The sequence below is a fragment of the Belnapia mucosa genome (assembly GCF_016775475.1).
GTDB lineage: Bacteria > Pseudomonadota > Alphaproteobacteria > Acetobacterales > Acetobacteraceae > Belnapia > Belnapia mucosa.
This window is the reverse complement of record NZ_JAEUXJ010000001.1, coordinates 715472-822895: the sequence shown is the minus strand read 5'-3', so window position 1 is coordinate 822895 and position 107424 is coordinate 715472. Positions and strand designations below refer to the sequence as shown.

The window sequence follows — 107424 nt, the reverse complement described above, 5'->3', positions numbered from 1 at the left end:
GCTCCCGGCGCTCGCCCTGGCGCTCGGGCTGATCGCCTGGCAGGCAGCGCGGGCGCCGCGACCCGCCCCGGGCTGAACCGGGCTACTGCCGCCCGGTGCCGGAGCCGGTCGCGCCCGGGCTGACCGGCACCGAGGCGCCCGGCCCGATGCGGCCGACATTGCCGAACAGCGCCTGGAGCAGGGAGCGGTCATTGCCAGGGGTCGGCGTCTCGCGCTGGACCATGTCCACCGGCTTGCCCTCATCCGCCCCGATCGTCCGGACCTCGCGGACCACGCCACTGGCGTCGAACTGCACCACCACCACCTGCTGGTCGGTCACCGCCAGCTCCCGGCCCGGGCGCTGCCGGGTGCGGCTGCTGATGTAGTACCAGGTCGGGTCGCCGAAGGTGCTGGTCTGGGTCGGGGAACCGAGCAGGGTCTGGACGTCCGTCCGGGTCTGCACGCCCGGCGTGATCTCCTTGAGCTGGTCCTCAGTCACCCGGTTGCCGCGCTGGATGGTCGGCGCCTGGAACAGGCTGCAGCCCGAAAGCAGCAGGATGCCCACGGCCAGCGCCGCGCGCCGCAGCGGCGCGCCGGACTCGTTGACCGGATGGCAGGGGCGATCCATGTCTCGGTTCCGTCGATTGGCCCGCCAAGGGGCGTGGTTGATGGGCGTGGGGTCTCGGCGCGATTAGCCATTCTCCCGCCGCATGGTCAACCACGCCGCTGCTGCAAGGAAGGACAGACCACCCATGGGCCTCCTCGCCCTGTTCCGTCGCAAGCCGCATGAGCGCACGGGGTTCGAGCTCTATGGCGCCGCCGTGGCCGCGGCGCGGGACCCCTGGTATTTCGGCCCGCTCGGCGTGCCGGATACGCTGGATGGCCGCTTCGACCTGGTCGGGCTGCAGGTGGCGCTGCTGATCCGCCGGCTGCGGACCGACCCCGACCCGCGCGGCCCGGCCCTCGCCCAGGCCGTCTTCGATGCGATGTTCGCGGATATGGACATCAACCTGCGCGAGATGGGCGCCGGCGATATGAGCATCGGCAAGCGGGTGAAGCGGATGTGGGAGGCCTTCCACGGCCGCGCCCAGGCCTATGAGGCGGCGCTCGATGCCGGCGACCACACCGCCCTCGCCGCGGCGCTGGAGCGGAATGTCTGGCGGCGCGAGGCCGCTGAGCCCGGCCTCGAAGCGCTTGCCCTCGCCCGCCAGGCTGCCGCCTCGGCGGCCCTTCTCGCCGCCACCCCGCTGGCGGAGCTGCTCCGCGGCGCGGTCCGCTTCGCCCCGCCGGAGGCTGCCGATGCCGCCTGAGACCGAATTCCAACGCCCCCTGGTGCTGGCGACCCTCCCTCCGGGAGGCCGGACCCTGACGCTGGAAGCGAGTCCCGATGAATGCGCCGCGCTGGCGCGGCGATTCGGCATCCTCGGCCTCGACAGCGTCACCGCCACCCTCCGCGTGCTGCCGGAGCCGGGCGGCACCGTCCTCGTTGAGGGCCGGATGGCGGCGAAGCTCACCCAGGCCTGCGTCGTCACCCTCGACCCCGTGGCACAGGAGGTGGACGAGCCGGTGGCCTTCCGCCTGCTGCCGCCAGGACAGGAACCGCAGGACGGGCCGGACGACCCGGATGAGATCGAGGCGCCCGAAGGCACGGCCGATCTGGGCGAGGTGCTGGCCGAGCAGCTGGCGCTGGCGCTCGATCCCTATCCCCGCGCGCCGGGGGCGGAATTGCCGCCCGAGGCGGGCGGCGCGGTGACCGGCGGCTTCGCCGCCCTCGCTGCTTTACGGCGGAAGAACTAGCCCGCCGCTATGCTTGCGTCCCCGGGGGTGCGGTGCTACAGCCCCGCCCTCCCGTTGAAACGCCTTGCGTTTATGAAGAAAGGCTCGGCGCCATGGCCGTTCCGAAGAAGAAGGTTTCGCCCTCCCGCGCCGGTATGCGCCGCAGCCATCAGGCGCTGACGCAGATGGCGCATGCCGAGTGCCCGAATTGCGGCGAGCTGAAGCGCCCGCACCATGTCTGCTCCTCCTGCGGCCATTACGATGGGCGTGAGGTCGTGCCGGCCGGTGATGCGTTGAAGGCTGCTGTCCGCAACTGAAGTGTTGCCGGCAGTCTGGCGGAGAAGCATTGCCCGTGTCGCAAGCCCTTGCCACTGGGATGACCACTGGGGGGTTTTCCCTGGCCATCGATGCCATGGGGGGCGACAACGCGCCCGACATCGTGCTGGACGGGATGGAGCTGGCGGCCGAACGCCACCCCGGTGCCCGCTTCCTGCTGGTCGGGGATGAGGCGCGGATCGGCGGCATGCTGGCCCGGCGCCCGCGTGCGGCCAAGGCCTGTTCGGTGCGTCATGCCCGGGATGTCATCTCCGCCGAGATGAAGCCGACGGCGGCACTGCGCCAGGGCCGCCAGAGCTCCATGCGCATCGCGATCGACGCCGTCGCTGGCGGCGAGGCGGCCGGCGTGGTCTCGGCCGGCAATACCGGCGCGTTGATGGCGCTGGCGAAGATCGTGGTGAAGACCCTGCCGGAAATCGACCGGCCGGCGCTCGCCGCCATCGCGCCTTCGGCCCGCGGCGATGTCGTGCTGCTCGACCTTGGCGCCAATATCCAGTGCGATGCGCGCAACCTGGTGGAATTCGCCGTCATGGGCGACAGCTTCGCCCGCGCGGTGCTCGGCCTGAACGCGCCGAGCCTCGGCCTGCTCAATGTCGGCTCCGAGGAGCTGAAGGGCGACGACCGGGTGCGCGCCGCGGCGGAAACGCTGAGGGAAAGCCATATCGGCGCCACCTTCCACGGCTTCATCGAGGGCCATGACATTGCCGCCGGCACGGTGGACGTGGTGGTGACCGATGGCTTCACCGGCAATGTCGCGCTGAAGACCGCCGAGGGCACGCTGAAGCTGATGCGCGACCTGCTGCGCCAGGTCTTCACCAGCAGCATCCCCGCCCGCGCGGGCTATCTCCTCGCCCGCCCGGCGCTCGACCGCCTGCGGGAATGGATGGATCCTCGCCGCTACAACGGCGCGATCCTGCTCGGCCTGAACGGCGTCGTAGTGAAGTCGCATGGCGGCACCGATGCGCTCGGCTTCGCCCATGCCGTCGATGTGGCGATGGACATGGTCACGCATCGCTTCAACGACCGCATCCGCGAAGGCCTGGCCCAGATCAAGAAGCCGGTCGCCGCGCCGGCGCCCTGAAGGATGGCGATGATCCGTTCCGTGATTGCAGGCTGCGGCGGCTACCTCCCCGCGCGCTGCCTCTCCAATGCGGCGCTGGCCGCCGAATATGGCCTCGACACCTCGGACGACTGGATCGTCGAGCGCACCGGCATCCGCCAGCGGCATATCGCGGCGCCGGGCGAGACCGCCTCCTCCATGGGCACGGCTGCGGCGCGGCAGGCGCTGGAACGGGCTGGAATCGCGGCCGAGGCGGTGGATGCCGTCATCGTCGCCACCTCGACGCCCGATAGCGCCTTCCCTGCCACCGCCGTTCGCATCCAGCAGCAGCTCGGCATCACCCGCGGGTTCGGCTTCGACCTGGCCGCCGCCTGCACCGGATTCGTCTATGCGCTGGGCATGGCGGATTCGCTGATGCGCACCGGCCAGGCGCGTTGCGTGCTGGTGATCGGGACCGAGATCTTCTCCCGCATCCTGGACTGGTCCGATCGCGGCACCTGCGTGCTGTTCGGCGATGGCGCCGGCGCGGTGGTGCTGACCGCCGAGCAGGATTCGGATCGCGGCATCCTCTCGACCCATCTCCATTCCGATGGCCGGCATGGCGACATCCTGCTGGTCGAGGGCGGCCCCGGATCGACCGGCGGCTCCGGCCTGCTGCGGATGGCGGGCAAGGAGGTATTCCGCCACGCCGTCTCCAAGCTTGCCGGCGTGGTGGATGAGGCGCTGGCGGCGAATGGGATGGGCCATGCCGATCTCCGCTGGCTGGTGCCGCACCAGGCCAATCTCCGCATCATCGAGGCCATGGGCAAGAAGCTCGGCCTGCCGCGGGAGCGGGTGGTGGTGACGGTCGATCGCCATGCCAATACTTCGGCCGCCTCCATCCCGCTGGCCCTGGCCGAGGCGGCCGGGCGCGGGCTGATCGAGCGCGGCGATACGGTGGTGCTGGAGGCGATCGGCGGCGGCCTCACCTGGGGCGCGGCGCTGCTGCGCTTCTGAGCCCATGCGTTCCGCCCCTGCGTCTTTTCCGCCACGCTGTTGCAGTTTCGCCAGCCGGCGGTTGACGCCCGTGGCCGATATCGGTTTCCTCGACCGCAGAAGGGTTTGCGGGAACGAGTTGACCGATGAACACGCTCACGCGCGCGAACCTGGCCGAGGCGATCTACAGCCAGGTCGGCCTCTCGCGGAATGAATCGGCGGCGCTGCTGGAATCCGTCCTCGAACGGGTGGCCTCGGCGCTGGAAGCCGGGGAGCCGGTGAAGATCTCGGCCTTCGGCACTTTCATGGTGCGGCAGAAGGGGCAACGCGTGGGCCGCAATCCGAAGACCGGAGTCGAGGTGCCCATCCTGCCTCGCCGGGTCCTGTCCTTCCGCCCCTCCCAGGTGCTGAAGGCCCGCATCAACGGCCAGACCGAGTCAGAGGCCGCGGACCAGGCATGAGCGAGACCGGCCAGCCCCGGCTGCGCAAGGCACCGACCGCCTTCCGCACCATCAGCGAGGTCGCGGACGAGCTGCGCATCCCGCAGCACGTCCTGCGCTTCTGGGAGACGAAGTTCCCCCAGCTCAAGCCGCTGAAGCGCGGCGGCGGCCGGCGCTACTACCGGCCCGAGGATATCGCGCTGCTCCGCCGCGTCTCCGACCTGCTCTACACCCAGGGCTACACCATCAAGGGCGTGCAGCGGCTGCTGCGCGAGGGTGGCCTGGGCGAGTCGGAGCTGTCCTTCGGCGAGCCGGCCGAAGCCGGGCCCGACAGCCTGCGCCGCATTCTCGAGGATCTGGAAGACCTCGCGGAGGAATTGCACGCCCTCGCCGGGCGATAGCATCGCCGGGGGTAGCCTCCGCGGCCGGGCGGTGCTATTCCGCCGGCCGGCACGGATCGTAGCGCAGCCTGGTAGCGCACTTGTCTGGGGGACAAGGGGTCGTGGGTTCAAATCCCGCCGGTCCGACCATTCCCCTCTCCCCGGCTTTCAGCCTTTGGCGAGCTTCCGGATCGCGCCGGCCACGGGCCGCCGCCCCTCGCCCATATAGCCCTCGTGGTATTCCTCGATCCGGGCCGGGTCGTAGAGGTAGTTCACCATCAAACCCGCGCTCTCGCGGATGCCCTTCTCCGAGATGTCGCCGCGCCAGTTCAGCCGCTCGATGCGGGCACCGTTCGAGAGGTGGAAATGCTCCACCGGATCGCGCGCCCGCTTCGGATCGCGCGGCGAGGCCGCCTGCAACAGATAAACGGCGCAGAGCCGGGTCAGCACCGGCTCCAGCAGCCGGGCCAGCGCTTCGTCCCGCTGCCAGCCGCGGCGGGCCAGCAGCCGTGCCAGGGTCTGGCCCGGCGTCTCGGCCAGCGGCGGCGCGGTGGCGGCGCCACCCTCGGCCGGGGCGGGCAAGGCCAGCATGGCAGGGGCATGGACCCGCAGCGCCGTCAGCTCCTCATCCGAAACCAGGGTCTCGTCACCCTCGGCGATGCGGGATTGCAGCCAGCGGCAGAAGCCGGGGATGGGCGAGAGGGTAGCGAAGTGGCGCAGCCCCTTCAGCTCCTCCCCCAGCAGCGCCACCACCCGCTTGATGAGGAAATTGCCGAAGCTGATCCCATCCAGCCCGCGCTGGCAGTTGTTGATCGAATAGAAGATAGCGGTATCCGCACCGGCCGGGTCGAGCACCGGCGCCTTCTCGTCCAGCAGCCGCTGCACCGAGGCGGCGAGGCCCTTCACCAACGCCACCTCGACGAAGATCAGCGGCTCCTCCGGCATGCGGGGGTGGAAGAAGGCGTAGCAACGGCGGTCCGAATCGAGCCGGTTCTTGAGGTCGCGCCAGGTACGGATGCGGTGCACCGCCTCGTAGCGCACCAGCTTCTCCAGCAGCGAGGCCGGGCTGCTCCAATCGATTCGCCGCAGCTCGAGGAAGCCGACATCGAACCAGCTGGCCAGCAGGCCGCGCAGATCGCTTTCCAGCGCGCCCAGGACCGGGTCGCCATCCATCACCCGCAACAGCTCGCCGCGCAGATCGACCAGGAATTTGATGCCGTCCGGGATGGTGGTGAGCTGGGTCAGCAGGCGCAGCCGCGGCGGCTCCAGCACGCGGCGCAGCCGGGCCATGGCGGCGGCGCGGGCGCCCGGCTCCTCGGCGGCCAGGACCCGCTCCATCGCTGCCCGGGTCCCTGCCTCATCGGCGTCGAAGCCGGCCAGCGCGCGGAGGAATTCGATGCGGCCGGGGGCGTCGAGCACGAGATAGGCCTGGGCCAGCTTGGCCGCCCGGTTGCGGGCTGAGACCTCGCCGCCCCGCCCGTCGAGGCAGGCGCGCATCTGGTCGGCGATGGCATCCGTCTCGGCGCCCGTAACGCGCTCGGCCATGTCGCGCCAGAGGCTGGTGACGCGGCGCAGCGCCCTGTCGAACAACCCGGCCTGTTCAAGAACTTCGGACATGGTCGGCATCCTGACGGACTGGCAATGTAATCCGCAGAAACCTAGCGCGAGGTTACCCGCCGCGTCATGCCCCGTTTGTCGCTGCCGCTGCCCCTGGCAGGAGAGTGATGAGATCCTCAGCCAGCAGGCCCGGCCCGTGCCGCCGCGCCGCCTCGCCCTGCAGCCAGGCGCCGGCTGCGGCGGCCTCGAAGGGCGGCATGCCCTGGGCCAGCAGCGCGGCGATGGTGCCGGCAAGCACGTCGCCGGTGCCGCCGGTGGCGAGGCTCGGCGGGGCGTTGTGGTTCAGGATGGCGCGGCCATCCGGCGCGGCGATCACGGTATCGGCGCCCTTCAGCAGCACCACCGCGCCGGTCAGCGCCGCGGCACGCCGCGCGGCCGCCGGCTTGTCCTCGCCCACCGGGCCGAACAGGCGGGCAAATTCGCCGGCATGCGGCGTCAGCACCGCGGCGCCGCGCAGCGCCTCCGGCTGACCAGCGCAGGCGGTCAGTGCCCCGGCATCGGCGACCAGGCTACGCCCGGCGGCCAGCACCGCGGCGATCGCCGCCCGCGTCGCCGCATCGGGCGGCAGGCCGGGGCCGATCAGCCAGACATGGCGGCGCTCATCGCCAAGCAGCGCCTCGACCGGCTCTTCGGTGACGAGGCTGCCCGGCTCGGTGGTGCGGTAGAGCATGGCGGCGGCGGCATCGGGGGCGCGGAGCGTCACCAGCCCCGCCCCGGCCCGATGCGCCGCCCCGGCCGCGAGCCGCCCCGCGCCGGTCATCGCCCCGCCGGCGAGGATGGTGAGGTGGCCGCGGCTGTATTTATGCGCATTGGCATCCGGCCGCGGCAGGCGCCAGAGCCCCGGCCCGTTGCGCCAGGCGCGCAGCCCGATGGCCGGCAGCACGCTGGCCGGCAGGCCGATATCGGCCAGCACCGTCTCGCCGCAGAGCCCCCTGCCCGGCAGCAGCAGATGCCCGGGCTTGAGGCGGAAGAAGGTCACGGTCAGCGCCGCCTGCGCCGCGAAGCCCCGCACCTGTCCGGTGGCGCCATCGAGGCCGGAGGGTGTGTCGATGGCGAGGAGCGGCGCCCGCACCGCCGCCAGCACCTCGGCCACCAAGCCGTCCACCGAGCGAGCAAGGCCGGCGCCGAAGACGGCATCGATGACGAGGCCGGCCCGCGCCGCCTCCGCCGCGGTGAAGGGCGCCATCGGGCCGCGCCAGCGGGCGGCGGCCAGTGCGGCGTCGCTGCCAGGCCGCGGCGGTGCCAGGGCGGCGACCGAGACGGGCCAGCCCGCCGCCTCCAGCAGCCGGGCCGCGACATAGCCATCCCCGCCATTATTGCCAGGGCCGGCCAGCACCAGGGTGCGGATGGCGCGGAAGCGGCGGCGCGTGGCGAGGGCCACGGCACGGCCCGCTGCCTCCATCAGGCGGGGGCCGGGAATGCCGGCGGCGATGGCCAGCGAATCGGCCTGGGCCATCTCCGCCGGGGTCAGCAGTTCGGGCGTCGGATCCTGCGGCATGACCAGGATCTAGCACGACGAACTCGGACCCGCGCCACGCGTAGGGGCCGCATCCTGATCCAGGAGGGATCCATGCCGAGATTGAGCCTAGGAGCCGTCATCCCGCCGCTGATGATTGCAGTGCTGCTGGCGCTGTCGATCCACAAGATGACGGCAGGGCCGCCCGAAGCGCCGCCGCCGCCCAGCACCGCCGCCCTGCGCGAGGCCGCCGGCAGCGGTGGCGCGCCGCCGAGCCAGCCCCCGGCGGCCAATACCCAGACGCATTCCTAGGCGAGTTTGGGCAGCAGAGCCTCCACCACCGCCTCGAACATCTCGGTGGTGAGGCGCCGGGTCGAGGTGTTGTAGCGGCTAACATGGTAGCTGTCGGCGAGCAGCAGCCCGCCCGGCAGCACATGCTGGGCGCCATGGGCGAAGCGTACGGTGGCGAGCTTCAGCCCGAGCGCCCGCAGCAGCGCATCATGCGCCAGCACACCGAGCGCCAGCACGGCGCGCAGCTGCGGCATCGCCGCGATCTCGCCCTGGAGGAAGCGGTTGCAGGTTCGCACCTCCTCCGGCTTCGGCAGGTTCGCCGGCGGCACGCAACGCACGGCATTGGTCATCCGGCAGCCGGTCAGGCGCAGGCCGTCATCCGGGCGTTCCAGGTATTCGCCGCTGGCCAGCCCGTATTTCAGCAGCGTCGCGTAGAGCAGCCGCCCGGCATGGTCGCCGGTGAAGGGCCGGCCGGTGCGGTTGGCCCCGCGCAGGCCAGGCGCCATGCCGAGCACCAGCAGCCGCGACTCCGACGGCCCCCAGGAGGGCACCGGCGCGTTGTGCCAGTCCGGGAAAGCGGCGCGGTTCTCGGCCCGCATCGCCACCAGCCGCGGGCAGAGCGGGCAGTCGCGCCCGGGCTCGGGCGCCCCGCTCATTCGGGAAGGTCCGGGCTCTCCCGGAAGGGATCGGCCGGCGTCGCCCGGCTCGGCGCCGGGCGCGGGGCCGGGCTGCCGCTGCGCTGGCGCGGCTCCACCTGGCGTCGGGTGATGTGGTCGGCGATGTCCTGCAGATCGATGAACTGGTCGGCCTGGCGGCGGAGCTCATCGGCGATCATCGCCGGCTGGGTGCGGATGGAGGAAATGACGGTGACGCGGACGCCGCGGCGCTGCACTGCCTCGACCAGCCGACGCAGGTCGCCATCGCCCGAGAAGATGACGACATGGTCCAGATGCGGGGCGAGGTCGAGGACGTCGACCGCCATCTCGATATCGACGCTGCCCTTTACCCGGCGGCGGCCGGTGGCGTCGGTGAATTCCTTGGCCGGCTTGGTCACCACCGAATAGCCGTTATAGCCCAGCCAATCGACCAACGGACGAAGCGGCGAGTATTCTTCGGTCTCCAGCAGGGCGGTGTAATAGTAGGCGCGGACGAGATAGGCCCCGGAACGAAAGTAAGCGAGCAGGTTCTTGTAATCGACGTCGAAGCCGAGGGTGCGGGAGGCGGCGTAGAGGTTGGCGCCATCGATGAAGACAGCGATGCGTTCGATACGGTTGGGCTGCAAGATAGTTGCTCTCGAAATCGGTTCACGCCAAATCGGCGGATGCAACATAGTGATGCCGGCCCGGGGCGAAAGCGGGCAAGCAACGTCCTTGTCGCCATCGGGGCGAATTTACCGGGGGCCGACGGCGCCGCGCCGCTCGAGACCTGCCGCCGGGCGGCGGCGGCGCTGGACGGGATCGAGGGCCTGCGCCTCATTGCCCTCTCCCGCTGGTACGACACGACGCCACAGCCGCCCCAGCCCGGCGCGCCGCGTTTCGTGAACGGCGTGGCGCTGCTGGCCGGGCCGGTGCCGGATCCGGCCCGACTGCTGGCGGCGCTGCATGCGCTGGAGGATGCGGCCGGTCGCGCCCGGCCCTATCCCAATGCGCCGCGAACCCTCGACCTTGACCTGATCGCCATCGATGGGCTGTTGCGGGACGCGGCGGCGCCGATCCTGCCGCATCCCCGTGCGCATCTCCGCCGCTTCGTGCTGGAGCCGCTGCGGGATGTGGCACCGGGCTGGGTGCATCCGCGCCTTGGCCAGGATATCACGGCCCTGCTGGCGGCGCTGCCGGAGGAGGATCGGCCGGTGCCGATCGGCGAATAGGGCAGGACGCTTGCGGAATCCTGACGTGATGTCTATCTGGAAGGTTCATCCGCCAGCCGATGCGCCACCCTTGCGGGTGGCCTGTCCGAACCTAACGAGGCCGCAATGGCGCGCGTCACCGTCGAAGACTGTATCGTCCAGATTCCCAACCGGTTCGAGCTCGTGCTCACCGCTGCGCAACGGGCCCGTAACATCGGCCGGGGCGAGGAGCTGACCCTCGACCGCGACAACGACAAGAACCCGGTCGTTGCGCTGCGTGAGATCGCTGAGCAGACCATCGACCTCCCAGCCATCGAGCAGGACCTGATCAAGTCTCTGCAGCGTGCGCCGGAGCCGGAACCGGCCGAGGAGGAAGTGCTCGACCTCATCGCCACCGACGAGAACATCTTCGGCGTCATGGACGTCAACGAGGAGCTGCCCGCCGAGGGCGCTGGCCTCGAGGACATGTCGCCGGACGATCTCGAGGCCGCGATCGCCGCCGAACTGGGCGGCGGCCGCCGCTGAGGCGCCGCCCTTGACGGAGCGCGACGCCGGGCCCGCCTTCGCCCTGGCGCCGCGCGCCCCCGAAGGCCCGGCCAGTGGCACCCTCGCCCTGCCGGAAGCCGCCACCCTGCCGCCCGGCCATGCCGAGGCGGCGCAGCTGGCGGAGCGGGTCCTTGCCTACGACCCGCGGGCCGATATCGGCCTCATCACCCGCGCCGGCCAACTCGCCGCCGAGGCGCATGCCGCGCAGAAGCGGGAGAATGGCGAGCCCTATATCACCCATCCGCTCGCGGTCGCCGGCATCCTGGCCGATTACCGGCTCGACAGTGCGACCATCGCCACTGCCCTGCTGCATGACGTGGCCGAAGATACCGCGGTCGGGCTGAAGGAGATCGAGCGCCGCTTCGGCGCCGAGGTCGCCCGGCTGGTCGATGGCGTCACCAAGCTGACCCGGATCGAGCTGCAATCCGAGCGCACCAAGCAGGCGGAGAACCTCCGCAAGCTGGTCCTGGCAATGAGCGAGGATATCCGCGTCCTGCTCGTGAAGCTCGCCGACCGGCTGCACAACATGCGGACACTGCATTTCGTCCCGCAGCAGGCGCGGCGGCAGAAGACGGCGCGCGAGACGCTCGAGATCTTCGCCCCCCTCGCCGAGCGCATCGGCATGGATGCGCTGAAGACCGAGATGGAGACGCTCGCCTTCCAGGCGCTGCATCCGGAAGCGCGGCAGACCATCGCCGCTCGCCTCACCTTCCTCCGCGGCCAGGGCGCCGACCTGATCCGCGAGATCGAGCAGGATCTGCGGCGCGTGCTGGCCCGGCATGGCGTGAAGGCGCTGGACGTGATGGGGCGGGAGAAGTCGCCCTATTCGATCTGGCTGAAGATGCAGAAGAAGAACGTGGCCTTCGAGGCGCTCTCGGATGTCATGGCCTTCCGCGTCATCGTCGAGGACCGCGCCGCCTGCTATGTCGCGCTCGGTGCCGTGCACGACGCCTATCGCGTCGTCCCGGGCCGCTTCAAGGACTACATCTCGACGCCCAAGACCAACGGCTACCAGTCGCTGCATACCGGCGTGACCGTGCCGGAGCGGCGCAACGCCAAGATCGAGGTGCAGATCCGCACCCGCGAGATGCATGAGGTGGCGGAATTCGGCGTCGCCGCGCATTGGATCTACAAGCAGGGGCCTGAGACGGCCAATGCCGGCAGCACCCGCAAGCGCTACCCCTGGGTGCGCGCCCTGCTCGACATCCTGGAGAATGCCGAGGGGCCGCAGGAATTCCTCGACGACACCAAGCTCGAGCTGCACCGCGAGCTGGTCTTCTGCTTCTCCCCCAAGGGCGACCTGATCGAGCTGCCGCGCGGCGCGACGCCGGTGGATTTCGCCTATGAGGTCCACAGCCAGGTCGGCGATACCTGCGTCGGCGCCAAGGTCAACGGCAAGATCGTGCCGCTGCGCCACCAGCTGGAGAATGGCGACCAGGTCGAGATCATCACCGCCCGTGGCGGCCAGCCCAACCCGGCCTGGGAACGCTTCGTCGTCACCGGGAAAGCGCGCGCCCGCATCCGCCGCTTCGTCCATGCCCGCCAGCGCGAGGAGAACCAGGAGAGCGGCCGCGCCGCCATCGCCAAGGCCTTCCGCCAGGAGGGTTTGGAATTCTCCGAGAAGCTGCTCGACGGCGCGCTGAAATCGCTGAAGCAGCCGGGCCTGCCGGAGCTCTATCTGCTGGTCGGCTCCGGCTCGCTCTCGGCGCGCGACGTGGTGCAGGCGGCGGTGCCGGAGCTGCGCACGCCGCCCCGCATCGCCGATCCGCTGCCGCTCGCCAGGCCGCGCGGACGCCTTGGTGCCGGGCCGCTGCTCGGTGGGCGGGCGGAGCGCGGCGGTGGGCCGCTGCGCGCCCTGGCGCCGGCGATGCCGGTCACCGGCCTGGTCAGCGGCATGCCCTATCACTTCGCCGGCTGCTGCCACCCGCTGCCGGGGGAGCGCATCCTCGGCATCGTCACCACCGGCAAGGGCGTCTCGATCCATGCCGCGGACTGCCGGAGCCTCGAAAATTTCTCTGCCGCGCCGGAACGCTTCCTCGACATCGACTGGGATGAGGGCGCGATCGGCAACCATGTCGGCCGGATCATCGTCGAGACTCGCAACAAGCCCTCGGCCCTGGCTGGCCTGACCGAGACCGTGGCGCAGCAGGATGGCGTGCTGGCCGGGCTGAAGGTGAACCACCGCGACCAGGAGAGCTGCGAGATCGCCCTCGATGTCGAGGTGCGCGACTTGCGGCACCTGGAGCGGATCATGGGCGCGCTGCGGGCGCCGGCCGACAACCTGCGGGTGGAACGGGCGCGCGGATGATCCTGGGTCTCGGCAACGACGTCGTCGATATCCGCCGGATCGAGCAGACCATGGCGCGCCATGGCGACCGCTTCCTCGATCGGGTCTTCACCCCGGTCGAACGCGCCAAGGCGGAGCGGCGGACGGAGCGGATTCGCGCCAGCACCTACGCCAAGCGCTTCGCGGCGAAGGAGGCTGCTTCCAAGGCCCTCGGCACCGGCTTCCGCGCCGGCGTCTTCTTCCGCGACCTCGGCGTGGTGAACCTGCCAAGCGGGCAGCCGACCCTCAAGCTGACCGGTGGCGCGGCGGAGAGGCTGGCGGCCATGACCCCGCCCGGGCATCGGGCGGAGGTGGCGCTGACCATGACGGATGAATACCCCTATGCCAGCGCGGTGGTGATCATCTCGGCGGTCAGGCTGTAGGCGGGGCCGCCAGCGCCGCCTCCACCGCCCGCAGCAGCGCTGGCGCATCCGGCTCGGTCGCGGTCGGGAAGCCCTGCACCCGCCGCCCATCGCGGCCCACCAGGTATTTGTGGAAATTCCACCGCGGCGCCCCGCCGCCTTTGGCGGCAAGGAAGGCAAACAGCGGCGCCGCCCCTGCGCCGCGGACATGCGCCGGCACGGTCATCGGGAAGGTGACGTTGTAATTCGCCTCGCAGAAATGCTTGATCGTGCGGGCGTCGCCACTTTCCTGGTTGAAGTCATTGGACGGCACGCCGAGCACCAGCAGCCCGCGCGGCGAGAAGCGCTCATGCAGCCGCTGCAGCCCGGCATATTGCCGTGTGAAGCCGCAGAAGCTGGCGGTGTTCACCACCAGCATCGGCCGGCCGCGGAAGCCGCCCAGGTCGAGCGGCCCGCCATCGATCGACTCCATTCGGAAGTCGAAGGCGGTCGGCTCCGCCGCCCCTGCCCCGCCCGCCATCGCCAGCCCCCCGAGCGCCAGGACGGCACGCCTGCTCAGCTCAGCCATACCGTTCCTCCAGCCAGGGATCGCCGTTGTTGTGGTAGCCGCGGACTTCCCAGAAGCCCGGCCGGTCCTCGCGCAGCAGCTCGATCCGGGTCACCCATTTCGGGCTCTTCCAGAAATAGAGCCGCGGCAGCACCACCCGCACTGGGCCGCCATGCTGGCGCGAGATCGGCTCGCCCTCCCAGGAATGGGCCAGCAGCACCTCCTCGCGCACGAACTCGGCCAGCGGGACATTGGTGGTGTAGCCGTCATAGGAGGTGAAGGAGACGAAGCGCGCTTCCTCCTTCGGTCGGGCCAGCTCGATCAGGTCCCGGGCGCGGACGCCCTGCCAGTGGTTGTCGTAGCGGCTCCATTGCGTGACGCAATGGATGTCGTTCACCAGCTCGACCTGCGGCAGGGCCATGAATTCCGGCAGGGTGAGGCGCACCGGCGCCTGTACCAGCCCCTCCACCCGCAGCCGCCAGCGATCGGGCGCAACATCGGGCTGCACGCCGAGATCGAGGACGGGCCAGTCCTTCACGAGCGTTTGGCCAGGGGGAAGGCGGTCGCGGGTCGGGTCGCCCTGGGTGCCGGTCAGCAGCCGGCCGTCGCGGGCCCAGGCCTGCTTGGTGTCCACCAGCTTCTGGCGGATGCCACCGGTCAGGGGGATGTCGTCGTCCTCGGCCATGCTGATCTCCTGCTGTTCTTACCTATCGGCAGCAGGGGCGGATGCAAGGGGCCCCAAGGGGCGGAGCTAGCCCCTCGCCCGCATCAGCCGCGCCTTGTCCCGCGCCCAGTCCCGCTCGGCGATGGCGTGCCGCTTGTCGTGCTTCTTGCGGCCCTCGGCCACGCCCAGCAGCACCTTGGCCCGGCCCTTCTCGTTGAAATGGATCTGCATCGGCACGATCGTCGCACCTTCGCGCGCGATATTGCCGATCAGCTCCTGCACCTGCTTGCGGTGCAGCAGGAGCTTCCGCGGCCGCGTCGGCTCGAAGCGGGCGACCGTGCTGCCGGCCTGCCATTCCGGGATGGTGCAGTTAAACAGCCACATCTCGCCATCGCGCTCGCCGGCCCAGGCCTCCGAGAGCGTCGCCCGCCCGGCGCGCAGCGATTTCACCTCCGGCCCGACCAGGGCCAGGCCCGCCTCGATCGTCTCGCCGATCGTGTAGTCGTAGCGCGCCCGCCGGTTCTGCGAGGCGATGCCGTGCGAGATCAGGCCCTTCTTCTTCGTCTCTGCCATGGGGGACCTTTACCTGCCGGGCCAATTCACGCGCCGCGGCTGCGCCGCTTTGCGATCGGACCGCATCTAGTTCAGCAGCCCCGCGGAAACCATGGCCTCCCGCACCCGCTTCCGCACCGGCTCGGAGACCGGGGCCAGCGGCAGGCGGCAATGGTCGGTCCCCTTGCCGAGCAGGCTGGCGGCATATTTCACCGGCCCTGGCGAGGTCTCGGCGAAGAGCGAATCATGCAGCGGCACCAGCCGGTCCTGGATGCCCATCGCCTCGGTGATCCGCCCGTCCCGCCAGGCCTTCTGCATCTCGGCGCAGAGGCGCGGCGCGACATTGGCGGTGACGCTGATGCAGCCATGGCCGCCGGCGGCGTTGAAGGACAGCGCCGTGTGGTCCTCGCCCGAAAGCTGAATGAAATCCTCGCCGCAGGCCCGGCGGGTATGCAGCGGGCGGGCCAGGTTGGCGGTCGCATCCTTCACGCCGACGATGTTCGGGTGCCTGGCCAGCCGCGCCATGGTCTCGACGCTCATGTCGATCACGCTGCGCGGCGGGATGTTGTAGATGAACAGCGGCAGGTCGGCCGCATCCGCCAGCGCCTTGAAATGGAGGTACATCCCCTCCTGCGTCGGCTTGTTGTAGTAGGGCGTCACCACCAGGGTGCCATCGGCGCCTGCGGCCTTGGCGTGCTTCACGAAGTCGACCGCCTCGGCGGTGCTGTTGCTGCCGGCGCCGGCGATCACGGGCACGCGGCCGCGCGCCACCTCGACGCACATCTCCACGACCCGCTTATGCTCGGCATGCGAGAGGGTCGGGCTCTCGCCCGTGGTGCCGACCGGGACCAGCCCCTCGGTGCCCTCGGCGATCTGCCATTCGACGAGGTCCTGGAAGGCTTTCTCGTCCACGGATCCGTCGCTCCGCATCGGCGTGATCAGCGCGACCATCGAACCCCTGAACATCGGCATTTCCTCCTTGGCAGGGGACGAAGCTAGTGGCCTGAGCCCGTAGGAACAAGGGCGCGCGGGACAGCGCCGCACGGGACAGAGCCGGGGCGGATCGGCTACAAGCTGCCGATGCGCCGCCGCACCGTCCTCGCCCTGCCTGCCGCCCTCGCCCTGCCCCGCCCTGCCGCTGCCCAGCCCGCCGCCGCCGGCGGGGCTGAGGCCACGCGCTCCGCCGGGCGCCAGGCCGTCGCCTTCGCCAATGCCAATCGCTGGGCCGAGGCCGATGCCGTGGCGCAGAGCGCCCATCCGCTGATCCGCAAGCTGGTCACCTGGATGCGGCTGCAATCCCGCACCAGCGCCGCCCTCGCCCCCGAGATCGCCGGCTTCGCGCTGCAGAATCCCGACTGGCCGGGGCAGGAGGCGCTGCAACGCCGGGCGGAGGAGGCGCTGGCCGCCGAGCCCGACGATGCCCTGGCCAGCCGCTTCTTCGCCGCCCGCCCGCCGCGGAGCCTGGACGGCCATCAGCGCCTGGCCGATGCCCTCTCCCGCGCCGGCCGCGCCGAGGAAGCCGCCAAGGCGATCCGCAGTGCCTGGCAGGAGGCCCCCTCCGATCCCGCCGCCGAGCCGGGCTTCCTCGCCCGCAATGCCGGCAGCCTGACGCCGGAGCACCATTGGCGCCGCTTCGACCGCCTGGCCCTGGCGCGGGAGGCCGGCGGGGCCAGCCGGGTGACCGGCTTCCTCGACCCGGCGCGGCAGGGCATCGCCGCCGCCCGGCTCGCCTATGCCGCCGATAGCTCGGATGCCGACCAGCCGGGGCTACAGGCGCGGGAGCCGGGCCTCGCCTTCGAACGCGCCCGCTGGCTCCGCCGCCGCGACCGCGATGCCGAGGCGGTGGCGGCCTGGGCCGGCAGCGATGCGCCCTCGCCCGAGGCCGCCCGTGCCGCCTGGCCGGAGCGGAACCTCCTCGCCCGCAAGCTGATCCGCCTGGGCGATGCCCGCAGCGCTTATGCGGTGGCGGCGAAGCACGGGCTGGAATTCGCCGGCGAGGCCCGGCAGGACGCTGAATTCCTGGCCGGCTTCATTGCGCTGCGCCGGCTCGAGGATGCGGCAAGCGCGGAGCGGCATTTCAGCCAGCTCGCCGAGGGCAGCCGCAGCGTCATCACCCGGGCCCGCGCCCTGTATTGGCAGGGGCGGGCGCTGGCGGCCCGGGGCGATACGGGCGCACGCACGCGCTATGCGGCGGCGGCCGAATTCCCCGTCACCTTTTATGGCCAGCTTGCGGCCCTGGCGCTGGGCGAGGATGGCCCTGCCCTCTCTTCCCGCATCGCCGCGACGCGCGGCCCCGCCCCGGCCGCAGGGTTCGAGGCGCGGGAGCTGGCGCAGGTGGTCCTCGCCCTCGCCGATATCGGCGAAACCCGCCGGGCCCGCCAATTCCTGTTGCGGCTGGAGGAGCTGGCGAGCGAGCCGGCCGAGCGGGCCGCCACGGCCCGGCTCGGCACCCGGATCGGCCGGCCCGACCATGCGGTCTGGATCGCCCGCCGCTCCGGCGCCGCCGGGCTGATGCTGCTGGAGGATGGCTGGCCCACCCCATACCCCGCCCCGTCCGAGGGGCCGGAGCCGGCGCTGGTGCATGCCATCGCCCGGCAGGAGAGCAATTTCGATACCGAGGCCGTGTCTTCGGCCAATGCCCGCGGGCTGATGCAGCTCCTGCCCAGCACTGCTCAGCTTGTCGCCCGGCGGATCGGGACGGCACTGCCGCCGGGAGCCCTCAACGGAGATCCGGCGCTGAATATGCGGCTTGGCGCCGCCTATCTGGGGCAGTTGCTGGACCGCTTCGGCGGGGTGCTGCCCTTCGCCATCGCCGGCTACAATGCCGGACCGAACCGGGTCGATGAGTGGCTCGGCACCTTCGGCGACCCGCGCAGCGGCACCATCACCATGCTGGACTGGATGGAGCTGATCCCCTTCGGCGAGACCCGCAACTACGTCCAGCGGGTGCTGGAGAACATGGCGATCTACCGCGCCCGCGACCCGGCTGCTGCCGGCCAGCCGCATCCGATGACGCGCTGGCTCGGGGCGTGACGCCCCTGCCCCGGCGGATCGCCTTCAGCGCCCGGGACGGCCTCCGCCTCTCGGCGCTGGAATGGGCCGGCGATCCCAGTGGCACGCCGCTGCTCTGCCTGCCGGGCATTGCGCGTACCGCGCTCGACTTCACCGGCATCGCCATGCGGCATCGCGGGCGGCGGCGGGTGGTGGCGCTCGACTATGCGGGCCATGGCGAGAGCGGGCGCGCCGCCGATCCTCGCCGCTACCGGGTAGAGGTGGCGATCCGCGACCTGCTGGATGCGATGGCGGCGCTCCGCCTGCACCGCGTCGCCCTGCTCGGCACCAGCTTCGGCGGCGTGCTCGGCATGGCGCTGGCGGTGCTGCGGCCGACGGCGCTGGCGGCGCTCGCGCTGAACGATACCGGGCCGCGGCTGGAACCGGTCGGGCTCGATTATGTGCGGGACTTCATCGGCAGCGACCGCTCCTTCGCCGATGCCGCGGCGGCGGCCGAGTATTTGCGCGGCGTGCTGCCACCGCTCGGCATTCCGGAGGCGGGCTGGCCGGCCCTGGTCGGCACCACCTTCGCGCGCGGCGCGGATGGGCGGCTGCATCCGCGCTGGGATCCGCGCATCGTCGAGGCCATGCCGGCCGAGACGGGTCCGACCGAGCTCTGGCCGCTTTTCGGCGCCCTGGACAGGATTCCGCTGCTGCTGGTCTGGGGCCAGGCGAGCGTCGTGCTCTCGGCGGCGACGGTGGCGCGGATGCGGGCGGAGCGGCCGGACATGCCGGTGGTCGCGCTGCCCGGCATCGGCCATGCGCCGACCCTGCTGGAGCCACCAGTACTCGCCGCGCTCGACCGCTTCCTCGGCGCCGTACCGTGACCGCGGCCGCGCTCGTCGCCAGCCTGGGCGGCATCGGCCGGCTGCGGCCGGCGCCCGGCACCTGGGGCTCGATGGTGGTGCTGCCGCTGGTCCTGCTCGGGCCGGTCGCCTGCCTGGCGCTCGCGCTGCTGGCCAGCATGGCCGGAATTTGGGCTGTCCATCGGGTGCTGGTGGAAGACCGGCGAGCCGATCCCGGCTGGGTGGTCGTGGATGAAGCGGCGGGGCAGCTCCTCGCGCTGGCCGCCCTCTCGGCCGAGACCACCGGCTGGGGCGTGTTGCTGGCCTTCCTCCTGTTCCGCCTCTTCGATATCTACAAGCCCGGCCCGGTCGGCTGGGTCGATCGCCGGCATGGCCCGCTGGCGGTGATGCTGGATGATGTGGTGGCCGGCGCGATGGTAGCGGCGATCCTGCTGCTGCTGCGCCTGGTCCTGCCGGAGGTGCCGATCTGATGCTGCCGCCCTCGACGCTGGATGCCGCCCGCGATTTGCTCGCCCTCCTGGAGGCGCGGGGCCTGACCCTGACGACGGCCGAGAGCTGCACCGGGGGGCTGATCGCCGCAGCGCTCACCGCCATCCCCGGCTCCTCCGCCGTGGTGACGCGGGGCTTCGTCACCTATTCCAACGAGGCCAAGCGCGACATGCTCGGCGTGCCCTGGGGCGTGCTGGAGGGCTGTGGCGCGGTCAGCGAGAGCGTCGCGCGCCGCATGGCCGAGGGCGCGTTGCGGGCGAGCGGTGCTGGCCTCGCCGTGAGCTGCACCGGCATCGCCGGGCCGGGCGGAGCGACGCCAGGCAAGCCGGTCGGCCTGGTCTATATCGGCGCGGCGCGGGCGGGCGGCGAGACGCGCGTGCTGCGGCGCGTCTTCCCAGGTGACCGGACCGCCGTGCGGGCGGCGACGGTGGCCGAGGCGCTGGAGCTGGCGCGGGCGCTTCTACCCCATCGCGCTGGCTAAGGCCCGTTAGACAAGGCCAATCGGGTCGGTCCGGCGGGTCTTTTCCGTCCCCGGTGCGTCGGACGGCTTGCCGATGCAACCAGCATCGGCGGCACCGTCCTCCTGCCAGGGCCAAAAAATCCCTCGCCGGCCCTCAACTTCTGGCCTCGTCTAACGGGCCCTAGAGCGCATGCGGTATCAGGACCGACACCGTTGCCGTCAGAGCATTAAGATCGAACGGCTTGTAGAAAACCCGCTCCCAGGACAATAGGATACGGCCGGCCAACATCTCCTCACTGCCGGTCTCATAAACCACCTGCAGCCCCGGCCGCTTCTGCTTGGCTTTGGTCGCAAGGGCCAACCCGTTATCGCCAGGGCCCAGGTCGAGGTCGGTGACCAGCACATCGATAGGCTGCTCCAGGTTGTCCAGGATGACCAGGGCGTCTTCGGCATTGCTCGCTTCGAGAAAGTCAAACCCGGCTGCTTCAAAGAAGTCGGCGAGGGTGAGGCGCACGACGGCATCATCCTCAACCAGAAGCACTGTCATCGTTCTGGTTCCTTTCCTCTGAAGTTCGGTGACTTCAGAATCGAAAGGTGCTCCCATCTTGGAGAGGTGAGAGATCACGGGCCTGAGATATTACGACCAGTTTACCCGCATAGGTTGTAACTCGGATTAGCCCACGGCTCTGGGTTGTGCGCGCTACCTGTGGAGAACCGCTCCCCGCCGCCGACAGGCTGAAGCCAAGGACATTTGGACTACTCCGCCTTGAGGCCGCGCGCCGCGATCAACGCCCGCCAAGCCTCGATCTCGGCGACGACGAGGCCGCGCGTCGCCTCCGGCGCGCTGGGCGCCACCTCGCCATCGGTCAGCTCCTCCAGCCGCGCCGCGATGCCGGGCTGGGCGAGCGCCCGGAGCAGCGCCGCATGCCATTGTGCGACCACTGGCGCCGGGGTGCCGGCCGGTGCCGCCAGCCCGGCCCAGGTGATCGAGCGGAAGCCCGGCAGGACTTCCGCCACCGCCGGCACATCGGGCAGCCGGGTGGAGCGCCGGTCCGAGGTAACGCCGAGCGCCCGCAGCCGCCCGTCGCGCAGCATGGCCATGGCGCCGACCGTGGTGCTGATCATCAGCGGCAGTTCCCCGCCCAGCACGCCGGTCAGGCCCGCGGCGTCGCTGCGATAGGGCACCTGCGTCATCTCGATCCCGGCGGCGGCGCTGAACAGCTCTCCGGTCAGGTGATGCGAGGAGCCGGGGCCGAGCGTGCCGTATTGCACCGCGCCGGGCGCCGCCCGCGCCGCGGCGATCAGCGCTGGCAGGTCGCGGTATGGCCCTTCCGCCCGCGCCACCAGGGCGAAGGCATAGCGCAGCGCGATGCTGATCCAGGCGAAGCCATCCACCGGATCGAAGCCGTTGGCGCGGCCGAAGGCGGCGGCGACACCATGGCTGCCGGTCAGCAACCCGACCGTATGGCCATCCGGCGCGGCGCGGCTGAGGGCCAGGCTGGCGATATTGCCGCCCGCGCCCGGCCGCGGCTCCACCACCACCGGCCGGCCGAGCGCCTCGGCGAGCGGCGAGGCGAGGATGCGGCAGATGGTATCGGCCGCACCACCGGGGCCGAAGCCGTGCAGCAGGGTGATGCTGCGCTCCGGGAAGGCCAGGGCAGGTGTAGCCAGGAATGGGAGGGCAAGCAGGCCGCGGCGGGTGGCGTTCATGCCCGATCATCTCCTGCCCGGAATGCATCGGCAATGCGCCGCACCGTGCCATCGGCGGCGACCACTAGCAGGTCGAAGCGAATGCCAGCCGCGCCCGCCCCCGGATTCTCGGCCAGCCAGCACTCCGCCGCGGCCAGCAGCCGCGCCCGCTGCCGGGGCCCGAGGGCGAAGGCCGCCTCGGCGAGGCTCGGTCGCGCCTTCACCTCGATGAAGGCGAGCAGCCCCTCCCGCTCGGCGATGAGGTCCAGCTCGCCCGCCAGGGTGCGGCAGCGCCGGGCCAGGACCGTCCAACCCTCGCGCGCCAGTGCCGCCTCGGCCGCCGCCTCCCCGGCGCGGCCGGCGCTCTCGGCCCGGCCGCCGCGGAGGCGCCGACCCGCTTCGCTCAGCGGGAGAGCGCCGCGCGGATGCCGGCCGCCGCCTCCTCGATCATCGGCGCGGTCACGTCGAGATGGGTGCAGGCCCTGACGCGCCCGCCGAGGCCGCTGACCGCGATGCCCTGCAGGGCCAGCCGCGCCTGCAAGTCCCCGACATCGACGCCGGTGTCGCGGATATCGAAGAAGACCAGGTTGGTGTCCGGCTCCTCCACCGTCACGCCCGGGATCTGCCGCAGCCCGCGCGCCAGCGCCTTGGCATTCGCGTGGTCCTCGGCCAGCCGGTCCACATTGTGGTCCAGCGCATAGAGGCAGGCGGCGGCGCAGATGCCGGCCTGCCGCATGGAGCCGCCCAGCCGCTGCTTCCAGCGCCAGGCCCGGCCGATGAACTCGTCCGAGCCGCAGAGCACGGCGCCGAGCGGCGCCCCGAGGCCCTTGGTGAAGTCCAGCCAGACGCTGTCGTATTGCGCCACCATCTCCTTCGGCGCGATCCCGGCGGCGACGCAGGCATTCATCAGCCGGGCGCCGTCCATATGGGTGGACCAGCCTTCCCCATGCGCCACATCGGCCACGGCATTGAGCTGCGCCAGCGGCCAGATGGTGCCGCCGCCGATATTGGCGGTCTGCTCCACCTCCAGCAGGCGCTGCGGCGGGGCGTAGCGGGTCTTGGGCCGGATCGCGGCGCGGACATCGTCGGCGGTGAATTGGCCGCGGGCGCCCTTCAGCGGGTAGATCTGCACGCCGGTCAGCGCCGCATGGGTGCCGCCCTCGCTATGGAGGATGTGGCTGGTCTCATGCGCCACCACCTCATCGCCCTTGCCGCAATGAGTGAGGATGGCGATGACGTTGCACATGGTCCCGGAGGGCAGGTAGATCGCCGCCTCCTTCCCCATCAGCGCCGCCATCCGGTCGCAGAGCGCATGCACGGTCGGGTCGTCGCCGTGCTGCTCATCGCCGACCTCGGCGCGCATCATCGCCTCCTTCATCGCGGGGCTGGGGCGGGTCTGGGTGTCCGAATAGAGGTTGATGCGGACCGGCGGGGCGCCTGCGGGCGGGCGGGCGGGGGCGTGGACCATGGCGGGATTCCTATCCTGGATGCCCGACCCTGCGACCGCCGCGCGACGCTGGCAACACCCCGTGAGGCCTAGATATGCTTGGCCCAGACGGGCGCGACGGAGGGGCGCGCGGCGACGGCCCGGGCGATGGATTCGACCTTCGGGCAATTGGCCGGTGTCCATTCCCGCCCGCCCATCCAGCGGGAGAGGAAGGCCAGATAGAGATCCGCCACCGAGAAGCGCTCCCCGAGCAGGTAGGGCGCCGGTTCGATCTGCGCCTCGATCAGGCGCCAGATGTCGCGCCCCATCTCGATCGCGCGGGCCTTGATGGCCGGGGCATGGGCGGGGTCGGCGCTGAACCGTTCGGGATAGTCGCCGCGGGTGACGCATGGGTAGAATTCGCCGGCGACCAGCGCCATCCAGCGCAGCTCCACGGCCCGGCCGGGATCGCTGGGCGGCGGCAGCAGCCCCGCCTCCGGATGCCGGTCCACAAGCGTGAGGAGGATGGCGAGGCTTTCTGTCACAACCGTACCATCCGGCAGGATCAGGGTCGGGATGCGTCCCATCGGGTTGATGCGGCGGTATTCCGCCGCGAGCTGATAGTCGCCCTCCAGCGGCACCGCGTGCAGCTCCACCGGCGCACCGATCTCGGCCAGCGCCATCTCGACCGGGGCCGAGCCCGATCCCTTGTCGCCATAGAGGATGTAGCTCATGGCCCAAGCCTGCCCCGGCCAGGCCCGCTCATGCCAATATAAAAGCCTGATGCGACGGATCAGACCCGTTGATCAGGCGGCTGGCACCGGGCTCGGCGCCGCGTTCGGGCGGCCATAGAGCTGCATCGCCCGCCGCTCGAAAGCGCGGACCATCAGCCGCACCGCCTCATTGAAGACGGTGCCGATCACGGCCTGGAGCAGGCGGGAGCGGAATTCGAAATCGACGAAGAACTCCACCTGAGTGCCCTGCGGATGCGGGACGAAGCGCCAGTGGTTGTTCAGATAGCGGAAGGGCCCGTTCATGTATTGCACATGGATGTCGTGCGGCCGTTCCAGCACCACCTCGCTGCGGAAGCTCTCGCGGAACAGCTTGAAGCCGATCGTGAGGTCGGCGATCAGCTTGTCATCGTTCTGCGAGACGATACGGGCGCCAACGCACCAGGGCAGGAATTCCGGGTAGCGCCGCACATCGGCCACCAGGGCGAAGAGCTGCTCCGGGGTGTAGCGCAGGATGCGCTTCTCGGCATGGGTCGGCATGGCAGCTTAGGTGGCCATGGCCGGCAGGGCCGCAAGCTGCCTTTCCCGCGCGGCCCGCAATGCCGCGAAATCGCGATCCGCATGGTAGCTGCTGCGGGTCAGCGGCGTGGCCGAAACCAGGAGGAAGCCCTTGGCCCGGGCCATCCGCGCATAATCCTCGAACTCGTCCGGGGTGACGAAGCGATCGACCGCCGCATGCTTCACGCTGGGCTGGAGGTATTGGCCGATGGTGAGGAAATCCACCTCGGCGCTCCGCATGTCGTCCATGACCTGCAGCACCTCCATCCGCTCCTCGCCTAGGCCGACCATCAGGCCGGATTTGGTGAAGATGGTGGGGTCGAGGGCCTTCACCCGGTCGAGCAGGCGAAGCGAGTGGAAGTAGCGCGCCCCGGGCCGGATATTCGGGTAGAGCTTCGGCACCGTCTCCAGGTTGTGGTTGAAGACATCCGGCCGGGCCTCCACCACCACCTCCAGCGCCCCGTCCTTGCGGAGGAAATCGGGGGTCAGCACCTCGATGGTGGTCTCGGGCGCGGCGGCGCGGAGCGCGGCGATGGTCTCGGCGAAATGCCGGGCGCCGCCATCGGCCAGATCGTCCCGGTCGACGCTGGTGATGACCACATGCCGCAGGCCGAGCGTCGCCACGGCTTCGGCGACCCGGCGCGGCTCATCCGGGTCGAGCGCCTTGGGCAGCCCGGTCGCCACGTTGCAGAAGGCGCAGGCGCGGGTGCAGGTCTCGCCCATGATCATCATGGTGGCGTGGCGCTGCGACCAGCATTCGCCGATATTCGGGCAGGCGGCTTCCTCACAGACCGTGACCAGCTTCTGGTCCCGCATCAGCGCCCGGGTCTCGTGATAGATCGGGTGCGTCGGCGCCTTCACCCTGATCCAGCTGGGTTTCCGCTGGATCGGGTTGTCCGGCCGGCCAACCTTCTCCGGATGCCTCACGGCATCACGGGCCTTCTCGGGATGCCGGATTTCGATGCGGGTCGTCATAGGCCTACATGTGGATCACGCGGCCATAGGCATCAAGCACTGCCTCATGCATCGCCTCGGAAATGGTCGGATGGGGGAAGATGCTGTGCATCAGCTCCTGCTCCGTCGTCTCCATGGTCTTGGCGATGGTGTAGCCCTGGATCATCTCGGTCACCTCGGGCCCGGCCATATGGGCGCCCAGCAACTCCCCGGTCTTGGCGTCGAAGATGGTCTTGATCATCCCTTCCGGCTCGCCCATGGCGATGGCCTTGCCATTGCCGATGAAGGGGAAGCGCCCGACCCGGAGTTCATGCCCGGCCTTCTTCGCCGCTTCCTCGGTCAGGCCGACGCTCGCGACCTGCGGCCGGCAATAGGTGCAGCCGGGGATGTTCAGCACCTCCATCGGGTGCACTCCCTTGATGCCGGCGATGGTCTCGACGCAGAGGATGCCCTCATGGCTCGCCTTATGGGCCAGCCAGGGCGCGCCGGTGAGGTCGCCGATGGCGTAGATGCCGGGCTCGCCGGTGCGGCAATACTGGTCGATCACGACATGGGTGCGCTCGACCTTCACCCCCGTGCCCTCGATGCCGATATCCTCGACATTGCCGACGATGCCGACCGCCGAGATCACGCGGTCGGCGGTGATCTCCTGCACCTTGCCGCCAGCCTCGATGACGGCGGTGACATTGTCCCCGCCCTTCCGCAGCCCCTGGACCTTGGCCCCGGTGAGGATCTTCATCCCCTGCTTCTCGAAGCTCTTGCGGACGAAGGTGCTGATCTCGGCGTCCTCGACCGGCAGGATGCGGTCCATGACCTCGACCAGCGTCACCTGGGCGCCGAGATTGAGGTAGAAGCTGGCGAATTCCGAACCGATGGCGCCCGAGCCGATCACGATGAGCGATTTCGGCATCGAGGGCGGCACCATCGCCTCCTTATAGGACCAGACGAGCTTCCCATCCGGCTCCAGCCCCGGCAGGGTCCGCGCCCGCGCGCCGGTCGCCAGGATGATGTGCTTGGCCGCCAGGTCAGCGACCGGCTTGCCGTCCTTCGTCACCGCCATGCGGCCCTTGCCGACCAGCTTGCCCTGGCCGTCGAAGACCGTGACCTTGTTCTTCCGCAGCAGATGCTTCACGCCGCTCGAGAGCTGGTTGGCCACCGCCCGGCTGCGCTTGACGATCTTGCCGATATCGAAGCGGACATTATCGGCCGCGAAGCCATAGGCATCGAGCGTGTGGAGGAGGTGGTTGATCTCGGAGCTGCGGAGCAGCGCCTTGGTCGGGATGCAGCCCCAGTTCAGGCAGATGCCGCCCAGATGCTCCCGCTCCACCAGCGCGGTCTTCATGCCGAGTTGGGCGGCGCGGATGGCGGCGACATAGCCGCCAGGGCCCCCGCCGAGGACGATGAGGTCGAAGCTCTGGGTTTCTGCCATGGTTCAGTCCTCCCGCGCGGCCAGCGCCTGGAGCGCCGTGCCGCTGAGCCGTTGCAGGGTCCAGCCGTCGCGTGGCTGCGCGCCGATGGAGCGGTAAAACGCGATCGAGGGCGCGTTCCAGTCGAGCACGGACCATTCCATCCGGCTGCAACCGGCGGCGATGGCGCGGCGGGCCAGCTCGGCAAAGATCGCCCGGCCGATCCCCCGTCCGCGCAGCGCCGGCTCGACGAAGACATCCTCGAGATAAAGCTTCGGCGCCCCGTCGAAGGTGGAGACGCTGTAGAACCAGAGGGCCAGGCCGACCGGCCTGCCCTCCCATTCGGCGATCAGCGCCCAGGCACGGCGCGGCTCGCCAAACAGCAGGCGACGGAAATGCTCCTCCGTCGCCGTCACCTCATGCAGGAGCTTCTCGTAGTCTGCGAGCGCTCGGACGAAATGCAGGACAAGCGGCAGATCGGCCTCGGTCGCATCACGCAGGCGGAGGCTCATGTCACTGCCCATGATGCGCCGCTTCGACACGATTACCCGCCGGGTCGCGCAGGAAGGCTGCGTAGTACTGGGGATGATACTGCGACCGCAGGCCGGGCGCCCCGTCATCCTCCCCGCCAGCCGCGAGGCCGGCCCGCCAGAAGCCATCGACCGCCGCCCGATCCGGCGCCTTGAAGCACCAGTGCCGCCCAGTTGCCGCCTCCGGCACAGGTCCGAGCCGGATGGAGAGGTAGCTCCGCTCAGGGCTCGCGGAGTCTGCCCGCAGGCCATAGCCGAGCCAATGCTCGTCCCGCCCGACCGCCGGCACGCCGAGCGCCGCCATCACCGCGTCATAGAAACGCGCTGCGATGGCGATGTCCGACACCGTGATCGAGACATGGTCGATCACAGCATCAGGCTCAGCGGATCCTCGATGACGCCCTTCAGCGCCTGCATGAACTCCGCTGCCAGCGCGCCGTCGATGACGCGGTGATCGACCGAGAGGGTGCAGGTCATCACCGTGGCGACCGCCAGCTCGCCCTTCCGCACCACCGGCCGCTGCTCGCCGGCCGCGACGGCCAGGATGCCGGCCTGGGGCGGATTGATGATGGCGCTGAACTCGCGCACGCCATACATGCCCATATTCGAGATGCTGAAGCCGCCGCCCTGGAATTCCTCTGGCTTCAGCTTGTTCGCCTTGGCCCGGTTGGCCAGGTCCTTCATCTCGTTGCTGATCGTCGTCAGGCCCTTCTGGTCGGCCTTGCGGATGATCGGCGTGATGAGCCCCGTCGGCGTCGAGACCGCGACCGAGACGTCGACGTCGTGGAACTGCAGGATCGCCTCATCCGTCCACATCGCGTTGACGTTGGGGAAGCGCCGCAGCGTCGCCGCCACTGCCTTGATGACAAGGTCATTGACCGAGAGCTTGAACGCCCCCGGCCCATCCTTGGCGGACTTGGCATTGAGGTCGGCCCGCAGCTTCAGCAGCGCGTCGATCTCGAAATCCATCGTCACATAGAAATGCGGGATGGTCTGCTTCGATTCCGCCAGACGCCGGGCGATGACCTTGCGGATGGTGCTGTTCGGCACCGGCGTATGCGGGGCGCTGACCACCGGGGCCGGCGCGGCCGGCTTCGGCGCCGGGGCCGCGGCCGGCTGCGCCGCCGGGGCAGCGGCCTGTGGTGCGGGCGCCGGCTTCGCCGCTGGGCCCTTGGCAAGCGCCGCCTCGATATCCGACTTCACGATGCGGCCCGCCGGACCGCTACCCTGCACGCCCGAGAGGTCGAGCCCCGCCTGCTGCGCCATGCGGCGCGCGAGCGGCGAGACGAAGACCCGGTCGCCGGTATCGTGCCCGTTCGCCTTCGGCGCCGGCGCAGGCGTCGAGGGCTGCGCCGCCGGCATCGCCACCGGCTGTTCCGCCGCGCCAGCCACCTTGCCGCCCGAGGCGCGAACCGCTTCCAGCGCCGCGCCCTGGCTGGGCGATTGCGCCGGCTCCGGCGCCTCGGAACCCTGCGGGGCCGGGGCCTTGGCGCTGCTGCTGCCGGCATCGCCCACGCTCTCGCCCGGCTCGACCAGCACGCCGATCGGGTCGTTCACTTTCACGCCCTGGGTGCCGTCGCCGACCAGAATCTTGCCGAGGATGCCCTCATCCACGGCCTCGACTTCCATGGTGGCCTTGTCGGTCTCGATCTCGGCGATGATGTCGCCGGCCTTGACCTGCTCGCCTTCCTTCTTCAGCCAGCGCGCCAGCGTGCCTTCCGTCATGGTCGGCGAGAGGGCGGGCATCAGGATATTGGTCGCCATGTCCCGCTCCCCCTACTTGTAGGTCACGCGCTTCACCGCATCGACGATCTCGGGGATCGTCGGCAGGGCGAGCTTTTCCAGATTGGCGGCATAGGGCATCGGCACATCCTTGCCGCAGACCCGCACCGGCGGCGCATCCAGATAATCGAAGGCCGCCTCCATCACCTGCATGGCGACCTCCACGCCGATATTGGCATAGGGCCAGCCCTCCTCCACCGTCACCAGCCGGTTGGTCTTCCTGACGGAGTTGGCGATGGTCTCGGCATCCAGCGGGCGGATGGAACGGAGGTTGATCACCTCCGCCTCGATCCCCTGCTTGGCCAGTTCCTCGGCCGCCTGCATCGCCCAGGTCACCGCGATGGAATAGGAGACGATGGTGACGTCCTTGCCCGCCCGCTCGACCTTCGCCTTGCCGATCGGCACGATGAAGTCATCCGCCGTCGGGCACTCGAAGCTGTGGCCGTAGAGGATCTCGTTCTCGAGCACGATGACCGGGTTGGGGTCGCGGATCGCCGCCCGCAGCAGCCCCTTGGCATCCGCCGAGGACCAGGGCGCGACGACCTTCAGCCCCGGCACATGCGCATACCAGCTCGCATAGCACTGGCTGTGCTGCGCCGCGACGCGCGCCGCCGCGCCGTTCGGCCCGCGGAAGACGATCGGGCAGCCGAGCTGGCCGCCCGACATGTAGAGCGTCTTGGCCGCCGAGTTGATGATCTGGTCGATCGCCTGCATGGAGAAGTTGAAGGTCATGAACTCCACGATGGGCTTGAGCCCCGTGAAGGCCGCGCCCACCGCCATGCCGGTGAAGCCGTGCTCGGTGATCGGCGTGTCGATGACGCGCCGCGGCCCGAACTCATCCAGCAGGCCCTGGCTGATCTTATAGGCGCCCTGGTACTGCGCGACCTCCTCGCCCATGAGGAAGACCTTGTCGTCCGCCCGCATCTCGACCGCCATGGCGTCGCGCAGCGCCTCGCGCACCGTCATCGGCTTGGTCGGGCCCCAATCCTTCTCGGGCGCCGCCGCGGCCTCGCCCATCTTGGCGGCGCCTTCCTTCCGGTCGGCGCCGCGCTGGGCAACCGCGCCGTAATCCTCGGCCTGCTTCGCCACCTCGCCCACCTCGGGGCTGGCTGCGGCCGGCGGCGCCGGCTGCTGCGGCATCGCCGTGTCATGGCCCGGCGCGGTGCCCTTCGAGGCAGCGCCACCACCGCCATCCAGCTCGGCGATCGGCGAGTTGACGGAGACGCCCTCCGTCCCCTCGGCGACGATGATCTTGGTCAGCGTGCCCTCATCCACGGCCTCGACTTCCATCGTGGCCTTGTCGGTTTCGATCTCGGCGATGACATCGCCGGACTTCACCTGGTCGCCTTCCTTCTTCAGCCAGCGGGCGAGCTTGCCCTCCGTCATGGTCGGCGACAGCGCCGGCATCAGGATCTCGACACCCATCTCAGCGGGCCTCCAGCAGGACGTCGGTCCAGAGCTCGCCCTCGTCGGGCTCCGGGCTGCTTTGCGCGAAGTCGGCCGCTTCCTGCACGATCGCCTTCACCTCGTCATCGATCTTCTTCAGCGCCGCCTCGTCGAGCCCGCCCTCCAGCAGCAGCTTGCGCGCCGTCTCGATCGGGTCGGACTGCTCGCGCATCTTCTGCACCTCCTCGCGGGTGCGGTACTTCGCCGGATCCGACATGGAATGCCCGCGATAGCGGTAGGTCTTCATCTCCAGCAGGTATGGCCCGTTGCCGGCGCGGCAATGCGCGGTGGCGCGCTCGCCCGCTTCCTTCACGGCCATCACATCCATGCCGTTCACCTGCTCGCCCGGGATGCCCCAGGCGGCGCCGTTCTTCGACAGGTCGCGGGAGGCGCTGGCGCGCTCCACGCTGGTGCCCATGCCGTATTTGTTGTTCTCGATGATGAAGATCACCGGCAGCTTCATGAGCGCCGCCAGGTTGAAGCTCTCGAAGACCTGGCCCTGGTTGGAGGCGCCCTCGCCGAAATAGGTCAGCGAGACGTTGCGGCTCTCGCGGTACCAGTTGGCGAAGGCCAGCCCCGTCCCGAGCGAGACCTGCGCACCCACGATGCCATGTCCGCCGAAGAAGCCCTTCTCGCGGCTGAACATATGCATGGAGCCGCCCTTGCCGCGGGAATAGCCGCCCGCACGCCCGGTGAGCTCGGCCATGACGCCGCGGGCTTCCATGCCCGTCGCCAGCATGTGGCCGTGGTCGCGGTAGGAGGTGATGACCTGGTCGCCCGGCTCCAGGCAGGCCTGCATGCCGACAACCACCGCTTCCTGGCCGATATAGAGATGGCAGAACCCGCCAATCAGCCCCATGCCGTAGAGCTGCCCCGCCTTTTCCTCGAAGCGGCGGATCAGGAGCATGTCCCGATAAGCCTGGAGCAGCTGGTCCTGGGTCATCGGCGGCGCGGACGCCGCCTTCCCGCGGCGCTTGGCGCCTGTGGCTTCCGCTGCCTGGGCCATGCGGTTTCCTCCCTGCTCTGCGATCCCGACATGCTGAGATAGCGCCTTGCCCGCCCGCTCGGCAAGCGAGGCCCGAGAGAAAAACCGAGACAGGGCAATGAAATAGCGTTATTAACCGAAGATTGGTTAACGCCCAATTTGTGCACTGCCGAAGCTTCGCTGAAACTTGCGCGTGGGCCGGGGAGTAGCGCAAGAAGCGGAAGCCGGTTCCAATCTCGGCCGCAGTTTCGTGATCGTACTTGACGCGGCCGGTCCGGCTTCGGGATAAGCGCGCCCGCCCCCGGCCGGAGCCCCGCATGCCGAATTGGAGCCGCTGGCTCTTTGCGCCTTTCCATGTCCTGGCCCTGGCGACCGGCGCCAAATCCTTCCGCGACAATCCGGTGCTCGGCAGCGCCGCGCTGAACCGGCGCGGGCTGCATCTCCGCCGCAAGCGCCTGGCCGCCCGGCTGGCCGAGCGCCGACGCCGACGCCTCGCCGCCGGGCTGAGCGCCGAGGAACGGCGCGACTTCGAACGCGACGGCTATCTGGCCATCCCCGATTTCCTGCCGCCAGCGCAGTTCGAGCGGATGCGGGCCGAGTTGCTGGACCGTGCCGCCCCGGCCCGGGAATTCGTCGATGGCTACAGCCTGACCCGGCTGCTGCCGCTCGACGCGCTGACGCTGCGGCAGCTGCCGGAGACGGCGCGCGCCCTGGCCTCACCGCGCTACCGGGCGCTGCACCATTATGTCGGCAGCTTCCGCATGGCGCCGCACCTGTTCCTGCAGACGGTGTTCAGCGGGGTGCGCGCAGCACCGCCGGATGTGCAGAGCCACTTCCACAGCGACACCTTCCACCCGACGGTGAAGTCCTGGCTCACCCTGACCGATGTGCCGGGTGATGCGGCGGCCTTCACCTATGTCCCCGGCTCCCACCGCCCGACCAGGCGCCACCTGGCCTGGGAGAGGCGGGTCTCGATCGCCGCCGCCGGCCATGCCGACCGGCTGACCGGCGAGGGATCGCTGCGGATCGAAGAAGCGATGCTGCCGCGGCTCGGCTATTCGCCGCCACGGAAGCTGGCGGTCCGGGCCAATACGCTGGTGATCGCCGATACCAGCGGCTTCCACCGCCGGGGCATCAGCCAGGGCGCTGCCTGCCGGATTTCCATCTGGGCCTATGCCCGGGGCACACCCTTCCAGCCCTGGGCAGGGCTGGGCCTCGGGCGCGGGCCACGGATCGCGGTGCGGATCTTCTGGGCGGTGCAGGATGCGCTGGGGCTGGCCGGCGGTTGGCGCTGGGTCGGCGCGCGGCGGCCGGATGCGCCGCCGGCCCCGCTTCAGTAGAGCCGGCGATTCGGTTCGTAGGGGATGACGATCTCGTCCTTGCCGACCAGGTTCAGCAGGGTGCGCGCTCGCTCGTCGAGCTGGTCGCGGTCGATCCGGTCGCCGCGCAGCCCGTTCACCCGGCGCTCCATGGCGTCGCGCTCGGCCTCAGCCCGGACCAGGGTCTGGCGGGCGGCGGCGATCTCCTCCATCCGGCGCTCCCGCGCGAGCAGTCCGCTATCGCCATGCAGCGAATGCCAGACGAAATAGCCGCAAAGCAGCGCCAGCCCGACCGGCGGCAAGGCCTCCGCCAGCTTGCGCTTCACCGCACGTCCGAAGGACATGTTCGGAATCCCCCAATCCCCGGTGCATAAGCACCAGTCCCGGCGCCGCTTGGCAAGTACGATCCCCGCCCTGCCCGCGAAATCAGCCGAGCCGGCGCGGTAACCCCTCCATCACCTGCCCGAGCGAGGCCAGGGCCGCCTCCCCCGCCGCCTGCAGCGGCGCGAAACGCGCCAGCTCCAGCGGGGCGGGCGGACGCGTCAGCCTGTCGCGCACCCCCCCATAGTCATCGAGCGCCTGATCCCGCGCGCCCAGCGCCTCGAACAGCGCAGGGATTTTCCCCGGCCCGACCCCGAGGCATGGCACGCCCGCCAGCAGGGCGGCGATGCAGCCGTGATACCGCGCCGAGACAACTACCGAGGCGCCCGCGCAGAGCTGCCCCAGGGCCTCGACCCCCTCGACGAAGCGCAAATCTGGAAACCGCGCGACGAGCTCCTCCTCGCGCCACCGTTCCACCGCGACGAGGTCGCATCCCGTCCCCTCCGCAGCCACCCAGTCGAGGAAACGCGCCTCCTCCTCATGCACCGCCCGCTTCAGCACGATGAGCGGCCGTGCCCCCTGCCCCGGCGGCCGCGGCTGCCCGCCCCCGGCACGCAGCCCGACCAGCAGCACAGGGTCCGGCATCCATGCCGCCCCGGGCGCCGCTCCGAGGCTCGGCACATCCCGCGCCGAGCGGAAGGCCGCCCCGGCGAGCAGCGCGTCCCAGATCGGCCCATGCCGCGGATCGTCGCGCAGTGCCCGCCCCACGCCGATGCCGACCAGCCCATAGGCCAGACCGATCTTGCGCAGCATTGCTGCCCAGCCGGGCTCCATCAGTGGCCAATGCGGCGTGGCGAACAGCCCGCCCCCGCCGATCAGCAGCAGGTCCCACCCGGCCAACGCCAGCGGATCGGCCACCACATCGGCCGGCATCACCCGTCCGGAGGCGAAGGCGTAAGGCCGCGCATCGATGAAGGAACAGGCGCCGAACTGCAGCGGCCGCGCCACCGCCCCACGCAGCAGCGAGGCCACCGCCTCCGCCTGCTCCGCATCGCCGAGATTGCCATTGCCATAGGCGCCGAAGAGCAGCACCCGCAGCGGCCCTGCCTCGGCTGCCTCCATCCGCCGCAGCAGCGCCATGCGCCGCTGCCGCTCCCGTGCTTCTTCGCAGTCCAGCAGCGCGCGGATCAAGGTCTCCGGCGCCGCATGCGCTCCTGCATGGAAGGAAACGACCTGGTCGTTTTCAGCCTCCCGCCCGAGGACCACCCGGTAGAGGGCCCGAACGACATCTTCCCGCCGCCAGCCCTCCATCGGCGAAGCCCTAGCGCCGGAGGATGGTCCGCCCGGCATAGCGGCCGGCGGTGCCGAGCTCCTGCTCGATCCGGATCAGCTGGTTGTATTTGGCCAGCCGGTCGGAGCGGCTGAGCGACCCGGTCTTGATCTGCCCGCAATTGGTGGCGACGGCGAGGTCGGCGATAGTCGCATCCTCGGTCTCGCCGGAACGGTGGCTCATTACCGCGGTGTAGCTGGCGCGATGCGCCGTCTCGACGGCGTCCAGCGTCTCGGTCAGGGTGCCGATCTGGTTGACCTTCACCAGGATGGAATTGGCGGTCTTCGCCTCGATCCCCTGGCGCAGCCGCTCGGCATTGGTGACGAAGAGGTCGTCGCCGACCAGCTGCACCTTGGCACCGAGCTTCTCGGTCAGCAGCTTCCAGCCCGCCCAGTCATCCTCGGCGCAGCCATCCTCGATGGAGATGATCGGCCACTTGGCGCAGAGCCCCGCCAGGTAGTCGACCATGCCGGCCTGGTCGAGCGTCTTGCCCTCGCCTTCCATCTTGTAGACGCCGTCATGGAAGAACTCGGTCGAGGCGCAGTCGAGGGCGAACATGATGTCCTCGCCCACGCGATGGCCGGCGGCTTCGCAGGCCTTGGCGATGAAGCCCAGCGCCTCATCGGCCGAGCCGATATTGGGGGCGAAGCCGCCCTCGTCGCCGACATTGGTGTTGTGATGCGCGTCATGGAGCTGCTTCTTCAGCGCCATGAAGACCTCGGAGCCGATGCGGATGGCATCCGCCATGCTGCCGGCGCCGACCGGCATCACCATGAATTCCTGGATGTCGATCGGGTTGTCCGCATGCTTGCCGCCATTGATGATGTTCATCATCGGCACCGGCAGGGTGCGGGCGAAGGCGCCGCCGACATAGCGGTAGAGCGGCAGGCCCAGGTCGCTGGCCGCGGCGCGGGCGGTGGCGAGGCTGACCGCCAGGATCGCATTGGCGCCGAGCCGCGCCTTGTTCGGCGTCCCGTCCAGCTCGATCATCGTCTCGTCGATGCGGAGCTGCTCGGTGGCGTCCATGCCGGAAAGGGCGTCGAAGATTTCGCCCTCGACATTGGCAACGGCCTGCTGCACGCCCTTGCCGCCATAGCGGGACTTGTCGCCGTCGCGCAGCTCCACCGCCTCATGCGCGCCGGTGGAGGCGCCGGAGGGGACGATGGCGCGTCCGATGGCGCCGCTGTCCAGCACCACCTCGGCCTCGACCGTGGGGTTGCCGCGGCTGTCGAGAACCTCGCGGGCGATGATGTCGGCGATGGCGGACATGGTGCGTCTCCGGCGGATTGGGCCAGGGGCGGATAGGCCGCGTCGCGCCGGAGGGCAAGGGGGCGAGCCTCCGTTCCGGAATAGTTTAGTCGCCCGAGGGGCGGGCTGGCGCTACTCGCCCCCGCCATCCCCGCCGCAGCCGCCATCGCCCCCACTCCCGTTCCCGCCGCCCTGATCCGGGCTGGAGGAGGTAGAGTCCGAGGACCAGCCCTGGCCAGCGGATTCGGATGGCGCGGATTGGCCCACCAGAAAGGCGCCGCCGAGCGCCCCGGCGAAGGCACCCCCCATCAGCAGGGGCGCGCCATTGCCGCCCTGAACCGCGACCGGGACGCCAAGCCCGAGGCCGAGAACGGCCAGCCCCAGCAGGAGCCGGCCGAGGCGGCGCTTCATCCGCGCCGGCTGCCCTCGGTCAGATCCTCCAGCCGCTCCACCGCCGCGGCCATGGCGGCGATCTGCGCCTCGGCATCCGGCCCATCCACCGCCAGCGCGCCATGCGCCTGTTCCAGCGCGGCCAGCAGGTCGATGATGGCGGAGAAGTTGCCCTGGGCGGGGTCGTTGTCCCGGCTTTCGGACACGCTGCGGAAGATGCTGTAGCGCTCGGCCGGTCCGATCCGGCCATCGGTGCGGAGTGCCGAGAGGAAGCGCGCCTGCTGCGCATCCAGCCCCTCGCGCCGGGCGCGGATGGCGCCGCGGGTGCCCTGCCCCGGCTCCGGCCCGATCACCGCCCGCAGCAGGGCGACCACCGCGACCATATGCGGCTGCTGCTCATTCACCAGCGCGCCGAGGCTCGGCTTGCCGCTGGCGGCGATCCGCGCCGGCACGTCAGCCAGCGCCGCGACGCCAGCGAGGCCGGCGGTCTTCACCGGCTCCAGCACCGGGGTGCCGCTGGCAGCCTGTACGGCAGCGAGGCCATTGGCGGTCGCTTCGGAGAGCGCCCGCCCACCCGGATCGCCCCCGGCCCGGACCGGCTGACCCGCTGCCACCGAAGCTAGGGCATGGGCATAGTCGCCCAGTGCAGCGAAGACCGGCGCCAGCACCCGCCCGGCCGCCTCGGCCGCCGCGGCGGGCGGTGCGGTAAAGCGGGCCGGCGGCGCCGTCCGGCCGCTGAGTGCGAATGCGATCGCCTGATCCTCGCGCTGCGCCATCCGCTCGAACCCATCCATCCGCGCCACCGCGTCATCGACGGCCTGTTCGGCGGAGACGAGGGTGGCAGCGAATCGAGCCGCGGCGCTGGCCGGCGGCTCCGCCTGGCCACCCATCTGGGCGCAGCCCGCCAAGACGGGCAGGGCAAGCAGGATCATGTGACGCCGGATCATGCGCGGTTCCTCTCAGCCATGGGCCGCGAGTGGGAACCCGGAGGGCGCCGTGGTCAAGCGCCGCCGATGCCGCCCCCCTTCGCGACAGCGGGCCCGACCATGGCCGGGCCCGCCTTGCAACGAGATTACGGCGCGGTTGCCGCTGGCATCACACCAGCCGCGCCTGCCGCACCGCGGCGCCGATGAAGCCCCGGAACAGCGGGTGCGGCGCGAAGGGCTTGGACAGCAGCTCCGGATGGAACTGCACGCCGATGAACCAGGGATGGTCGGGATACTCGACGATCTCCGGCAGCTCCCCATCGGGGGACATGCCGGAGAAGCGCAGCCCGGCTTCCTCGAGCTGGTCCTTGTAGTTGACGTTGACCTCATAGCGGTGCCGGTGCCGCTCCTCGATCGTCGCCGAACCGCCATAGACCTCGCGCACCAGCGACCCCTCGGAGAGCTTGGCCGCATAGGCGCCGAGCCGCATGGTGCCGCCGAGATCGCCGGCGGCATTCCGCCGCTCCAGCGCATTGCCGCGCAGCCATTCGGTCATCAGCCCGACCACGGGATGCTCGCAGGGCCCGAATTCAGTGGAAGAGGCGCCCTTCAGCCCGACCAGGTTCCGCGCCGCCTCGATCACCGCCATCTGCATCCCGAAGCAGATGCCGAAGAAGGGGATCTTCCGTTCGCGGGCGAAGCGCACCGCCTCGATCTTGCCGGGCGTGCCGCGCTCGCCGAAGCCGCCCGGGACGAGGATGCCGCTTGCCCCTTCCAGCCGCTTCACCGCCTCCTCGCCCTTGCGATCGTCGAAGACGCCGGAGTCGACCCAGTCGAGGTTGACCTTCACGTTGTGCGCGATCCCGCCATGGGTCAGCGCCTCGATCAGCGACTTATAGCTGTCGAGCAGGTTGGTGTATTTGCCGACGACAGCGATGGTCACTTCGCCCTCGGGCTGCTTGATCGAGTGGACGATGCGGTCCCAGCGCCGCATGTCCGGCTCGCCATAGGCCGAGAGGCCGAAATGCCGCAGCACCTCCTGGTCCATGCCCTCCGCATGGTACTGGATCGGCACGTCGTAGATCGTGCTGGCATCGAGCGCCGGGATCACGCTCTCCGGCCGCACGTTGCAGAACAGCGCGATCTTCCGCCGCTCGTTCTCGGGGATCGGCCGGTCGCACCGGCAGAGCAGCACCTGCGGCTGGATGCCGAGGCCCAGCAGCTCCTTCACGCTGTGCTGCGTCGGCTTGGTCTTCAGCTCTCCGGCCGAAGGGATGTAGGGCAGCAGGGTGAGGTGGACGAAGAGGCTCCGCGTCGGCCCCAGCTCATTGGCCAGCTGCCGCAGCGCCTCGAGGAAGGGCAGCGACTCGATGTCGCCAACCGTGCCGCCCACCTCGACCAGGATGAAGTCGTAGCCGTCGGTCTCGGCCTGGACGACTTCCTTGATCTTGTCGGTGATGTGCGGAATGACCTGGACGGTGCCACCCAGATAGTCGCCGCGGCGCTCGGCCGCGATGACGTCGGAATAGATCCGTCCCGTCGTCCAGTTGTCGGCCTTTGTCGCATGCACGCCGGTGAAGCGTTCATAGTGGCCGAGATCGAGGTCGGTCTCCGCACCGTCGTCGGTGACGAAGACTTCCCCGTGCTGATAGGGCGACATGGTCCCCGGATCCACGTTCAGATAGGGATCGAGCTTGCGCAAACGGATCTTGTATCCGCGCGCCTGCAACAGGGCACCCAAGGATGCCGCTGCGATGCCCTTGCCGAGGGAGGAGACCACGCCGCCGGTGATGAATACGAACCGCGCCATGGGCGCCCTTCATAGCAAGGTCGCCTCGGCTCCGCTACCCGATGCGTGCGCCGGCTGTGGCAGATCGGCCATGCGCCGGCGTCACTTGTGGCCGAAAAGACGCGATCAGTTGGTCGGGACGCTAGGCGCCGCCGGGGTGGCGGGCACGGCCGGGGCCGTCGCGGCCGGCGGCGGCGCCGCATCGAGGATGGAGCCGCGAACTCCGGTCCCCCGCCCGAGCAGCGCCAGGGCCAGCGACAGCACGAAGAAGGCGGTGCCGAGGACCGCCGTGGTCCGGGTCAGCAGATTGGCCGTGCCCCGCCCGGTCATGAAGGAGCCCATCCCCTGGGAGGAGCCGATGCCGAGGCCGCCGCCCTCGCTGCGTTGCAGCAGCACCACCCCGATCAGGGCCAGGGTGACGAAGAGGTGGATGATGAGAAGGACGGTGGCCATGGGGTGCGCTGGGCATTCCGGGAGGGATCGGGAGGGCGCCTTCTACAGGCTTGCGGCCGCCGAAGCCAGACCAGCCTCCGCCAGGTCGTGACTGGCGAGGTTCTTGCCCTTCGCCTCCACCTCCAGATCTGTCCAATCCAGGTGGCGGAGCGCCCAGCGATTGATGGCCCTGTTCCAGAGCCGTTCCGAATGCGCCCGCAGCTCCCGCGCCGGGACGCCGGCCGCCCGCAGCGCCGCATAGTCAGGCAGGGTTTCGGGGTCGAGGCCGCCGGGCAGCAGCCCCTCCCGCGGGGCGCTGAGATGGCCCATGGGGCGGGTACCGCGCCAGCTCTCGCGGACGCGGGCGATGCGGGGGTCGTCCGGCTCGATATGCTCGCCGCCCGAGTGGCACCAGTGGTGGTGCAGGTCGAGCACGACCGGCAGCGTCTCGGCCAGGGGCAGCAGGTCGTCGAGACCATAGGAGGTCTCGTCGTTCTCGACCGTCAGCAGGCCCTGGGTTTCGGCCGAGAGGCGGGCAAAGCCGCGGCGGAAGCCCTCGATCCCCGGGGCCCGGGCGCCGCCATGGATGTTGATATGCGCCCCTTCCGGGTGCCAGCCGCCGGCGAGGCCGAGCAGGCGCATCACTTCGGTATGGTAGTCCAGCTCCTCGATGCTGTTCTCGAGGGCGCGGGCGTTGTCGGTCGCCAGCAGGCAGAATTGGCCGGGATGCATCGAGAGGCGGACGCCGGCGGCGCGGGCCCGGGCGCCGATGGCGACGAGGCCGCGCTCCACCGCCTCGCGCAGCGCCGGCTCGGCATAGCGGGGCCTGGCAACCGGGTGGGTATAGACGGGCAGGACGCTGCTGATGATCCGCAGGCATCGCTCCAGCGGCGGGGCGCTGGCCGCTTCCTCCACCTGGGCGGCGAGCGCGGCCATATTGGCCTCGACCAAACCGAGCAGCTTCTCCGTCGCCGCGGCTGGGGCGAGCCGCGTGATGGCGGCGACCGTCGTGTCGCGCAGATTCATTGCCGCAGCCGTCCGGGGGTCGCCCGGGGGCGGCAGCCATTTGCAGCACCATCCAATTCGCATGGACGGCGAACGCGGCGCGGGCTTGGCGGGTTCGCCTTGCAAGCCCGACGGATAGTTTCTGTTCAGGAGTAATAGACGCCCTTTCCGCCCCTGCCGCGCGGAAGGATACGGGCTCAGCCAAGAAACACGTCATCGGCGGAGATGCCGCGGACGCCCAGGAGTTCGATCTCGACCGTCACGCCTGGCACGGGCTGCGGATACTCGGGCGGTGGCAAATTGAACTGGGAGTATACCTGCACGATGGTCCGGTCGCCTTCGACCTCGTAGCGGACCTGCATCCGGTTGCCGTCCTCCGGGCTGACCCGGAAGGCCGCGTTGCCGATGAATACCGGTGGTGGCGTATCCAGGGGCATGAAGATGCTGCGGTAGCCCGAAAGGTCGAGCAGGTCCTGATCGGCATGCCGGAAATCGGTGACGACATCCCGGTTGCCGGGGCCGACGCCGCTATCGAGGGTGAAGCCGGCGCTACCCTCACGCCCGAACAGGAAGCGGTCCGCGCCTGCGCCGCCGGTCAGGGTATCAGGATCGTATCCGCCTTGCAGCGTGTCCTTCCCGAAGCCTCCATTGATGGAATCCTTCCCGCCCCCGCCCCGGATGCTGTCCCGCCCCGTGCCGCCATGGAGCAGGTCGCCGTCATCCAGTGCCTCGAAACCCTCGGCGCCTGAAGGGCTTGGCGGCCCGTAGCCCCAGCCAATGATGGTATCGTTCCCCGAGCCCCCGAAAGCGGTGTCCTCGCCGTATCCGCCTTGGACCAGGTCGTCGCCACCACCGCCCAGGAGCAGGTTGTGGCCAGGCGTGTCGCCATATTCCACCGGGTTCGGGCCGCCTCGCGAAGCATCGCCGACGACGCGGTCATTCCCGGCGCCACCCGAGACGAGATCGTCGCCCGCACCGCCAAACACGCTGTCATTGCCGTCGCCGCCGAAGACTGCGTCCCAGCCCTCGAGACCGTCCAGCGAGTCGGCGCCACCGAAACCGGCCAGCCAGTCCTGGCCCTTCGTTCCGGGCAAAGTATCAGGACCGGATCCGCCAAATCGGATGCTCATTTCGGTTCCCTCCGGATGGCCCATTCTTTTGCATGGGTCTTGCTTCTCAATAATCCGGTGGTCACCCTCCCCGCATTCCTTTTCCGGTGGGTCATCGTGCCGGGCGGGCTTCAAGTCTGTTTGACCGCAACCGCGGCACGGCAACCAACCTCAACGAGGTTCGCAGCCTCCATCAGGACACCGTCGCTGGACGACTTTCGCCGAAGGCGCCTGGGATAAAGGCCTCAAGCCCTCAAGTACCCGCACGAATCCATTGATTCAGGGGCAAAGAAGCGGCTCGGCTTCAAGGGATTTGAGGTGGTTGGGCGGAATTCAGGCGTCCACAACCACGTAGTCATCCTCGACCTTCACCGGGAAGGTCTCCGCCACATACGGACCTTCGACCAGCGCCGCGCCGGTGGTCACCTGGGCGGGAAACTGCCGCACCTGAACCCGCTTCGGGTCGAACCAGGACTTGCCGGTGCGGATGTCGAATTCCCAGTAATGCCAGGGACAGCGGATCATCTCGCCCCTGCGGGCATAGTGATAGACGCCCGGCTCCCGGCTCTCGACATGGCCGGAAACCAGCCCGGCGCAGAGGCTGCCGCCCTGATGCGGGCAGCGGTCGCTCAGTGCGTAGAATTCGCCGCCCAGGTTGAAGACGACGATCCGCTTCCCCTCGGCCTCGACCAGCTTCCGCCCGCCGGCGGGAATCTCGCCTACCGGTGCCACCACGATGCGTGCCACGGCCCTAGAACCCGTAGAGCGCCCGCGCATTGCCCCCGTAGATCCCGCGCCGCCGCTCGGCCGGGATTACGCCGGGGATGGCCGCGCGGGGATCGTCGAAATCCCAATGCGGGTAGTCACTGGCGAAGAGGATGTGGTCCCAGCCCACCCATTCGCAGATATCGAGGATATGCTGCCCCCGCTCCGGCTCCTCCATCGGCTGGGTCGAGACCCAGATGTGGTCGCGGATATATTCGGAGGGCGCGCGCTTCAGATGCGGCACCTCCGACTTCAGGTGCCGCCAGTGCTTGTCCAACCGCCATCCGACCGAAGGCAGCCAGGCGAAGCCGCATTCGATCAGGATGATCTTGAGGCCCGGGAAGCGCTCGAACACGCCCTCGGTCACCAGGGAGATCACCTGGTTCTGGCAGGAGGTCGCGTGCTCGCTCACCTCCTCGATATAGAAGGAGGGCCACCCGCCATTGGTCATCGCCCAACCGCTATAGCCGAAGGCATGGAAGGCGACCGGCAGCCCGGCCTCCACCGCCGCCTCATAGATCGGCCAGTAGCGCGGGTTGCCGGCCGGCTCGGCCGTGCGGCTCATCATCAGGACCTGGCAGAAATTCGGGTCGCCCGCGCGCTTGCGGATCTCGGCTGCCGAGGCCTGCGGGTCCTCATAGGGCACGACCACGCTGCCGCGCAGCCGGGGTTCCTTCCGCAGCCAGGCCTCGAGCTGCCATTCGTTCACCGCATGCGCCATAGCGACGGAGAAGGCATTGTTCCGGTCCCCCTGCCCGCTCGGCTGCAACGGATTCAGCACGCCGTAATCGATCCCGTAATTGTCCAGCAGCTGAAAGCGCAGGAAATCGAGGTCGGAGGCCGGCGTCCCGCCATTCGGTGGCCAGGCATCGCGGCGGGAAGCCAGCGGCTGCGCCTTCGGGAAGGGCGGCTGGCCGCCGGTGAAGCCGTGCCGGGCCCGCATCCCCCAGGTCTGCAGGTGTTCCCACCAGCGGTCGCTGAGGAAGGGCTTGAAGTCCTCGATGCGGTGCGGCCGCGGGTGGATGTCCACATCCACCAGCCCCAGCGTGGCGGCGGCGGGCTTGCCGGGGGCGGCAATCGGCTGGATCACATTCATGCCACGACTCCTTCGCGCAGGCGCCCATAGGTGGCGAGCGGGTTGTCCCGCATCAGCTTCGGCCAGAGGCTTTCCGGGATGCCGGGCGGCATCGCCGCATCCCCGTCATATTGCCAGTGCGGCCAATCCGAGGCCCAGAGCAGCAACGCATCGGAGCGCAACTGGTCCATCACCCGCTGGACGATCGCGCCATCCTCCGGCGCATCCAGCGGCTGGACGGTCAGCCGCACCTGGTCGCGGACAATCTCGGTCGGCAGGCGGTCCACCCAGGGCACTTCGAAGCGCACGCCCTTCCAGGTCTTCTGCAGGCGCCAGAGGAAGCTCGGCAGCCAGGTCACGCCGGATTCCAGCAGCACCACCCGGAGGTCGGGGAATTTCGAGAAGGCGCCCTCGGTGAGGAGGCTCGCCAGGGTGCTCTGGAAGGCCTGCTGGTTGGCGGCATATTCCTCGAGATAGTAGCTGGTCCAGCCGACCGAGGTCTGCGGGTGCCGATAGGCGCTGCCGGCATGGATGCCGAGCGGCAGCCCATGCCGGACGCAGGCCTCGAGGATCGGCCAGTATTGCCGGCGACCGAGCGGCATCTCGCCCATGACCAGCACCAGCACCTGGACGAAGCGCGGATCAGGCGCCAGCCGCTCAATCTCGGCGACCGAGGCTTCGATGCTTTGCAGCGGCAGGACGATGGAGGCCCGGAGCCGTGGGTCGCGGTCCAGCCACTCCGCCCGGGTCCAGTCATTGAGCGCCCGGGTAAAGGCCGCCGCCATATCCTCGTTGAAGACCAGCTGCACGCCATAGAGCGGGTTGAGGATGCCCAGATCGGTCCCGAGCCGGTCCAGCGACTGGGCCTGGAGCAGCCCGACCGTGGCCGCGCCGCGCCCATCCTCGCTGCGCCAATCCTCCCGGATCGTTTTCGGCGAGCGGACCGGCCAGGACTGGGTATCGAGGGTGGTGATCCCCCGCTCCTCCACCTGGTCGCGCCAGAACTCGTCCATATAGGGGGTCAGGGCCCGCATTCCCGGCACCATCGGGTGCAGGTCGCAATCGATCGGGCGGAAGCGGCTGAACATCGCCTGTCGTTATCCTCCCCAGCCGGCGACGCCCAGGAAGGCGGCGGCCAGCCTCGCCTGGCCTTCGAACATGGCCCGGCCGGAGACCATATCACACCCCTTCGCCGCGGCGGCGTCCAGCAGCGGCGTGCGTTCGGGGTTCGGAATCACATCCGCGACCACCTGGCCCGCCGAGAGGCGTCCCGGATCGAAAGGCAGCGGATCGCCAGCGCGGAGGCCGAGCGGCGTCGCATTTACCACCAGCCCCTGCCCTGCCGGGTCGGGCAGCCCCGCCGCCGCCCGGCAGGCGGGGAAGGCGGCGGTGATGGCCTCCGCCAGCGCCTCCGCCCGGCCCGGAGCGGTGTCCGAGAGGAGAAGCTCGGCGGCCCCGGCCCGCGCCAGGGCGAAGGCAATGGCCCGGCCAGCGCCGCCGCAGCCGAGTTGCAGCACGCGCTGCCCCGCTGGCTCCTGGCCTGCGGCGCGGAGGCCGGCGACGAAGCCCTCGCCATCGAACATGTCGCCCTCGAGCCGCCCGTCCGGCAGCCGCCGCACCGTGTTCACCGCCCCGGCCAGCCGCGCATGCGGCCCGAGCAGGTCCAGGAAGGGCAGCACCGCCTGCTTGTGCGGCATGGTCAGCACCATGCCGTCGAGGTTGCGGGTGGCGGCCAGCCCCGCCCAGGCGGCGGCGAAATCCGCCGCCCGCACCTCCATCGGCACGAAGGCGGCGTCCAGCCCGAGCCGGGTGAATTCCGCATTCCACAGCGCCGGCGAGCGCACCGGCGCGATCGGATCGCCGAGGATGGCGAAGAGCCTGGCCGCACCGGTGATCGGCATTCCGCGTCCCCCCCCCCTGCCCCGGCTGGACGCCGCCTGGGGCGGGCCGCATCCTGGCGCCGAAGCGGGGGAGGAGGAAGGGCATGGCGAGCGGCAAGCGGCCGGTGGCGCTGGTGACGGGCGCACGACGCGGCATGGGGGCGGCGATCAGCATCGCCCTCGCCCGCGCCGGCTACGACATCCTCGGCGTGGACCGGGAGGTGGAGGGCGCACGCGAGACCGGCCGGGCCGTGGTCGAGGCCGGCGGCGATTTCGACTTCCGCTTCTGCGACCTCTCGGACCCGGAGAAGCTCGCCCCCCTCGCCGACTGGGCCTGGAGCATGGGCGGCGGGGTCGAGGCGGTGGTGAACAATGCCGGGGTCGGCACCATGGTCCGCGGCGACATGCTGGAGCTCTCGCCCGAGAGCTGGGAACGGGCCCTGGCGGTCAATACCCGCGCGCCCTTCTTCCTCACCCAGGCCCTGGCGCGGCGGATGGTCGCCGCCGATGCGCCGCAGCGCGGGCCGCGCGGCATCGTCTTCATCACCTCGGCCAATGCGATCCTGGCGAGCGAGGATCGCGCCGATTACAGCGCCAGCAAGGCCGCGCTCTCGATGGTCGCGCGCTGCTTCGCCCTCCGCCTCGCCGAGGATGGCATACCGGTCTATGAGGTCCGGCCCGGCGTCATCCGCACCGCCATGACCGAGCAGGTCGCCGAGCGCTACACCCAGCGGATCGCGGCCGGCCTCTCGCCGATCCGCCGCTGGGGCGAGGCGGAGGATGTGGCGCGGGCGGTGACGGGGCTCCTCTCCGGCGTCATCCCCTTCTCCACCGGCGATGCCTTCCATGTGGACGGCGGGCTGCATATCGGGCGGCTGTAGCTGCCCGATGCGGCGCCCTACCCGTTCGGCCGCAGCATCTGGCGCAGGACGGCACCCTCGGCCAGGCGGTCGAAGCCGGCATTGATGCCGTCCAGCCCGAGCGTGCCGGATTTCAGCCGCCCGACCGGCAGCGCGCCCCGGCGATAGAGGCCGAGGAAGCGGGGGATGTCCCGCTCCGGCACGCAGCTGCCCATATAGCTGCCGAGGATGCTCTTCTCATCCGAGACGAGCCCGGCATGCATGTAGCTGAACTGGGCGCCCTGGGCCGGCAGCCCGGCACTGACCACGCTGCCGCCGCGGGCGGTGATGGCATAGGCGAGTTCCAAGGCCCGGATCTGCCCGGCGGTCTCGATCGCGGTATCGACCCCGCCGCCGGTCGCCGCCCGCACCTGCTCGGCGCAATCGGGATCGGTGGCGAGGAAGGTGTCGGTCGCGCCCCATTGCCGGGCGAGGCCGAGCTTCTCCGCGCTGGTATCGATGGCGATGATCCGCTCCGCCCCGCCGGCGACGGCGGCAAACAGCGCGTTCATCCCGACGCCGCCGAGCCCGACCACGGCGATGCAGTCGCCGGCCCGCATCCCGGCGGTATTCAGCACCGCCCCCGCCCCGGTCATTACCGCGCAGCCGAAGATCGCGGCCTCATCGAGAGGGATGTCGCGGTCGATCCGCACCATCGCCCGCCGCGCCACTACGGCATACTGGGCAAAGAGCGAGAGGCCGCTGCCATGGTTCACGCTCTCGCCGTTCAGCCTTCGGATGCGCCGCGCGCCGGAGATCAGGGTGCCGGCGCTGCGGGCGGCGAAGCCGCTCGGGCAGATATTCGGCCGGCCTCGCACGCACCAGCGGCAGGTCCCGCAGGAGGTGACGAAGACCGTCACCACATGGTCGTCGGGCTTGAGGTCGGTGACGCCCTCGCCGCATTCGCGGACGATGCCCGCCCCCTCATGCCCGATGACGACCGGCAGCGGCCGCGGCCGGAGGCCCTCGATCGCCGAGAGGTCAGAATGACAGAGGCCGGCGGCGGCGATCTCGATCAGCACCTCGCCGGGGCCGGGACCGTCCAGCTCCACCTCCTCGACCTCGAGCGGACGGCTCTCGGCATAGGGGCGCGGCCGGCCCTGTTCGAACATGATGGCGGCCTGCATGCGCATCGGTCGGGTCCTATTCGATATGGATGTTGGCGATCCGCGCGACCTCGCGGTTGACCTCGATCTCGCGCGGGATGCGGGCGCGGAACTCGGCCGGTCCATCGCCTTCCACCGCGCCGCCCGATTCCTCGATGCGCGCGACGATATCCGGCCGGCGCAGCAGGCCCTTCACATCGGCGGCGATGCGGGCGACCAGCGCCTCCGGCAGGCCGGCCGGGCCGATGAAGCCGTACCAGGGCGAGGTGTCGCGAATCTCCACCCCCTGCTCCGCCATGGTCGGCACATTCGGGAAGGCGGGGCTGCGGCGCGGGGCGGCGATGGCGATCGGCCGCAGCTTGCCGTCGCGGGCCAGGCCGATGGCGCCGGACAGGGTGGAGAAGGTGAAGGGCACCCGCCCGCCGATCACGTCCTGCAGCGCCGGGTTGGCGCCGCGATAGGGTACATGCGTCAGCTCGATCCCGGCGGCACGCATGAACATCTCGGTGGCGAAGTGTCCGGAGGTGGCGACGCCGGAACTGGCCGAGGCCATGCCAGGCTGGCGCTTCGCCGCCGCGATCACATCGGCGAGGCTGCGATAGGGCTGGCCCTCCCCGGTGAAGAGCACGGTCGGGGAGGAATAGATGACGGCGATCGGACTGAAATCCCGGATCGGGTCGAAGGGCTGGCGGGCGAAGACCGCCGGGTTGCTGGTGAGGTTGCTGGTCGAGAGCAGCAAGGTATAGCCGTCGGGCGCCGCTTTCGCCGCTGCCTCAGCCGCGATGTTCTGTGAGGCGCCGGGTCGGTTCTCGATCACGAGCGGCTGGCCCCAGAGTTGCTGCAGCGGATCCTGCAGCAGCCGCGCGGCGAAATCGGTCGGGCCACCGGCCGGGAAGCCGACCAGCAGGCGGATCGGCCGGTCCGGCCAGGCGGGTTGGGCCTGGCTGGGTCGGACATGGGCGGCCGAGGCCAGCAGCGCGCCGGACCCGGCGAGCAATCTCCGACGGCTGGGCATGGCGTTTCCCCTTCGGTCTTGTTGCGGGGAGCATTCGCCGAGCCGCCCGGCCCGTCAAGCGAGGGCGGCATCCCAAGCCCGGGCGCGACAGCCCGGCGCCGGCATTCTATAACGGCCGCGCATGAAGCGCCGCTCCGCCCTCGCCCTGCCATTCGGCCTGCTGGCCGAGGGCTGTTCCCTGGCGCCGCCCGAGGATCTCGACGCGCCGGAGACGCCCTGGCCGGTGCCGGCGCATTACCCGCAGCATTTCCGCACCTATGGCAACACCATCATCGATGGGGCCGGCCTGCCGCGCATCTTCCGCGGCGTCGCGGCGCCGGATGTGCTCTGGCTGTCGCAGCGGCAGGACGAGAAGCTCGGCCGCTTCAACCGCGACCTGTTCCGCGCCGCCGCGGAGTGGCGGGCTGATCTGGTGCGGATCTCCATCATGCCCGCAGTGCTGCGCTTCCAGGGAGAGGCGGTGATGTTCCGGGTGCTGGATGCGGCGGTCGCCTATGCCCGCCGCTACGGCCTCTACCTCGTGCTCTGCTTCCACTCGATCGGCTTCCCGCCGGACGGGCGCTATACCGATCTGCGCGATCCCTTCTACGGCGATCTCTACGCCACGAGCGGTGCGGAGATGTATCGCTTCTGGCAGGCGGTCGCCCGCCGCTATGCCGGCAACCCGGTCGTCGCCTTCTATGAGCTGTTCAACGAGCCGACGACGGTCAATCTCGACCGCACGCCGTCCAACGAGCCGGGCATCGCGCCCTGGCTGCGCTGGCGCGACTTCACCGAATCCCTGGTGGATGCGATCCGGCTGGTGGATTTCCGCAAGCCGATCATCGTCGGCGGGCTGCAATACGGCTACGACCTGTCCTTCGCGCCGCAGGCGCCGGTGCGGCGGGACAACATCGTCTACGCCACCCACCCCTACGCCAATTCCGACTGGCGGATCGGCTGGGAGGAGGCCTTCCTCGCCCCGGCCCGGCAGCTGCCCGTGATCGCCACGGAATTCGGCTGGCACGAGACGGATCATCCGGAATCCGCCTATCGCGGCGCCGGGCGCTACCGCGAGGCGATCTTCCAGGCCTTCGACCGCGCCCGCATCGGCTGGCTCGCCTGGTGCTTCTCCCACAGCTTCACCCCGGCCCTGCTGCAGGATGCGCGCAGCTACCGCCCGACCGAATACGGGCTGGTGGTGCTGAACGCGCTGCGCGAGCGGGCGCCGCCGCTCCCCCCCGTGCAGCCGCGCTTCGTCACCTGAGGAGACCGACCATGTATCCCCCGCCCCGGTCGCATCGCCCGCTCCTCATGGGCCGCCATGGCGCGGTCGCCACCAACCATCCGGTCGCGACTCAGGCCGGGCTTGATACGCTGCGGGCCGGCGGCAATGCGATGGATGCGGCGATCGCCGTCTCCCTGACCCTCGGCGTGGTCGAGCCGCATATGTCGGGCCTCGGCGGCGACGGCTTCTTCCATCTCTGCGGCGCGCGCGGCGAGGCCTCCTGCATCAATGCCACCGGCGCCGCGCCGGCCGCCGCAACGCCCGAACGCTATGAGGCTGCGGGCGGCATTCCGGTGCAGGGGTCGCTCAGTATCTCCACCCCCGGCCTGCTGGCCGGCCTCACCCTGCTGCATGCGCGGCATGGCACTCTGCCCTGGGCCCGGCTGGTGGCGCCGGCCGAGGCGGCGGCGCGGGAGGGTTTCGCCACCACCCATGCCTACCGGCATTTCGCCGGTGACAATCTCGGCCGGTTGAGGCCGGACCCGGTCAGCACAGCCCGCTTGCTGGACGATGGGGCACCGCCGGCGCTCGGCGCGCTGGTGGTGCAGCCGGAACTTGCCGCGACGCTGGCCTTGATCGCGCGTGAGGGGGCGGAGGGCTTCTATCGTGGCGTCCTTGCGACCCGGATCACCTCCGGCATCGCTGCCGCCGGCGGGCTGGTCACCAGCGCCGATCTCGCCGCCTGCACGGCCGAGGAGATGCCGCCGCTCCGCATCCCCTATCGCGGCTTCGAGCTGCGGCAGACGCCGCCCAACTCTACCGGCTTCACCTTCCTCCAGATCCTGCGGATTCTGGAGCGCTTCGATCTCGCGACACTCGGCCGCGACAGCGCCGCACTGATCCACCTGATGGTCGAGGCGAAGAAGCGCGCCTTCCTCGACCGCGAGCGCCATGGGTCCGACCCACGCGCCGCCGCGATCCCGCTGGACCGCCTGCTCTCGGCGGACCATGCCGCAGCGCATGCGGCGGCGATTGACCTCCACCGGGCGGCCGAGTTGCCGCTGCGGCCGATGGCGGAGAGCGACACCACCTATTTCTGCATCCTCGACGCGGCAGGGAATGGCGTCTCGGCTATCCAGTCGCTGAACTCGGCCTTCGGCAGCGGCGTCACGGCCGGGGATACCGGCATTCTGATGAACAACCGCATGGCCTATTGGCATCTCGACCCCGGGCATCCGAACCGGCTGCGGCCTGGGCAGCGGGTGCGGCATACGATGAATGCGCCGGTGGTGCTGCGCGACGGGCGGATCTGGGCGATGTTCGGCACGCCAGGGGCGGACAATCAGGTGCAGGTGAATGCGCAGATCCTGGTCGCGCTGGCGGATTTCGGGCTGGACCCGCAGCAGGCGGTGGAGGCCCCGCGCTGGACCAGCAGCCAGCCGGGCCAGGCGGCGAATTACCCCCATGGCGGCGATTCGGTGCTGACGCTGGAGGCCGGGCTGGCTGGGGCGGCGCCGGAATTGGAAGCGCTCGGCCACCGGGTGCGGGTCGTGCCGCCGCTGGAAGGCCCGTGCAGCGTCGCCGCCATCCGGCTGCTGGAGAACGGCGTTCGCATGGCCGCCAGCGATCCGCGTCGCGACGGCTGGGCCGGGGCCTACTGATCCCGCAGGAACGGGTTCCGCTGCCGCTCATGCCCGAAGGTCGAGCCCGGGCCATGGCCGCAGAGGAAGGAGATGTCGTCGCCAAGCGGCAGCAGCTTGCCATGGATCGCCGCCAGCAGCGCCGCATGGTCGCCATAGGGGAAATCGGTCCGCCCGACCGAGCCGCGGAACAGCACATCGCCCACCACCGCGACGCGGAGCGTGGTGTTCACGAAGCACAGATGGCCCGGCGTATGGCCGGGGCAGTGCAGCACCTCGAAGCTCTCGCCGCCGATCTCGACGCTGTCGCCTTCCTCCAGCCACCGGTCGGGCACCAGGTCGCGGGCGGGGAAGCCGTATTGGGCGCCCTGCTGCGCCAGCCCCTCCAGCAGGAAGGCGTCGCGCCGGTCGGGGCCGATGACCGGGGGTGTGCCCGGCAGCGCCTCCTTCAGCTCCGCCGCGCCGCCGGCATGGTCGATATGGCCATGGGTCAGCAGGATGCTGCCGATGCTGATCTTCAGCTCGGCGATGGCGCCGAGGATGCGCTCCACCTCGCCGCCCGGATCGATGACGCAGCCGGCCCCCGTCGCCTCATCCCAGAACAATCCGCAATTCTGCTGGAAGGGCGTGACGGGGAGAATGGCGGCCTTGAGCATCGGGTGATCCTGGCTGGGGGCGGGCGACCCTAGGCAGGGGTCGGCGCCGGGGCAAGCGGGCTGGACGCCGGCCGGCCGGGACCGCAGCTTGCGCGCCATGCCGGAATCGTCCCGAGGCGGCGCCCTGCCGCCCTATGCCGTTGCCCTCATGCTGCTGCTCTGCGCCGTCTGGGGCCTGAACATGGTGGCCATCAAATTCGCCAGCCGCGGCGTGCCGCCCGTCTTCCAGGCGGCGCTGCGGTCCCTCATCGCCACGGTGCTGCTGCTGGCCTGGTGCCGCTGGCAGGGCACCGACCTCAGCGGCTGGCGGCGGCGGGACTGGCTCTTGCCCGGGGGCTGGGCCGGGCTGCTCTTCGCCCTGGAATTCGTCGCCCTTTTCATTGGGGTCGGCCTCACCACCGCCTCGCGCGCTGTGGTCTTCCTGTATGGCGCGCCCTTCTTCGTGGCGATCGGGGCGCATTGGCTGATCCCGGAGGACCGGCTGACCCTGGCGAAAGGCGTCGGGTTGACGGTCGCCTTCGGCGGACTGGTGCTGGCCTTCGCCGAGGGGCTGCGCGGCCCGGCCGGGCCGGCGGCGTTGCTGGGCGATGCGCTCTGCCTGCTGGCCGGCGCGCTCTGGGGCGGGACGACGGTGCTGGTGAAGGCCTCGCCGCTGCGGGCGGCGCCGCCGCTGCTGGTGCTGCTCTATCAGCTCGCCCTCTCGGCGCCGCTGCTGCTGCTGGCCTCGCTGCTGTTTGGCGAGGCTTGGCGGATCGCGCCCGATCCGCTGGCGATCGGCGCCCTGATCTATCAGGCGGCCGGGATCGCGGGCGCCAGCTACGCCGCCTGGTTCTGGCTGGTCTCCCGCCATTCCGCCTCCCGCCTCGCTGCCTTCAGCGTGCTGACGCCGATCTCGGGCGTGGCGGCCGGGGCGGTGCTGCTGGGGGACCGGCTGGGCAGCCTGTTCGGCGCGGCGGTGGCGCTGGTGGCAGTCGGTCTCTGGCTGGTGAACCGGCCTGCCCGTTCCGCTCGCGCCTGATGTCGAAACGATAGCGCATTGCCTAGAAAGGGGGCAGTTCCGGTTCCGGCCTTGGCAGCCTCCGCTCCCGCCGGCGGTGGCACGACTCTCGCAAGACAGTGAGTGCATCCCGGCACCCGGCAAGGGTGATGCGGCTGCGCGCCGCCACAGGCCCAACGGCGCCGGCAGGACAAGGCCGGGCTCGAAGGAAGGAAAAACTGGTGACTGCCTCCACCCCTGCCCTCACCCGCCGCTCGGCCCTGGCCGGCCTCGGTGCCGCGCTCGCCCTGCCTGCCATCCGCCCGGCCTTCGGCCAGGGCGCCCCGATCAAGGTCGGCGTGCTGCACTCCCTCTCCGGCACCATGGCGATCAGCGAGACCGCGCTGCGCGACACCGTGCTGATGATGGTGGACTGGGTGAACTCGAAGGGCGGCGTGATGGGCCGCAAGGTCGAGGCGGTGGTGGTCGACCCGGCCTCCAACTGGCCGCTCTTCGCCGAGAAGGCACGCGAGCTGCTCCAGGTCCACAAGGTGGACGTGACCTTCGGCTGCTGGACCTCGGTCTCCCGCAAGTCCGTCCTGCCGGTCTTCGAGGAGCTGAACGGCATGCTCTTCTACCCCGTGCAATACGAGGGCGAGGAGGAGAGCAAGAACATCTTCTACACCGGCGCCGCGCCGAACCAGCAGGCGATCCCCGCCGTCGAGTACCTGATGTCGAAGGACGGCGGCGAGGCGAAGCGCATCGCCCTCCTCGGCACCGACTATGTCTACCCGCGCACCACCAACCGCATCCTGCGCGGCTTCCTGAAGTCGAAGGGCATCGGCGATGCCGACATCATGGAGGAGTACACCCCCTTCGGCCATTCCGACTGGCAGGGCATCGTCGCCCGGGTGAAGCGCTTCGCCGGCGAGGGCAAGAAGACCGCCATCGTCTCCACCATCAACGGCGACGCCAACGTCCCCTTCTACCGCGAGCTCGGCAACCAGGGCATCAAGGCCGAGGACATCCCCTGCGTCGCCTTCAGCGTCGGCGAGGAAGAGCTGGCCGGCATCGACACCAAGCCGCTGGTCGGCCACCTGGCGGCCTGGAACTACTTCATGTCCGTCCCCGGCGCGCCGAACACCGAGTTCAAGCAGCTCTGGCAGAGCTACATCAAGAACCCGAAGCGCGTCACCAACGACCCGATGGAAGCCACCTACACCGGCTTCCGCATGTGGACCCAGGCCGTCGAGAAGGCCAAGTCCACCAAGGTCGACGATGTCCGCGCGGCGATGATCGGCCAGAAGCTCATGGCCCCCTGCGGCTATGAGGAGGAGATGCTGCCGAACCATCACCTCTCGAAGCCGGTCCTGATCGGCGAGGTGCAGGGCGATGGCCAGTTCAACATCGTCTGGAAGACGCCGAATGCGGTGAGGGCGGAGAACTGGTCGCCCTTCATCCCCGAGAACGCGAACCGGCGCCGCTGATCCTGGGGGCGGCGCCGGGCCTGCCGGCGCCGCCCTTCCGAAGGGCATCATGAAGCATTTCATACTGGTCTTGGGCGTCCTGCTCTGGCTGGCCTTGCCAGCCCGGGCGCAGGACGCCTTCACCGCCGCCCTGCCCGGCCTCGCCGGCGGCTTCGGCGACATCGCTACTTCGGTCGAGCAGCTCGGCACGGCCGGCGACCCGCGCGCCCTGCCGCTGCTGCGGGCCTTGCAGGAAGGCAAGCTGCAGAAGGCGCCGGATGGACGCATCCTGCTGCCGCAGGGGGCAGACCTCGCCGATGCCGCGACCGGCCAGCCGGCCGATGCCGCCGGCGCCGAGACGGTGCGGCTGAACAACCGGGTGCGCCAGGCGCTCCGCGGCGCGCTGGGCCGCTTGCAACTCGTCTCGCCCGATGCGGCCGAACGTGCCGCCGCCGCCGATGCGATCTTCCGCAGCCGCAGCGCCGATGACGTGAAGCCCCTCCAGACCGCCATTGCGCGCGAGTCGGATGCCGGCGTCCGGGCCCGGATGGAACTGGCCCTCGCCGCGGCGCAGCTCGTCGCTCCCGATGAGTCGGCCAAGCGCGACGCCATCGCGCGGCTCGGCGCCGCCGGCACGGTCGAGGCCCGGGCGCTGCTGCTGGAAGCGCGCACCGCTAATCCGGGCCTCATCACCGCCATCGATGTCTCGATCGCCAGCATCGAGCGGACGCTCAGCCTCCGCCAGGCGGCGGAGACGCTGTTCCAGGGCCTCTCGCTCGGCTCGGTGTTGCTGCTGGCCGCACTTGGGCTGGCCGTTACCTTCGGCGTCATGGGCGTGATCAACATGGCGCATGGCGAATTCGTCATGCTCGGCGCCTATGCCACTTTCATGGTGCAGGAGGCCTGCCGCGGCATCCCCTGGCTCGCCCCCTGGTCGCTGCCCCTCTCCGTCCCCGCCGCCTTCCTCATCGCCGCCGCCGCAGGTGCGGCGCTGGAGCGCGGGCTGATCCGCCACATCTACGGCCGCCCGCTCGAGACGCTGCTGATGACTTTCGGCGTCGGCATGATCCTCCAGCAGGCGGTGCGCCTGGCTTTCGGCGCGCAGAACCGGGAGGTCAGCTCGCCGCCCTGGATGCAGGGCACGCTGATGCTGCCGGGCGGCATATCGGTCACGCAGAACCGGCTCTGGATCATTGTCTTCGGCATCGCGGTGCTGCTGCTGGTCGTGGCGGCCATCCGCTTCACCCGCTTCGGGCTCGAGATGCGGGCGGTGGTGCAGAACCGGCGCATCGCCGCCACCATGGGCATCCGCACGGGTCGGGTCGATGCGCTGACCTTTGCGTTTGGATCGGGCATCGCCGGCATGGCGGGCGTCGCGCTGAGCCAGATCGACAATGTCTCGCCCAATCTCGGCACTGGCTACATCATCGACAGCTTCATGGTGGTGGTCTTCGGCGGCGTCGGCTCGCTCGCTGGCACGCTGGTCGGCGCGCTGACCCTCGGCGTGGTGAACAAGGTGCTGGAGCCCTATGCCGGCGCGGTGCTCGCCAAGGTCTTCGTCCTGGTCGCCATCATGCTCTTCATCCAGCGTCGCCCGCGCGGGCTCTTCGCGCTCAAGGGAAGGGCCGCGGAATCATGAGTGCATCCCTCGCCGCCCCCGCCCCCGGCGGCTTCGGCCGCATGAGCTTGCGGCTGGTGCTGATCGGGGCGCTGCTGCTGCTCGCCCTGCTGCCGGTGCTGAACCGGCTGCCGGCGGACAGTGCGCTGCATGTCTCGGACTTCATCGTCTCGGTCAGCGGCAAATGGATCACCTATGCGATCCTGGCGCTGGCGATCGATCTGGCCTGGGGCTATGCGGGCATCCTCTCGCTCGGCCATGGCGCCTTCTTCGCCCTCGGCGGCTATGCGATCGGCATGCATCTGATGCGGCTGATCGGGCCGCGCGGCGTCTATGGCCACCCGACCCTGCCCGATTTCATGGTCTTCCTCGGCTACAAGGAATTGCCCTGGTATTGGTCGGGCTTCGACCACTTCCCCTTCGCCATCCTGATGGCTGTGGCGGTGCCGGGGCTGCTGGCGGGTATCGTCGGCTTCCTTGCCTTCCGCAGCCGTATCACCGGCGTCTATCTCTCCATCATCACCCAGGCGCTGACTTATGCGCTGATGCTGGCCTTCTTCCGCAACGACATGGGCTTCGGCGGCAATAACGGCTTCACCGACTTCAAGGAGCTGTTGGGGATGCCGTTGAACACCCCCTCGGCGCGGAGCACGCTGTTCTATGCTTCGCTGCTCCTGCTGCTGGGCGCGCTCTGGCTCTGCGGCTGGATCGCGCGGTCGAAGCTCGGTCGGGTGCTGGTAGCGATCCGCGATGCCGAGAGCCGCGTGCGCTTCCTCGGCTATGACGTGACGCAGCACAAGCTGTTCGTCTTCGTCCTCTCGGCGATGATCGCCGGCCTCGCCGGCGCGCTCTATGTCCCGCAGGTCGGCATCATCAATCCCGGCGAGTTCAGCCCGGGCAACAGCATCGAGGCGGTGATCTGGGTCGCAGTCGGCGGGCGGGGTACGCTGGTCGGCGCGCTGCTCGGCGCCTTCTCGGTCAATGCGCTGAAGACCTGGCTGACGACCGTCGCGCCCGATCTCTGGCTCTTCGCCCTCGGGGGGCTGTTCGTGGCGGTGACGCTGTTCCTGCCGCGTGGCCTGATCGGCCTCTTCTCGAAGGCAGCCAAATGAGCGAGGCGGTTCTCTATCTCGACGGCGTCTCGGTGGTCTTCGACGGATTCCGCGCACTGAACAATCTCTCCCTCATCGTCGAGGCGGGGGAGCTGCGCGCCATCATCGGCCCGAACGGCGCCGGCAAGACCACGATGATGGACGTCATTACCGGCAAGACCCGGCCGACCGCCGGCGTCGTGCGCTTCCGCGAGCACGATCTGACAAAGATGGACGAGGCGACCATCGCCAATCTCGGTATCGGCCGGAAATTCCAGAAGCCGACGATGTTCGATGCGCTGACCGTCTTCGAGAATCTGGAGCTGGCGCTGAAGGCCCCGCGCGGGCCCATGGCCTGCCTGCGCTGGACCCTCTCGGGCGAAGCGCGGCGGCGGATCGAGGCGGTGATGGAGGAGGTCGGGCTCTCCGCCCGGGCGCATGACCGTGCCGCCATCCTCTCCCATGGCCAGCGGCAATGGCTGGAGATCGGGATGCTGCTGATGCAGGACCCCGAGCTGCTACTGGTCGATGAGCCCGTCGCCGGCATGACCGACCAGGAGACGGAGCATACTGCCGCCCTCCTCGTCCGCATCGCCGGGCAGCGCAGCGTGGTCGTGGTGGAGCACGACCTGGAATTCGTCCGCGCGCTGGGCAGCAAGGTCACTGTGCTCTGCGAGGGCACGATGCTCTCCGAGGGCAGCATCGACCATGTGCAGAACGACCCGCGAGTCATCGAAGTCTATCTGGGGCGCTAGTCCATGCTCAGGGTCGAGACCATCGATCTCTCCTACGGCGCCTCGCGCTGCCTCCGCAGCGTCTCACTGGAAGCGGATCCGGGACGCATCACCTGCGTGCTGGGTCGGAACGGCGTCGGCAAATCCTCCCTGATGCGGGCGATCGTCGGGCTGGAACGCATCCAGGGTGGCCGCATCCTGTGGGAAGGCAAGGACGTGTCCGGCATGGCGCCGGCCGAACGCGCTCGGGCCGGCATCGGCTATGTGCCGCAGGGGCGGGAGATTTTCCCCTTCCTGACGGTGCAGGAGAATCTGGAAACGGCGCTCGCCGCGGCGCCGCGCGGCAGCAAGGTGCCTGAGGAGGAGATCTTCAGCCTCTTCCCCATCCTGAAGCAGTTCCTGAAGCGCCGCGGCGGTGATCTCTCCGGCGGTCAGCAGCAGCAGCTTGCCATTGCCCGGGCGCTGATGGCGCGGCCGCGGCTGCTGATCCTCGACGAGCCGACCGAGGGCATCCAGCCTTCCGTCATCAAGGACATCGCCCGCGTCATCCGCCTTCTCGCGCGGGAGAAGAATTTCGCCGTGGTGCTGGTCGAGCAGTATTTCGAATTCGCCCGCGAGCTGGCCGACCGCATCGCCGTCATGGTGCGCGGCGAGGTGGCGCTCGGCGGCCCGGTGGAGGCGCTGGAGGACGAGGCGGTGCGGCGGCTACTGACCGTCTGACGCGTGATCGCCGAAGGCCGGAACGGCCGGAGGCGCGAATCACCCGTCGGAACCATTCATCCCGCCGCGCAATACCACCGGAATCTTCATATAGCGCACGCCATTGCGCTCGGCCGGCGGGAAGCGGCCGGCGCGCATATTCACCTGGATCGAGGGCAGTAGCAGCAGCGGCGTGGCGAGCGTCGCATCCTTGCCCTCGCGCAGCGCGACGAACTCCTCCTCGGTCATCCCGTCCCGCACATGCGGGTTGCGGGCGCGCTGCTCGGCGACGGTGCTTTCCCAGGCGAAATGGTCGCGGCCGGGCGCCTTGTAGTCATGTGCGGTGAAGAGCTGCGTCCCGGGCGGCAGATCCAGGAGCCGGCGGATGCTGCGCCAGAGGGTCCTTGCATCGCCGCCTGGGAAGTCGCAGCGGGCGGTGCCGTAATCAGGCATGAAGAGCGTATCGCCGACGAAGGCGGCATCGCCGATGCGATAGGCGATGCAGGCCGGGGTATGGCCGGGAACATGGATCACCTCCGCCTCCAGCCCGCCGATCGCGAAACGCTCGCCATCGGTGAAGAGCCGGTCGAAATCGCCGCCTTCCGGGATCAGGTCGGCGGCGTCGAAGACCGGGCGGAAGATCGCTTGGACATCGCGGATATGCTCGCCGATGCCGATCCGGGCACCGGTGCGGGCCTTGATATAGGGTGCCGCCGTCAGGTGGTCGGCATGGACATGGGTCTCGAGCACCCAGGCCAGCTGCAGCCCTTCGGCCTCGGCAGCCGCCAGGATAGCATCGGCGCCAGCGGTATCGGCGGTGCCGGCGCGGTTGTCCCAGTCCAGCACCGGGTCGATCACCGCGCCCTCGCGGCTCGCCGGATCCCAGACCAGGTAACTGACGGTATTGGTCGCCCCGTCGAAGAAGGCCCGGACCATCGGGCCTGCAGATGTCGCCATCGCACCCTCCGCCACCGCTGCGGCGGCGATGATGCGCGCCCGGCGCTGAAATGTCAGCCGGGAAGGTCGCGATCGGCCGTGCCGATGCCCCGCTGCATGAAGACCAAGTCGACCCAGCGGCCGAATTTCATCCCCGCCGCGCGCAGCACCCCCGCCCGACGGAAGCCGAGGGAGAGGTGCAGGCCGATGGAACCGACATTGTCGCTGTCGCCGATCAGCGCGACCATTTGGCGGAAGCCGGCCGCCGTCGCCCGTTCCAGCAGCGTCGCGACCAGCGCCTTGCCTACCCCTTGGCCGCGCACATCGTCGCGGACATAGATGCTGTCCTCCGCGGTGTAGCGGAAGGCGGAGCGATCACGGAATTGGGTGAAGTAGGCGAAGCCGATAATCCCCTGCCCTTCCTCGCCCTCGGCCTCGGCCACCAGCCAGGCCCAGCCATGCTGCCGCACATCCTCCAGCCGCGCCGCCATGGCCTCGGCCCCGGGCGGCACCTCCTCGAAGGTGCCGGCGCCATGGAGCACGTGATGCGCATAGATGGCGGTGATCGCCGGCAGGTCGTTCGGGCCGGCATCACGGATGATCATGCGGGTGTCCCTGCGACAGCGTTTCGAATGCCTCTGCCTCCTAAACGCCGCCGGCAGCAACAGCAAGCATCAGACCGCCTTCGCCTGAGCACAACATAGATGACAGCGGCATAGGTTTGTATTTGGTTGCATTCTCCATGTCGGACCTGAAGGCTGCTAGCCATCCAGGCCCAGCGCGCCCGCCAGCCGTTCCGCCAGCGCCAGAAGGGCACGGTCCCGCCCCGGACCGGCGATCAAGGAGAGGCCGACCGGTGCCCCCTCCACCTTGCCGACGGGCAGCGAGACCTCCGGCAGGCCGGCGAGGCCGGCGATGGCAGTGACGCCCATCGTCCGCTCCCGCACCGCATTCTGCTCGGCCATGCTGGCGCCGAGCTTCGGCGCCGGCACCGGCGAGGTCGGGTAGGCCAGCACCGCGCCGCCGGCGAGAAGCGAGCGCATCCGGGCCTGGAAGCCGCGGCGGAAGGCGCGGCCGGCCGCAGCCTTGGCCGGGTCCATCGCCTTTGCCGCGGCGAAGCGTTCGCGCACCCCGGGGCCGAATTCCGGCCCGACCGCCTCGATCCAGCTGCCGAGCGTGGCCCAGGCTTCCTCGGCCTGGGCGCAGCGGAAATGCTCGTAGAGCGCGTCCAGCCCCTCCGGCGCCAGGTCGACGCGAAGCGCCCGGCCGAGCAGCTCCTCCAGCCGCAGCATCGGCTCGGCCAGTGCCACCACCGTGCCGGGAACGGCATTGATCCAGGCATCGTCCACCTTCAGCAGCGGGCCGAGCGCGCCGCCGGCGGCATCCTCCGGCAGCAGCACGGCACCGACCCGGGCGAGGATGGCGGCGCGGCCCGCGAACCAGCCAGGGGTGTCGAAGCTCGGGCCGAGGCCACGGGCGCCGGCCAGGCTGATGGCGCCCCAACTCGGCCGGATGCCGAAGATGCCGCAATAGCTGGCCGGGATGCGGACCGAGCCGCCGGTATCGGAGCCAAGGGCGAAATCCACCAGCCCCGCCGCAACGGCCGAGGCCGAGCCGCAGGAGGAGCCGCCGGGAAAGCGGTCCGGCGCCGCCGGGTTCCGCGGCGTCCCGTGCCAGATATTCTCGCCCGTCAGGCCATAGGCCAGCTCCACCGTCTTGGTCTTGCCGCGGAGGCTGGCGCCGGCCTGCAGCAACGCCTGCACCACCGGGGCAGTGGCGGCAGCCGGCGGGTTGGTGCGGGCCCAGTCCGGATTGCCATAGCTCGTCGGACTGCCGGCGATGTCGAACAGGTCCTTCACCGCAAAGCCGAGGCCGGCCAGCGGCCCGGCCGGCGCGCCGTCGATCTCCAGCCGGGGGCCGGGGATGAAGGGTCCGTCGATCTCACTCAGGGCATCCGCCATCCTCTGGCCTCCCGCCGTCACATCCGGCGTGATCCTGCCCCGCGCCTTCGCCTCTGGGGAAGGCCAATCTCATCGGGCATGGCTGGCCCGATCAAAGCGGTGTTGCGCTTTCCGCCGCAGCGCAGCATCTAGGCCTGCCATGGACGCCATCGCCCCTCGCCCCCTCCAGACGATTCCGCCCGCCTTCTTCGGGGAGCGGGTCACCTGGGTGCATCACTGGACCGACCGTCTCTTCTCCTTCCGCTGCACGCGGGATCCCTCCTTCCGCTTCGTCGCCGGCCAGTTCGCGATGATCGGGCTGATGGTGGACGGCAAGCCGCTGGTCCGGGCGTATTCGGTGGTGAGCCCGCCTTGGGAGGAGGAGCTCGAATTCCTCTCCATCAAGGTGCAGAACGGCCCCCTCACCTCCCGCCTGCAGCATATCCAGCCGGGCGATACGGTGCTGATCGGCAAGAAGCCGACCGGGACCCTCCTGACCGAGAACCTGCTGCCCGGCAGCACGCTCTGGCTGCTGGCGACCGGCACCGGCCTCGCCCCCTTCATGTCCCTGATCCGGGAACCGGACGTCTATGAGCGCTATGAGCGCGTGGTGGTCTGCCACACCGTCCGTGAGGTGAAGGAGCTGGCCTACCGCGACTACATCACGGGGGAGCTGCCGCAGCACGAATTCCTCGGCGAGATCCTGGCCGGCAAGCTGCTCTACTACCCGAGCGTGACGCGGGAGCCCTTCCCGACCCAGGGCCGGATCACGACGCTGATCGAATCGGGCCAGGTCTTCTCTGACCTTGGCCTGCCGCCGCTTTCGACCGAGCGGGACCGGGTGATGCTCTGCGGCTCCGAGGCGATGAATGCCGATGTGAAGGCCATGCTGGAGGCGCGCGGCTTCGTCGAGGGCTCGAACAACGCGCCCGGGACCTATGTGGTCGAGAAGGCTTTCGTGACGAAATAGGCCGTCAGCGTCGCCGGTCGGCTACTCCTGCGCGAAAATCAGCGGAAGCGTCTGATCTTTCTGAAATTCCGCTAATGATTCCTTCATGTATGAGCTGCTCGTTAACCGGCTCAGATAGTGCCGCTGCCTGAGCTGCCGGGAGGTTTCCCGGCCATCATGGATCGGACTGAACCGCGGGCTGCGGCCCGGCACGCGCTGCCCCAATCTCCGCCCTGCGGAATCCTTGCCCAAACCTAAACCCGCTGTCATTTTGTTGATAGTTGAGCTCCGGCCGCGCCTTACGGAGATTGTGTTCCAGGGGGAGAACGGGAGTCCGCTGGACTTCCGCTAGCCCATGGGCACGAACCCGGCGCCCGGGGCCGGGGGAAAGGGCAGGAAATGAGCGCGCATACCGCAGCAACGACCACCGGCGCCAAGGCGCCGCCGATGACGAAGGAGGAGCGGAAGGTCATCCTGGCCTCCTCCCTCGGTACCGTCTTCGAATGGTACGACTTCTACCTCTTCGGCTCGCTGGCCGCCGTCATCGGGGCGAATTTCTTCAACCCGCTGGGCGCCGATGGCCAGCCCATGTTCAACGAGGCGACGCGCAACATCTTCGCCCTGCTGGCCTTCGCCGCGGGCTTCCTGGTGCGGCCTTTCGGCGCCCTGGTCTTCGGCCGGCTCGGCGACCTGGTCGGGCGGAAATACACCTTCCTCGTCACCATCCTCATCATGGGCGGCTCGACCTTCATCGTCGGCATCCTGCCCACCTCGGCCAGCATCGGCATCTCGGCGGCCGTGATCCTCATCATCCTCCGCATGCTCCAGGGCCTCGCGCTCGGCGGCGAGTATGGCGGCGCCGCGACCTATGTGGCGGAGCACGCGCCGAACGGGCGACGGGGCTTCTACACCTCCTTCATCCAGATCACGGCGACGGCGGGCCTGTTCCTCTCGCTGCTGGTGATCCTCTTCACTCAGCTCGCCCTGGGCGATGCCGCCTTCCGGGCCTGGGGCTGGCGCATCCCCTTCCTCGTCTCCATCGCACTCCTCGGCATCTCCGTCTGGATCCGGCTGCAGATGGAGGAGAGCCCGGCCTTCAAGAAGATGAAGGCCGAGGGCACCGGCTCCAAGGCGCCGCTGAGCGAGGCCTTCGGCCAGTGGAAGAACGCCAAGGTGGCGCTGCTGGCGCTGCTCGGCCTGGTCATGGGCCAGGCGGTGGTCTGGTATACCGGCCAGTTCTACGCCCTGTTCTTCATGGGCAGCGTGCTGAAGGTCGATGGCTTCACCACCAACATGCTGATCGCCTGGTCGCTGCTGCTGGGCTCGGGCGGCTTCGTGCTCTTCGGCTGGCTCTCCGACAAGATCGGCCGCAAGCCGATCATCCTCGGCGGCTGCCTGCTCGCGGCGCTGACCTATTTCCCGCTCTTCAAGCTGCTGAGCGCGGAGGCCAATCCGGCGCTGCACAAGGCGCATTCGGAGATCTCGGTACAGATCGTGACCGACAAGAGCACCTGCTCCTTCCAGTTCAACCCGACCGGCACGGCGAAATTCACCGAGCCCTGCGACCTGGCCAAGGCCGCGCTGGCCCGCGCCTCGGTCAACTACACCGTCGAGGAGGCCGCTCCCGGCACGCCGGCCGCCGTCCGCATCCAGGGCGGGCAGCTGCTGCAGGCCAACTCGCCGAGCTTCGCCCGTGACCTCGGCGCGGCGCTGACGGCCGCGGGCTACCCGGCCGCCTCCAACCCGACCGTCGTGAAGATGGCGAACCCCTTCGACATCTTCCGCGAGCAGCCGGCGGTGCTGATCGGCGTGCTGACCATCCTGGTGATCTACGTCACCATGGTCTACGGCCCGATCGCCGCGGCGCTGGTCGAGCTCTTCCCGACCCGCATCCGCTACACCTCCATGTCGCTGCCCTATCATATCGGCAATGGCTGGTTCGGCGGGCTGCTGCCGGCGACGAGCTTCGCCATGATCGCGCAGACCGGCGACGTCTATTACGGGTTGTGGTACCCGATCGTGATCGCGGGGCTGACCGTCGTCATCGGCGCCTTCTTCGTGCCGGAGACCAAGAACCGCGACATCTTCAACGACGCGTCCTCCGCCCAGCGCTGACCGGCGCCAAGGGTATCCGCCAGGGGCGCCGGGGGTATTCCCCGGCGCCCTTTTTCATGCCGCTTGCCGGCGGGCGGATGGCTTGCGAGGCTCCGCTCAAACGGGGAGCGAAACCATGCAGGGCTATGACGCGACCTATGCCGCCTGGCGGGCCGACCCGGAGGGGTACTGGCGCGAGGCAGCGCGAGGGATCGACTGGGAGGGGGCACCGGTCGCCATCTTCGACCCTTCGGCCGGCGTCTATGGCCGCTGGTTCCCCGATGCCCGGCTGAATACCTGCCACAACGCGCTCGACCGCCATGTCGCGGCCGGCCGTGGCGCGCAGCCGGCGCTGCATTACGACAGCCCGGTCACCGGCCGCAGCGCCACCTATACCTATGCCGCCCTGCTGGAGCGGGTGGCGAAGCTGGCCGGGGCGCTGGCGGCGCGCGGCATCGGCGCCGGGGACCGGGTGGTGATCTACCTGCCCATGGTGCCGGAAGCGGCCATCGCCATGCTCGCCTGCGCCCGGCTGGGCGCGGTGCATTCCGTGGTCTTCGGCGGCTTCGCGGCGGCCGAGCTGGCGGCGCGCATCGCCGATGCCCGGCCGAAGCTGGTCGTCTCCGCCTCCTGCGGGATCGAGCCGGGGCGGGTCGTCGCCTATAAGCCGCTGCTGGATGCCGCCATCGCCCTTTCGCCGCACAAGCCAGGGCACTGCCTGATCCTCCGCCGGCCCGAGCTGGATTGCACGCTGATCCCGGGCCGGGACGAGGATCTGCTGGAAGCCGAGGCAGCTGCCGCGCCCCATCCCTGCGTCCCGGTCGCGGCGACCGATCCGCTCTATATCCTCTACACCAGCGGCACGACGGGAAAGCCGAAGGGCATCGTCCGCGACAATGGCGGCCATGCCGTGGCGCTGCATAACTCCATGCGGATGCTCTACGGCCTCGGCGCCGGGGATGTGATGTTCACCGCTTCCGATGTCGGCTGGGTCGTCGGCCACTCCTACATCGTCTATGCGCCGCTGCTCGCGGGCGCGACGACGGTTCTCTACGAGGGCAAGCCGGTCGGCACGCCCGATGCCTCAGCCTATTGGCGGGTCTGCGCGCAATACCGGGTCACGGCGATGTTCACCGCGCCGACCGCGATGCGCGCCATCAAGCGCGAGGATCCCGAGGGGCGGCTGATGGCCGGGCACGACCTCTCCGCGCTGGAGGCGCTGTTCCTCGCCGGGGAGCGCTGCGACCCGCCGACCGCCGAATGGGCCGCCGGCCTGCTGAAGCGGCCGGTGATCGACCATTGGTGGCAGACCGAGACGGGATGGGCCATCACCGGCAATTTCCGCGGCCTCGGCCTCTTTCCCGCCCGCTTCGGCAGCGGCGGCAAGCCCTCCCCCGGCTATGACGTCGCGGCGCTGGACGATGCCGGGCAGCCACAGCCGCCGGGCGAGCCGGGAACGCTCGCCATCCGCCTGCCCCTGCCGCCCGGCTGCCTGCCGACGCTCTGGCAGGCCGACGACCGTTGCCGCGAAGCCTATCTCGAGGCTTTCCCCGGTTGGTACAACACCTCGGATGCCGGGGTGGTCGATGCCGATGGCTATGTCTCCGTCATGTCCCGCACCGACGACATCATCAATGTCGCCGGCCACCGGCTCAGCACGGGAGCGATGGAGGAGGTGCTGGCAGGCCACCCGGATGTCGCCGAATGCGCCGTGCTCGGGGTGAAGGACAGCCTGAAGGGGCAGCTGCCGCTCGGCCTGGTGGTGCTCAAAGCCGGCGTGGCGCGGCCCGAGGCGGAGCTGGCGCGGGAGCTGGTGGCGCTGGTGCGGGAGAAGATCGGCCCCGTCGCCGCCTTCAAGGACGCGAAGGTAGTGGCGCGGCTGCCGAAGACCCGCAGCGGCAAGATCCTCCGCGCCACGCTGCGGAAGATCGCCGATGGCGAGAGCTACACTGTGCCGCCGACCATCGACGATCCGACGATCCTCGACGAGATGCGGGAGAGCCTCGCCCGCTAGACCGCCGGCATCGCCTGGGAGAGCCGGCCGCCCAGGCGAACCGGCTCCACCCGCCGCGCCAGCCCGGTTGCGTCATCGGTCTCGACGAAAAGCCCGCAGAGGGTCGCCGCGCCCTCGGCCGGGGCGAGCTTCTCGCCCGGCATCTTGCGCCAGAAGCGCAGAGCCGCGCCGCCCTTCTGCATGCCGATGACGCTGTCATAGTCGCCGCACATGCCGGCATCGGTCTGGTAGGCGGTGCCGCCGGCCAGAATCTGGTGATCGGCAGTCGGCGTATGGGTATGGGTACCCACGACCAGGCTGGCGAGGCCGTCGAAGCTGTGGCCGAAGGCGTATTTCTCGCTGGTCGCCTCGGCATGCACATCGATCACGGCGGCCTGGATGGTCTGGCCGAGCCGGTGCCGCTGCAGCTCCGCCTGGACGGCGCGGAAGGGGTCGTCCAGCGCATCCATGAAAAGCCGGCCCATGACATTCACCACCAGCGCGCGGCGGTTACCCGGTACATCGACCACCACGGCACCGCGACCGGGCGTGCCGGGCGGAAAATTCACCGGGCGGATGACGCGCGGCTCCTGCTCGAGGAAGGGGATGATCTCCTTCCGGTCCCAGGCGTGATTGCCAAGAGTGATGACATCGGCGCCGGCCGCCAGGAAGGCGCGCGCCATATCCGGGGCAAGGCCGAAGCCATGGCTGGCATTCTCGCCATTGACCACGACCAGATCGGCCCGCAGCGCGGCCCGGAGGCCAGGGAGCTGGGCAGTGAGCGCATCGCGCCCGCTGCGCCCGACCACATCCCCGAGGAAGAGAATTCTCAACCGCCTAGGCCTCGCATCGCACCACTTCCCGCTCCGTCACCACCAGCCGCAGCCGCCAGTCGAGCGGCCCGGCCGGCACCTGGTCCAATTCCTGCGCCGCATAGCCGACGCCGACCGCCTCCGCCCCCGGCAGCGCCGCGAGCGTCCGGTCGTAATAGCCGCCGCCATAGCCGAGCCGCCGCCCCGTCCGGTCGAAGGCGAGCAGCGGGACCAGCAGCCAATCGGGCGTTACCGTCTCGCCCTCGGCCGGCTGGCTGGTACCCATCGGTCCGCGCGCCAGCGGCGCCCCGAAGCGCCAGCGGCGGAAGACCAGGGGCTGGCCGCGGCGCGGCGTGACCGGCAGGGCGAGGGCATGGCCCCGCGCCTCCAGCGCCCGCAATAACGGTTTGATATCGATCTCCTGCCCCATCGGCCAGAAGCCGGCGACCAGAGCGCCCGGCGGCGGCGGTGCCTCGGCCAGCAGCCGCTCGACAAGCTGCGCGCCCAGCGTCGGGTCGCAATCGGCTCGCCGGGCGAGGACGAGGCGACGCGCCTCGGCCTTCAGGCCGGAGAGCAATTCCTCGCAGAAGGCGGGATCGTCGGAGTGCGGAGCCACCATGGCCGTCGGCGTCTCATCCTCCCAAGGCCTGCGTGAGCAGGTGGGCGCCGGTTACCCGGACCAAGATCCGGACAGAGCCAACTCCCGGAGGATGCTTATTGGCCCTGGGGATGAATTACCTGACGCACCGGGTAGCCCCGCCCGATCCATATAGGCAGCCGGGGCGCTCGGCGCTAGGGACGGTCGAGGGTCTGGGCGAGGGTTTCGATCCGCTCAGCGATGCGGGAGAGGCGTTCGGCGAGCTGCGGATCGGCCGGGGCCGCCGCGCCGCCCTGGCGCAGCCGGGTGACTTCGGCGCGCAGGTCGCTGCCCTCATCGGCCAGCAGCAGCGCCACATGCAGCAGCATCCGCGCCTCGGAGAACTGGCCGCCCATGTTGCGGATCATCCGGACCTTGTCCTCGATCTGCGCGGCCAGCGCATGGACATGCCCTTCCTCGCCATCCTTGCAGCCGATGGTGTGGCTATAGCCATTGATCCGGACGGTGACCTGCCCCACGCGCTCCCCCCTTATTCCGGTTCGCCGGGCGGCGGCTCGGGCCGCAGCTCCTCGGCCAGCGCGCCGCGCAGCCGGGCGATGGTGGCGTCCAGCCGCTCGGCCATGGCGGCAACCTCGGCGCGCGGTACCATCTCGCCATCCTCGGCCGCCGGGCTCGCGGCATGGCGGGAGAGAATCTGCGTCAACCGGTCCACCGCCGTCTCCAGCCGCGCCGCCGCATTGGCCAGGTCATCCTTCGCGCTATCGCTCAACTGATGCTCCCAAGAGGTTGAAGGCACGCTGGACGCGACCCCCTCGGCATGCTCGAAGCCTTCGCATGGGCGACAGGGCGGGTCAATCTTCGGCCATGCCCGCGGTGGTGGTGCAGGATGCCGCGGGGGCGGCGCTGGCGTTGGCGCTGGCCGGGCCGCGCGGCGTGCTGCTGCTCTCGGCGCCAGGCGCGGCGGAAAACCTCGGCGCGGCATGGTTCGCGGCAATCCTCGAGGCAGCCGCGGCGGCGAATCCGGGCGTGCCGCATCGCGGTGCGCTCGATTGCAGCGCCGCGCCGGGGCATGCGCTGGTGGCGCTGCGCCTCGGCCTCCGGTTGCTGGTGCTCGATCCGCGCTGCCCGGCCTATCCGGCCATCGCCGGGGCCGCGGCGGAATGCGGCGCGGAGCTCTGGCCGGCACGGCCGCCGGCGCTCGTTCTCGCGCGGCTCGACCTCCGCCGCCTCGGTGCGCGGAACAAGCTCGCGCAATGGCTATGCGCAGCCGGGTGACAGCCCACGCAGCGCAGGCTACAGGACGGCAGCAGACCAACCCAGGCGTCAGAAAAGGGGCTCCCATGAGGCTCTCGCACACGGTTTCCCAGATCCTCTCCTGGTATGAGAGCGACAATCCCGGCACCAAGGCGAACCTCGCCCGCATCCTGATGGAGGGGAAGCTGGGCGGCACCGGCCGCATGGTGATCCTGCCCGTCGACCAGGGCTTCGAGCACGGCCCGGCCCGCAGCTTCGCGCCGAATCCGGCGGCCTATGACCCGCGCTACCATTTCGAGCTGGCGATCGAGGCCGGGCTCAACGCCTATGCCGCGCCGCTCGGCATGATCGAGGCCGGCGCCTCGACCTTCGCCGGCGCCATCCCGACCATCCTGAAGGTCAACAGCTCCAACAGCCTCTCCACCACCAAGGACCAGGCGCTGACGGGCAGCGTCTCCGACGCGCTGCGGCTCGGCTGCTCGGCCATCGGCTTCACCATCTACCCGGGCTCCGAATACCAGTTCGAGATGATGGAGGAGCTGCGCGAGATGGCCGAGGAGGCGAAGGCCGCCGGCCTCGCCGTCGTCGTGTGGTCCTATCCGCGCGGCCCGATGCTCGACAAGGTCGGCGAGACGGCGCTCGATATCTGCGCCTATGCCGCGCATATGGCAGCGCTGATGGGCGCGCATATCATCAAGGTCAAGCCGCCGACCGAGGCGATCTTCCTCGATGCGGCCAAGAAGACTTACGAGAAGTCGCCGGTGCCGAACCTCGCCGAGCTGTCCGGCCGGATCACCCATGTGGTGCAGGCCTGCTTCGGCGGCCGGCGCCTGGTGGTCTTCTCGGGCGGCGAGGCCGGCACGGTCGACAGCATGATGGCGATGGCACGTGGCATCCATGCCGGCGGCGGCAATGGCTCCATCATCGGCCGCAACACCTTCCAGCGGCCGAAGGCGGAAGCGCTGAAGCTGCTGAACGACATCATCGAGATCTACAAGGGGCCGGCCGCCTGAGCGAGGCTGGCTGCCGCCTCTACCTGATCACCCCGCCGGCTTTCGAGCCGGCGGGGTTTTCGGCCTTGCTGGCCGAGGCGCTGGATGCCGGCGATGTGGCGGCGCTGCAGATCCGGCTGAAGGATGCCGATGACGACGCGGTGCGCCGTGCAACGGAAGCGCTGCTGCCCGTGGCGCAGGCGCGCGGCGTTGCGGTGCTGATGAATGACCGCGCCGACCTGGCGGTCGAGCTCGGCTGCGACGGCGCCCATCTCGGCCAGGAGGATGGCGACCATGCCGCGGCCCGCCGGCTGCTCGGCGACCGCACCCTCGGCATCACCTGCCATGGCAGCCGTCACCTGGCGATGGAGGCTGGCGAGATCGGCGCCGATTACGTCGCCTTCGGCGCCTTCTTCCCCACCTCCACCAAGGAGGCGAAGCACCGGGCCGAGCCCGAATTGCTGGAGTGGTGGTCGGAATTCTTCGAGCTGCCCGCGGTAGCGATCGGCGGCATCACCGCGGCCAATTGCGGGCCGCTGGTGCGGGCGGGGGCGGATTTCCTGGCGGTGGTTGGCGCCGTATGGAACCATCCGGAGGGGCCGGCCGCCGGGGTGCGTGCGATGAACCGGGCTATCGCCGAGGCGACGGGATGAGGCAGCCGGCCCTCGTGCCGGAGCTCATGGTGACGGATCTCCGGCGCAGCCTCGCCTTCTGGTGCGGACCGTGCGGCTTCACCGTGCTCTACGACCGGCCCGAGGATGGCTTCGCCTGCATCGAGCGCAGCGGCTCCCGCCTCATGCTCGATGAGTTGCCTAAGGTCCGACCGCATCGCTGGCAGGTGGCGGAGACGGAGCCGCCTTTTGGACGGCATGTGAATTTCGAGATGGCGGTGGAGACGGTAGAGCCCATCCTCGCGGCACTCGCCGCGATCGGCTGGCCGCTCTTCATGGCACCGGAGGTCAAGCGATACCGGGTCGGCGCGGGCGGCGTGACCGTGCGGCAGTTCCTGGTGCAGGATCCGGATGGCTACCTGATCCGCTTCTCGGAGGCGCAGGATGAGGCTTGAGTTCGAGACGGCGGATGTCTTCACCGGGCGACGCTTCGGCGGCAACCCGCTGGCCGTGGTCCCCGTCTCCGAAGGCTGGATCGAGACCTGATGTTCACCCCCGGCCCCTGGATCGCCGCCCCGACCGAGACCGCCGGCGAGACCGTCTTCGCCATCGGCGACGTGCATGGCTGCACCCCGCTGCTGGAGGCGATGCTGGCCGGCATGACCGGCCTCCTGCCGGAGGCGGCCGGTCCCGCCAGGCTGGTCTTCCTCGGCGACCTGATTGATCGCGGGCCGGACGGCATCGGCAGCCTGCGCCGCTGGGCCGGGCCGCATCCCGCCTTCGCCCGGGTGGACCGGCTGTTGGGCAATCATGAGCAGATGCTGCTCCTCGCCGCCGAGGGTGACCGGGCGGCGCGCGATCTCTGGCTCTCCCTGAACGGCGAAACCATGTTGGCCGAATTGCAGGCCGCCTCTGGCCGGCCGAACGCCGAGCCCGACGCGGCGATGCTGGAAGCGGCGCTGGGCGCGGCGGTGGTGGCGGTGCTGCACGGCGCGGCCTCGCATGTCGCGCTCGGCAACCTCATCCTGGTCCATGGCGGCATCGACCCGCAGGCGGAGCTGGCCGGCTTCCTGGCCCAGCCTTGGCGGGACCTCGCGGCGCGACCGCGGCATTGGGCCTGGATGAAGGAAGGCTTCCTCGACTGGCATGGCGGCTTCGGCGGGCGGATCGTCGTGCATGGCCATACCCCGCCGGCCAAGCAGCACCCGCTCACCGGGCTCGACGACCCGCATGTGCTGCATGAAAGCCGGCTGAACCTCGATGGCGGTAGCGCCGTCACCGGCATCGTCGCCGGTGCGCAGATCGAGACCGGGCGCTACCGGGTGCTGCGCGCGGGCAGCTGATGGATGAGCTCGGCTTCCATCGCAGCCTGCACCGGTCGGGGACGCTGCTGGATATCGGCGCCCATCATGGCGGCTTCACCCTGCCCCTCGCCGCCCTCCCCGCCTCCCGCGTGCTGGCCTTCGAGCCGCTGCCGGAGAGCTTCGCCCGGCTGCGCGCGGCGGCCGGCGCCCTGGCGAATGTCGAGTTGCGGCAGGAGGCGCTGGGCGACCGCACCGGCGAGGCGGAGCTGGCGCTGCCGGTCGTGGATGGCGTGCCGAATGAGCAATGGGCGAGCCTCGCCAAGACCTATGCCGGCCATGGCCCCCGCGTCGCCGAGCAGCGCCTGGCGGTGCCGCTGCGCCGGCTCGACGAATTCGGCCTGACCGACCTCACCGCGGTGAAGCTCGATGCCGAGGGGGCGGAATATGAGGTGCTGCGGGGCGCGGTGGAGACGCTCCGCCGCTGCCGCCCGGTGCTCTCGATCGAGATCGAGGAGCGGCACCGGCCGGGCAGTACCTGGGCGGTGCCGGCCTTCCTCGATGCGCTCGGCTATGATGGCTTCTGGGAGCATTGGGGCGACTGGCGCCCGATGAGCAGCTTCGACCGCGCCACCATGCAGGTGGCAAGCCGGGACCCAACCGTCTTCGCCGCCTCCGACCCCTATGTCTTCGTCTTCTACTTCCTGCCGCGCGAGGCGGCGCCGGCCCTGCTGGACCGGTTGCGGAAGGCCGAGGCCGCCGGCTGAACCCCGCGCCTGCCCCGCCGTTGACCCGGCAACACGGCAGGAGACGAGCCATGGCCAATGCATCCGACCTCGCCCAGGGCAGGATTCCCGACCACACCCCGATCGTCGGCAGCGACGGCCGTCCGGTCGGCACGGTGGACGGCGTCGAGGGTGACTACATCAAGCTGATGCGGGACGAGGCCGGGCAGCATCGCTGGCTGCCGCGCAAGCTCGTGGCGGGGTTCGAGGGCGGGATGGTCCGCCTCTCCATGCCGGCCGCCCAGGCCACCGAGGCGATGGTCGGGGAAGCCGAGCTCGCCCAGGCGCAATCCCTCGACCCCGACGCCGGCGCCGCTTTCGGCCGGCCGGATGATAGCGGCCCGCATGGCAGCCGCGCCCAGGCGCATGGGCCGAAGGGCAGCCCGGACCGGCTGAAGGGCGGCCAGCGTCCGGCCGCGGATGGCGGCATCAACACCCATCGGAAATAGGGAGCGATCCGGATGGCCCCACCGCCCCGCCTGCTCTCGCGCGAGCTCCGACTCGGCACCGGCCCGGATCTGCGCCGGCGGCGCTGGATTCTCGGCCTCTCGCTGCTCGGCACCCTCGCCGCGCAGATCGTGACGCTGTTCCAGATGGGGGTGATCCGGCGGCTGCCCGACCCGCCCGGCCCCTTCGACTCCAGCCGGGTCGACGCCTCGGATTACGGCTACAGCCGGCTACAGACGCCCGACGGAGCACTCATGCTGGTGACCTATGGCGTCACTGCGGTGCTGGCCGCGGCAGGCGGGCGCGATCGGGCGGAGGAGATACCGGCCCTGCCCCTGGCACTGGCCGCCAAGACCGGTTGGGACTCCTTTACCGCCCTGAAGCTCGGGCAGGAGGAGTGGGCGGAGAATCGGGCCTTCTGCGCCTATTGTCAGATGGCGACGCTGGCCTCGCTCGCCAGCTTCGCCCTGGCCCTGCCGGAGGCGGTCAGGGCAGCGCGGGCAGCCACAGCACGTCGCTGATCCGCCGGGCGCCGGAGGCCAGCATCGCCAGCCGGTCGAAGCCGAGGGCGATGCCGCTGCCGGCGGGCATGCCGTGCTCCAGCGCGGCGAGGAAATCCTCGTCGATCTCCCAGGCCTCGCCGGGATGCTGGGCACGGCGCGCTTCGGTATCGGCGAGGAAGCGGGCGCGCTGCTCCACCGGATCGGTCAGTTCGTCGAAGGCATTGGCCAGCTCGATGCCGCCGACGAAAAGCTCGAAGCGCAGCGCGGCGCGAGGGTCGGCCGGGTCGCGGCGGGCCAGCGCCGCCTGGGGCGTCGGCCAATGGGTGAGGAAGGTTGCCCTCTCCCGCCCCAGCTGTGGCTCGACCCGTTCCAGCAGCAGGCGGAAGAAGAGGTCCTCCCATCCTTCACCCTCGCGCGGCGGGGTGCCGATGGCCGCCGCCGCCGCGCCTAGCGCCGCCGCATCCCCCTCGGTCGCCAGGATGTCGAGCCCGCCGCACCAACGGCGGAAGGCCTCGGCCATGGTGATCCGTTCGAAGGGCAGGGTCAGGTCGGTGACCACGCTCTCATGCCCGACCCGGGGCGGACAGGCGGCGCGAACGAAGTCCTCCGTCTGGTCCATCAGCCCATCCAGGGTGAGGCCCGGCGCATACCATTCCAGCATGGTGAATTCCGGCGCGTGGCGCGGGCTCGCCTCGCCATTGCGCCAGACCCGGGCCAACTCGAAGACCGGACCGGCGCCGGCGACCAGCAGCCGCTTCAGCGCCAGCTCGGGCGAGGTGCGAAGCCAGAGGGTCCGTCGCTCCCCGACCCCGAGATGCGGCCGGTATTCGCTGCGGAAGGCCTGGAGATGCACCTCCATCCCCGGGACGGGGACGAGGCAGGCGGTCTCCACCTCGGTAAAGCCGCGGCTGGTGAAAAAGGCGCGCGTCGCGGCCGTCAGCGTGGCGCGGCGGCGGAGAAAGGGCAGGCGGTCGGCAAGGCTTTCGGGATGCCAGGGCGGAAGCGGGGCCATTGCCGCGGAGCATGCCAGGGATTAGCTCCCGCCGCATCATGTCCGTCCCCCTGTCCCTCCCTCCGGCCCGCCGCACCCTCCGCACCGCCGCCGATCTCGCCGCTGCCGGCCTCCTGCCGGAGGCAGAGCGCGAGGCGGCGGAGCGCGTCGGTGCCCGCTACAGCATCGCCGTCACCCCAGCCGTCGCGGGGTTGATCGACCCGGCTGACCCGGCCGACCCGATCGCCCGGCAATACATCCCCGATGCGGCCGAGCTGCTGACCGCCCCGCATGAGGTGGCCGACCCCACCGCCGACGCGCCCTTCACCCCGGTCAAGGGCGTGGTCCACCGCTACCCGGACCGTGCCCTGCTGAAGCCGCTGCTGGCCTGCCCGGTCTATTGCCGCTTCTGCTTCCGGCGGGAGGCGGTCGGTGCCGATGGCGGCGTGCTGACCGAGGCGGAGCTGGAGGCGGCCTTCGCCTGGTTCGCAGCGACGCCCGCGGTGCGGGAAGTGATCCTGACCGGTGGCGACCCGCTGATGCTCTCGCCACGGCGGTTGGAGGCGATCCTCGCCCGGCTGGCAGCGCTGCCGCAGATCGAGCTGCTGCGGATCCACAGCCGGGTGCCGGTGGCGGCGCCGGACCTTGTCACGCTTGGCCTGGCGGCGGCGCTGGGGCGGATCGAAGCGCCGCTCTACCTCTGCGTCCATGCCAATCACGCGCGGGAATTCTCCCCCGCGGCGCTGGAAGCGCTCGGCCGCCTGCACCGGGCGGGCGTGGTGCTGCTCGGCCAGAGCGTGCTGCTGCGCGGCATCAATGATTCGGCCGAGGCGCTGGAAGGCCTGTTCCGCACCATGCTGCGGGCCCGGGTGAAACCCTACTACCTGCACCAGCTCGACCCTGCCCCCGGCACCGCGCGCTTTGCCGTGCCGGTCGATGAGGGCCGCGCCCTGCTGCGCGCCTTGCGCGGCCGGGTCAGCGGCCTTGCCTGGCCGACCTATGTGCAGGAAAGGCCGGGCGGCGCCGGCAAGGTGCCACTCGGCCCGGCCTTCGAACCCGTCTGATCAATCCCGCGCGAGCGGTTCGCCGGGGATGGGGTTCTGATGCTCCACCGCGGGTGATGCGGCGGCGTCCTGGTGCAGCAGCGGGGCGCCCGGCGCCGCATCCAGCATCGGCCCGGCGGCCGGCGGCACCAGCCAGCCCGAGACGTAGGGGCCGCGGATCGCAGCCAGGGCCAGGATCGCCAGCAGGAAGATCAGGCCGAAGGGAAAGCCGCTGCCGATGGTCAGCAGCATGTTGACGATGCCGGCGCCCAGCAGAACCACCAGCAGGACGGCACTCTGCTGCGCCTCGCTCAGCCCGTCATACCACTGGTTCCAGCGATAGAGGCTGTCGGCGCCCTCGATCCGCAGCTGCGCCCGACCCGGCGCCTCCGGGTGCGGCTGCACCCAGCCCATGGCCTGCGGCAGGCGGATCGCGGCAATCGCCCCGATGGCCAGGATCATCAGCAGGGCGAAGGGGAAGCCGATGGCGACCGTCAGCCACATATTCACGGCCCCGATCAGCAAGACCATGCCGACCAGGACGTTGAAGCGCAGATTCTCCGGGGCCTGGTCATACAGGCGGTTCCAGTGCTGCACGCGTTCGGCATAGGTCATGGCTCGTTCCCTCTGATGCGTGATCGGTATCCCTGGTATCGAAGACGCCGGATCGGTCCGGACCGGGCGAAGGTGGGGTCGACGGGCGGCGCTGTCCAGCCGGAACCGTGACGGTCCCCGCGCCCGAGGTTGCCAGGGCGGGACAAGCCGATTAAACCCCGGCCAGCCCACGCGCCGGCCCCGCCGGCGCGCCCTTGCTCATTCAGCCCCAGACGTCAGGTCCCGCCCCATGGCAAAGATGCAAGCCAACCAGATGCGTGCCGGCATGGTCATCGAGTTCGAAGGCCAGCGCTACACCATCCTCAAGCAGAACATCATGATCCCTGGGAAGGGCAACGCGATCATCCAGGTCGACATGCGCAACATCAAGACCGGCGCGAAGAAGGACCAGCGCTGGCGCACGGCCGACACGGTCGAGCGGCTGATGACCGAGGACAAGGACTTCACCTATTCCTATGCCGAGGGCGACACGCTGATCCTGATGGATCCCGAGACCTATGAGCAGACCACGGTGCCGAAGGAGATCCTCGGCGACCGGCTGCCCTTCCTGGTCGAGAACATGACCGTCGGCGTGCGGCTGATCGAGGGCGAGCCGGTGGCGATGACCCTGCCGCCGCAGGTGACGCTCGAGGTGGTCGAGGCCGATCCGGTGGTGAAGGGGCAGACCGCCGCCTCCTCCTACAAGCCGGCCATGCTGTCGAACGGCGTGAAGACCATGGTCCCGCCCTTCGTCACCACCGGCGAGAAGATCGTCGTGAGCACCGAAGACGCCTCCTACGTGGAACGCGCCAAGGGCTGAGGCGTCCCCTCTCCTCCCCCAAGGCAAGGACCGAGCATTGGCCCCCTCCTCCGCCCGGCTCTCGCCGGCCCTCAATGTCGTCGTCTCGGCCGTGCAGAAGGCCGGGCGCCGGTTGCTGCGCGACTTCGCCGAGGTCGAGCAGCTTCAGGTCTCGTCCAAGGGGCCCGGGGATTTCGTCTCCCAGGCCGATCTCCGCGCCGAGGAGACGCTGCGGCAGGATCTCGGCCGGGCACGGCCCAATTTCGCCTTCCTGATGGAGGAAAGCGGCGCCCATGGTGCCGAGGATTGGGAATGGCGCTGGGTGGTCGATCCGCTCGACGGCACCTCGAACTTCCTGCACGGCATTCCGCATTGGGCGATCAGCGTCGGGATCGAGCGGCGGGTGGACGCCAACCGCTCCGAGATCGTCGCCGGCGTGGTCTACAACCCGGCCGCCAATGAGTTGTTCTGGGCGGAGCGCGGCATGGGCGCCTTCCTGAACGACCGGCGGCTGCGGGTCTCGGGCCGGAAGGAGTTCCGGGATGCGCTGTTTGCCACCGGCATCCCCTTCGCCGCCGCGCCGCGCCGGGCCGAGTTCAGCCATACCCTTGCCCGGCTGATGCCGCAGGTGGCGGGCATTCGCCGCTTCGGCGCCGCGGCGCTCGACCTCGCCTGGGTGGCCGCCGGCCGCTATGACGGCTTCTGGGAGCTGGGGCTGAAGCCCTGGGACATGGCCGCCGGGCTGATCATGGTGCGGGAAGCCGGGGGCTTCGCCACCGATCCCGAGGGTGGCGAGCCCTACCCTTCGGGCAATGTCGTCGCCGGCAACCAGGCCCTGCAGGGCAAGCTGCGCGACGTGGTCGCCGAAGGCATCGCCGCCGCCGAGGCCAGCCGCAACCGCCAGTCGTCGTGAAGCGGGCGCAATGGACGCGCCCGTGACCCTGGCCTAGTTTGGCCGGTGTGACGCTGCGCCCCATTGCCTTCCTTTTGCTGGCCGCCCTGGCGCTGCCGGCCGCGGCCCAACCCGGCCCGGCCGAGGACGATGCCATGCCCGCGCCGCCCGCCGCGACACCGCCGGACCCGGCCGACCTCAATGCCCGCTCCGCCCCACCTGCCCGCCTGGCCCTGCCGCCCGCCCTTCCGGGCCTGCCGGAGGGGATGGAGGCGCGTCCGGATGGCAGCCTTCGCCTCCGCTTCCCGAATGGCGCGGAAGCGGTGCCGCCCGCGACCAGCCCCGCCCTGGCCGAGCTCGGCCGCCGGCTCGCCGCCCTGCCCGCTGGCCGGGTGACGCTGGTGGCCCAGGCCTCGGGCCCCGTGGCGGATATCTCCTCCGCCCGCCGGCTCAGCCTTGCCCGCGCCATCGCGGTGAAGGAGGCGCTTGCCGCCGGCGGCCTGCCGCCGACCCGAATTGATATCCGCCCCATGGGCCGCACCGCCGATGCGGTGGATGCGGTGGACGTCCAGCCGCCCCTGGCGGAGGCCAAACGATGACCCCCCCGCTCCGCTATCTCTGGCGCATGCTCGGCTTCCTGGCGATCGTCCTCGCGGTCGGCGTGCTGCTGGCACCGCAGCTCGCTGGCGCCTTCGGCTCCAACCCGCTGCTGAACGGGCTCATCCTCGGCGTGCTGCTGATCGGCGTGGTGTGGAACCTGCGGCAGGTGCTGACCCTGCGGCCGGAGGTCGCCTGGCTCGAGAATTTCCGCGCGCCCCGGCTCGGCGCTCCGGCCCAGCCGGCGCCGCGGCTGCTGGGCCCGATGGCCAGCATGTTCTCCGCCCGGCGCTCCGACCGGCTCTCGCTCTCGGCGCCGGCGATGCGGAGCGTGCTGGACGGCATCGCCTCCCGCCTCGACGAGTCGCGGGAGCTGTCGCGCTACATGACCGGGCTGCTGATCTTCCTCGGCCTGCTCGGCACCTTCTGGGGCCTGCTGCTGACCATCGGCTCGGTCTCCGAGGTGATCGGGGGAATGTCGGTCGGGTCGGGCGATCTCAACCAGCTCTTCAACCAGCTGAAGACGGGGCTGGCCCAGCCGCTGCGGGGCATGGGCACGGCCTTCTCCTCCTCGATGCTCGGCCTGGCCGGGGCGCTGGTGCTGGGCTTTCTCGACCTCACGGCCGGGCAGGCGCAGAACCGCTTCTATAACGAGCTGGAGGAATGGCTGGCCGGCCTGACCCGCCTCTCCTCCGGCGTGCTCGGCGATGCCGGCGGCGAGGGCGCGCCGATCCCCGCCTATGTCCAGGCCCTGCTGGAGCAGACGGCGGAGAACCTCGAAGGCCTTCAGCGCATCCTAGCCCGCGGCGAGGAAGGCCGGGCGCAGACCGGCCATGCCCTGCTGACCCTGACCGAGCGGCTGACCGCCCTGTCGGACCAGATGCGAAGCGGGCAGGCGCTGATGCTGCGCGTCGCCGAGCAGCAGGCCCAGCTCGGCCCGGCCCTGGCGCGGCTGGCCGAGGCGCAGGGCGGAGAGGACGAGGCTGTCCGCGGCCATCTCCGCAATGCCGAGATGTATCTCGCCCGGCTGGTCGAGGAGGTGGCCCAGGGCCGGGCCCAGGCGACCAGCGAGATCCGCAGCGAAATCAAACTCGTGGCGCGGATGATCGCCTCCCTCGCCGAAGGTGCCCCCCGATGATGGCGGCGGGCTGAGCCATGGCGGGCATGGGCGGCCGGCGCCGGGCGCGGGGTGGCGGCGGGCTCGATGCCTGGCCCGGCTATGTGGATGCGCTCTCCACGCTGCTGATGGTCATCATCTTCGTGCTGCTGGTTTTCGTGCTGGCGCAGGGATTCCTCTCGGTCGCCCTCTCCTCGCGTGACCGGGCGCTGGACCGGCTGAACCGCCAGGTCGCGGAACTGGCCGAGCTGCTCTCGCTGGAGCGCGGCCAGACCACGGAACTCCGCAGCAGCCTCGCCCGCACAGCCGAGGAGTTGCGTGGCGCCGCCGCGGCACGGGATGCGCTCTTCACCCAGCTCCGCGAGATCCGCGAGGAGCGCGACCGGCTTTCCGGTGAGCGCGATGCGGCGCGCGGCGAGCGCGACCAGCTCACCGCCCGGCTGACCGATCTGGAACTGACCCATCGCGGCGCGCCGGAACGCATTGCTGCGCTGGAGACGCAGCTGGCCGAGGCGCTGCGACGGGCCGAGGCCACAGGCGGCGATGCGGTGCAGACCGTCCGCCGGCTGACCGAGACGAACCGGGCCCTCACCGCCGAGCGCACCGCCCGGCAACAGGCCGAGGCGCGGGCCGGCGATCTCGACCGCCAACTCGGCGAATCGCGTGGCGCGGTGGAGACGGCACGGCGGGAGCTGGCGGGTCTCTCCCAGCAGCTGCGCGAGGCGCAGGCGGCGCTGGCCGAGGCGCAGCGCCAGCGCGAGGCGATGCAGGCAGCGATGGCAGCGCTCGACCGCCAGGTGCAGGCGGATCGGGCGACGATCGAGGCGCGGCTCTCCGATGTGGCGCGGCTGTCCGAGCAGGTCCGCGCGCTGACGGCGCTGCGCGACCAGCTGGAGCGGCAAGCGCAGGAGGCGGCGCAGCGCGCCGGCGACGAGGCACGGCGCCGGACGACAGCCGAGACCACCGCCGGGAGCGAAGCCGAGCGCCGGGCTGCCGCGGAGCGCGCCGCCGCTGCCGAAGCCGCACGGCGGCAGGCCGCCGAGACCCTGGCCGGTGAGGAAGCAAGACGCCGCCAGACAGCCGAGGCCGCGGCCGGCAGCGAGGCCGAACGCCGCGCCGCCGCCGAACGCAATGCGGGCGAACAGACCCGGCTGGCCGAGAGCGCTCGGGCCCAGGTCGCCCTGCTCGGCCGGCAGATCGAGGAGTTGCGGAACCAGTTGGCCCGCCTTGCCGCGGCGCTGGATGCCTCGGAGACCTCGAGTCGCGACAAGGATACGCAGATCAGCGCCCTCGGCACCCGGCTGAACGCGGCGCTGGCGGCGCGCGTCGAAGAGCTGCAGCGTTATCGCAGCGACTTCTTCGGCCGGCTGCGCGATGTGCTGGGCGACCGGTCGGAGGTGCGGATCGTCGGTGACCGCTTCGTCTTCCAGTCGGAGGTGCTGTTCCCGCCCGGCAGCGCCGATCTCTCAGCGGCCGGGCAGCAGCAGATCCGGCAGATCGCCCGCATCCTCCAGGACATCGCCGCCCGCATCCCGGCCGATGTGAACTGGCTGCTACGGGTGGACGGCCATGCCGACCGCACCCCGATCCGCAGCCCGCGCTATGCGACGAATTGGGAGTTGTCGGCGGCCCGGGCGATCGCAGTTTCGCAACTGCTGATGGCCGAGGGTCTACCGCCAAACCGGGTGGCTGCCACCGCCTTCGGCGACAACCAGCCGATCGATCAAGGCGATTCGCCGGAAGCGCTGGCGCGCAACCGGCGGATCGAACTGCGCCTGACCGACCGCTAAATCAGGCCGCGCTGCCGGCGACCGGATCGAGCTTGTAGCCGCCTGCCTCGGTCAGCAGCAGCCGGGTATGGGTCGGATCCGGCTCGATCTTCTGGCGCAGGCGGTAGACATGCGTCTCGAGGGTGTGGGTGGTGACGGCGCTGTTGTAGCCCCAGACCTCGTTCAGCAGCACCTGGCGCGGCACCGGCTTGCCGCCGGCCCGGTAGAGGAACTTCAGGATCGCGCTTTCCTTGTCGGTCAGGCGGATCTTGCGGTTCCGCGCCGGCTCCAGCAGCAGCTTGGCGCTGGGACGGAACATGTAGGGTCCAATAGTGAAGACCGCGTCCTCGGAGTTGTCGAAGACCCGCAGCTGCGCCCGGACCCGGGCCAGCAGCTCGGGCAGGCGGAAGGGCTTGGCGATATAGTCGTTGGCGCCGGAGTCGAGGCCGCGGACCACATCCTGCTCGGCATCCTGGCCGGTCAGCATGATGACCGGCATGCGCCGCCCGTCGCGCCGCAGCTTGGCGCAGAAGTCGCGGCCATCAGCATCGGGCAGGCCGATATCGAGCAGGATGGCGTCGTAGCGCGCGTCGGCGCTGGCGAGCTTCTCCTCGGCCTCCTTCGCACTTTCCGCCTCGTCGGCGGTGAAGTCGCCGTCGAGGGCGAGCTGCTCGGCCAGCGTCGCACGCAGGGCGGCATCGTCTTCGACGATCAGAATGGGTCGAGGCGTCGCCATTGGACCTCCGGCAGGGTGTTAACAGTCATCGCTCGTCCAGCATGAAATGCTAGACCAGCAGGGAATGAAACCAGAAAGCGAAAATTCCTGGCCTTAGTCGCGCATCAGGCCGTACACTTTATTGCGACTTTGTTTCGAATCGGCGGCCGCCCTTCCACTTCAGATCAGCCGACCTTCGAAAGGCGGCTGCAGATCGGGGGCCTCGAATTCCACCACCCAAAGGTCGGGGTCGCGCTTCACTTGGCGCTCCACATAGGCATCCGCCACGGTTTCCTCAACCGGCGCGGGACCGGTGCCTCGTATCCAGGCGGCGCGCCCCTCGGCATCCCGCACCTGGCTGAGCACCACCATCCCCTCCCGCCCCCGCAGCACGCAGAGGATGCCGCCCGAATCCGGGTCGCCCTTGCGCAGCACCGCGCCGCTGCGCCCGCCGATATCGGCGAGGCGGAGTGCCATCGAAACCCAGATTCCGGCCTTCACGCGCGCTTCCATGCTGCGCATAGGTGGCCAGAGGCCCGACCTCGGCAAGCCCCCGCTTGCCCTGCCGCCCAGGCTCCGCCACATCTCCGCCGGATGGGGCCGGTGCGGGAGCAGGCTGTGGACTTACGGAAGATGACGGAAGGCCAGCGCGCCTATGAGGCGAAGCGGGCGGCCAAGGCAGGCATGACGCTGGAGCGTTGGCTGGCGCAGAAGGAGAAGGAAGCCGAGGCGGACCGCGCCGGGACGGCGAAGGCCTCGGTGACTGCCGCGCCGACGAAGAAAGCCGGCTTTTTCAGCCGTTTGCTGGAACGAGCTCAGAAACCGCTATAGCGCTGCCACTCAGACCATCCGCAGCAGCGTGCCGTCGCGGCGGATGGCCTGGTGGAAGATCACCCCGCCGATATGCAGCACCAGCAGGGCGAGGAGCGCGAAGGCGACCCAGTTGTGGGCGGTCTGCACCGCCCCGGCCAGGGCCTCGTTCGTCTCCATGAACTTCGGCAGCTCGATGAGGCCGAGATAGGCGGTATCCCCGCGCATGGGAAAGCCCCAGGCATTGGTGGCGACGAAGCCGAGAATGGGCTGCAGGATCAGCAGCACGTACAGTGTGTGATGAACCCCGGCCGCAACCCGCTGCAACAGAAGCGGGACATGGTCCGGCAGGGGCGGCGGCGGGTGCCGCAGCCGCCAGGCCAGCCGGGCCAGAGCCACGAGCAGGATCGTCAAACCGGCTGATTCATGAATGGCATAGAAGACGGTCTTCGCATCGTCCTTCAGAAACTGAATGACGAAGCCGACCGGCATCGCCACCGCGAGCAGCACCACGGTGACCCAGTGGAACCATTTGGCCCCGGTGCCATAGCTCCCCATTCCGCCCTCCTGCCCCTGGTCGCCGCCCATGCCGATTGGAGCATGGATTCGCGCAAGCGGTGGATATCGGTGGCGATCCGGAATGCGGAAGGCTGGGAGGCGGTGGCGCCCCGCCCGGTCGGGCCGCTGGACTCGCTGCTGCCGGGCCTGCTGGCGCCGGGGCTGCCGGTGGCCCTCGGGCTGGACCTGCCGCTCGGCCTGCCGCGGGCCTATGCAGCGGGGCGGAGGGAGGCCGGATTCCCTGAATTCCTCCGCGGCCTCGGCGCCTGCCCGGACTTCTTCGAGGTCAGTGCGACTCTCGAGACCATCGCCCATGACCGGCCCTTCTACCCGGCGCGTGGCATCAAGGGCATGACCCGGGCGGCACATGCGGCGGCGCTCGGCCTTGGCGGAGCGGAGGGGCTGTCCCGCTGGTGCGACCGCGCTACCGCGGAGCGGCCGGCCGGGGCGCCGGTCTTCTGGACCCTCGGTGCCAACCAGTCCGGCAAGGCGGCGATCACCGCCTGGCGGGATTGGCTGGTGCCGGCGCTGGCGGCCGCTGCCCCGATCCGACTCTGGCCCTTCGAGGGCAGGCTCCATGCGCTGCTGGCGCCTGGACGGGCAGTCCTGGCCGAGGTCTATCCGGCCGAGGCGCTGCGGCAATGCGGATTGAAGCTCGCCGGCAGCAAGCGGGCCCAGGGGCCGCGCCGGGCGCTGGCCCCGGCACTCCGCGCTGCGATGGCGGCGCGGCGGGTGGCGCCGGATGCGGCCCTGGCCGCCGCTATCGAGGGCGGCTTCGGCGCCGATCCGGCTGGGGAAGACCGGTTCGACTCGGTCATCGGTCTGCTCGGCCTGATCGCCGTGCTGGACGGCGCGCGCCCCGACTATATCCCGGACGACCCCTGGATTCGTCGCTGGGAGGGATGGGTCCTGGGGCAGACCGCCCTGCCCCGCGGCCTCATGCCATGAAGTCGACGGTCGTGTTCATCGCCTCGGTCGCCGGCACGCGCAGCCGGCCGGGTGCCTCTGCGAAGGCGACGCCATTGATCCGCAGCGCCGAGCCGGTTTCCGCCAGATCTCGGACCTTGAGCCCGAGCACCGCCATGTAATCGCCGCGCCCGGCAGGGTCGGGGGCCGCCGCGCCCAGTTCGGCGGCGACGGCGGCATGCGGCGCTGCCTCCACCACCGCCTCGCCCGCCTGCAGCAGCATGCGGCCATCGGCTCCGGCGCTCACCGCCTCCGCCCCGAACATGCGGCGGAACAGCGCCGCCTGGCGTTCCGGGTCGCGCACCGAGAGCAGAATTCGGGCGACACCGAGCGCGCCATTGGGATGGGCCTGCCATTCCGGGCGCCAGACATGCTCCGGCGTCAGATGCTCGCACCAGTAGATCCGGCCATCGAAGCCGGCGGAGCGGTCGAGCCGCACGGTCTTAAATTTCGCATCCTGGCGGCTGCCATCGGGCAGGTCAGCCGGGCGGTGGAAGGCGACCGCCGGCTGCACCGGCACGCCGCGCGCCTGCTGTTCGGCCGCCAGCGCCTCCGACTCATAACCGCGGAAGACCAGCCCGTTCAGCCCGACCGGGAAGGAGGCGATATCCGGCCGCAGCGCCCCGCCGGGCACATCGGTGCCGAGCAGCTCCAGATAGTCCCGCCCCAGGATCATCAGGTGATTGGCCGAGCCGAGGCTGTGCTTGCCCATGGGCGTGAGCTGGAAGCCGAGCCTGCGCCAAGTATCGGCGCCCTCCGCCAGCCGGTCGCGGACATCGATGACGATGTGGTCGATCAGGCAGTCCATGCGCTTATCCTTCCCGCCGGTAGAGGCCGGCCGCCTCGGCGGCCTGGGCCGCCAGCGCCACGATCAGTTCGAGCATGGGCGCCGGCACGCCGCGTTCCCGCGCCAGGCGCAGCGGCACCTGGAACAGCGCATCCACCTCCATCGGCCGCCCCGCCTCCAGATCCTGAAGGATCGAAGGTTTGTGGGGGATGTCGGCCGAGAGGTCGATCCGCTCCTCGGCCGTGCCGGGGATGGGGCGACCCATGGCAGCGGCGATCGCCAGCCCTTCCCGCACCACCGCCACCGCCGCGGTGCGGATCACGGGATCGCGGAAGGTCTCCCGCATATTGCGGCGCGTGAGGGTGCAGATCGGGCCGTTGGAGAGGTTGTTCAGCAGCTTGGCCCAGACATCGGTGCGGATATCGGGCGAGACGCTGCAGGGCAGGCCGCCCTGCTTGAAGGCACCCGCCAGCGCCATGGCGCGGGGGCTGCGGCTGCCATCCGGCTCGCCGAGGATCAGCTTGCTGGACTTGCTGGTGACCTCGATCACCCCCGGCTCCGGCACGGAGCAGGCGGAATAGACCACGCCGCCGATCGCCCGCGCCGGGCCGACGGCATCCCAGACCACCCCAGCGGGATCGACCTCCGGCACGCGCTGCCCCTCCTCGGGCCCGCCATGGCCGGCAAAATACCACCAGGGGATGCCGTTGGTGACGAAGGCCACCGGCGTCTCCGGGCCGAGCAGCGGGCCGATGGCCCTGGCGACCGCAGGCAGGGCCGGCACCTTGGTGCAAACCACCACCGCATCCTGCGGGCCGAGCTCGGCGGGGTCGGCGGCGGCGCGGGGTCGGCATTCGATGCTGCGGTCGGCCAGGCGCACGGTCAGGCCGCGTCCCCGGATCGCCTCGAGCTGGGCGCCGCGGGCGACGACCGAGACCTCCGCCCCGCCCTGTGCCAGCCGCCCGGCCAGATGGCCGCCGATGGCGCCCGGCCCGTAGACGCAGATCCTCATGCCGCCTCCGCCGGCGCCGCATAGAGCCCGGCCGCCATCGCCGCGCGGGTGGCCAGCGCGACCATCAGGGAGAGGGTCGGCACCGGGACGCCCGCCTCCCGCGCAAGGCGCAGCGGGGCCTGGAACATCGCCTCCACCTCCATCATCCGCCCGGCCTCGAGATCCTGCAGGATGGAGGGCTTGTGCCGCAGCGTCGCCGAGCGGGCGACGCGGGCGGCCAGGGCATCGCCCGGAATGGGCCAGCCCTCGGCCCGGGAGATGGCGACGACCTCCTCCGACAGGCGGATCGCAGCCTCGCGCGTCTCGGGGCTTTGCAGCGTGTCCTGCATGCAGGACCGGGCGAGGATGCAAAGCGGACCATTGACCAGATTGCCGAGGAGCTTCTGCCAGACCGCCTGGCGAATATCCGGCACCACCGGGGAGGGTATGCCGCCCGCGGCGATGGCGGCGGAAAGCGCCTGGATCCGCGGCGTGATTCGGCCATCCACCTCACCGAGAATCACCCGGGCATCGCTGGTCTCGACCTCGACCACGCCGGGCTCGGTCACCTCGCAGGCCGAATAGACGACGCCTCCGATGGTGCGCGAGATGCCGATGGCACGGCGGAGCGCCCCGCCCGGATCGAGCGCCGGCAGGGGCTGCCCGTCCCGTGCCGTGCCGTCATTGTACCACCAGGGAATGCCGTTCATGACGAAGGCAACCGGCGTCTCCGGCCCCAGCATCGGCGCGATGGAGGCGGCGACGCTCGGGAGGGAGGGCGCCTTGGTGGTGACGATCACCGCATCCTGCGGGCCGAGCTCTGCCGGATCGGCGCTGGCGCGCGGGCGGCACTCCAGCGTGCCGTCCGGGGCATGGACAGTCAGGCCCCTCTCCTGGATGGCGGCGAGGTTGGGACCACGGGCAACGACGGAGACCTCGGCCCCGCCCTTGGCGAGGCGGGCGGCGACATGGCCGCCGATGGCGCCGGCACCGAAGACGCAGATCTTCATGGGGCGGCCCCCTTCAAGGCGGCGATGGTGGCGATCCCGGCCTCGACCAGTCGGGCGGTGATACGGGCGCCGTGCTCGGCCGAGCCGGGGCGGCTATCGGCGCAGGCGACGCCGCCAGGCGCCACCTCCTCCACCTCCATCGGCACCGAGACCTCGACCCCCGCAGCTCGGACGGTGCCGAAATTGGCAACCGGCAGTCCGAGGACCGACGGCACCGACTGCCGCGCCCGCGCCTCCGCCGGATGGCAGAGATCGGGGCGGAGATGCAGGGCAACGGACCAGACCGGGTCGCCGCCATGGCCGAAGCTCTCGGGGCTGCCGCCGAGCTCGGCATGCAGCGCGCCGGCGATGCGCCAGAGATGCATGGCCGGGACCAGCAGGCCATGGCGCCGCCGCAAACTGCGGGCCGCGGCATCGACCGGGCCGATCGAGCCGGCATGGCCGTTGAGGATCAGGATGCGCCTGCAACCGGTGCGGATCAGGTTGCCGCAGACCTCCTCCACCACCGCCTGGAGCAGGCCGGGGGTGAGGACGATGCCGCCCGGGACCATTCCGAAATAATCCTCGCCGCCGAAGGGGATGGCGGGGAGGACCAGGGCATTCGCGTCGGCCGCGATGCGGTCGGCCAGCGCCTCGGCCAGCAGGTAGTCGCCCATCGGCGCCTGCGGGCCATGGGTCTCGAGGCTGCCCATGGGCAGGATGGCGCAGGCCCCCTGCCCCAGCCTCGCCGCGACCTCGGGTGCCGTCAGCTCGGCTATCCGATTTGTCACGCCAGCATGTCCAGCGCGATGCGGCTGAGCGCCTGGACGCCGAGGCCGATGCAGCGCTCATCCGGCTGGTAGTGGTCGTTGTGCAGGTGGTCGTGCCGGCCCGGCGCGCCGCTGCCGATGCGGAGCTGGAAGGCGGGCACCCGCTCGGCAAACTCGGCGAAATCCTCGGCGCCCATGCTGGGGCGGCCTTCCACCACGACATCGCCGAATTGCCGGCGCACCGCGGCGATGGCCGGATCGAGCACGCTATCGGCATTGACCAGCGGCGGCACGCCGCGGCGATAGGTCAGCGTGCAGGTCACGCGGTGCATCGCCTCCAGCCCTGCGGCCAGGCGGCGCATCGCCGCCTCGGCGGTATCGCGTGCCGCATGGTGCAGGGTGCGGATGGTGCCGCGCAGCTCCACCGTCTCCGGGATGATGTTGGGTGCGGTGCCGCCATGGATCATGCCGATGGTGACGACGCCCGGCATCAGCGGGTCGAGCTCACGGCTCACCACGGTCTGGGCCTGGGCGATGAAGGCGCCGGCGGCGACGATCGGATCGACTGCCTTGTCCGGATGCGCCGCATGGCCCGACTTGCCCTGGATGACGAGGTCGAAGCGGTCGGCGGCGGCGAGGGTCGAGCCGCGGCAGTAGCCGAACTGCCCGGCTGGCATATCGGGGTGGTTGTGGAAGCCGAGCGCCATATCGACGCCTTCCAGCACACCATCCTTCACCATCGCGGCGGCGCCGCCCAGCGCCTCCTCGGCTGGCTGGAAGACCAGGACCACGCGCCCGGCAAGCTGGGGCGCCAGGTCCTTCAGCACCTCGGCAGCGCCGAGCAGGGTGGTGGTATGGATGTCATGGCCGCAGGCATGCATCTTGCCGTCCACCGTGCTGGCGAAGGGCAGGCCGGTCATCTCATGGATCGGCAGCGCGTCCATATCGGCGCGGATGGCGAGCGTCGGGCCCGGCCGGCCGCCCTCGATCACGCCGACGACGCCGGTGCGGCCGATGCCGGTGCGATGGGCGATCCCCATCCGCGCCAGCTCGGCGGCGACGATGCCGGCGGTCCGCACCTCCTCGAAGGCGAGTTCGGGATGGGCATGGATATCGCGCCGGATCTCGACCAGCCTCGGCTCGATCGCCGCCGTCGCCTCCCGGATCTGGGCCTCGGGGTCGTTGTGGCGGGGCGATGCGGCCATGGTCGCGGCTTCCTGCTGCAGTCTGCGGGGCCGGAGGATCGGGGCAAACCCGCCGGGCCGCAAGCCGCGCCGGGCTCCGGCTCCGCCCCCTGGCTTGCCCATGCTTGGCGCGGCGTGCGATACGCTCCCCCAACCCGATGAGGGAGGAGAATGTCCGGGACCTTGCCGCGCCGCGCGCTGGTCGCCGGCGGTGCCGCCTTTGCGGCGCTGCCCCTGGTTGCGCGCGCCCAATCCTGGCCTTCCCAGCCCATCCGCCTGGTCGTGCCCTATGCGCCGGGCGGCACCACGGATCTGACCGCGCGGCTGGTGGCGGCGGGGCTCGCGGCCCGGCTTGGCCAGCCCGTCCTGGTCGATAACCGGCCGGGCGCCGGGGCGACGCTTGCCAGTGCCCAGGTCGCGGCCGCGGTGCCGGATGGGCTGACGCTGCTGATGTCGAACATCGCCAGCCATGCAATCGCCCCCGCGCTCTACCGCAGCCTGCGCTACGACGCGGTGCGCGACTTCACCCATGTGGCGTTGGTGGTCGAGAATCCGTCGGTCTTCGCGGCCAATTCCCGCTTCGCGCCGGAAGGCTTGCCGCAGGTCGTGGAGCTCTCGCACCGGACGGCTGAGGGGATCGATATCGCCTCCTCCGGATCCGGTTCCTCCAATCATCTCCTGATCGTGCAATTCGCCGAGGCGACCGGCGCGCGGGTGCATCACATCCCCTATCGCGGCGCCGGACCGGCGATGACGGACGTGATCGCCGGCGTGGTGCCGATGATGTCGGACAGCCTGCCCTCCGCCGTCGGGCATATCCGCGCCGGCAGCGTGCGCGCGGTGGCTATGTCCTCCACGAAGCGGCACCCGGCCTTCCCGGAGGTGCCGACCTTCCGCGAGCAGGGCATCGATCTCGTCAGCACCTCATGGTTCGGCATTTCCGGCCCGGCCGGATTGCCGCCGGCCATCGTGGAGCGGTTGGCCATGGCGGTGGCGTCGGTCCTGGCCGAGCCGGCGACGGCTGCCCGCTTCGCCGAACTGGGCGGCACCGTCCGGATGATGTCGCCGGGAGCATACAATGAATTCGTTATGGCGGAGGTGGCGCGCTGGGCGCCGATCGTCGCCGCCTCCGGCGCGCAGGTCGATTAGGGCGCCGGGTCGCAAGGTTTTCGCGGCGTGCCGGCTTGACCCGGGACGCGCCGTGGGGTTGTCGTTGCGGGACTTACCACTGGGAGAGGCTGCGGTCCGAACCGTAGCCGGACGGGAGCCGAGAAAGGGCGCCGCATGAAGATCAATGCCAAGGATGTCGCCTCGGGCGTCTTCCTTATCCTGCTTGCCGCAGTCGGCCTCTGGCTGAACGCGGACCACGCCCTCGGTACCGCGCGTCGCATGGGACCGGGTTACATGCCTATGCTGGTATTCTGGATCCAGCTCGGCCTCGGCGCGCTCGTCCTCGTCCTCGGCCTGTTTAATGGCCCGGATCCGCTGGAGCGCTGGACCGGGATCGATGCCGGGATGCTTGTCGTCTCGGTCGCGGTCGGCACGGTTGTCTGGCAGATCGCGCCGATGTTCGGCGAGTTCTTCACTGGCACCTACAACGCCATCGGGCTCGGGATGCTGGCCGGCTTCCTCGTCATCTGCGTCTCCAAGGGATGGCGGCTGCTCGGCTTCATCTGCGCCGCCATGTGCATATTCGGCCTCCTGCTCGAAAAGGGCGGGCTGATGCTGGCCCTGACCGCAACCATCATCATCTCCGCCATGGCCGAACCGCAGCACCGGCGCCAGCCGCTGGGCGTGCTGGGTTTGCTGGTCTTCCTGCTGGCGCTGTGCTGGTGGATCTTCATCAAGCAGCTCGACATCCGCGTGGCCGTCTGGCCGATGCAATACTGACCCGACGCCGGGATAGGGAAACGCACCTGCCATGGACCTCATCGGCAACCTGGCGCACGGCTTCGCCGTCGCGTTCAGCCTGCAGAACCTGCTCTTCGCGCTGATCGGCGCATTGATCGGTACCGCCATCGGCGTGTTGCCGGGCATCGGGCCGGTCGCCACCATCTCGCTGCTGCTGCCGATCACCTTCGGCCAGCCGGCGACAACGGCCATCATCATGCTCGCCGGCATCTATTACGGCGCGCAGTATGGCGGCTCCACCACGGCCATCCTGCTGAACCTGCCGGGCGAGATCAGCTCGGTGGTGACCACGCTCGAAGGCTACAAGATGGCCCGCAACGGCCGGGCCGGCGCGGCGCTCGCCACCTCGGCCCTCGGCTCCTTCTTCGCCGGCACGGTCGCAACGGTCGTCGTCGCCGCCTCCGGCCCGCTGCTGACCAGCATTGCGCTGTCCTTCGGCCCGGCCGACTACTTCTCGCTGATGCTGCTCGGCCTGATCATCTCGGCGGTGCTGGCACAGGGCTCCGTGCTGAAATCGGTCGCCATGGTGGTGCTCGGCGTGGCGCTCGGCCTGGTCGGCACCGATGTGCAGACCGGCCAGCAGCGCTTCACCTTCGGCATCCCCGAACTGTCCGACGGCATCGGCTTCGTCTCGGTCGCCATGGGCATGTTCGGCATTGCCGAGATCATCCTGAACCTCGAGCGGCCGGAAGCCCGCGAGGTGCTGAAGACCGAGGTCGGCAGCCTCTTCCTCACCAAGGAGGAGTGGAAGCGGGCGACGCCCTCGGTGCTGCGTGGCACGCTGGTCGGCTCGGTGCTCGGCATCCTGCCGGGCGGTGGCGCCTCCCTCGCCTCCTTCGGCGCTTACATGATGGAGCGGAAGATCTCGAAGGGCCGGCACTTGTTCGGCCAGGGCGCGATCGAGGGCGTGGCGGGGCCGGAAGCGGCCAACAACGCCGCGGCGCAGACCAGCTTCATCCCGCTGCTCACCCTCGGCATCCCGGCCAATGCCGTGATGGCGCTGATGGTCGGCGCGCTGATCATCCAGGGCATCCAGCCGGGCCCCCGCATGGTGGAGGCGCAGCCGGACCTGTTCTGGGGCCTCATCGCCTCCATGTGGATCGGCAACGTGATGCTGCTGGTCATCAACCTGCCGATGATCGGCATGTGGGTGAAGCTGCTGCAGGTGCCCTACAAGTTCCTCTATCCGTCGATCCTGGTGTTCTGCTGCATCGGCGTCTACTCGCTGAACAACAACGTCTTCGACGTCTACATGACGGTTCTGTTCGCGATCTTCGGCTATATGTGCAACAAGCTGAAGATGGAGCCGGCTCCGCTGCTGATCGGCTTCGTGCTCGGCCCGATGATGGAGGAGCACCTCCGCCGCGCCATGCTGCTCTCGCGCGGCGACGTGATGGTCTTCCTGCAACGGCCGATCAGCGCCAGCATGCTGGCGATCGGCGCCATCGCCCTGCTGGCGATGATGCTGCCCAACCTGCGGAAGGGGAAGGAAGCCGCGCTCAGCGGCTGATCCTCCCCGCCCTGTCCTGAAGGAAGCCGCCCCGGTCCCGCCGGGGCGGCTTTTCTTTTGCCCGCCCGCGCCGCAGGCTGGGGCGGATCAGCCAGGGGGTCGCATCATGGATCTGCAATTGGCCGGCAAGGTCGCCCTCGTCACCGGCGCCTCTGCCGGGCTCGGCCGCTGCATCGCCTCCATGCTGGCGGCCGAGGGCTGCCGCATGGCCATCCTCGCCCGCCGCCGCCCCCTGCTGGAGAGCCTGGCCGCGGAATTGCCCACCAGTGCCGAGCCGCTGATCATCGCCGAGGACATCACCGACCCGGCCGCCGCCCCGCGCATCCGCGATGCGGTGCTGGGCCGCTTCGGCCGCTGCGACATCCTGGTCAACAATGCCGGCGGCAGCCGGCCGCAGCCGCCCGGGGAGCTCGGCGCCGAGGAGGTCTGGCAGGAAGCGATGGAGCTGAATTTCCATGCGGGCCGCCGGCTGGCTCATGCGCTGGTCCCGGCCATGCAGGCCCAAGGCTTCGGCCGCATCATCAACCTGACCGGCCAGGACGAGCCGCACAACGTGAACGCCGCCAATGCCCCGAATGGCGCCGTCCATATCTGGGCCAAGGCGCTCTCCCGCCAGCTCGGCCGCGACGGGATCACGGTGAACTCCATCCCGCCCGGTCGCATCCACTCGGAGCAGATCGATCTCCGCGTCATGCCGACCGAGGAGAGCCGCCGCGCCTGGGCCGAACGCGAGGTGCCGGCCGGCTATATCGGCCAGCCTGAGGATCTGGCGGTGCTGGCGGTCTTCCTTGCCTCGCCGCTTGCCCGCTACATCACCGGCCAGGTGATCCATGTCGATGGCGGCACCCGCCGCTTCAGCCATTAGGGGACATCGCCCATGTTCATCGCCATGAACCGCTTCCGCGTCCTGCCCGGTGCCGAGGCGGAATTCGAGGAGCTCTGGCTTTCCCGCGATTCGCAGCTGCGGACCGTGCCGGGCTTCGTGGAATTCCGCCTGCTGCGCGGGCCGCGCAAGGACGACCATGCCCTCTATGCCTCGCATACCATCTGGGCGAGCCGCGAGGATTTCGAGGCATGGACCAGATCGGAGGCTTTCCGCATGGCACATCGGAATGCCGGCGGCACCCGGCCGCTCTATCTCGGCCATCCGGAATTCGAGGGGTTCGAGCCGATCCAGACCCTGACCGCCTGAGGCTGCGTCTGGAACGCGGCCACTCGTAACCGGGCCATGCCGGCGGCTAGAAGCGGGCATGGCCATTGTCGAAACCATCCTGGTCCTGCTGGCGGCATGCATCGGCCTCGCGCTGATCGCGCGCCGGCTCGGACTACCCCTATGCGGTCATCCTCGTGCTCGGCGGCATGGTGCTGGCACTGCTGCCCGGCCTGCCCGATGTGCCGCTGGATCCCGAGCTGGCGCTCGCCTTCTTTCTCCCGCCGCTGCTCCAGCTCAGCGCCTACCGCACGGATTGGCGCGCCTTCCGCAGCAATATCCGGGCGATCCTGCTGCTGGCACTGGGCGCGGTGATCTTCACCGCCTTCTGTATCGCCCTCGTCGCGCGCTGGCTGCTGCCCGAACTGCCCTGGATGGCGGCGCTCGCGCTCGGTGCCATCGTGGCGCCGCCGGATGCGGTGGCGGCCTCGGCGGTGCTGCAGCGGCTTCGCCTGCCGCGGCGGGTGGTCGCGGTGCTGGAAGGCGAGAGCCTCATCAACGATGCCTCCGCCCTGGTGCTCTACAAGCTCGCCGTTGCGGCGGCGCTGGCGAGTGGTGGCATCGCTGCGGGGGATGGCGTGACGAGCTTCCTCCTGCTCGGGCTCGGCGGCATCGCGGTTGGCTGGGCGGTCGGGCGGGCAGCACTCTGGGTGCTGGTGCGGCTCAAGGACATCATGCTGGAGACGACCACGGGCTTCCTCGCCGCCTATGCCTCCTACCTGGCGGGGGAGGCGCTGCATGTCTCCGGCGTCATGGCGGTGGTCACCACCGGGCTGCTCTTCGGCCGGGCGCAGCACACCGTCTTCACCTACAGCGCGCGGCTGAATGCGGCGGCGGTCTGGCGCTTCGTGGAATTCATCCTGAACAGCCTCGTTTTCCTGCTGATCGGCCTGCAGCTACACAACATCCTCGGCCGGCTCGCCGGACGCGGCGCCCTGGAACTTGCCGGCCTCGCCCTTGGCATCGCGGCGACGCTGATCCTCTCGCGCTTCCTCTGGGTCTTTCCGGCGACCTGGCTGCCGCGGCGCCTGCCCATCGTGCAGCGGCACGACCCGATGCCGCCCCTCGGTCAGACGGCCGTCGTCGCATGGGCCGGCATGCGCGGGGTGGTGAGCCTCGCCGCTGCCCTCGCCCTGCCGGAGGACTTCCCCGGCCGCGACCTCATCGTCTTCCTGGCATTCACCGCGATCCTGGCGACGCTGGTGGTGCAGGGGACGACGCTGGAATGGGTGATCCGCCAGCTCGGCGTGGCGCGGCCCCGACATCCCGACGGCGTCGACCCGGAGGAGGCCGAGGGCCGCAGGCTGATTGCCGCCGCGGCGCTGGCCGAGATCGAGCGGCGGATGGAGGACCCGCTGGAGGGCGCGATCGCGGCCGATCTCGTCCATGAATTCCGCGACCGGGCGGGGCATCTGCAACGCACCGTGACCAATCAGGGCGCTGCCGCCGCCGAGCGCGCCGCCCGGCGCCGCATCCGCCTCGCCGCGCTGGATACGGCGCGGCAGCAGCTCTTCAACCACTACAGCGCCGGGCTGCTGCAGGAGGAAGGGTTGGTAAAGCTGGAGCAGGAGCTGGACCTGGAGGAGATCCGGATCCGTCAGGTGCTCGGTGACGAGCGGACCGAGGCGCAGAAGCGGGAGGATGAGCGGCGCCGCCAGGCCGTGGCGCCGGCCGAATAGGGGCGGAGCCTCGCGCTAGGCAGGCGGCTGCGGTAGCCTCCGGCGACAATGCCCCCTCCCCCCTTCGAGCAGCAGATCACCTTCCTCTATGCTGAGGACCCGGCCGCCTGCCGGCATTTCTATGGCGAGGTGCTCGGCCTGACGCTGGTCCAGGACCAGGGCTTCGCTGCCATCTTTGCCACCGGCGGCAGCCGCGCTTTTCTCGGTGTCGTGCAGGCCCGCGGCCCGCGCGAGGCGCGTCATCCAAGGCATGAGGGCGGCGTCATCCTCACCTTGGTGACGCCGGAGGTTGCCGCCTGGCATGCGCATCTCGCCGCCGCCGGGGTCCCGATCGAGGCGCCGCCGGCCCAGGATGCGACGACCGGCATCACGCATTTCTTCTTCCGCGACCCGGCGGGCTACCTGTTGGAGATCCAGCGCTTCGACCGCCCTGGTTGGCCGGAACCCGGCTGACATCCGCGTGTGGATTATAGGACGGGCGCGCAACCAGTTCGGCGCGCAGGCGTTCCGGTCGACGCGGGCAGGCACGCCGCGCGCGTCCCTCCCGACAGGATGCACCGACTGAAGGAGGACAGGATGAGCTGGAAAATTGCGGGCGCTGCGGCAATGGCCTTGGCGCTGGCGGCCTGCGGGACCAACAGCAGCGACCGGACCACAGGCGGTGCGGCGGCCGGTGCCGCGACGGGCGCCGGCGTGGGCGCCCTGGGCGGCCCGGTGGGCGTCCTGGCAGGTGCGGCGATTGGCGCCGGCGCCGGCGCGGTGGCCGGTGCGACGACCAGCCCGCGCGACGTCAATCTCGGCACGCCGCCCTGGAGCAACCCGGAAGTCCGCACCCCGCTGGACAACCGCGACGCCAGCAGCAGCCGGCGCGGCACCCGCCGGTCGCAGACCGCCCAGTCGCGGCGCTCCACCGATGAGCGTGACCGCGCCTATATGGGCGGCGGCATGGTCGGCGGAACCAGCTCCTCCACCGGCACCACCACGACCCCGGCCCCCGCAACGGGCACCGGCATGAACACGACCGGGACCGGCTCCTCCATGGGCGGCAGCTCCAGCATGGGCTCCGGCTCCTCCATGGCGCCGTCCAGCAACACTGGCACCATGACCACTGCCCCGGCCGGCACGGCGCCTGCCGGCAACAGCATGAACAGCGCTACCCCGGCTCGCTGAGCCAAAACGCGGTAGCGGGGCTTCCCCGCTACCGCGCCAGCAGCCAGTCCGGCAGGCCGGTGACCAGCGTCACCGGGAAGAGGGTGCAGAGCACCACCGTCACCACCAGCATGAGGAAGAAGGGCAGGCTGGCCATCGCCACCTCCGTCTGCTCCTTCCCTGTCATCGTCTGCATGACGAACAGGTTGAAGCCGACCGGCGGCGTGATCTCCGCGATCTCGACCAGCAGCACGATGAAGATGCCGAACCAGACCAGGTCGAACCCCGCCTGCTGCACCAGCGGGATGACGATCGAGGTTGTCAGCACGATCATCGACACGCCATCGAGCGCGGTGCCGAGCAGCACATAGACCACGGTCAGGATGGCGATCAGGCCATAGGGGCCGAGATTGAGATGTGCGGCGCCCTCGGCCAGCGCGGCCGGGATGCCGGTCAGCGCCATCGCCTTGGTCAGGAAGGCGGCACCGGCCAGGATGAACATGATCATGCAGGACAGCCGGGTCGCGCCCTTCAGGCTGTCCATGAAGGCCTGCCAGGAGAGCGTGCCGGTGACGGCCGCGAGGATGAGGGAGCCGAGCACGCCGAAAGCCGCCGCTTCGGTCGCCGTCGCCCAGCCGACGAACATGGTCCCGATCGTGCCGATGATGAGCAGCGCGCAGGGGATGAGCTGGGCGCTGGCACGGAGCTTCTGGCCGAAGCTCATCCGCGGCTCCGGCGGCGGCTGCTTCGAGGGGTTCAGCATCGCCCAGATGGCAATATAGGCGCTGAACAGCAGCATCACGATCAGCCCGGGCAGGCAGCCGGCGATGAAGACCCGGATGATCGAGACCTCGGCCGCCACCGCATAGACCACCATGATGATCGAGGGCGGGATCAGGATGCCGAGCGTCCCCGAAGTGGCGAGGGAGCCGACAGCGACATTCTCGTCATAGCCGCGCCGCTTCAGCTCGGGCAGCGCGATCTTGGAGACGGTGGCGCAGGTCGCCGCCGAGGAGCCGGAGACGCTGCCGAAGATGCCGCAGGCAAGGATGTTCACATGCAGCAACCCGCCCGGGATGCGCCGCACCCAGGGCGCGAGGCCGTTGAACAGCTCCTCCGAGAGCTTGGTGCGGAACAGGATCTCGCCCATCCAGACGAACATCGGCAGCGCCGCCAGCGTCCAGGACCCCGTCGCCTCCCAGAAGGAGGAGGCGAGGAAGAGGCCGGGGCTCGGATGGACGAAGACCATCGCCACATAGCCGACCGCAGCCAGCGACATGGCGATCCAGAGCCCGGCGCCGAGCAGCAGGCAGAGCAGCACCAGCAGCAGCAGGGCAAAGGTGAGCAGATCCATCGGGCTACACCTCCGCCGAAAAGTCGCCGGCCGCCGCGCGTTCCTCGGCGGCCACCACATAGCTCGGCTTGGCGCCGCGCAGGACGATGACGAATTCGTCGAGGATGGCGATCAACAGCAGCCCCGCGCCGCCGGGCACCGCCATTTTCGGAATCCAGAGCGGGATGGGCACCGTACCCTGCGCCACTTCCTCGATCTCCCAGCTGAACAGCATGTCCTGCGCCGTCCAGAAGGTGACATAGGCCATCAGCGCCGCGGCCAGGGCCAGCACCAGCAACTCCGCCGCACGACGCGCCGCGGGCCCGAGCCGGTCGAGCAACATGCCGACCCGGATCAGCTCGCCCCGCTTGAAGGTGGCGGCCAGGGCGAAGAAGGTGGTGGCGACGCAGAGATAGGCGCTGATGTCGTCGGCGGCCGGGAATTGCAGCTGCATCTCGCGCAGCGCGACCTGCGCCATCATCACGCAGAAGATGGCGAAGAGCGAGAGCGCGGCGATGCCGGCGCCGAGCGCGTAGAGCGCATCGAGAAAACGGCGCATGGGCTCAGGCGGCCCGGAGCGAGTCCACCAGCTTCCGCCCATCCTCCCCGGTGCGCTGGACCCATTCCTCGGTGATGGTGGCGCCGACCTTGCGCAGATCGGCCAGTGCCGCGGGCGGGATAGTGCCGATGGTCACGCCTTTCTCCGCCAGCCGCGCCTGAGTGCTCGCCTCCGCCTCGGCGCAAAAGGTCCAGCCGCGGTCCTCGGCCCGCTTGGCGGCGGCCTTCACCGCCTCCTGCTGCGCGGCGGGCAGGGCTTCGAGCGCACGGCGGGAGATCAGCACGGCATTCTTCGTCATCGAGAAGGCGGCCGGGGTAAAGAACTTCGCATAGTCCCAGGCCGAGGTGTCGACGCCGGTCTGGGCGCTGGTCACCATGGCGGTGGCGATGCCGGTGGCGAAGGCCTGCGCCACCTCGGCCGCCTGCACCAGCACCGGATTGGCGCCGACCAGCGCGGCGAAGCGGTTGGTGATCGGGCTGAAGGTGCGGAAGCGGCTGCCCTTGAAGATCTCGATGCTGTTGATCGGCGCCTGGGTGTAGAAGCCCGCCCCCGGCCAGCCGACCATATAGAGCAGCGAGAGGCCCTGGCGGCCCATGCGCGCCTCGACATAGGGCCGCTGCAGGTCCCCGAGCTTTCGCGCCCCGGCAAGGTCGGGCACCAGGAAGGGCAGCGAATCCGCCTCGAAGAAGGGATCCTCGTTGGAATAGGCGGCGAGGAGGATCTCGCCCATCTGCACCTGGCCGGTCTGCACCCCGCGCTTGATCTGCTGCATCGGCAGCAGAGAGGCATTGCTGTGGATCTGGACCTGCAGCTTGCCTTCGGTCGCCTGTTCGATATCGGCGCAGAATTCGCGGATGTTCCGGGTGTGGTAGTTCCCGTCCGGATAGGCGGTGGCGAGCTGCCACTTGGTCTGGGCACGGGCAATGCCGGCAGCCAGGGCGGGCGCCGCCAGCATGGGTGCCAGCAGCGCGGCGCGACGGGTGATGGACATGATTCGAAGCCCCCGGGTCATCCTCGGCCCGGAGTAAGCCCCGAAGGACCCGACACAACAAGGGGGCGTGATCGCAGCCGTGCCCTGCCGCGGCCCGGCATTGCCGCTGCCTTGGGCAGAAAGCCGCGGATCCGCCCCCGGCTTGGGCCTATCCGGCCGAAACCACGTAGTGCTTCAGCTCCTCGGCCTCCTGCACCGCGGCCTCGATCCGCGCCTTCACCAGGTCGCCGATCGAGACCATGCCGATCAGCCCTCCCCCGGCATCGAGCACGGGCAGATGGCGGACGCGACGCTCGGTCATCAGCCCCAGCGCTTCCACCACCAGCGTCTCGGGGCGGATGGTGACGAGCTGGCGGGTCATGAATTGCGAGACCAGCAGGCCAGTGGTGCCGGGGCCCTGCGCCGCCATGCCGCGCACGATGTCCCGCTCGCTGAGGATGCCGAGAAGCTCTCCGGCCGGGCCACGCACCAGCACAGCGCCGATGCGGTTCTCGGTCAGCAGACGCGCGGCGCTGAGGATCGTCTCCTCCGGCCCGAGCGCGACGACGCGGTTGCCCTTTGTCCTGAGGATCGAGGCGATGACCATGCGGCAGCCCTCCCGGTTTTGGGAATCAAGGCTGCGCCCCCACACGGAGCGGTTGCAAGGAAAAGCGCCCGGCGCGGACGCTCATTCCGCTGCCTTCACGGCTCCCGCCGCGGTCTCGAGCGGTGCGCTGGCGGTGAGCTGGGTCTTCACCAGTTCGGCGAAGCGCCCGCCCAACCGCACCAGCTCGTCGAAGGTGCCGCGCTCGGCGATGCGGCCGCCGTCGAAGACGAGAATCTCGTCGGCATCGCGCACGGTCGAGAGACGATGGGCGATGATGAAGGTGGTGCGGCCCGCCATCAGCGCCTTCAGCGCCCGCTGCACCCGCGCCTCGGTCGCGGCGTCGAGCGCACTCGTCGCCTCGTCGAGGATCAGCACCGGCGGGTCCTTCAGCAGGGCGCGGGCGATGGCCAGGCGCTGGCGCTGGCCGCCGGAGAGGCTGGCGCCCCGCTCGCCGACCAGCGTGTCGTAGCCCTTCGGCTGGCGCATGATGAAGTCATGCGCCTCGGCCATCTGGCAGGCGCGCTCGATCTCGGGCTGGGTCGCGTCCGGGCGTCCAACCAGCAGGTTGTCCTTGATCGTGCGGTTGAACAGCATGCTTTCCTGGAAGACCACGCCGACATTGCGCCGGAGGCTGTCGAGCGTGATGTCGCGCAGGTCATGGCCATCCAGCGTGACCCGGCCGGCGACCGGGTCCCAGAGGCGCTGCAGCAGCGCCATGGCGGTGGACTTGCCGGCGCCGGTCTGGCCGACCAGCGCAATGGTGCGGCCAGGAGGCGCGGTGAACTCCACATCCGAGAGGATGAGCGGCCCGCCCGGATAGGCGAAGCCCACCCGCTCGAACACCACAGCGCCTTCGGCACGACTGAGGGAGAGCGCGCCTGGGCGTTCCGGCACGCTGGTCCGCGCATCCAACACCTCGAAGAATTCGGCGATGCCAGGGGCCTGGAAGACTAGGCGGGAGACGAAGGCGACGGCCCCTTCCAGCTTGCCGATCAGCAGCGTGGCGAAACCCATGAAGCTGACGATTTCGCCAACCGTCGCCTTGCCGTCGAGATGGAGGACGGTGCCGAGGATGAAGATCGCGATCACCGTCAGCGTGCTGGCGGCGCGCGTCAGGACGGAGACGACCGCCCACCAGTTCAGCACCGGGAATTGATGGTCGAGCACCTGCCGCACGATGTCGCCGAACATCCGCGCTTCGCTCGACATGCGGGTGAAGGACTGCACCACGACCACATTCGACAGCGCGTCCTGCGCCGTGCCCGCGAGGCGGGACTGGAACATCTCGACCCGGCCCTGCGCCGTCTCGGTCTGCCGGATCACGAAGGCGGTGATGACGGCGAAGACCACCACCAGGGTCAGCAGCAGCAGGCCGAGCCGCCAGTTCATGGCGAGTGTCAGCGGCAGCAGCACGATGGCGGCGACGAAGGTCGACATGTGGTCGCGGAAGAAGGCGAGCCAGATGCTGAACAGGTTGTCCGACCCGACCAGCATCACCTTCATCAGCCGGCCCGACTGCACATCCCCGTGGAAGGAAAGCGGCAGGGCCAGCACGTGTTCGAAGAAGCGGTGCATGGAGGAGAGGCGGTTGCGATGCGCCATCCGGTCCGCGAGCAGCGAGACCGCCACCGTCGCGCCGATGCCCGACAGCCCGACAGCGCCCCAGAGCGAGAGCAGCGCGAAGGCCGCCTGCCACACCTGGTCGCGACTCATCCCCGCGGCATGGGAGAGCACGTCCACCACCCGCCCGAACAGGACTGGTTCCAGAAAGAGCAGCCCGGCCATGGCCACATTCGCAATACCGAGTCCGATGGCGACCCAGCGATCGGGCGCCAGCATCCGCAGGACCCGCGCATAGAGCCTTATAAAATGCATCCCCGCGCCCCTGATTGGTCCCCTGTGCCTACTAGCGAGCCCGGCCAGTCGGCAAGGCTTGCCCCCGCTGCCGTTACGGCAGGAACCTGATGGGATCGGCGGAAGGGGACGGGAGTTCCCCAGCCGAGGGAGAGAGATCCGGAATGACATCGCGACGCAGGCTGTTGGCAGGGCTCACCCTGATACCCTTCACCGCCCGGGCGCAGGGCGAATGGCCTACCCGGCCGATGCGGCTGCTGGTCCCCTTCCCGCCCGGCGGCGCGACTGATCTGCTGGCGCGGCTGCTGGCGGAGCGGCTCGGGGTCCGGCTCGGCCAGCCGGTGGTCGCCGAGAATCGGGGTGGTGCCGCCGGCGTGATCGCAGCCGAGTTCGCCGCCCGGATGGAGCCGGATGGCTATGGACTGTTCTTCGCCTCGATCGGCACCGCCTCGATCAATCCCAACCTGCATGCGCGGCTGAACTACCGCACAGAGGATCTGGTGCCGGTCGTGCTCTTCGCCGACCTGCCGAATGTGCTGGTGGTGCGGCCCGACAGCCCCTGGCGGAGCCTCGGCGACCTGCTGGCCGAGGCGCGGGCGCGGCCGGGGGCGCTGACCTATGCCTCCTCGGGCAGCGGCAGCAGCCTGCACCTGTCCGGAGAGATGCTGAAGGCGGATGCCGGGGTCGATATCCTGCACGTCCCCTTCCGCGGCGGGTCGGACACCGCGAACCAGATCATGGGCGGGCGGATCGATCTCGGCGTGAACAACCTGCCCTCGGCCATTGCGCTGATCCAGGCGGGCCAGCTCCGAGCACTGGCGGTGACCAGCCCGCAGCGGAGCCCGGCCCTGCCCGATGTCCCGACCGTCGCCGAGAGCGGCCTGCCCGGCTATGCCGCGACCGCCTGGTTCGGCCTGCAGGTGCCGCGCGGCACCGCGCCCGCGGTGATGGCCCGGCTGAACACCGAAGTGAACGGCATCTGCGCCGAGCCGGCGACGCGGGCCAAGGCGGAAGGAGTCGGCGCCCGCCTGCTCGGCGGGAGCGCCGAGGAGTTCGTCCGCTTCATTGCCGAGGAGAATACGCGCTGGGCGGGGGTGATTCGTCGCTCTGGCGCAAGGGTTGACTAGGGCGGGCTCCCGCCGCCTCAATGCCGGAGAAAAAACAGGGAGAGAACTCCAATGCCGATCACCCGCCGGGCCGCGCTGGCCACGGGCGCCGGGCTGCTGGCCGCGCCCTCGCTCGGCCGCGCGCAGGAGCAATGGCCGAACCGCACCATCCGCCTGATCGTGCCCTTCACCCCGGCGGGCACGACCGACATCGCCGCCCGAATCATCGCAGAGCGGCTGACCCAGCGGCTTGGCCAGAGTGTGATCGTGGAGAACCGGCCGGGCGCCGGCGGCAATGTCGGCTCCGATGTGGTGGTGAAGTCGGACCCCGATGGCTATACGCTGCTGATGTGCACCGTGAGCTCGGGCGCGATCAATTACAGCCTCTATGGCGCGAAGATGCCGTACAAGCCGGATGCGCTGGCGGCCTGCGGCCTCATGCTCCAGGTGCCGAACGCGATCTTCGTCACCAACGCCCTCCCGGTGAAGACGCTGAAGGAGCTCGTGGATTACGTGAAGGCGCGGCCGGGCCAGCTCAACAATGGCAGCTCCGGCATCGGCACCTCGCTGCACCTGACCGGGGAGCTGTTGAAGTCGGTCACCGGGATCCAGATGCAGCATGTGCCCTTCCGTGGCGCCGGGCCGATGATCCAGGAGGTGATCGCAGGGCGGATCGAGGTGGCGGTGGACAACCTGCCCTCCATCATCGGCCATATCCGCGATGGCCGGGTGCGGGCGCTGGCGGTGACGACGGCGCAGCGCAGCCCCGCCCTGCCGGATGTTCCGACCACCGCCGAGGCCGGCTTCCCCGATGTGCAGGCCACCGCCTGGTTCGGCATCCAGGTCCCGGCCCGCACTCCGAAGCCGATCATCGACCGGCTGGGCACCGAGATCGACGCGATCGTGAAGGAGCCGGAGACGCGGGCGAAGATCGCCGATCTCGGCGGCATGGCGCCGGGCCTGACGCCTGATGGCGGCACCAGCCCCGCCACCTTCGAGGCCTTCATTACCGCCGAGATCGCCAAATGGACGGAGGTGGTGCGGAAATCCGGCGCCACCGCCGAATGATGCGCCGCCGCGCCCTGCTCGCCGCGCCGCTGCTGGCCGCCCCTGGCCTCGCCCGCGCGCAGGAGGCTTTCCCGAACCGCCCGCTCCGCCTGGTGATCCCCTTCACCCCGGCCGGCACCACCGACCTCACCGGGCGGCTCGCCGCCGAGCATCTGGCCCGGCGGCTCGGTCAGCCGGTGGTGGTGGAGAACCGGGCCGGTGCCGGCGGCAATGTCGGGGCGGAGTTCGTCGCGCGGTCCGAACCGGACGGCTACACGCTGCTGCTGACCACCATCGGCACCGGCGCCATCAATTTCGCCGTCTATGGCGAGCGCATGCCGTACAAACCGCAGGATCTGGCCGCGGTCGGGCTGCTGATCCGCGTGCCCAATGTGCTGATGGTCCCGCCCGATCTGCCGGTGCGAAATATTGCCGAGCTGGTCGCACTGGCGAAGTCGCGGCCGGGCGGGCTCAACTACGGCACCGCCGGCATCGGCTCCTCGCCGCATGTCTGCATGGCGCTGTTCGGGCTGATGACCGGCGCGCCCATGACCCATGTCGCCTATCGCGGCAGCGCGCCGATGCTGACCGAGCTGATGGCGGGCCGGGTCGAGGCCGGGATGGACAACATCCCCTCCGCCCTCACCTTCATCCGCGACGGCAAGCTGCGCGCGCTGGCGACGACGGGGGCGAAGCGCAGCGCGGTGCTGCCCGATGTGCCGACCCTCGACGAGGCCGGCGTCACCGGCTTCGAGGCCACGGCCTGGTTCGGTGTCCTCGCACCGGCGGGAACCCCGCGGCCGGTGCTGGCGAAGCTCGGCGCGGCGACGGATGCGACCGCGCGCGACCCGGATTTCCGCGCCCGCATGGCCGGCTTCGGGGCCGAGTTGCCGGCGCTGACGCCGGATGGCGGCAGCTCGCCCGAAAGCTTTGAGGCCTTCCTCGCCGCGGAGCGGACCAAATGGATCGATGTCGCGCGGCGCAGCGGCGCCAAGGTGGAGTAGATCGATGACCATGACCCGACGCGCGACGCTGGCCGCCCTGCCGCTGCTGGCCGCACCCGCCCTGCTGCGCGCCCAGGCCTGGCCGGCGCGGCCGGTGCGGCTGATCGTCCCCTTCACCCCGGGCGGTGCCACCGATGCGATCGCCCGGCTGGTGGCGGAGCGGCTCGGCGCCGCGCTCGGCCAGAGCTTCGTGGTCGAGAACCGCGCCGGGGCGGGCGGCAATGTCGGCGCCGAGATCGCGGCCAAGGCGGAGCCGGATGGCTATACCCTGCTCGCGGCCACCATCTCGGTCTCGGCGCTGGCGCCCTATCTCTATCCCAAGCTTCCCTTCGATCCGGTGCAGGACTTCGCCAGCATCGGCGGCACCGCGCATGTGGCGAATGGGATCTTCACGCGGCCGGACCTGCCGGTCTCCAGCCTCGCCGACCTCATGCAGCTGGCCCGGTCGAAGCCGGGAGCGCTCAGCTACGGAACGCCGGGCAACGGTACATCCGGCCATCTCTGCGCCGAATATCTGAAATACCAGGCCAAGCTTGATATCCAGCACATCCCCTATCGCGGCACCTCGCCGGCGATCGCGGACCTGATCGGCGGGCGGCTCGACCTCTGCGTCGACAACCTGCCGACCTACCTGCCGCATTGGCGGGAGGGGAAGCTGAAGCTGCTGGCCGTGACCTCCGCCGGGCGCTGGTTCGCCACGCCGGATGTGCCGACGGTGGCGGAGGCGGCGCCGCTCCCCGGCTTCGCCGCCACCGCCTGGTGGGGGTTGCAGGCGCCGCTGCGGACGCCGGAGCCGGTGCTGGCGGCGCTGGAAGGGGCGCTGCTGGCGGCGCTGGCCGAACCGGCAACCCGGACTCGGCTGCGCGAACTTGGGGTGGAGGCGCTGCCGCTCGGCCGAGCCGAATTCGACCGCCACATCGCCAGCGAGAATGCCAAATGGGGCGAGGTGATCCGGGCAGCCGGGATTCGGGCCGAGTAACCTCGTCCTCCGCGGCGGCCGCCTTCAGCCGCCGCGCAGCAAGGCCGCCAGCGGCGCCGAGACACCGCCGACCATCCGTCCCTGCGGCACCGCAAAGCTGCCAAGCCGGGGCTTCGGCAGGCGCAGCGCCACCAGCATCTCCAGCAGCCGGACGCCGCAAGCCATTCCGTCCAGCAGCGGCACCGGCGCCTCCGGTTGCAGCCGCGGCGCCATCCCGGCTAGCGCCGCGCCGCCGAGCACTACCGAATCCGCGCCCTGCCCTGCCAGTTCGGCAATCGCGCCCCCGATCCGGGTCGCGACTCCTGCCGGGTCCCGCACCGCATCCTGCGGCGTCGCCGGAATGCCGATCAGCCCGGCGAGGCGGGAGGCAAGCCCGTGCTGGGCGATCCGCTCCCGATAGGTCTCGGTGCCGCCGAAGGTCACCAGCCCGAAGCGCCCGCCGGCGAGGCAAGCCGTGAAGCAGGCCGCCTCCGTCATCCCCACCACCGGGCAGGGCATCAGCTGCCGCGCCGCCTCCAGCGCCGTGTCGTGGCTGACCGCGAGCAGCACGCCATCCACCTGCCCGGCATGCTCGGCCAGCAGTTCCAGCAGCGCATGGCCGGCGATGACATTCTCCGCCCGGCTGGAGATCACCTCCGGCCCGAAGCGGGGCGTGGCCGGGATGATCTCGGTGCCTGGGCCGGCCGCCCCGCGCGCCGCCTCGGCGCAGAGCGCGGTGATGGCCTCGGTGGTATTGGCATTGGCGACCAGGATGCGCATTGGCTCAGCCTCCGACCATGCTGGCGGGCGCCGCGGCGCTCTCGCGCAGGATGCGCCGGAAGCCTTCAGGCAAGGGCCGCGCCTCCGGCATGGCCAGCCAGAGCCGGAGCAGCCGACGCCCCGGCATCGCGGCGCCGAGCCGGAGCCAGACGAGCTGGGGGTTGTGGAACAGCAGGTCGCCAGTATGCAGCGGCAGGGTCAAGGCCTGACCTGGCGCCTCGGCCGCCGCGTCCAGCGCCGCCAGCGCCTCGGCCTGGGCGGGGTCGAGCGCGGCCTCGATCAGCGCCTCGGGGTCATAGCGGCCGAAGAAGGCGCCCTCGGCGGTGCCGAGCACGGGCAGCGGCGTCGGGGCGGCAGGGTCGCCATGCGGGAATTCGCGGTGCAGAACGGCGAGCGCGGCGCGGTCGGATTTCAGCAGGGCATTGTGCAGGGCGGCGGCGGCGACCAGGGTGAGGCTGCCGCCCTCGGGCGGCTGTTGCAGGCAGAGCGTGGCGACGGCATCGGCCGGATCGGCCTGGAAGCGGGTATTCCCGCCCAGCTCGCCGACCAGCAGCCCGGCGGCATTCTGCGGTAGCGGCGTGCCGAGCTGGCTGCCGAGGGCGAGCAGCGCTGCCTCCGGCGCCTCCAGCGCCAGGCCGCGCAGCAGGCAGAAGCCATGGCCCTGTTCCAGCCGCTCTGCGACGGTTTGCAGGATGCCCTGGAGATGCGGGCGGCGGGCCGGATCGGCTTCGGCCAACTCGGCCACGACCTCGGCGCCGACCGGGATCATCCAGTCTGCCGGGGCCAGGGCAGCGCCGG

The 107424-nt window shown here is 70.2% G+C and carries 118 protein-coding genes, 1 tRNA gene, 1 other RNA gene and 2 pseudogenes (2 of these 122 only partly in view); 59 read left to right on the top strand and 63 right to left on the bottom strand.

The genetic code is table 11. The features are described 5' to 3' along the window. Positions 1-76 carry the 3' portion of an MFS transporter gene (locus JMJ55_RS04070; protein ID WP_202824184.1) on the top strand. Its footprint begins 1091 nt before the window's first position, so 76 of the gene's 1167 nt are visible here — the last part of the coding sequence; its start codon lies off the left edge, out of view; it ends in the stop codon at positions 74-76. Positions 77-82: 6 nt separating this feature from the next. Here JMJ55_RS04070 and JMJ55_RS04065 read toward each other — a convergent pair whose 3' ends face one another. Further along, positions 83-607 carry an outer membrane protein assembly factor BamE gene (locus tag JMJ55_RS04065; RefSeq protein ID WP_202824183.1) on the bottom strand — a complete coding sequence of 175 codons (525 nt, stop codon included), beginning with the start codon at positions 605-607 and terminating at the stop codon, positions 83-85. Between the two features lie 124 nt (positions 608-731). On the opposite strand from JMJ55_RS04065, the gene JMJ55_RS04060 reads away from it, so the two are divergent. From JMJ55_RS04060 to JMJ55_RS04025, 8 genes and pseudogenes are all read left to right on the top strand, one after another. Next, positions 732-1289: a ubiquinol-cytochrome C chaperone family protein gene (locus JMJ55_RS04060; protein ID WP_202824182.1), complete on the top strand. Its 558-nt coding sequence runs from the start codon at positions 732-734 to the stop codon at positions 1287-1289. Beyond that, on the top strand, positions 1279-1776 hold the full coding sequence (locus JMJ55_RS04055) for a YceD family protein (protein ID WP_202824181.1): 498 nt from the start codon (positions 1279-1281) through the stop codon (positions 1774-1776). The genes JMJ55_RS04060 and JMJ55_RS04055 overlap by 11 nt, the downstream gene beginning before the upstream one ends. A gap of 92 nt (positions 1777-1868) precedes the next feature. Continuing rightward, on the top strand, positions 1869-2072 hold the full coding sequence (rpmF, locus tag JMJ55_RS04050; RefSeq protein ID WP_202824180.1) for a 50S ribosomal protein L32: 204 nt from the start codon (positions 1869-1871) through the stop codon (positions 2070-2072). Positions 2073-2131: 59 nt separating this feature from the next. Beyond that, the gene (gene plsX / locus JMJ55_RS04045; protein ID WP_202824351.1) at positions 2132-3172 is read left to right on the top strand and encodes a phosphate acyltransferase PlsX; all 1041 of its coding nucleotides are present in this window, start codon (positions 2132-2134) and stop codon (positions 3170-3172) included. Between the two features lie 3 nt (positions 3173-3175). Beyond that, entirely contained in the window at positions 3176-4147 is a 972-nt protein-coding gene (locus JMJ55_RS04040) for a beta-ketoacyl-ACP synthase III (RefSeq protein WP_236033346.1), read from the top strand. A gap of 125 nt (positions 4148-4272) precedes the next feature. Further along, positions 4273-4587, top strand: coding sequence for an integration host factor subunit alpha (locus tag JMJ55_RS04035; RefSeq protein WP_202824179.1), 315 nt, complete (start codon positions 4273-4275; stop codon positions 4585-4587). Further along, a pseudogene (locus JMJ55_RS04030) lies at positions 4584-4848 on the top strand (MerR family transcriptional regulator); the annotation flags it as partial. The gene JMJ55_RS04035 and the pseudogene JMJ55_RS04030, both read left to right, overlap by 4 nt. A 171-nt stretch (positions 4849-5019) precedes the next feature. Then, positions 5020-5096, top strand: a tRNA-Pro gene (locus tag JMJ55_RS04025). Between the two features lie 18 nt (positions 5097-5114). On the opposite strand, the gene JMJ55_RS04020 is transcribed toward JMJ55_RS04025, so the two are convergent. Both JMJ55_RS04020 and JMJ55_RS04015 read right to left on the bottom strand, forming a co-directional pair. Beyond that, positions 5115-6563: a malonyl-CoA decarboxylase domain-containing protein gene (locus tag JMJ55_RS04020; protein ID WP_202824177.1), complete on the bottom strand. Its 1449-nt coding sequence runs from the start codon at positions 6561-6563 to the stop codon at positions 5115-5117. Positions 6564-6627: 64 nt separating this feature from the next. Then, the gene (locus JMJ55_RS04015; RefSeq protein ID WP_202824176.1) at positions 6628-8061 is read right to left on the bottom strand and encodes an NAD(P)H-hydrate dehydratase; all 1434 of its coding nucleotides are present in this window, start codon (positions 8059-8061) and stop codon (positions 6628-6630) included. Positions 8062-8133: 72 nt separating this feature from the next. Here JMJ55_RS04015 and JMJ55_RS04010 point away from each other — a divergent pair, with 72 nt between their 5' ends. Further along, complete coding sequence (locus JMJ55_RS04010) at positions 8134-8331, top strand: hypothetical protein (RefSeq protein ID WP_202824175.1); 198 nt, start codon at positions 8134-8136, stop codon at positions 8329-8331. Here the strand turns inward: JMJ55_RS04010 and JMJ55_RS04005 are convergent. Next, positions 8328-8966: a uracil-DNA glycosylase gene (locus JMJ55_RS04005; protein ID WP_202824174.1), complete on the bottom strand. Its 639-nt coding sequence runs from the start codon at positions 8964-8966 to the stop codon at positions 8328-8330. The genes JMJ55_RS04010 and JMJ55_RS04005 overlap by 4 nt on opposite strands. Further along, entirely contained in the window at positions 8963-9640 is a 678-nt protein-coding gene (locus tag JMJ55_RS04000; RefSeq protein WP_202824173.1) for a LabA-like NYN domain-containing protein, read from the bottom strand. The genes JMJ55_RS04005 and JMJ55_RS04000 overlap by 4 nt, the downstream gene beginning before the upstream one ends. Here JMJ55_RS04000 and folK point away from each other — a divergent pair. The 4 genes from folK (at position 9632) to acpS (ending at position 13411) form a co-directional block, all read left to right on the top strand. Then, positions 9632-10177, top strand: a complete 546-nt coding sequence (gene folK, locus JMJ55_RS03995; protein WP_202824172.1) for a 2-amino-4-hydroxy-6-hydroxymethyldihydropteridine diphosphokinase — start codon at positions 9632-9634, stop codon at positions 10175-10177. The genes JMJ55_RS04000 and folK overlap by 9 nt on opposite strands. Before the next feature lie 105 nt (positions 10178-10282). Continuing rightward, entirely contained in the window at positions 10283-10681 is a 399-nt protein-coding gene (gene rpoZ / locus JMJ55_RS03990) for a DNA-directed RNA polymerase subunit omega (RefSeq protein WP_202824171.1), read from the top strand. Positions 10682-10691: 10 nt separating this feature from the next. Then, entirely contained in the window at positions 10692-13010 is a 2319-nt protein-coding gene (locus JMJ55_RS03985) for a RelA/SpoT family protein (protein ID WP_407927519.1), read from the top strand. Further along, a complete protein-coding gene (acpS, locus tag JMJ55_RS03980; protein WP_202824170.1) occupies positions 13007-13411 on the top strand; it encodes a holo-ACP synthase in 405 nt (134 codons plus the stop codon). Before JMJ55_RS03985 ends, acpS begins: the two co-directional genes overlap by 4 nt. Here acpS and JMJ55_RS03975 read toward each other — a convergent pair. From JMJ55_RS03975 to dapA, 4 genes are all read right to left on the bottom strand, one after another. Continuing rightward, positions 13401-13958 carry a glutathione peroxidase gene (locus tag JMJ55_RS03975; protein WP_202824169.1) on the bottom strand — a complete coding sequence of 186 codons (558 nt, stop codon included), beginning with the start codon at positions 13956-13958 and terminating at the stop codon, positions 13401-13403. The two genes, acpS and JMJ55_RS03975, sit on opposite strands and share 11 nt — an antisense overlap. Further along, on the bottom strand, positions 13951-14622 hold the full coding sequence (locus JMJ55_RS03970) for a sulfite oxidase-like oxidoreductase (RefSeq protein WP_202824168.1): 672 nt from the start codon (positions 14620-14622) through the stop codon (positions 13951-13953). Before JMJ55_RS03970 ends, JMJ55_RS03975 begins: the two co-directional genes overlap by 8 nt. Before the next feature lie 66 nt (positions 14623-14688). Beyond that, positions 14689-15174, bottom strand: coding sequence for an SsrA-binding protein SmpB (smpB, locus tag JMJ55_RS03965; RefSeq protein WP_043363836.1), 486 nt, complete (start codon positions 15172-15174; stop codon positions 14689-14691). 66 nt (positions 15175-15240) lie between these two features. Then, positions 15241-16119 (bottom strand): 4-hydroxy-tetrahydrodipicolinate synthase, encoded by an 879-nt coding sequence (gene dapA / locus JMJ55_RS03960; protein ID WP_202824167.1) that lies wholly within the window; start codon positions 16117-16119, stop codon positions 15241-15243. A gap of 114 nt (positions 16120-16233) precedes the next feature. On the opposite strand from dapA, the gene JMJ55_RS03955 reads away from it, so the two are divergent. Genes JMJ55_RS03955 through JMJ55_RS03940 form a run of 4 tightly spaced genes read left to right on the top strand, consistent with a single transcriptional unit; the run spans position 16234 to position 19980 of the window. Further along, the gene (locus JMJ55_RS03955) at positions 16234-18186 is read left to right on the top strand and encodes a lytic transglycosylase domain-containing protein (RefSeq protein ID WP_202824166.1); all 1953 of its coding nucleotides are present in this window, start codon (positions 16234-16236) and stop codon (positions 18184-18186) included. Further along, positions 18183-19031 (top strand): alpha/beta fold hydrolase, encoded by an 849-nt coding sequence (locus tag JMJ55_RS03950; RefSeq protein ID WP_202824165.1) that lies wholly within the window; start codon positions 18183-18185, stop codon positions 19029-19031. The genes JMJ55_RS03955 and JMJ55_RS03950 overlap by 4 nt, the downstream gene beginning before the upstream one ends. Continuing rightward, complete coding sequence (locus JMJ55_RS03945) at positions 19028-19480, top strand: phosphatidylglycerophosphatase A (protein ID WP_202824164.1); 453 nt, start codon at positions 19028-19030, stop codon at positions 19478-19480. The genes JMJ55_RS03950 and JMJ55_RS03945 overlap by 4 nt, the downstream gene beginning before the upstream one ends. Next, positions 19480-19980: a CinA family protein gene (locus JMJ55_RS03940; RefSeq protein ID WP_202824163.1), complete on the top strand. Its 501-nt coding sequence runs from the start codon at positions 19480-19482 to the stop codon at positions 19978-19980. Before JMJ55_RS03945 ends, JMJ55_RS03940 begins: the two co-directional genes overlap by 1 nt. Before the next feature lie 160 nt (positions 19981-20140). Here JMJ55_RS03940 and JMJ55_RS03935 read toward each other — a convergent pair whose 3' ends face one another. The 13 genes from JMJ55_RS03935 to pdhA form a co-directional block, all read right to left on the bottom strand. Continuing rightward, positions 20141-20506 carry a response regulator gene (locus JMJ55_RS03935; RefSeq protein WP_202824162.1) on the bottom strand — a complete coding sequence of 122 codons (366 nt, stop codon included), beginning with the start codon at positions 20504-20506 and terminating at the stop codon, positions 20141-20143. Positions 20507-20715: 209 nt separating this feature from the next. Beyond that, positions 20716-21669, bottom strand: coding sequence for a Bug family tripartite tricarboxylate transporter substrate binding protein (locus tag JMJ55_RS03930; RefSeq protein ID WP_202824161.1), 954 nt, complete (start codon positions 21667-21669; stop codon positions 20716-20718). Beyond that, entirely contained in the window at positions 21666-22055 is a 390-nt protein-coding gene (locus JMJ55_RS03925) for a YraN family protein (protein WP_202824348.1), read from the bottom strand. The genes JMJ55_RS03930 and JMJ55_RS03925 overlap by 4 nt, the downstream gene beginning before the upstream one ends. After that, positions 22052-23116 carry a threonine aldolase family protein gene (locus JMJ55_RS03920; RefSeq protein ID WP_202824160.1) on the bottom strand — a complete coding sequence of 355 codons (1065 nt, stop codon included), beginning with the start codon at positions 23114-23116 and terminating at the stop codon, positions 22052-22054. The genes JMJ55_RS03925 and JMJ55_RS03920 overlap by 4 nt, the downstream gene beginning before the upstream one ends. Positions 23117-23184: 68 nt before the next feature. Continuing rightward, positions 23185-23808, bottom strand: coding sequence for a glutathione S-transferase family protein (locus JMJ55_RS03915; RefSeq protein ID WP_202824159.1), 624 nt, complete (start codon positions 23806-23808; stop codon positions 23185-23187). A 72-nt stretch (positions 23809-23880) separates the two neighbouring features. Then, positions 23881-24345 (bottom strand): type II toxin-antitoxin system RatA family toxin, encoded by a 465-nt coding sequence (locus JMJ55_RS03910; protein WP_202824158.1) that lies wholly within the window; start codon positions 24343-24345, stop codon positions 23881-23883. A 6-nt stretch (positions 24346-24351) separates the two neighbouring features. Continuing rightward, positions 24352-25338, bottom strand: coding sequence for a lipoyl synthase (lipA, locus tag JMJ55_RS03905; RefSeq protein WP_202824157.1), 987 nt, complete (start codon positions 25336-25338; stop codon positions 24352-24354). A 4-nt stretch (positions 25339-25342) separates the two neighbouring features. Beyond that, positions 25343-26746, bottom strand: coding sequence for a dihydrolipoyl dehydrogenase (gene lpdA, locus JMJ55_RS03900; protein ID WP_202824156.1), 1404 nt, complete (start codon positions 26744-26746; stop codon positions 25343-25345). A gap of 3 nt (positions 26747-26749) precedes the next feature. After that, positions 26750-27235: a GNAT family N-acetyltransferase gene (locus JMJ55_RS03895; protein ID WP_202824155.1), complete on the bottom strand. Its 486-nt coding sequence runs from the start codon at positions 27233-27235 to the stop codon at positions 26750-26752. Position 27236: 1 nt separating this feature from the next. After that, positions 27237-27623 carry a VOC family protein gene (locus tag JMJ55_RS03890; protein WP_202824154.1) on the bottom strand — a complete coding sequence of 129 codons (387 nt, stop codon included), beginning with the start codon at positions 27621-27623 and terminating at the stop codon, positions 27237-27239. Then, complete coding sequence (locus JMJ55_RS03885) at positions 27620-29017, bottom strand: pyruvate dehydrogenase complex dihydrolipoamide acetyltransferase (protein ID WP_202824153.1); 1398 nt, start codon at positions 29015-29017, stop codon at positions 27620-27622. Before JMJ55_RS03885 ends, JMJ55_RS03890 begins: the two co-directional genes overlap by 4 nt. A gap of 12 nt (positions 29018-29029) precedes the next feature. Then, positions 29030-30460 (bottom strand): pyruvate dehydrogenase complex E1 component subunit beta, encoded by a 1431-nt coding sequence (locus tag JMJ55_RS03880; RefSeq protein WP_202824152.1) that lies wholly within the window; start codon positions 30458-30460, stop codon positions 29030-29032. A gap of 1 nt (position 30461) precedes the next feature. Continuing rightward, positions 30462-31487, bottom strand: a complete 1026-nt coding sequence (pdhA, locus tag JMJ55_RS03875) for a pyruvate dehydrogenase (acetyl-transferring) E1 component subunit alpha (protein ID WP_202824151.1) — start codon at positions 31485-31487, stop codon at positions 30462-30464. A gap of 296 nt (positions 31488-31783) precedes the next feature. On the opposite strand from pdhA, the gene JMJ55_RS03870 reads away from it, so the two are divergent. Next, positions 31784-32806, top strand: a complete 1023-nt coding sequence (locus tag JMJ55_RS03870; RefSeq protein WP_202824150.1) for a phytanoyl-CoA dioxygenase family protein — start codon at positions 31784-31786, stop codon at positions 32804-32806. Here JMJ55_RS03870 and JMJ55_RS03865 read toward each other — a convergent pair. The 13 genes from JMJ55_RS03865 to JMJ55_RS03805 all read right to left on the bottom strand — a co-directional run bounded on the left by JMJ55_RS03865 (position 32800) and on the right by JMJ55_RS03805 (position 45076). Continuing rightward, complete coding sequence (locus JMJ55_RS03865; protein WP_202824149.1) at positions 32800-33129, bottom strand: FtsB family cell division protein; 330 nt, start codon at positions 33127-33129, stop codon at positions 32800-32802. The two genes, JMJ55_RS03870 and JMJ55_RS03865, sit on opposite strands and share 7 nt — an antisense overlap. An 82-nt stretch (positions 33130-33211) precedes the next feature. Beyond that, entirely contained in the window at positions 33212-34417 is a 1206-nt protein-coding gene (locus JMJ55_RS03860; RefSeq protein ID WP_202824148.1) for a polysaccharide pyruvyl transferase family protein, read from the bottom strand. 10 nt (positions 34418-34427) lie between these two features. Further along, entirely contained in the window at positions 34428-35705 is a 1278-nt protein-coding gene (eno, locus tag JMJ55_RS03855; RefSeq protein WP_202824147.1) for a phosphopyruvate hydratase, read from the bottom strand. A 111-nt stretch (positions 35706-35816) separates the two neighbouring features. Next, on the bottom strand, positions 35817-36095 hold the full coding sequence (locus tag JMJ55_RS03850) for a hypothetical protein (RefSeq protein ID WP_202824146.1): 279 nt from the start codon (positions 36093-36095) through the stop codon (positions 35817-35819). Continuing rightward, the gene (locus JMJ55_RS03845; RefSeq protein ID WP_202824145.1) at positions 36092-37021 is read right to left on the bottom strand and encodes a hypothetical protein; all 930 of its coding nucleotides are present in this window, start codon (positions 37019-37021) and stop codon (positions 36092-36094) included. The genes JMJ55_RS03850 and JMJ55_RS03845 overlap by 4 nt, the downstream gene beginning before the upstream one ends. A 148-nt stretch (positions 37022-37169) precedes the next feature. After that, complete coding sequence (locus tag JMJ55_RS03840) at positions 37170-38810, bottom strand: CTP synthase (RefSeq protein WP_202824144.1); 1641 nt, start codon at positions 38808-38810, stop codon at positions 37170-37172. Between the two features lie 105 nt (positions 38811-38915). Further along, positions 38916-39242, bottom strand: a complete 327-nt coding sequence (secG, locus tag JMJ55_RS03835) for a preprotein translocase subunit SecG (protein ID WP_202824143.1) — start codon at positions 39240-39242, stop codon at positions 38916-38918. Between the two features lie 42 nt (positions 39243-39284). Beyond that, positions 39285-40247, bottom strand: coding sequence for an apurinic/apyrimidinic endonuclease family protein (locus tag JMJ55_RS03830; RefSeq protein ID WP_236033344.1), 963 nt, complete (start codon positions 40245-40247; stop codon positions 39285-39287). 176 nt (positions 40248-40423) lie between these two features. Next, on the bottom strand, positions 40424-41356 hold the full coding sequence (locus tag JMJ55_RS03825; RefSeq protein WP_202824141.1) for a calcium-binding protein: 933 nt from the start codon (positions 41354-41356) through the stop codon (positions 40424-40426). Positions 41357-41668: 312 nt separating this feature from the next. Further along, a complete protein-coding gene (locus JMJ55_RS03820) occupies positions 41669-42082 on the bottom strand; it encodes a Rieske (2Fe-2S) protein (protein WP_202824140.1) in 414 nt (137 codons plus the stop codon). Between the two features lie 4 nt (positions 42083-42086). After that, on the bottom strand, positions 42087-43196 hold the full coding sequence (locus JMJ55_RS03815) for an amidohydrolase family protein (protein WP_202824139.1): 1110 nt from the start codon (positions 43194-43196) through the stop codon (positions 42087-42089). Further along, positions 43193-44263: an amidohydrolase family protein gene (locus JMJ55_RS03810; RefSeq protein WP_202824138.1), complete on the bottom strand. Its 1071-nt coding sequence runs from the start codon at positions 44261-44263 to the stop codon at positions 43193-43195. The genes JMJ55_RS03815 and JMJ55_RS03810 overlap by 4 nt, the downstream gene beginning before the upstream one ends. A 9-nt stretch (positions 44264-44272) precedes the next feature. Then, the gene (locus JMJ55_RS03805; protein WP_202824137.1) at positions 44273-45076 is read right to left on the bottom strand and encodes a shikimate dehydrogenase family protein; all 804 of its coding nucleotides are present in this window, start codon (positions 45074-45076) and stop codon (positions 44273-44275) included. A gap of 83 nt (positions 45077-45159) precedes the next feature. Between JMJ55_RS03805 and JMJ55_RS03800 the strand changes: the two genes are divergently transcribed. Then, positions 45160-45936: a 3-ketoacyl-ACP reductase gene (locus JMJ55_RS03800; RefSeq protein ID WP_202824136.1), complete on the top strand. Its 777-nt coding sequence runs from the start codon at positions 45160-45162 to the stop codon at positions 45934-45936. A gap of 17 nt (positions 45937-45953) precedes the next feature. Here JMJ55_RS03800 and JMJ55_RS03795 read toward each other — a convergent pair whose 3' ends face one another. Together JMJ55_RS03795 and JMJ55_RS03790 are read right to left on the bottom strand one after the other, a co-directional pair. Continuing rightward, the gene (locus JMJ55_RS03795; protein WP_202824135.1) at positions 45954-47087 is read right to left on the bottom strand and encodes a zinc-dependent alcohol dehydrogenase family protein; all 1134 of its coding nucleotides are present in this window, start codon (positions 47085-47087) and stop codon (positions 45954-45956) included. Between the two features lie 10 nt (positions 47088-47097). After that, a complete protein-coding gene (locus JMJ55_RS03790; protein ID WP_202824134.1) occupies positions 47098-48075 on the bottom strand; it encodes a Bug family tripartite tricarboxylate transporter substrate binding protein in 978 nt (325 codons plus the stop codon). Between the two features lie 121 nt (positions 48076-48196). Between JMJ55_RS03790 and JMJ55_RS03785 the strand changes: the two genes are divergently transcribed. Together JMJ55_RS03785 and ggt are read left to right on the top strand one after the other, a co-directional pair. Further along, positions 48197-49321 (top strand): glycoside hydrolase family 5 protein, encoded by a 1125-nt coding sequence (locus JMJ55_RS03785; RefSeq protein ID WP_202824133.1) that lies wholly within the window; start codon positions 48197-48199, stop codon positions 49319-49321. 11 nt (positions 49322-49332) lie between these two features. Then, complete coding sequence (gene ggt, locus JMJ55_RS03780) at positions 49333-50943, top strand: gamma-glutamyltransferase (protein WP_202824132.1); 1611 nt, start codon at positions 49333-49335, stop codon at positions 50941-50943. Here the strand turns inward: ggt and JMJ55_RS03775 are convergent. Continuing rightward, the gene (locus JMJ55_RS03775) at positions 50937-51578 is read right to left on the bottom strand and encodes an MBL fold metallo-hydrolase (RefSeq protein WP_202824131.1); all 642 of its coding nucleotides are present in this window, start codon (positions 51576-51578) and stop codon (positions 50937-50939) included. The genes ggt and JMJ55_RS03775 overlap by 7 nt on opposite strands. A 97-nt stretch (positions 51579-51675) precedes the next feature. On the opposite strand from JMJ55_RS03775, the gene JMJ55_RS03770 reads away from it, so the two are divergent. From JMJ55_RS03770 to urtE, 6 genes are all read left to right on the top strand, one after another. Next, on the top strand, positions 51676-52596 hold the full coding sequence (locus tag JMJ55_RS03770) for a DMT family transporter (RefSeq protein ID WP_202824130.1): 921 nt from the start codon (positions 51676-51678) through the stop codon (positions 52594-52596). Positions 52597-52796: 200 nt separating this feature from the next. Continuing rightward, positions 52797-54041 carry an urea ABC transporter substrate-binding protein gene (gene urtA, locus JMJ55_RS03765; protein WP_407927518.1) on the top strand — a complete coding sequence of 415 codons (1245 nt, stop codon included), beginning with the start codon at positions 52797-52799 and terminating at the stop codon, positions 54039-54041. 49 nt (positions 54042-54090) lie between these two features. Then, positions 54091-55659, top strand: coding sequence for an urea ABC transporter permease subunit UrtB (gene urtB / locus JMJ55_RS03760; protein ID WP_202824128.1), 1569 nt, complete (start codon positions 54091-54093; stop codon positions 55657-55659). A gap of 41 nt (positions 55660-55700) precedes the next feature. After that, positions 55701-56750, top strand: coding sequence for an urea ABC transporter permease subunit UrtC (gene urtC, locus JMJ55_RS03755; RefSeq protein ID WP_407927525.1), 1050 nt, complete (start codon positions 55701-55703; stop codon positions 56748-56750). Further along, complete coding sequence (gene urtD / locus JMJ55_RS03750; protein ID WP_202824126.1) at positions 56747-57484, top strand: urea ABC transporter ATP-binding protein UrtD; 738 nt, start codon at positions 56747-56749, stop codon at positions 57482-57484. The genes urtC and urtD overlap by 4 nt, the downstream gene beginning before the upstream one ends. 3 nt (positions 57485-57487) lie before the next feature. Continuing rightward, positions 57488-58183: an urea ABC transporter ATP-binding subunit UrtE gene (gene urtE, locus JMJ55_RS03745; RefSeq protein ID WP_202824125.1), complete on the top strand. Its 696-nt coding sequence runs from the start codon at positions 57488-57490 to the stop codon at positions 58181-58183. A 39-nt stretch (positions 58184-58222) separates the two neighbouring features. On the opposite strand, the gene JMJ55_RS03740 is transcribed toward urtE, so the two are convergent. From JMJ55_RS03740 to JMJ55_RS03730, 3 genes are all read right to left on the bottom strand, one after another. Then, on the bottom strand, positions 58223-59119 hold the full coding sequence (locus tag JMJ55_RS03740) for an MBL fold metallo-hydrolase (RefSeq protein ID WP_202824124.1): 897 nt from the start codon (positions 59117-59119) through the stop codon (positions 58223-58225). A gap of 53 nt (positions 59120-59172) precedes the next feature. Continuing rightward, positions 59173-59703: a GNAT family N-acetyltransferase gene (locus tag JMJ55_RS03735; protein ID WP_202824123.1), complete on the bottom strand. Its 531-nt coding sequence runs from the start codon at positions 59701-59703 to the stop codon at positions 59173-59175. A gap of 156 nt (positions 59704-59859) precedes the next feature. Beyond that, complete coding sequence (locus JMJ55_RS03730) at positions 59860-61059, bottom strand: amidase (RefSeq protein WP_202824122.1); 1200 nt, start codon at positions 61057-61059, stop codon at positions 59860-59862. A 139-nt stretch (positions 61060-61198) separates the two neighbouring features. On the opposite strand from JMJ55_RS03730, the gene JMJ55_RS03725 reads away from it, so the two are divergent. From JMJ55_RS03725 to JMJ55_RS03715, 3 genes are all read left to right on the top strand, one after another. Beyond that, entirely contained in the window at positions 61199-62008 is an 810-nt protein-coding gene (locus tag JMJ55_RS03725; protein WP_202824121.1) for a ferredoxin--NADP reductase, read from the top strand. A gap of 378 nt (positions 62009-62386) precedes the next feature. Next, entirely contained in the window at positions 62387-64102 is a 1716-nt protein-coding gene (locus tag JMJ55_RS03720) for an MFS transporter (protein ID WP_236033343.1), read from the top strand. A 115-nt stretch (positions 64103-64217) separates the two neighbouring features. Continuing rightward, positions 64218-66095, top strand: coding sequence for an AMP-binding protein (locus JMJ55_RS03715; protein ID WP_202824120.1), 1878 nt, complete (start codon positions 64218-64220; stop codon positions 66093-66095). On the opposite strand, the gene JMJ55_RS03710 is transcribed toward JMJ55_RS03715, so the two are convergent. From JMJ55_RS03710 to JMJ55_RS03690, 5 genes are all read right to left on the bottom strand, one after another. Then, the gene (locus JMJ55_RS03710; protein ID WP_202824119.1) at positions 66092-66907 is read right to left on the bottom strand and encodes a TIGR00282 family metallophosphoesterase; all 816 of its coding nucleotides are present in this window, start codon (positions 66905-66907) and stop codon (positions 66092-66094) included. The two genes, JMJ55_RS03715 and JMJ55_RS03710, sit on opposite strands and share 4 nt — an antisense overlap. A gap of 4 nt (positions 66908-66911) precedes the next feature. Next, positions 66912-67505, bottom strand: coding sequence for a 5-formyltetrahydrofolate cyclo-ligase (locus JMJ55_RS03705; RefSeq protein WP_202824118.1), 594 nt, complete (start codon positions 67503-67505; stop codon positions 66912-66914). Further along, a non-coding RNA gene (ssrS, locus tag JMJ55_RS03700) (6S RNA) lies at positions 67492-67646 on the bottom strand. The genes JMJ55_RS03705 and ssrS overlap by 14 nt, the downstream gene beginning before the upstream one ends. 32 nt (positions 67647-67678) lie before the next feature. Next, complete coding sequence (locus JMJ55_RS03695; protein ID WP_202824117.1) at positions 67679-68002, bottom strand: cell division protein ZapA; 324 nt, start codon at positions 68000-68002, stop codon at positions 67679-67681. Between the two features lie 11 nt (positions 68003-68013). After that, a complete protein-coding gene (locus JMJ55_RS03690) occupies positions 68014-68253 on the bottom strand; it encodes a hypothetical protein (protein WP_202824116.1) in 240 nt (79 codons plus the stop codon). 65 nt (positions 68254-68318) lie between these two features. Here JMJ55_RS03690 and JMJ55_RS03685 point away from each other — a divergent pair, with 65 nt between their 5' ends. From JMJ55_RS03685 to JMJ55_RS03650, 8 genes are all read left to right on the top strand, one after another. After that, positions 68319-68759 carry a hypothetical protein gene (locus tag JMJ55_RS03685; protein ID WP_236033342.1) on the top strand — a complete coding sequence of 147 codons (441 nt, stop codon included), beginning with the start codon at positions 68319-68321 and terminating at the stop codon, positions 68757-68759. Positions 68760-68824: 65 nt separating this feature from the next. Next, positions 68825-69751: a class I fructose-bisphosphate aldolase gene (locus JMJ55_RS03680; protein ID WP_202824114.1), complete on the top strand. Its 927-nt coding sequence runs from the start codon at positions 68825-68827 to the stop codon at positions 69749-69751. Next, on the top strand, positions 69748-70383 hold the full coding sequence (thiE, locus tag JMJ55_RS03675; protein WP_202824346.1) for a thiamine phosphate synthase: 636 nt from the start codon (positions 69748-69750) through the stop codon (positions 70381-70383). Before JMJ55_RS03680 ends, thiE begins: the two co-directional genes overlap by 4 nt. After that, positions 70380-70796: a bleomycin resistance protein gene (locus tag JMJ55_RS03670; protein WP_202824113.1), complete on the top strand. Its 417-nt coding sequence runs from the start codon at positions 70380-70382 to the stop codon at positions 70794-70796. The genes thiE and JMJ55_RS03670 overlap by 4 nt, the downstream gene beginning before the upstream one ends. 90 nt (positions 70797-70886) lie before the next feature. Beyond that, positions 70887-71684, top strand: coding sequence for a metallophosphoesterase (locus tag JMJ55_RS03665; RefSeq protein WP_202824112.1), 798 nt, complete (start codon positions 70887-70889; stop codon positions 71682-71684). Next, entirely contained in the window at positions 71684-72409 is a 726-nt protein-coding gene (locus JMJ55_RS03660; RefSeq protein ID WP_202824111.1) for an FkbM family methyltransferase, read from the top strand. Before JMJ55_RS03665 ends, JMJ55_RS03660 begins: the two co-directional genes overlap by 1 nt. 50 nt (positions 72410-72459) lie before the next feature. Continuing rightward, on the top strand, positions 72460-72876 hold the full coding sequence (locus JMJ55_RS03655) for a DUF2171 domain-containing protein (RefSeq protein WP_202824110.1): 417 nt from the start codon (positions 72460-72462) through the stop codon (positions 72874-72876). Between the two features lie 12 nt (positions 72877-72888). Then, on the top strand, positions 72889-73395 hold the full coding sequence (locus JMJ55_RS03650) for a vitamin K epoxide reductase family protein (RefSeq protein ID WP_202824109.1): 507 nt from the start codon (positions 72889-72891) through the stop codon (positions 73393-73395). On the opposite strand, the gene epmA is transcribed toward JMJ55_RS03650, so the two are convergent. Next, positions 73361-74389 carry an EF-P lysine aminoacylase EpmA gene (epmA, locus tag JMJ55_RS03645; protein WP_202824108.1) on the bottom strand — a complete coding sequence of 343 codons (1029 nt, stop codon included), beginning with the start codon at positions 74387-74389 and terminating at the stop codon, positions 73361-73363. The genes JMJ55_RS03650 and epmA overlap by 35 nt on opposite strands. Positions 74390-74427: 38 nt before the next feature. Here epmA and JMJ55_RS03640 point away from each other — a divergent pair, with 38 nt between their 5' ends. Further along, entirely contained in the window at positions 74428-75432 is a 1005-nt protein-coding gene (locus tag JMJ55_RS03640) for a lysine-2,3-aminomutase-like protein (RefSeq protein ID WP_202824345.1), read from the top strand. Here the strand turns inward: JMJ55_RS03640 and JMJ55_RS03635 are convergent, their stop codons facing one another. Next, positions 75433-76026, bottom strand: coding sequence for a hypothetical protein (locus JMJ55_RS03635; RefSeq protein ID WP_202824107.1), 594 nt, complete (start codon positions 76024-76026; stop codon positions 75433-75435). A 229-nt stretch (positions 76027-76255) separates the two neighbouring features. Here JMJ55_RS03635 and efp point away from each other — a divergent pair, with 229 nt between their 5' ends. Genes efp through JMJ55_RS03610 form a run of 5 tightly spaced genes read left to right on the top strand, consistent with a single transcriptional unit; the run spans position 76256 to position 81200 of the window. Continuing rightward, a complete protein-coding gene (gene efp / locus JMJ55_RS03630) occupies positions 76256-76825 on the top strand; it encodes an elongation factor P (protein WP_202824106.1) in 570 nt (189 codons plus the stop codon). A gap of 37 nt (positions 76826-76862) precedes the next feature. Beyond that, entirely contained in the window at positions 76863-77717 is an 855-nt protein-coding gene (locus JMJ55_RS03625) for an inositol monophosphatase family protein (protein ID WP_202824105.1), read from the top strand. Between the two features lie 47 nt (positions 77718-77764). After that, the gene (locus tag JMJ55_RS03620; RefSeq protein WP_236033341.1) at positions 77765-78295 is read left to right on the top strand and encodes an OmpA family protein; all 531 of its coding nucleotides are present in this window, start codon (positions 77765-77767) and stop codon (positions 78293-78295) included. After that, on the top strand, positions 78292-79431 hold the full coding sequence (locus JMJ55_RS03615; protein WP_202824103.1) for a flagellar motor protein MotA: 1140 nt from the start codon (positions 78292-78294) through the stop codon (positions 79429-79431). Before JMJ55_RS03620 ends, JMJ55_RS03615 begins: the two co-directional genes overlap by 4 nt. A 17-nt stretch (positions 79432-79448) precedes the next feature. Beyond that, entirely contained in the window at positions 79449-81200 is a 1752-nt protein-coding gene (locus JMJ55_RS03610; protein WP_236033340.1) for a peptidoglycan -binding protein, read from the top strand. Between the two features lies 1 nt (position 81201). Here the strand turns inward: JMJ55_RS03610 and JMJ55_RS03605 are convergent, their stop codons facing one another. Both JMJ55_RS03605 and JMJ55_RS03600 read right to left on the bottom strand, forming a co-directional pair. After that, on the bottom strand, positions 81202-81915 hold the full coding sequence (locus JMJ55_RS03605; RefSeq protein WP_202824102.1) for a response regulator transcription factor: 714 nt from the start codon (positions 81913-81915) through the stop codon (positions 81202-81204). 159 nt (positions 81916-82074) lie between these two features. Next, complete coding sequence (locus JMJ55_RS03600) at positions 82075-82407, bottom strand: DUF1491 family protein (RefSeq protein WP_202824101.1); 333 nt, start codon at positions 82405-82407, stop codon at positions 82075-82077. A gap of 120 nt (positions 82408-82527) precedes the next feature. On the opposite strand from JMJ55_RS03600, the gene JMJ55_RS03595 reads away from it, so the two are divergent. After that, positions 82528-82725: a hypothetical protein gene (locus tag JMJ55_RS03595; RefSeq protein WP_202824100.1), complete on the top strand. Its 198-nt coding sequence runs from the start codon at positions 82528-82530 to the stop codon at positions 82723-82725. 9 nt (positions 82726-82734) lie between these two features. Here JMJ55_RS03595 and JMJ55_RS03590 read toward each other — a convergent pair whose 3' ends face one another. Then, positions 82735-83262, bottom strand: a complete 528-nt coding sequence (locus JMJ55_RS03590) for a cytochrome b (protein ID WP_202824099.1) — start codon at positions 83260-83262, stop codon at positions 82735-82737. Positions 83263-83331: 69 nt separating this feature from the next. Here JMJ55_RS03590 and JMJ55_RS03585 point away from each other — a divergent pair, with 69 nt between their 5' ends. Continuing rightward, the gene (locus tag JMJ55_RS03585) at positions 83332-84210 is read left to right on the top strand and encodes a hypothetical protein (protein ID WP_328702563.1); all 879 of its coding nucleotides are present in this window, start codon (positions 83332-83334) and stop codon (positions 84208-84210) included. Here JMJ55_RS03585 and JMJ55_RS03580 read toward each other — a convergent pair. From JMJ55_RS03580 to JMJ55_RS03560, 5 genes are read right to left on the bottom strand one after another with little or no spacing between them, the layout of a single operon-like run. After that, complete coding sequence (locus JMJ55_RS03580; protein ID WP_202824098.1) at positions 84200-85036, bottom strand: VOC family protein; 837 nt, start codon at positions 85034-85036, stop codon at positions 84200-84202. The two genes, JMJ55_RS03585 and JMJ55_RS03580, sit on opposite strands and share 11 nt — an antisense overlap. A gap of 4 nt (positions 85037-85040) precedes the next feature. Then, a complete protein-coding gene (locus JMJ55_RS03575; RefSeq protein WP_202824097.1) occupies positions 85041-86027 on the bottom strand; it encodes a ketopantoate reductase family protein in 987 nt (328 codons plus the stop codon). Then, positions 86024-87016: a ketopantoate reductase family protein gene (locus tag JMJ55_RS03570; protein WP_202824096.1), complete on the bottom strand. Its 993-nt coding sequence runs from the start codon at positions 87014-87016 to the stop codon at positions 86024-86026. Before JMJ55_RS03570 ends, JMJ55_RS03575 begins: the two co-directional genes overlap by 4 nt. Beyond that, entirely contained in the window at positions 87013-87786 is a 774-nt protein-coding gene (locus tag JMJ55_RS03565) for a creatininase family protein (RefSeq protein ID WP_202824095.1), read from the bottom strand. Before JMJ55_RS03565 ends, JMJ55_RS03570 begins: the two co-directional genes overlap by 4 nt. Next, a complete protein-coding gene (locus JMJ55_RS03560; protein ID WP_202824094.1) occupies positions 87783-88970 on the bottom strand; it encodes a M20 metallopeptidase family protein in 1188 nt (395 codons plus the stop codon). Before JMJ55_RS03560 ends, JMJ55_RS03565 begins: the two co-directional genes overlap by 4 nt. A gap of 150 nt (positions 88971-89120) precedes the next feature. Here JMJ55_RS03560 and JMJ55_RS03555 point away from each other — a divergent pair, with 150 nt between their 5' ends. From JMJ55_RS03555 to JMJ55_RS03520, 8 genes and pseudogenes are all read left to right on the top strand, one after another. After that, positions 89121-90098, top strand: a complete 978-nt coding sequence (locus tag JMJ55_RS03555) for a Bug family tripartite tricarboxylate transporter substrate binding protein (protein ID WP_202824093.1) — start codon at positions 89121-89123, stop codon at positions 90096-90098. Between the two features lie 135 nt (positions 90099-90233). Then, positions 90234-90839: a hypothetical protein gene (locus tag JMJ55_RS03550; protein WP_202824092.1), complete on the top strand. Its 606-nt coding sequence runs from the start codon at positions 90234-90236 to the stop codon at positions 90837-90839. Between the two features lie 31 nt (positions 90840-90870). After that, positions 90871-92370, top strand: a complete 1500-nt coding sequence (locus JMJ55_RS03545) for a tripartite tricarboxylate transporter permease (RefSeq protein ID WP_202824091.1) — start codon at positions 90871-90873, stop codon at positions 92368-92370. 106 nt (positions 92371-92476) lie between these two features. Further along, entirely contained in the window at positions 92477-93235 is a 759-nt protein-coding gene (locus tag JMJ55_RS03540; RefSeq protein ID WP_202824090.1) for an SDR family NAD(P)-dependent oxidoreductase, read from the top strand. Between the two features lie 12 nt (positions 93236-93247). Next, positions 93248-93562, top strand: coding sequence for an antibiotic biosynthesis monooxygenase family protein (locus JMJ55_RS03535; protein WP_202824089.1), 315 nt, complete (start codon positions 93248-93250; stop codon positions 93560-93562). A 146-nt stretch (positions 93563-93708) separates the two neighbouring features. Then, positions 93709-95259 (top strand): annotated as a pseudogene (locus tag JMJ55_RS03530) (Na+/H+ antiporter); the annotation flags it as partial. A 48-nt stretch (positions 95260-95307) separates the two neighbouring features. Further along, positions 95308-95712, top strand: coding sequence for a VOC family protein (locus JMJ55_RS03525; protein ID WP_202824087.1), 405 nt, complete (start codon positions 95308-95310; stop codon positions 95710-95712). A gap of 123 nt (positions 95713-95835) precedes the next feature. Continuing rightward, a complete protein-coding gene (locus JMJ55_RS03520; RefSeq protein ID WP_202824086.1) occupies positions 95836-96429 on the top strand; it encodes a hypothetical protein in 594 nt (197 codons plus the stop codon). Between the two features lie 28 nt (positions 96430-96457). Here JMJ55_RS03520 and JMJ55_RS03515 read toward each other — a convergent pair whose 3' ends face one another. The 5 genes from JMJ55_RS03515 to JMJ55_RS03495 form a co-directional block, all read right to left on the bottom strand. Beyond that, entirely contained in the window at positions 96458-97762 is a 1305-nt protein-coding gene (locus JMJ55_RS03515; RefSeq protein WP_202824085.1) for a TRAP transporter large permease, read from the bottom strand. A gap of 4 nt (positions 97763-97766) precedes the next feature. Next, complete coding sequence (locus JMJ55_RS03510) at positions 97767-98300, bottom strand: TRAP transporter small permease (RefSeq protein ID WP_202824084.1); 534 nt, start codon at positions 98298-98300, stop codon at positions 97767-97769. Between the two features lie 4 nt (positions 98301-98304). Beyond that, positions 98305-99291 carry a TRAP transporter substrate-binding protein gene (locus JMJ55_RS03505; protein ID WP_202824083.1) on the bottom strand — a complete coding sequence of 329 codons (987 nt, stop codon included), beginning with the start codon at positions 99289-99291 and terminating at the stop codon, positions 98305-98307. Positions 99292-99439: 148 nt separating this feature from the next. Next, positions 99440-99877, bottom strand: coding sequence for a CBS domain-containing protein (locus tag JMJ55_RS03500; protein ID WP_202824082.1), 438 nt, complete (start codon positions 99875-99877; stop codon positions 99440-99442). An 81-nt stretch (positions 99878-99958) separates the two neighbouring features. After that, positions 99959-101752, bottom strand: coding sequence for a glucan ABC transporter ATP-binding protein/ permease (locus JMJ55_RS03495; protein ID WP_202824081.1), 1794 nt, complete (start codon positions 101750-101752; stop codon positions 99959-99961). A 143-nt stretch (positions 101753-101895) separates the two neighbouring features. Between JMJ55_RS03495 and JMJ55_RS03490 the strand changes: the two genes are divergently transcribed. From JMJ55_RS03490 to JMJ55_RS03475, 4 genes are read left to right on the top strand one after another with little or no spacing between them, the layout of a single operon-like run. Next, positions 101896-102858: a Bug family tripartite tricarboxylate transporter substrate binding protein gene (locus JMJ55_RS03490; protein WP_202824080.1), complete on the top strand. Its 963-nt coding sequence runs from the start codon at positions 101896-101898 to the stop codon at positions 102856-102858. A gap of 51 nt (positions 102859-102909) precedes the next feature. Continuing rightward, entirely contained in the window at positions 102910-103905 is a 996-nt protein-coding gene (locus JMJ55_RS03485) for a Bug family tripartite tricarboxylate transporter substrate binding protein (protein WP_202824079.1), read from the top strand. Beyond that, complete coding sequence (locus JMJ55_RS03480) at positions 103902-104888, top strand: Bug family tripartite tricarboxylate transporter substrate binding protein (protein ID WP_236033338.1); 987 nt, start codon at positions 103902-103904, stop codon at positions 104886-104888. The genes JMJ55_RS03485 and JMJ55_RS03480 overlap by 4 nt, the downstream gene beginning before the upstream one ends. 4 nt (positions 104889-104892) lie before the next feature. Continuing rightward, positions 104893-105867: a Bug family tripartite tricarboxylate transporter substrate binding protein gene (locus JMJ55_RS03475; RefSeq protein ID WP_202824078.1), complete on the top strand. Its 975-nt coding sequence runs from the start codon at positions 104893-104895 to the stop codon at positions 105865-105867. 24 nt (positions 105868-105891) lie between these two features. Here the strand turns inward: JMJ55_RS03475 and JMJ55_RS03470 are convergent, their stop codons facing one another. Beyond that, positions 105892-106626: an aspartate/glutamate racemase family protein gene (locus tag JMJ55_RS03470; protein ID WP_202824077.1), complete on the bottom strand. Its 735-nt coding sequence runs from the start codon at positions 106624-106626 to the stop codon at positions 105892-105894. A 4-nt stretch (positions 106627-106630) separates the two neighbouring features. After that, positions 106631-107424, bottom strand: partial view of a TauD/TfdA family dioxygenase gene (locus JMJ55_RS03465; RefSeq protein WP_202824076.1) — the 3' portion only. The gene runs 49 nt beyond the window's last position; 794 of the gene's 843 nt are visible here — the last part of the coding sequence; its start codon lies beyond the right edge, outside the window — the gene reads right to left on this strand; the stop codon is at positions 106631-106633.

Excerpts from the sequence above, each read along its gene's own strand:
- JMJ55_RS04065 (WP_202824183.1), bottom strand. The coding sequence starts at position 607 with ATGGATCGCCCCTGCCATCCGGTCAACGAGTCCGGCGCGCCGCTGCGG.
- JMJ55_RS04060 (WP_202824182.1), top strand. The coding sequence starts at position 732 with ATGGGCCTCCTCGCCCTGTTCCGTCGCAAGCCGCATGAGCGCACGGGG.
- JMJ55_RS04055 (WP_202824181.1), top strand. The coding sequence starts at position 1,279 with ATGCCGCCTGAGACCGAATTCCAACGCCCCCTGGTGCTGGCGACCCTC.
- rpmF (WP_202824180.1), top strand. The coding sequence starts at position 1,869 with ATGGCCGTTCCGAAGAAGAAGGTTTCGCCCTCCCGCGCCGGTATGCGC.
- plsX (WP_202824351.1), top strand. The coding sequence starts at position 2,132 with ATGACCACTGGGGGGTTTTCCCTGGCCATCGATGCCATGGGGGGCGAC.
- JMJ55_RS04040 (WP_236033346.1), top strand. The coding sequence starts at position 3,176 with ATGGCGATGATCCGTTCCGTGATTGCAGGCTGCGGCGGCTACCTCCCC.
- JMJ55_RS04035 (WP_202824179.1), top strand. The coding sequence starts at position 4,273 with ATGAACACGCTCACGCGCGCGAACCTGGCCGAGGCGATCTACAGCCAG.
- JMJ55_RS04020 (WP_202824177.1), bottom strand. The coding sequence starts at position 6,563 with ATGTCCGAAGTTCTTGAACAGGCCGGGTTGTTCGACAGGGCGCTGCGC.
- JMJ55_RS04015 (WP_202824176.1), bottom strand. The coding sequence starts at position 8,061 with ATGCCGCAGGATCCGACGCCCGAACTGCTGACCCCGGCGGAGATGGCC.
- JMJ55_RS04010 (WP_202824175.1), top strand. The coding sequence starts at position 8,134 with ATGCCGAGATTGAGCCTAGGAGCCGTCATCCCGCCGCTGATGATTGCA.
- JMJ55_RS04005 (WP_202824174.1), bottom strand. The coding sequence starts at position 8,966 with ATGAGCGGGGCGCCCGAGCCCGGGCGCGACTGCCCGCTCTGCCCGCGG.
- folK (WP_202824172.1), top strand. The coding sequence starts at position 9,632 with ATGCAACATAGTGATGCCGGCCCGGGGCGAAAGCGGGCAAGCAACGTC.
- JMJ55_RS04000 (WP_202824173.1), bottom strand. The coding sequence starts at position 9,640 with ATGTTGCATCCGCCGATTTGGCGTGAACCGATTTCGAGAGCAACTATC.
- rpoZ (WP_202824171.1), top strand. The coding sequence starts at position 10,283 with ATGGCGCGCGTCACCGTCGAAGACTGTATCGTCCAGATTCCCAACCGG.
- acpS (WP_202824170.1), top strand. The coding sequence starts at position 13,007 with ATGATCCTGGGTCTCGGCAACGACGTCGTCGATATCCGCCGGATCGAG.
- JMJ55_RS03975 (WP_202824169.1), bottom strand. The coding sequence starts at position 13,958 with ATGGCTGAGCTGAGCAGGCGTGCCGTCCTGGCGCTCGGGGGGCTGGCG.
- JMJ55_RS03970 (WP_202824168.1), bottom strand. The coding sequence starts at position 14,622 with ATGGCCGAGGACGACGACATCCCCCTGACCGGTGGCATCCGCCAGAAG.
- smpB (WP_043363836.1), bottom strand. The coding sequence starts at position 15,174 with ATGGCAGAGACGAAGAAGAAGGGCCTGATCTCGCACGGCATCGCCTCG.
- dapA (WP_202824167.1), bottom strand. The coding sequence starts at position 16,119 with ATGTTCAGGGGTTCGATGGTCGCGCTGATCACGCCGATGCGGAGCGAC.
- JMJ55_RS03955 (WP_202824166.1), top strand. The coding sequence starts at position 16,234 with ATGCGCCGCCGCACCGTCCTCGCCCTGCCTGCCGCCCTCGCCCTGCCC.
- JMJ55_RS03940 (WP_202824163.1), top strand. The coding sequence starts at position 19,480 with ATGCTGCCGCCCTCGACGCTGGATGCCGCCCGCGATTTGCTCGCCCTC.
- JMJ55_RS03935 (WP_202824162.1), bottom strand. The coding sequence starts at position 20,506 with ATGACAGTGCTTCTGGTTGAGGATGATGCCGTCGTGCGCCTCACCCTC.
- JMJ55_RS03930 (WP_202824161.1), bottom strand. The coding sequence starts at position 21,669 with ATGAACGCCACCCGCCGCGGCCTGCTTGCCCTCCCATTCCTGGCTACA.
- JMJ55_RS03920 (WP_202824160.1), bottom strand. The coding sequence starts at position 23,116 with ATGGTCCACGCCCCCGCCCGCCCGCCCGCAGGCGCCCCGCCGGTCCGC.
- JMJ55_RS03915 (WP_202824159.1), bottom strand. The coding sequence starts at position 23,808 with ATGAGCTACATCCTCTATGGCGACAAGGGATCGGGCTCGGCCCCGGTC.
- JMJ55_RS03910 (WP_202824158.1), bottom strand. The coding sequence starts at position 24,345 with ATGCCGACCCATGCCGAGAAGCGCATCCTGCGCTACACCCCGGAGCAG.
- lipA (WP_202824157.1), bottom strand. The coding sequence starts at position 25,338 with ATGACGACCCGCATCGAAATCCGGCATCCCGAGAAGGCCCGTGATGCC.
- lpdA (WP_202824156.1), bottom strand. The coding sequence starts at position 26,746 with ATGGCAGAAACCCAGAGCTTCGACCTCATCGTCCTCGGCGGGGGCCCT.
- JMJ55_RS03895 (WP_202824155.1), bottom strand. The coding sequence starts at position 27,235 with ATGAGCCTCCGCCTGCGTGATGCGACCGAGGCCGATCTGCCGCTTGTC.
- JMJ55_RS03885 (WP_202824153.1), bottom strand. The coding sequence starts at position 29,017 with ATGGCGACCAATATCCTGATGCCCGCCCTCTCGCCGACCATGACGGAA.
- JMJ55_RS03880 (WP_202824152.1), bottom strand. The coding sequence starts at position 30,460 with ATGGGTGTCGAGATCCTGATGCCGGCGCTGTCGCCGACCATGACGGAG.
- pdhA (WP_202824151.1), bottom strand. The coding sequence starts at position 31,487 with ATGGCCCAGGCAGCGGAAGCCACAGGCGCCAAGCGCCGCGGGAAGGCG.
- JMJ55_RS03870 (WP_202824150.1), top strand. The coding sequence starts at position 31,784 with ATGCCGAATTGGAGCCGCTGGCTCTTTGCGCCTTTCCATGTCCTGGCC.
- JMJ55_RS03865 (WP_202824149.1), bottom strand. The coding sequence starts at position 33,129 with ATGTCCTTCGGACGTGCGGTGAAGCGCAAGCTGGCGGAGGCCTTGCCG.
- JMJ55_RS03860 (WP_202824148.1), bottom strand. The coding sequence starts at position 34,417 with ATGGAGGGCTGGCGGCGGGAAGATGTCGTTCGGGCCCTCTACCGGGTG.
- eno (WP_202824147.1), bottom strand. The coding sequence starts at position 35,705 with ATGTCCGCCATCGCCGACATCATCGCCCGCGAGGTTCTCGACAGCCGC.
- JMJ55_RS03850 (WP_202824146.1), bottom strand. The coding sequence starts at position 36,095 with ATGAAGCGCCGCCTCGGCCGGCTCCTGCTGGGGCTGGCCGTTCTCGGC.
- JMJ55_RS03845 (WP_202824145.1), bottom strand. The coding sequence starts at position 37,021 with ATGATCCGGCGTCACATGATCCTGCTTGCCCTGCCCGTCTTGGCGGGC.
- JMJ55_RS03840 (WP_202824144.1), bottom strand. The coding sequence starts at position 38,810 with ATGGCGCGGTTCGTATTCATCACCGGCGGCGTGGTCTCCTCCCTCGGC.
- secG (WP_202824143.1), bottom strand. The coding sequence starts at position 39,242 with ATGGCCACCGTCCTTCTCATCATCCACCTCTTCGTCACCCTGGCCCTG.
- JMJ55_RS03830 (WP_236033344.1), bottom strand. The coding sequence starts at position 40,247 with ATGAATCTGCGCGACACGACGGTCGCCGCCATCACGCGGCTCGCCCCA.
- JMJ55_RS03825 (WP_202824141.1), bottom strand. The coding sequence starts at position 41,356 with ATGAGCATCCGATTTGGCGGATCCGGTCCTGATACTTTGCCCGGAACG.
- JMJ55_RS03815 (WP_202824139.1), bottom strand. The coding sequence starts at position 43,196 with ATGAATGTGATCCAGCCGATTGCCGCCCCCGGCAAGCCCGCCGCCGCC.
- JMJ55_RS03810 (WP_202824138.1), bottom strand. The coding sequence starts at position 44,263 with ATGTTCAGCCGCTTCCGCCCGATCGATTGCGACCTGCACCCGATGGTG.
- JMJ55_RS03805 (WP_202824137.1), bottom strand. The coding sequence starts at position 45,076 with ATGCCGATCACCGGTGCGGCCAGGCTCTTCGCCATCCTCGGCGATCCG.
- JMJ55_RS03800 (WP_202824136.1), top strand. The coding sequence starts at position 45,160 with ATGGCGAGCGGCAAGCGGCCGGTGGCGCTGGTGACGGGCGCACGACGC.
- JMJ55_RS03795 (WP_202824135.1), bottom strand. The coding sequence starts at position 47,087 with ATGCGCATGCAGGCCGCCATCATGTTCGAACAGGGCCGGCCGCGCCCC.
- JMJ55_RS03790 (WP_202824134.1), bottom strand. The coding sequence starts at position 48,075 with ATGCCCAGCCGTCGGAGATTGCTCGCCGGGTCCGGCGCGCTGCTGGCC.
- JMJ55_RS03785 (WP_202824133.1), top strand. The coding sequence starts at position 48,197 with ATGAAGCGCCGCTCCGCCCTCGCCCTGCCATTCGGCCTGCTGGCCGAG.
- ggt (WP_202824132.1), top strand. The coding sequence starts at position 49,333 with ATGTATCCCCCGCCCCGGTCGCATCGCCCGCTCCTCATGGGCCGCCAT.
- JMJ55_RS03775 (WP_202824131.1), bottom strand. The coding sequence starts at position 51,578 with ATGCTCAAGGCCGCCATTCTCCCCGTCACGCCCTTCCAGCAGAATTGC.
- JMJ55_RS03770 (WP_202824130.1), top strand. The coding sequence starts at position 51,676 with ATGCCGGAATCGTCCCGAGGCGGCGCCCTGCCGCCCTATGCCGTTGCC.
- urtB (WP_202824128.1), top strand. The coding sequence starts at position 54,091 with ATGAAGCATTTCATACTGGTCTTGGGCGTCCTGCTCTGGCTGGCCTTG.
- urtC (WP_407927525.1), top strand. The coding sequence starts at position 55,701 with ATGAGCTTGCGGCTGGTGCTGATCGGGGCGCTGCTGCTGCTCGCCCTG.
- urtD (WP_202824126.1), top strand. The coding sequence starts at position 56,747 with ATGAGCGAGGCGGTTCTCTATCTCGACGGCGTCTCGGTGGTCTTCGAC.
- urtE (WP_202824125.1), top strand. The coding sequence starts at position 57,488 with ATGCTCAGGGTCGAGACCATCGATCTCTCCTACGGCGCCTCGCGCTGC.
- JMJ55_RS03740 (WP_202824124.1), bottom strand. The coding sequence starts at position 59,119 with ATGGCGACATCTGCAGGCCCGATGGTCCGGGCCTTCTTCGACGGGGCG.
- JMJ55_RS03735 (WP_202824123.1), bottom strand. The coding sequence starts at position 59,703 with ATGATCATCCGTGATGCCGGCCCGAACGACCTGCCGGCGATCACCGCC.
- JMJ55_RS03730 (WP_202824122.1), bottom strand. The coding sequence starts at position 61,059 with ATGGCGGATGCCCTGAGTGAGATCGACGGACCCTTCATCCCCGGCCCC.
- JMJ55_RS03725 (WP_202824121.1), top strand. The coding sequence starts at position 61,199 with ATGGACGCCATCGCCCCTCGCCCCCTCCAGACGATTCCGCCCGCCTTC.
- JMJ55_RS03720 (WP_236033343.1), top strand. The coding sequence starts at position 62,387 with ATGAGCGCGCATACCGCAGCAACGACCACCGGCGCCAAGGCGCCGCCG.
- JMJ55_RS03715 (WP_202824120.1), top strand. The coding sequence starts at position 64,218 with ATGCAGGGCTATGACGCGACCTATGCCGCCTGGCGGGCCGACCCGGAG.
- JMJ55_RS03705 (WP_202824118.1), bottom strand. The coding sequence starts at position 67,505 with ATGGTGGCTCCGCACTCCGACGATCCCGCCTTCTGCGAGGAATTGCTC.
- JMJ55_RS03685 (WP_236033342.1), top strand. The coding sequence starts at position 68,319 with ATGGGCGACAGGGCGGGTCAATCTTCGGCCATGCCCGCGGTGGTGGTG.
- JMJ55_RS03680 (WP_202824114.1), top strand. The coding sequence starts at position 68,825 with ATGAGGCTCTCGCACACGGTTTCCCAGATCCTCTCCTGGTATGAGAGC.
- JMJ55_RS03670 (WP_202824113.1), top strand. The coding sequence starts at position 70,380 with ATGAGGCAGCCGGCCCTCGTGCCGGAGCTCATGGTGACGGATCTCCGG.
- JMJ55_RS03665 (WP_202824112.1), top strand. The coding sequence starts at position 70,887 with ATGTTCACCCCCGGCCCCTGGATCGCCGCCCCGACCGAGACCGCCGGC.
- JMJ55_RS03660 (WP_202824111.1), top strand. The coding sequence starts at position 71,684 with ATGGATGAGCTCGGCTTCCATCGCAGCCTGCACCGGTCGGGGACGCTG.
- JMJ55_RS03655 (WP_202824110.1), top strand. The coding sequence starts at position 72,460 with ATGGCCAATGCATCCGACCTCGCCCAGGGCAGGATTCCCGACCACACC.
- JMJ55_RS03650 (WP_202824109.1), top strand. The coding sequence starts at position 72,889 with ATGGCCCCACCGCCCCGCCTGCTCTCGCGCGAGCTCCGACTCGGCACC.
- epmA (WP_202824108.1), bottom strand. The coding sequence starts at position 74,389 with ATGGCCCCGCTTCCGCCCTGGCATCCCGAAAGCCTTGCCGACCGCCTG.
- JMJ55_RS03640 (WP_202824345.1), top strand. The coding sequence starts at position 74,428 with ATGTCCGTCCCCCTGTCCCTCCCTCCGGCCCGCCGCACCCTCCGCACC.
- JMJ55_RS03635 (WP_202824107.1), bottom strand. The coding sequence starts at position 76,026 with ATGACCTATGCCGAACGCGTGCAGCACTGGAACCGCCTGTATGACCAG.
- efp (WP_202824106.1), top strand. The coding sequence starts at position 76,256 with ATGGCAAAGATGCAAGCCAACCAGATGCGTGCCGGCATGGTCATCGAG.
- JMJ55_RS03615 (WP_202824103.1), top strand. The coding sequence starts at position 78,292 with ATGACCCCCCCGCTCCGCTATCTCTGGCGCATGCTCGGCTTCCTGGCG.
- JMJ55_RS03610 (WP_236033340.1), top strand. The coding sequence starts at position 79,449 with ATGGCGGGCATGGGCGGCCGGCGCCGGGCGCGGGGTGGCGGCGGGCTC.
- JMJ55_RS03605 (WP_202824102.1), bottom strand. The coding sequence starts at position 81,915 with ATGGCGACGCCTCGACCCATTCTGATCGTCGAAGACGATGCCGCCCTG.
- JMJ55_RS03600 (WP_202824101.1), bottom strand. The coding sequence starts at position 82,407 with ATGGAAGCGCGCGTGAAGGCCGGAATCTGGGTTTCGATGGCACTCCGC.
- JMJ55_RS03595 (WP_202824100.1), top strand. The coding sequence starts at position 82,528 with ATGACGGAAGGCCAGCGCGCCTATGAGGCGAAGCGGGCGGCCAAGGCA.
- JMJ55_RS03590 (WP_202824099.1), bottom strand. The coding sequence starts at position 83,262 with ATGGGGAGCTATGGCACCGGGGCCAAATGGTTCCACTGGGTCACCGTG.
- JMJ55_RS03580 (WP_202824098.1), bottom strand. The coding sequence starts at position 85,036 with ATGGACTGCCTGATCGACCACATCGTCATCGATGTCCGCGACCGGCTG.
- JMJ55_RS03575 (WP_202824097.1), bottom strand. The coding sequence starts at position 86,027 with ATGAGGATCTGCGTCTACGGGCCGGGCGCCATCGGCGGCCATCTGGCC.
- JMJ55_RS03570 (WP_202824096.1), bottom strand. The coding sequence starts at position 87,016 with ATGAAGATCTGCGTCTTCGGTGCCGGCGCCATCGGCGGCCATGTCGCC.
- JMJ55_RS03560 (WP_202824094.1), bottom strand. The coding sequence starts at position 88,970 with ATGGCCGCATCGCCCCGCCACAACGACCCCGAGGCCCAGATCCGGGAG.
- JMJ55_RS03555 (WP_202824093.1), top strand. The coding sequence starts at position 89,121 with ATGTCCGGGACCTTGCCGCGCCGCGCGCTGGTCGCCGGCGGTGCCGCC.
- JMJ55_RS03550 (WP_202824092.1), top strand. The coding sequence starts at position 90,234 with ATGAAGATCAATGCCAAGGATGTCGCCTCGGGCGTCTTCCTTATCCTG.
- JMJ55_RS03545 (WP_202824091.1), top strand. The coding sequence starts at position 90,871 with ATGGACCTCATCGGCAACCTGGCGCACGGCTTCGCCGTCGCGTTCAGC.
- JMJ55_RS03540 (WP_202824090.1), top strand. The coding sequence starts at position 92,477 with ATGGATCTGCAATTGGCCGGCAAGGTCGCCCTCGTCACCGGCGCCTCT.
- JMJ55_RS03535 (WP_202824089.1), top strand. The coding sequence starts at position 93,248 with ATGTTCATCGCCATGAACCGCTTCCGCGTCCTGCCCGGTGCCGAGGCG.
- JMJ55_RS03525 (WP_202824087.1), top strand. The coding sequence starts at position 95,308 with ATGCCCCCTCCCCCCTTCGAGCAGCAGATCACCTTCCTCTATGCTGAG.
- JMJ55_RS03520 (WP_202824086.1), top strand. The coding sequence starts at position 95,836 with ATGAGCTGGAAAATTGCGGGCGCTGCGGCAATGGCCTTGGCGCTGGCG.
- JMJ55_RS03515 (WP_202824085.1), bottom strand. The coding sequence starts at position 97,762 with ATGGATCTGCTCACCTTTGCCCTGCTGCTGCTGGTGCTGCTCTGCCTG.
- JMJ55_RS03510 (WP_202824084.1), bottom strand. The coding sequence starts at position 98,300 with ATGCGCCGTTTTCTCGATGCGCTCTACGCGCTCGGCGCCGGCATCGCC.
- JMJ55_RS03505 (WP_202824083.1), bottom strand. The coding sequence starts at position 99,291 with ATGTCCATCACCCGTCGCGCCGCGCTGCTGGCACCCATGCTGGCGGCG.
- JMJ55_RS03500 (WP_202824082.1), bottom strand. The coding sequence starts at position 99,877 with ATGGTCATCGCCTCGATCCTCAGGACAAAGGGCAACCGCGTCGTCGCG.
- JMJ55_RS03495 (WP_202824081.1), bottom strand. The coding sequence starts at position 101,752 with ATGCATTTTATAAGGCTCTATGCGCGGGTCCTGCGGATGCTGGCGCCC.
- JMJ55_RS03490 (WP_202824080.1), top strand. The coding sequence starts at position 101,896 with ATGACATCGCGACGCAGGCTGTTGGCAGGGCTCACCCTGATACCCTTC.
- JMJ55_RS03485 (WP_202824079.1), top strand. The coding sequence starts at position 102,910 with ATGCCGATCACCCGCCGGGCCGCGCTGGCCACGGGCGCCGGGCTGCTG.
- JMJ55_RS03480 (WP_236033338.1), top strand. The coding sequence starts at position 103,902 with ATGATGCGCCGCCGCGCCCTGCTCGCCGCGCCGCTGCTGGCCGCCCCT.
- JMJ55_RS03475 (WP_202824078.1), top strand. The coding sequence starts at position 104,893 with ATGACCATGACCCGACGCGCGACGCTGGCCGCCCTGCCGCTGCTGGCC.
- JMJ55_RS03470 (WP_202824077.1), bottom strand. The coding sequence starts at position 106,626 with ATGCGCATCCTGGTCGCCAATGCCAATACCACCGAGGCCATCACCGCG.